This is a genomic window from Paenarthrobacter sp. NPDC090522 (assembly GCF_044769225.1).
Classification (GTDB): domain Bacteria; phylum Actinomycetota; class Actinomycetes; order Actinomycetales; family Micrococcaceae; genus Arthrobacter.
Map to the genome: position 1 here is coordinate 56,697 of NZ_JBIVXL010000001.1, position 115,343 is coordinate 172,039.

Annotated in this window: 101 protein-coding genes and 1 tRNA gene (2 of these 102 cut by a window edge); 36 read left to right on the forward strand and 66 right to left on the reverse strand. The window is 64.0% G+C overall.

The annotated features are described in order from the left end of the window. Positions 1-432 carry the 3' portion of an aldo/keto reductase gene (locus tag ACIQT2_RS00265; RefSeq protein WP_397321849.1) on the forward strand. The gene continues 495 nt to the left of window position 1, outside the view, so only the last 432 of its 927 coding nucleotides appear in the window; its start codon lies beyond the left edge, outside the window; its stop codon occupies positions 430-432. On the opposite strand, the gene rfbA is transcribed toward ACIQT2_RS00265, so the two are convergent. Beyond that, complete coding sequence (gene rfbA / locus ACIQT2_RS00270) at positions 429-1,295, reverse strand: glucose-1-phosphate thymidylyltransferase RfbA (protein WP_402942445.1); 867 nt, start codon at positions 1,293-1,295, stop codon at positions 429-431. The genes ACIQT2_RS00265 and rfbA overlap by 4 nt on opposite strands. Positions 1,296-1,347: 52 nt before the next feature. Between rfbA and rfbB the strand changes: the two genes are divergently transcribed. From rfbB to ACIQT2_RS00285, 3 genes are all read left to right on the forward strand, one after another. Beyond that, positions 1,348-2,346, forward strand: coding sequence for a dTDP-glucose 4,6-dehydratase (rfbB, locus tag ACIQT2_RS00275; RefSeq protein ID WP_400332454.1), 999 nt, complete (start codon positions 1,348-1,350; stop codon positions 2,344-2,346). Positions 2,347-2,351: 5 nt separating this feature from the next. Next, the gene (locus ACIQT2_RS00280) at positions 2,352-3,761 is read left to right on the forward strand and encodes a sugar nucleotide-binding protein (RefSeq protein WP_400332452.1); all 1,410 of its coding nucleotides are present in this window, start codon (positions 2,352-2,354) and stop codon (positions 3,759-3,761) included. A gap of 194 nt (positions 3,762-3,955) precedes the next feature. After that, the gene (locus ACIQT2_RS00285) at positions 3,956-6,637 is read left to right on the forward strand and encodes a WecB/TagA/CpsF family glycosyltransferase (protein ID WP_402942449.1); all 2,682 of its coding nucleotides are present in this window, start codon (positions 3,956-3,958) and stop codon (positions 6,635-6,637) included. A 1-nt stretch (position 6,638) separates the two neighbouring features. Here ACIQT2_RS00285 and ACIQT2_RS00290 read toward each other — a convergent pair whose 3' ends face one another. The 13 genes from ACIQT2_RS00290 to ACIQT2_RS00350 all read right to left on the reverse strand — a co-directional run bounded on the left by ACIQT2_RS00290 (position 6,639) and on the right by ACIQT2_RS00350 (position 20,795). Next, positions 6,639-7,946, reverse strand: a complete 1,308-nt coding sequence (locus tag ACIQT2_RS00290) for a hypothetical protein (protein ID WP_402942452.1) — start codon at positions 7,944-7,946, stop codon at positions 6,639-6,641. 20 nt (positions 7,947-7,966) lie between these two features. Beyond that, a complete protein-coding gene (locus ACIQT2_RS00295; protein ID WP_402942455.1) occupies positions 7,967-9,304 on the reverse strand; it encodes an O-antigen ligase family protein in 1,338 nt (445 codons plus the stop codon). After that, complete coding sequence (locus ACIQT2_RS00300) at positions 9,285-9,974, reverse strand: hypothetical protein (RefSeq protein ID WP_400332439.1); 690 nt, start codon at positions 9,972-9,974, stop codon at positions 9,285-9,287. The genes ACIQT2_RS00295 and ACIQT2_RS00300 overlap by 20 nt, the downstream gene beginning before the upstream one ends. A gap of 2 nt (positions 9,975-9,976) precedes the next feature. Next, on the reverse strand, positions 9,977-10,720 hold the full coding sequence (locus tag ACIQT2_RS00305; RefSeq protein ID WP_400332436.1) for a hypothetical protein: 744 nt from the start codon (positions 10,718-10,720) through the stop codon (positions 9,977-9,979). Beyond that, positions 10,717-11,880 (reverse strand): glycosyltransferase, encoded by a 1,164-nt coding sequence (locus tag ACIQT2_RS00310; RefSeq protein WP_402942459.1) that lies wholly within the window; start codon positions 11,878-11,880, stop codon positions 10,717-10,719. The genes ACIQT2_RS00305 and ACIQT2_RS00310 overlap by 4 nt, the downstream gene beginning before the upstream one ends. Next, positions 11,877-13,148, reverse strand: coding sequence for a glycosyltransferase (locus ACIQT2_RS00315; RefSeq protein ID WP_402942462.1), 1,272 nt, complete (start codon positions 13,146-13,148; stop codon positions 11,877-11,879). The genes ACIQT2_RS00310 and ACIQT2_RS00315 overlap by 4 nt, the downstream gene beginning before the upstream one ends. Next, positions 13,145-14,611, reverse strand: a complete 1,467-nt coding sequence (locus ACIQT2_RS00320) for an oligosaccharide flippase family protein (RefSeq protein ID WP_402942464.1) — start codon at positions 14,609-14,611, stop codon at positions 13,145-13,147. Before ACIQT2_RS00320 ends, ACIQT2_RS00315 begins: the two co-directional genes overlap by 4 nt. After that, entirely contained in the window at positions 14,608-15,270 is a 663-nt protein-coding gene (locus ACIQT2_RS00325) for an acetyltransferase (protein WP_400332426.1), read from the reverse strand. Before ACIQT2_RS00325 ends, ACIQT2_RS00320 begins: the two co-directional genes overlap by 4 nt. Continuing rightward, positions 15,267-16,433 (reverse strand): DegT/DnrJ/EryC1/StrS family aminotransferase, encoded by a 1,167-nt coding sequence (locus ACIQT2_RS00330; protein WP_402942468.1) that lies wholly within the window; start codon positions 16,431-16,433, stop codon positions 15,267-15,269. Before ACIQT2_RS00330 ends, ACIQT2_RS00325 begins: the two co-directional genes overlap by 4 nt. After that, entirely contained in the window at positions 16,430-17,449 is a 1,020-nt protein-coding gene (locus tag ACIQT2_RS00335; protein ID WP_402942470.1) for an NAD-dependent epimerase/dehydratase family protein, read from the reverse strand. The genes ACIQT2_RS00330 and ACIQT2_RS00335 overlap by 4 nt, the downstream gene beginning before the upstream one ends. Then, positions 17,446-18,555: a Gfo/Idh/MocA family protein gene (locus ACIQT2_RS00340; RefSeq protein WP_397321831.1), complete on the reverse strand. Its 1,110-nt coding sequence runs from the start codon at positions 18,553-18,555 to the stop codon at positions 17,446-17,448. The genes ACIQT2_RS00335 and ACIQT2_RS00340 overlap by 4 nt, the downstream gene beginning before the upstream one ends. A 41-nt stretch (positions 18,556-18,596) precedes the next feature. Continuing rightward, a complete protein-coding gene (locus ACIQT2_RS00345) occupies positions 18,597-20,270 on the reverse strand; it encodes a sugar transferase (protein ID WP_402942473.1) in 1,674 nt (557 codons plus the stop codon). Positions 20,271-20,537: 267 nt separating this feature from the next. Next, on the reverse strand, positions 20,538-20,795 hold the full coding sequence (locus tag ACIQT2_RS00350) for a hypothetical protein (RefSeq protein WP_397321829.1): 258 nt from the start codon (positions 20,793-20,795) through the stop codon (positions 20,538-20,540). Positions 20,796-20,834: 39 nt separating this feature from the next. On the opposite strand from ACIQT2_RS00350, the gene ACIQT2_RS00355 reads away from it, so the two are divergent. Continuing rightward, complete coding sequence (locus ACIQT2_RS00355) at positions 20,835-21,068, forward strand: DUF5703 family protein (protein ID WP_387438396.1); 234 nt, start codon at positions 20,835-20,837, stop codon at positions 21,066-21,068. 9 nt (positions 21,069-21,077) lie between these two features. Here ACIQT2_RS00355 and ACIQT2_RS00360 read toward each other — a convergent pair whose 3' ends face one another. Together ACIQT2_RS00360 and ACIQT2_RS00365 are read right to left on the reverse strand one after the other, a co-directional pair. Further along, complete coding sequence (locus ACIQT2_RS00360; protein ID WP_402942476.1) at positions 21,078-22,238, reverse strand: acyl-CoA dehydrogenase family protein; 1,161 nt, start codon at positions 22,236-22,238, stop codon at positions 21,078-21,080. A gap of 13 nt (positions 22,239-22,251) precedes the next feature. Further along, entirely contained in the window at positions 22,252-23,556 is a 1,305-nt protein-coding gene (locus tag ACIQT2_RS00365; protein ID WP_402942479.1) for a M20/M25/M40 family metallo-hydrolase, read from the reverse strand. A 267-nt stretch (positions 23,557-23,823) separates the two neighbouring features. Between ACIQT2_RS00365 and ACIQT2_RS00370 the strand changes: the two genes are divergently transcribed. Beyond that, positions 23,824-23,909, forward strand: a tRNA-Leu gene (locus tag ACIQT2_RS00370). Between the two features lie 186 nt (positions 23,910-24,095). On the opposite strand, the gene ACIQT2_RS00375 is transcribed toward ACIQT2_RS00370, so the two are convergent. Genes ACIQT2_RS00375 through ACIQT2_RS00385 form a run of 3 tightly spaced genes read right to left on the reverse strand, consistent with a single transcriptional unit; the run spans position 24,096 to position 27,702 of the window. Then, positions 24,096-25,016 (reverse strand): MaoC family dehydratase, encoded by a 921-nt coding sequence (locus ACIQT2_RS00375; RefSeq protein ID WP_400332411.1) that lies wholly within the window; start codon positions 25,014-25,016, stop codon positions 24,096-24,098. Next, positions 25,013-26,353 (reverse strand): 3-oxoacyl-ACP reductase, encoded by a 1,341-nt coding sequence (locus ACIQT2_RS00380; RefSeq protein WP_402942482.1) that lies wholly within the window; start codon positions 26,351-26,353, stop codon positions 25,013-25,015. Before ACIQT2_RS00380 ends, ACIQT2_RS00375 begins: the two co-directional genes overlap by 4 nt. 8 nt (positions 26,354-26,361) lie before the next feature. Next, a complete protein-coding gene (locus ACIQT2_RS00385; protein WP_402942484.1) occupies positions 26,362-27,702 on the reverse strand; it encodes an acetyl-CoA C-acetyltransferase in 1,341 nt (446 codons plus the stop codon). Between the two features lie 162 nt (positions 27,703-27,864). Here ACIQT2_RS00385 and ACIQT2_RS00390 point away from each other — a divergent pair, with 162 nt between their 5' ends. Next, positions 27,865-28,497, forward strand: coding sequence for a TetR family transcriptional regulator (locus ACIQT2_RS00390; protein WP_402943099.1), 633 nt, complete (start codon positions 27,865-27,867; stop codon positions 28,495-28,497). Positions 28,498-28,544: 47 nt separating this feature from the next. Further along, positions 28,545-30,647 (forward strand): acyl-CoA dehydrogenase, encoded by a 2,103-nt coding sequence (locus tag ACIQT2_RS00395; RefSeq protein ID WP_402942486.1) that lies wholly within the window; start codon positions 28,545-28,547, stop codon positions 30,645-30,647. Positions 30,648-30,771: 124 nt separating this feature from the next. On the opposite strand, the gene glgA is transcribed toward ACIQT2_RS00395, so the two are convergent. After that, positions 30,772-31,968 carry a glycogen synthase gene (gene glgA, locus ACIQT2_RS00400; RefSeq protein ID WP_402942489.1) on the reverse strand — a complete coding sequence of 399 codons (1,197 nt, stop codon included), beginning with the start codon at positions 31,966-31,968 and terminating at the stop codon, positions 30,772-30,774. Between the two features lie 93 nt (positions 31,969-32,061). On the opposite strand from glgA, the gene glgC reads away from it, so the two are divergent. Beyond that, positions 32,062-33,474 carry a glucose-1-phosphate adenylyltransferase gene (glgC, locus tag ACIQT2_RS00405; RefSeq protein WP_400332397.1) on the forward strand — a complete coding sequence of 471 codons (1,413 nt, stop codon included), beginning with the start codon at positions 32,062-32,064 and terminating at the stop codon, positions 33,472-33,474. Positions 33,475-33,535: 61 nt separating this feature from the next. Next, positions 33,536-34,987, forward strand: a complete 1,452-nt coding sequence (locus ACIQT2_RS00410) for an SDR family NAD(P)-dependent oxidoreductase (protein WP_402942492.1) — start codon at positions 33,536-33,538, stop codon at positions 34,985-34,987. 3 nt (positions 34,988-34,990) lie between these two features. Here the strand turns inward: ACIQT2_RS00410 and ACIQT2_RS00415 are convergent, their stop codons facing one another. The 3 genes from ACIQT2_RS00415 to ACIQT2_RS00425 form a co-directional block, all read right to left on the reverse strand. Then, on the reverse strand, positions 34,991-35,842 hold the full coding sequence (locus tag ACIQT2_RS00415; protein WP_402942495.1) for a transglutaminase N-terminal domain-containing protein: 852 nt from the start codon (positions 35,840-35,842) through the stop codon (positions 34,991-34,993). Beyond that, entirely contained in the window at positions 35,839-36,765 is a 927-nt protein-coding gene (locus tag ACIQT2_RS00420; RefSeq protein ID WP_400332391.1) for an alpha-E domain-containing protein, read from the reverse strand. The genes ACIQT2_RS00415 and ACIQT2_RS00420 overlap by 4 nt, the downstream gene beginning before the upstream one ends. 64 nt (positions 36,766-36,829) lie before the next feature. Next, on the reverse strand, positions 36,830-38,386 hold the full coding sequence (locus tag ACIQT2_RS00425) for a circularly permuted type 2 ATP-grasp protein (RefSeq protein ID WP_402942497.1): 1,557 nt from the start codon (positions 38,384-38,386) through the stop codon (positions 36,830-36,832). 110 nt (positions 38,387-38,496) lie between these two features. Here ACIQT2_RS00425 and pepN point away from each other — a divergent pair, with 110 nt between their 5' ends. Then, complete coding sequence (pepN, locus tag ACIQT2_RS00430; protein WP_402942500.1) at positions 38,497-41,100, forward strand: aminopeptidase N; 2,604 nt, start codon at positions 38,497-38,499, stop codon at positions 41,098-41,100. 30 nt (positions 41,101-41,130) lie between these two features. Here the strand turns inward: pepN and ACIQT2_RS00435 are convergent, their stop codons facing one another. The 5 genes from ACIQT2_RS00435 to ACIQT2_RS00455 form a co-directional block, all read right to left on the reverse strand. Continuing rightward, the gene (locus ACIQT2_RS00435; protein WP_402942503.1) at positions 41,131-42,225 is read right to left on the reverse strand and encodes a biotin/lipoate A/B protein ligase family protein; all 1,095 of its coding nucleotides are present in this window, start codon (positions 42,223-42,225) and stop codon (positions 41,131-41,133) included. Between the two features lie 86 nt (positions 42,226-42,311). Beyond that, positions 42,312-42,569, reverse strand: coding sequence for a type B 50S ribosomal protein L31 (locus tag ACIQT2_RS00440; protein ID WP_009358283.1), 258 nt, complete (start codon positions 42,567-42,569; stop codon positions 42,312-42,314). A 151-nt stretch (positions 42,570-42,720) separates the two neighbouring features. Beyond that, on the reverse strand, positions 42,721-43,530 hold the full coding sequence (locus ACIQT2_RS00445; RefSeq protein WP_402942507.1) for a TrmH family RNA methyltransferase: 810 nt from the start codon (positions 43,528-43,530) through the stop codon (positions 42,721-42,723). A gap of 7 nt (positions 43,531-43,537) precedes the next feature. Beyond that, on the reverse strand, positions 43,538-44,323 hold the full coding sequence (locus ACIQT2_RS00450; protein WP_397321812.1) for a sulfite exporter TauE/SafE family protein: 786 nt from the start codon (positions 44,321-44,323) through the stop codon (positions 43,538-43,540). A gap of 20 nt (positions 44,324-44,343) precedes the next feature. Beyond that, on the reverse strand, positions 44,344-45,129 hold the full coding sequence (locus ACIQT2_RS00455) for an ABC transporter ATP-binding protein (RefSeq protein WP_400332375.1): 786 nt from the start codon (positions 45,127-45,129) through the stop codon (positions 44,344-44,346). 110 nt (positions 45,130-45,239) lie between these two features. Here ACIQT2_RS00455 and serB point away from each other — a divergent pair, with 110 nt between their 5' ends. Together serB and ACIQT2_RS00465 are read left to right on the forward strand one after the other, a co-directional pair. Continuing rightward, positions 45,240-46,133 carry a phosphoserine phosphatase SerB gene (serB, locus tag ACIQT2_RS00460; protein WP_400332372.1) on the forward strand — a complete coding sequence of 298 codons (894 nt, stop codon included), beginning with the start codon at positions 45,240-45,242 and terminating at the stop codon, positions 46,131-46,133. 277 nt (positions 46,134-46,410) lie between these two features. Further along, positions 46,411-47,037, forward strand: coding sequence for a hypothetical protein (locus tag ACIQT2_RS00465; protein ID WP_402942511.1), 627 nt, complete (start codon positions 46,411-46,413; stop codon positions 47,035-47,037). Positions 47,038-47,099: 62 nt separating this feature from the next. Here the strand turns inward: ACIQT2_RS00465 and ACIQT2_RS00470 are convergent, their stop codons facing one another. From ACIQT2_RS00470 to ACIQT2_RS00480, 3 genes are all read right to left on the reverse strand, one after another. After that, positions 47,100-48,602 (reverse strand): ATP-binding cassette domain-containing protein, encoded by a 1,503-nt coding sequence (locus ACIQT2_RS00470; protein ID WP_402942514.1) that lies wholly within the window; start codon positions 48,600-48,602, stop codon positions 47,100-47,102. Positions 48,603-48,890: 288 nt separating this feature from the next. After that, positions 48,891-49,643: an SDR family oxidoreductase gene (locus ACIQT2_RS00475; RefSeq protein WP_402942515.1), complete on the reverse strand. Its 753-nt coding sequence runs from the start codon at positions 49,641-49,643 to the stop codon at positions 48,891-48,893. 138 nt (positions 49,644-49,781) lie between these two features. Then, the gene (locus ACIQT2_RS00480; RefSeq protein WP_400332363.1) at positions 49,782-50,507 is read right to left on the reverse strand and encodes a beta-ketoacyl-ACP reductase; all 726 of its coding nucleotides are present in this window, start codon (positions 50,505-50,507) and stop codon (positions 49,782-49,784) included. 155 nt (positions 50,508-50,662) lie between these two features. Between ACIQT2_RS00480 and ACIQT2_RS00485 the strand changes: the two genes are divergently transcribed. The 4 genes from ACIQT2_RS00485 to ACIQT2_RS00500 are packed head-to-tail and all read left to right on the forward strand — an operon-like array spanning position 50,663 to position 52,765. Beyond that, the gene (locus tag ACIQT2_RS00485; protein ID WP_402942518.1) at positions 50,663-51,163 is read left to right on the forward strand and encodes a DUF3099 domain-containing protein; all 501 of its coding nucleotides are present in this window, start codon (positions 50,663-50,665) and stop codon (positions 51,161-51,163) included. Further along, on the forward strand, positions 51,160-51,429 hold the full coding sequence (locus tag ACIQT2_RS00490) for a hypothetical protein (protein ID WP_402942521.1): 270 nt from the start codon (positions 51,160-51,162) through the stop codon (positions 51,427-51,429). Before ACIQT2_RS00485 ends, ACIQT2_RS00490 begins: the two co-directional genes overlap by 4 nt. Further along, positions 51,430-52,296 (forward strand): SURF1 family protein, encoded by an 867-nt coding sequence (locus ACIQT2_RS00495; protein ID WP_402942523.1) that lies wholly within the window; start codon positions 51,430-51,432, stop codon positions 52,294-52,296. Then, on the forward strand, positions 52,280-52,765 hold the full coding sequence (locus tag ACIQT2_RS00500; protein WP_402942526.1) for a YbaK/EbsC family protein: 486 nt from the start codon (positions 52,280-52,282) through the stop codon (positions 52,763-52,765). The genes ACIQT2_RS00495 and ACIQT2_RS00500 overlap by 17 nt, the downstream gene beginning before the upstream one ends. A 136-nt stretch (positions 52,766-52,901) precedes the next feature. Here ACIQT2_RS00500 and ACIQT2_RS00505 read toward each other — a convergent pair whose 3' ends face one another. Further along, complete coding sequence (locus ACIQT2_RS00505; RefSeq protein ID WP_402942529.1) at positions 52,902-54,500, reverse strand: ABC-F family ATP-binding cassette domain-containing protein; 1,599 nt, start codon at positions 54,498-54,500, stop codon at positions 52,902-52,904. 256 nt (positions 54,501-54,756) lie between these two features. On the opposite strand from ACIQT2_RS00505, the gene ACIQT2_RS00510 reads away from it, so the two are divergent. From ACIQT2_RS00510 to ACIQT2_RS00520, 3 genes are read left to right on the forward strand one after another with little or no spacing between them, the layout of a single operon-like run. Next, on the forward strand, positions 54,757-55,380 hold the full coding sequence (locus ACIQT2_RS00510; RefSeq protein ID WP_402942532.1) for a biotin transporter BioY: 624 nt from the start codon (positions 54,757-54,759) through the stop codon (positions 55,378-55,380). Next, positions 55,380-56,102: an energy-coupling factor ABC transporter ATP-binding protein gene (locus ACIQT2_RS00515; protein WP_402942534.1), complete on the forward strand. Its 723-nt coding sequence runs from the start codon at positions 55,380-55,382 to the stop codon at positions 56,100-56,102. Before ACIQT2_RS00510 ends, ACIQT2_RS00515 begins: the two co-directional genes overlap by 1 nt. Beyond that, the gene (locus ACIQT2_RS00520) at positions 56,099-56,737 is read left to right on the forward strand and encodes an energy-coupling factor transporter transmembrane component T family protein (RefSeq protein WP_402942538.1); all 639 of its coding nucleotides are present in this window, start codon (positions 56,099-56,101) and stop codon (positions 56,735-56,737) included. Before ACIQT2_RS00515 ends, ACIQT2_RS00520 begins: the two co-directional genes overlap by 4 nt. Here the strand turns inward: ACIQT2_RS00520 and ACIQT2_RS00525 are convergent. Together ACIQT2_RS00525 and ACIQT2_RS00530 are read right to left on the reverse strand one after the other, a co-directional pair. Beyond that, the gene (locus tag ACIQT2_RS00525; RefSeq protein ID WP_402942540.1) at positions 56,734-57,912 is read right to left on the reverse strand and encodes a thiolase family protein; all 1,179 of its coding nucleotides are present in this window, start codon (positions 57,910-57,912) and stop codon (positions 56,734-56,736) included. The genes ACIQT2_RS00520 and ACIQT2_RS00525 overlap by 4 nt on opposite strands. Positions 57,913-57,925: 13 nt before the next feature. Next, complete coding sequence (locus ACIQT2_RS00530) at positions 57,926-59,314, reverse strand: class I adenylate-forming enzyme family protein (RefSeq protein WP_402942543.1); 1,389 nt, start codon at positions 59,312-59,314, stop codon at positions 57,926-57,928. Between the two features lie 61 nt (positions 59,315-59,375). Here ACIQT2_RS00530 and ACIQT2_RS00535 point away from each other — a divergent pair, with 61 nt between their 5' ends. Then, the gene (locus ACIQT2_RS00535) at positions 59,376-60,278 is read left to right on the forward strand and encodes a neutral zinc metallopeptidase (protein WP_402942546.1); all 903 of its coding nucleotides are present in this window, start codon (positions 59,376-59,378) and stop codon (positions 60,276-60,278) included. 80 nt (positions 60,279-60,358) lie between these two features. On the opposite strand, the gene ACIQT2_RS00540 is transcribed toward ACIQT2_RS00535, so the two are convergent. The 6 genes from ACIQT2_RS00540 to ACIQT2_RS00565 are packed head-to-tail and all read right to left on the reverse strand — an operon-like array spanning position 60,359 to position 65,528. Continuing rightward, positions 60,359-60,691, reverse strand: a complete 333-nt coding sequence (locus tag ACIQT2_RS00540; RefSeq protein ID WP_144658786.1) for a metal-sulfur cluster assembly factor — start codon at positions 60,689-60,691, stop codon at positions 60,359-60,361. A gap of 13 nt (positions 60,692-60,704) precedes the next feature. Then, a complete protein-coding gene (gene sufC, locus ACIQT2_RS00545) occupies positions 60,705-61,490 on the reverse strand; it encodes a Fe-S cluster assembly ATPase SufC (RefSeq protein ID WP_397321794.1) in 786 nt (261 codons plus the stop codon). A 43-nt stretch (positions 61,491-61,533) separates the two neighbouring features. Then, the gene (locus tag ACIQT2_RS00550) at positions 61,534-61,890 is read right to left on the reverse strand and encodes a non-heme iron oxygenase ferredoxin subunit (protein ID WP_400332335.1); all 357 of its coding nucleotides are present in this window, start codon (positions 61,888-61,890) and stop codon (positions 61,534-61,536) included. Between the two features lie 37 nt (positions 61,891-61,927). Continuing rightward, positions 61,928-63,229: a Fe-S cluster assembly protein SufD gene (gene sufD, locus ACIQT2_RS00555; protein ID WP_402942550.1), complete on the reverse strand. Its 1,302-nt coding sequence runs from the start codon at positions 63,227-63,229 to the stop codon at positions 61,928-61,930. Positions 63,230-63,231: 2 nt separating this feature from the next. After that, on the reverse strand, positions 63,232-64,707 hold the full coding sequence (sufB, locus tag ACIQT2_RS00560) for a Fe-S cluster assembly protein SufB (protein WP_144658782.1): 1,476 nt from the start codon (positions 64,705-64,707) through the stop codon (positions 63,232-63,234). Next, positions 64,707-65,528 carry a helix-turn-helix transcriptional regulator gene (locus ACIQT2_RS00565; RefSeq protein ID WP_402942551.1) on the reverse strand — a complete coding sequence of 274 codons (822 nt, stop codon included), beginning with the start codon at positions 65,526-65,528 and terminating at the stop codon, positions 64,707-64,709. Before ACIQT2_RS00565 ends, sufB begins: the two co-directional genes overlap by 1 nt. A 110-nt stretch (positions 65,529-65,638) precedes the next feature. Here ACIQT2_RS00565 and ACIQT2_RS00570 point away from each other — a divergent pair, with 110 nt between their 5' ends. The 3 genes from ACIQT2_RS00570 to ACIQT2_RS00580 are packed head-to-tail and all read left to right on the forward strand — an operon-like array spanning position 65,639 to position 68,336. Then, the gene (locus ACIQT2_RS00570) at positions 65,639-66,598 is read left to right on the forward strand and encodes an ABC transporter ATP-binding protein (RefSeq protein WP_402942554.1); all 960 of its coding nucleotides are present in this window, start codon (positions 65,639-65,641) and stop codon (positions 66,596-66,598) included. After that, entirely contained in the window at positions 66,595-67,359 is a 765-nt protein-coding gene (locus tag ACIQT2_RS00575; RefSeq protein ID WP_402942557.1) for an ABC transporter permease, read from the forward strand. Before ACIQT2_RS00570 ends, ACIQT2_RS00575 begins: the two co-directional genes overlap by 4 nt. A gap of 32 nt (positions 67,360-67,391) precedes the next feature. After that, complete coding sequence (locus ACIQT2_RS00580; protein ID WP_402942559.1) at positions 67,392-68,336, forward strand: heme A synthase; 945 nt, start codon at positions 67,392-67,394, stop codon at positions 68,334-68,336. 390 nt (positions 68,337-68,726) lie between these two features. On the opposite strand, the gene ACIQT2_RS00585 is transcribed toward ACIQT2_RS00580, so the two are convergent. Beyond that, entirely contained in the window at positions 68,727-69,689 is a 963-nt protein-coding gene (locus ACIQT2_RS00585) for a heme o synthase (protein WP_397321786.1), read from the reverse strand. Positions 69,690-70,124: 435 nt separating this feature from the next. On the opposite strand from ACIQT2_RS00585, the gene tkt reads away from it, so the two are divergent. The 6 genes from tkt to pgl are packed head-to-tail and all read left to right on the forward strand — an operon-like array spanning position 70,125 to position 78,347. Then, positions 70,125-72,239, forward strand: coding sequence for a transketolase (gene tkt / locus ACIQT2_RS00590; RefSeq protein WP_402943102.1), 2,115 nt, complete (start codon positions 70,125-70,127; stop codon positions 72,237-72,239). 33 nt (positions 72,240-72,272) lie between these two features. Further along, positions 72,273-73,391 carry a transaldolase gene (tal, locus tag ACIQT2_RS00595; RefSeq protein ID WP_402942562.1) on the forward strand — a complete coding sequence of 373 codons (1,119 nt, stop codon included), beginning with the start codon at positions 72,273-72,275 and terminating at the stop codon, positions 73,389-73,391. A gap of 6 nt (positions 73,392-73,397) precedes the next feature. Continuing rightward, a complete protein-coding gene (locus tag ACIQT2_RS00600; RefSeq protein WP_402942565.1) occupies positions 73,398-75,029 on the forward strand; it encodes a glucose-6-phosphate isomerase in 1,632 nt (543 codons plus the stop codon). A 15-nt stretch (positions 75,030-75,044) separates the two neighbouring features. Then, on the forward strand, positions 75,045-76,601 hold the full coding sequence (gene zwf / locus ACIQT2_RS00605) for a glucose-6-phosphate dehydrogenase (RefSeq protein ID WP_402942567.1): 1,557 nt from the start codon (positions 75,045-75,047) through the stop codon (positions 76,599-76,601). Then, a complete protein-coding gene (locus ACIQT2_RS00610) occupies positions 76,598-77,539 on the forward strand; it encodes a glucose-6-phosphate dehydrogenase assembly protein OpcA (RefSeq protein ID WP_402942570.1) in 942 nt (313 codons plus the stop codon). Before zwf ends, ACIQT2_RS00610 begins: the two co-directional genes overlap by 4 nt. Beyond that, a complete protein-coding gene (gene pgl, locus ACIQT2_RS00615; RefSeq protein WP_402942573.1) occupies positions 77,529-78,347 on the forward strand; it encodes a 6-phosphogluconolactonase in 819 nt (272 codons plus the stop codon). Before ACIQT2_RS00610 ends, pgl begins: the two co-directional genes overlap by 11 nt. Here pgl and ACIQT2_RS00620 read toward each other — a convergent pair. From ACIQT2_RS00620 to ACIQT2_RS00690, 15 genes are all read right to left on the reverse strand, one after another. Next, positions 78,300-78,695: an RNA polymerase-binding protein RbpA gene (locus ACIQT2_RS00620; protein WP_400269412.1), complete on the reverse strand. Its 396-nt coding sequence runs from the start codon at positions 78,693-78,695 to the stop codon at positions 78,300-78,302. The genes pgl and ACIQT2_RS00620 overlap by 48 nt on opposite strands. A gap of 144 nt (positions 78,696-78,839) precedes the next feature. Next, positions 78,840-79,097, reverse strand: a complete 258-nt coding sequence (secG, locus tag ACIQT2_RS00625) for a preprotein translocase subunit SecG (RefSeq protein WP_017198454.1) — start codon at positions 79,095-79,097, stop codon at positions 78,840-78,842. 36 nt (positions 79,098-79,133) lie between these two features. Continuing rightward, positions 79,134-79,949: a triose-phosphate isomerase gene (gene tpiA / locus ACIQT2_RS00630; protein WP_400332306.1), complete on the reverse strand. Its 816-nt coding sequence runs from the start codon at positions 79,947-79,949 to the stop codon at positions 79,134-79,136. A 75-nt stretch (positions 79,950-80,024) separates the two neighbouring features. Next, the gene (locus ACIQT2_RS00635; protein ID WP_402942576.1) at positions 80,025-81,251 is read right to left on the reverse strand and encodes a phosphoglycerate kinase; all 1,227 of its coding nucleotides are present in this window, start codon (positions 81,249-81,251) and stop codon (positions 80,025-80,027) included. Positions 81,252-81,260: 9 nt separating this feature from the next. Continuing rightward, positions 81,261-82,271, reverse strand: a complete 1,011-nt coding sequence (gene gap, locus ACIQT2_RS00640; protein ID WP_400269409.1) for a type I glyceraldehyde-3-phosphate dehydrogenase — start codon at positions 82,269-82,271, stop codon at positions 81,261-81,263. Positions 82,272-82,541: 270 nt separating this feature from the next. After that, the gene (locus ACIQT2_RS00645; RefSeq protein WP_400332301.1) at positions 82,542-83,165 is read right to left on the reverse strand and encodes a superoxide dismutase; all 624 of its coding nucleotides are present in this window, start codon (positions 83,163-83,165) and stop codon (positions 82,542-82,544) included. Between the two features lie 177 nt (positions 83,166-83,342). Further along, positions 83,343-84,323, reverse strand: coding sequence for a DNA-binding protein WhiA (whiA, locus tag ACIQT2_RS00650; RefSeq protein WP_018777554.1), 981 nt, complete (start codon positions 84,321-84,323; stop codon positions 83,343-83,345). A 13-nt stretch (positions 84,324-84,336) separates the two neighbouring features. Then, the gene (gene yvcK, locus ACIQT2_RS00655; RefSeq protein WP_402942580.1) at positions 84,337-85,353 is read right to left on the reverse strand and encodes a uridine diphosphate-N-acetylglucosamine-binding protein YvcK; all 1,017 of its coding nucleotides are present in this window, start codon (positions 85,351-85,353) and stop codon (positions 84,337-84,339) included. Continuing rightward, a complete protein-coding gene (rapZ, locus tag ACIQT2_RS00660; protein WP_397321774.1) occupies positions 85,353-86,276 on the reverse strand; it encodes an RNase adapter RapZ in 924 nt (307 codons plus the stop codon). Before rapZ ends, yvcK begins: the two co-directional genes overlap by 1 nt. Positions 86,277-86,387: 111 nt before the next feature. Continuing rightward, positions 86,388-88,400 carry an excinuclease ABC subunit UvrC gene (gene uvrC, locus ACIQT2_RS00665; protein ID WP_402942583.1) on the reverse strand — a complete coding sequence of 671 codons (2,013 nt, stop codon included), beginning with the start codon at positions 88,398-88,400 and terminating at the stop codon, positions 86,388-86,390. Between the two features lie 52 nt (positions 88,401-88,452). Then, complete coding sequence (locus tag ACIQT2_RS00670; protein ID WP_400332291.1) at positions 88,453-89,121, reverse strand: lysophospholipid acyltransferase family protein; 669 nt, start codon at positions 89,119-89,121, stop codon at positions 88,453-88,455. Beyond that, positions 89,108-89,824, reverse strand: coding sequence for an HAD hydrolase-like protein (locus ACIQT2_RS00675; protein WP_402942586.1), 717 nt, complete (start codon positions 89,822-89,824; stop codon positions 89,108-89,110). The genes ACIQT2_RS00670 and ACIQT2_RS00675 overlap by 14 nt, the downstream gene beginning before the upstream one ends. A gap of 80 nt (positions 89,825-89,904) precedes the next feature. Next, a complete protein-coding gene (uvrA, locus tag ACIQT2_RS00680) occupies positions 89,905-92,832 on the reverse strand; it encodes an excinuclease ABC subunit UvrA (RefSeq protein ID WP_402942589.1) in 2,928 nt (975 codons plus the stop codon). A 65-nt stretch (positions 92,833-92,897) separates the two neighbouring features. Beyond that, the gene (locus ACIQT2_RS00685; RefSeq protein WP_397321770.1) at positions 92,898-93,278 is read right to left on the reverse strand and encodes a GntR family transcriptional regulator; all 381 of its coding nucleotides are present in this window, start codon (positions 93,276-93,278) and stop codon (positions 92,898-92,900) included. Between the two features lie 136 nt (positions 93,279-93,414). Next, positions 93,415-94,194, reverse strand: coding sequence for a trans-aconitate 2-methyltransferase (locus ACIQT2_RS00690; RefSeq protein WP_402942592.1), 780 nt, complete (start codon positions 94,192-94,194; stop codon positions 93,415-93,417). 70 nt (positions 94,195-94,264) lie between these two features. On the opposite strand from ACIQT2_RS00690, the gene ACIQT2_RS00695 reads away from it, so the two are divergent. The 4 genes from ACIQT2_RS00695 to ACIQT2_RS00710 are packed head-to-tail and all read left to right on the forward strand — an operon-like array spanning position 94,265 to position 100,049. After that, positions 94,265-96,799 carry a DEAD/DEAH box helicase gene (locus ACIQT2_RS00695; protein ID WP_402942595.1) on the forward strand — a complete coding sequence of 845 codons (2,535 nt, stop codon included), beginning with the start codon at positions 94,265-94,267 and terminating at the stop codon, positions 96,797-96,799. 11 nt (positions 96,800-96,810) lie between these two features. Further along, entirely contained in the window at positions 96,811-98,181 is a 1,371-nt protein-coding gene (locus ACIQT2_RS00700) for a CoA transferase (protein ID WP_402942598.1), read from the forward strand. A 13-nt stretch (positions 98,182-98,194) separates the two neighbouring features. Continuing rightward, complete coding sequence (locus ACIQT2_RS00705; protein ID WP_402942601.1) at positions 98,195-98,707, forward strand: GNAT family N-acetyltransferase; 513 nt, start codon at positions 98,195-98,197, stop codon at positions 98,705-98,707. Continuing rightward, positions 98,700-100,049: an alpha/beta fold hydrolase gene (locus tag ACIQT2_RS00710; RefSeq protein WP_402942604.1), complete on the forward strand. Its 1,350-nt coding sequence runs from the start codon at positions 98,700-98,702 to the stop codon at positions 100,047-100,049. The genes ACIQT2_RS00705 and ACIQT2_RS00710 overlap by 8 nt, the downstream gene beginning before the upstream one ends. On the opposite strand, the gene ACIQT2_RS00715 is transcribed toward ACIQT2_RS00710, so the two are convergent. From ACIQT2_RS00715 to coaE, 4 genes are all read right to left on the reverse strand, one after another. Then, a complete protein-coding gene (locus ACIQT2_RS00715) occupies positions 100,046-101,356 on the reverse strand; it encodes an MFS transporter (RefSeq protein WP_402942607.1) in 1,311 nt (436 codons plus the stop codon). The genes ACIQT2_RS00710 and ACIQT2_RS00715 overlap by 4 nt on opposite strands. Before the next feature lie 29 nt (positions 101,357-101,385). After that, the gene (locus ACIQT2_RS00720) at positions 101,386-102,411 is read right to left on the reverse strand and encodes a TerC family protein (RefSeq protein ID WP_402942610.1); all 1,026 of its coding nucleotides are present in this window, start codon (positions 102,409-102,411) and stop codon (positions 101,386-101,388) included. A 168-nt stretch (positions 102,412-102,579) separates the two neighbouring features. After that, a complete protein-coding gene (gene uvrB, locus ACIQT2_RS00725; RefSeq protein ID WP_402942613.1) occupies positions 102,580-104,679 on the reverse strand; it encodes an excinuclease ABC subunit UvrB in 2,100 nt (699 codons plus the stop codon). A 29-nt stretch (positions 104,680-104,708) separates the two neighbouring features. Next, a complete protein-coding gene (coaE, locus tag ACIQT2_RS00730) occupies positions 104,709-105,974 on the reverse strand; it encodes a dephospho-CoA kinase (RefSeq protein ID WP_402942615.1) in 1,266 nt (421 codons plus the stop codon). A 22-nt stretch (positions 105,975-105,996) separates the two neighbouring features. On the opposite strand from coaE, the gene ACIQT2_RS00735 reads away from it, so the two are divergent. Continuing rightward, positions 105,997-106,692, forward strand: coding sequence for an IMPACT family protein (locus tag ACIQT2_RS00735; protein ID WP_402942618.1), 696 nt, complete (start codon positions 105,997-105,999; stop codon positions 106,690-106,692). Between the two features lie 83 nt (positions 106,693-106,775). On the opposite strand, the gene rpsA is transcribed toward ACIQT2_RS00735, so the two are convergent. The 4 genes from rpsA to polA form a co-directional block, all read right to left on the reverse strand. After that, on the reverse strand, positions 106,776-108,251 hold the full coding sequence (rpsA, locus tag ACIQT2_RS00740) for a 30S ribosomal protein S1 (RefSeq protein WP_397321759.1): 1,476 nt from the start codon (positions 108,249-108,251) through the stop codon (positions 106,776-106,778). 193 nt (positions 108,252-108,444) lie between these two features. Beyond that, complete coding sequence (locus ACIQT2_RS00745) at positions 108,445-109,467, reverse strand: polysaccharide deacetylase family protein (RefSeq protein WP_402942622.1); 1,023 nt, start codon at positions 109,465-109,467, stop codon at positions 108,445-108,447. A gap of 52 nt (positions 109,468-109,519) precedes the next feature. After that, positions 109,520-110,827 (reverse strand): GNAT family N-acetyltransferase, encoded by a 1,308-nt coding sequence (locus tag ACIQT2_RS00750; protein WP_402942625.1) that lies wholly within the window; start codon positions 110,825-110,827, stop codon positions 109,520-109,522. A gap of 76 nt (positions 110,828-110,903) precedes the next feature. After that, complete coding sequence (gene polA, locus ACIQT2_RS00755) at positions 110,904-113,546, reverse strand: DNA polymerase I (protein WP_402943105.1); 2,643 nt, start codon at positions 113,544-113,546, stop codon at positions 110,904-110,906. Positions 113,547-113,706: 160 nt separating this feature from the next. Here polA and ACIQT2_RS00760 point away from each other — a divergent pair, with 160 nt between their 5' ends. Then, positions 113,707-114,207, forward strand: a complete 501-nt coding sequence (locus ACIQT2_RS00760) for a hotdog fold thioesterase (RefSeq protein WP_402942628.1) — start codon at positions 113,707-113,709, stop codon at positions 114,205-114,207. Here ACIQT2_RS00760 and ACIQT2_RS00765 read toward each other — a convergent pair. Beyond that, positions 114,204-114,755, reverse strand: coding sequence for a dihydrofolate reductase family protein (locus ACIQT2_RS00765; RefSeq protein ID WP_402942631.1), 552 nt, complete (start codon positions 114,753-114,755; stop codon positions 114,204-114,206). The genes ACIQT2_RS00760 and ACIQT2_RS00765 overlap by 4 nt on opposite strands. Before the next feature lie 48 nt (positions 114,756-114,803). Next, positions 114,804-115,343, reverse strand: the 3' portion of a protein-coding gene (locus ACIQT2_RS00770) for a hypothetical protein (protein WP_402942634.1). 402 nt of this gene lie beyond the right edge of the window; 540 of the gene's 942 nt are visible here — the last part of the coding sequence; the start codon falls outside the window, past its right edge; it ends in the stop codon at positions 114,804-114,806.

The window sequence follows — 115,343 nt, forward strand, 5'->3', positions numbered from 1 at the left end:
GGCTTCACCCTCGTGGCCAACCAATCCGAGTACTCGCTCCTCCAGCGCCGGCCGGAAGATGAACTTGTCCCGGCCATTGAAGATGCCGGCCTGGGACTCATGGCCTGGGCTCCACTGGGCCGCGGAGTGCTGAGCGGCAAGTACCGCGGACAGATCCCCACGGATTCACGGGCAGCCCAGGGCCGGTTGACCGCGTACGTGGAAAGGTACCTTGACCCTCAGGCCTCCCGGGTGGTGGAAGCCGTGGCCATGGCAGCGCGGGGTCTGGGACGCTCGCCGCTGGATGTGTCACTGAGCTGGCTGCTCTCCCGCCCGGGCGTCTCTACCGCCATCGTCGGACCGCGCAACGCAGTCCAGCTCAAGGAACTCCTCGACGCGCAACTGGGTGTCCTGCCGGCGGAAATTTCGCGGGCCCTGGAAGACGTTTCCTAGCGCCTGTCCAGGATGTCCAGGAGATAGCTCCCGTAGCCGCTCTTGGCCAGTTTGGCCGCCTGCCGGCGCAGTTCGTCATCGCTCAGGTAGCCCATGCGCCATGCCACTTCTTCCGGCGAGCCGATTTTCAGCCCCTGCCGGTTTTCCGTGGTGCGGACATAGTTCGAGGCGTCATTAAGGTCGCCGAAGGTACCGGTATCCAGCCACGCGGTGCCGCGTGGGAACTTCTGGACGTGGAGTTTGCCAAGCTCCATGTACTTCCTGTTGATGTCCGTGATCTCCAGTTCGCCACGGGGCGAGGGCGCCAGGTCCTTGGCCATGGAAACGACGTCGTTGTCGTAGAAGTAGAGTCCCGGTACGGCGTAGTTGCTCTTTGGTTGCGCGGGCTTTTCCTCGATCGAGATGGCGAGGCCGTCGTCGTCGAACTCCACCACGCCGTACGCCGTCGGGTCCTTGACCCAGTAGCCGAAGATGGCGCCGCCGTCGACGTCGTTGTAATGCCGGAGCTGGGCACCCATGCCGGGACCGTTGAAGATGTTGTCCCCGAGGATGAGCGCCACCTTGCCGCCGCCGATGTGTTCCTCGCCCAGGATGAAGGCCTGTGCCAGGCCGTCCGGGGTGGGCTGCTGGGCGTACGTGAGGGAAATGCCGAAGTGGGAGCCATCGCCCAGGAGGTTCTCGAATTGGGGGGCGTCCTTGGGGGTGGTGATCACCAGGATGTCGCGGATTCCCGCCAGCATGAGGGTGCAGAGCGGGTAGTAGATCATGGGCTTGTCAAACACCGGAACCAATTGTTTGCTGATTCCGAGCGTGATGGGATGAAGCCGTGAGCCCGTTCCACCTGCCAGAATAATTCCGCGCATTTTGCGCTCCTCTCCCCTGCCCGTGACCGGTGCTGGCGGTTACGCTATCGCCATGCAGAGAATCCTTGTCACCGGCGGGGCCGGATTCATCGGATGCAACTTTGTCCACTACATCATGGAACACGGCAGCGTTCATGTCACTGTCCTGGACAAATTGACCTATGCGGGAAATGAATCATCCCTGGCCGGGCTGCCACCGGAAAGATTCGAATTCATCAAGGGCGATATTTGCGACTCCGTGCTTGTTGACCGGCTTACGGCCAGTGTTGATGCGGTGGTGCATTTCGCGGCGGAATCCCACAATGACAATTCCCTGCAGGATCCCAGGCCATTCATGGACACCAATCTCTTGGGGACCTACACCCTCATTGAGGCTGCCCGGAAGCACGGGACGCGATTCCATCACATCTCAACCGATGAGGTATATGGAGACCTCGCCCTGGATGAGCCCACCCGTTTCACCGAGCATTCGGTGTACCGGCCCACGAGCCCCTACTCCGCAACGAAAGCCGGTTCGGACCTGCTGGTGCGGGCCTGGGTCCGTTCTTTCGGGTTGCAGGCCACCATCAGCAATTGCTCCAACAATTACGGGCCATACCAGCACGTGGAGAAATTCATTCCCCGCCAGATCACGAATCTCCTGGATGGACACCGGCCACGGCTCTACGGACAAGGCCTGAATGTCCGGGACTGGATCCATGTGGAAGACCATTCCTCGGCGGTGGCGGCCATCCTGGAACGCGGCCGCATTGGTGAGACGTACTTGATCGGCGCCGACGGGGAACAGTCCAACCGCACGGTGGTGGAGAAACTGCTCCACCTGATGGGCCAACCATCCGATGCCTACGACCTCGTCACGGACCGCCCAGGCCACGACCTGCGCTACGCCATAGACTCCACCAAGTTGCGACGCGAGCTCGGGTGGCGGCCGCTGTTCGAAGATTTCGACGCCGGACTGGCGGCTACAGTGCAGTGGTACCAGGAGAACGAGGACTGGTGGCGGCCGCAAAAAGCCGAAACTGAAGTGAAGTACGCAGGGCAAGGTCACTAGCGCCGATGCCGACACCCAAAGAGTTGACGTCCCGGTCCACCCCGATCCGCGGTTTACTGCTCTTCGACCTGCCGGTGCACGCAGACGAAAGAGGCTGGTTCAAGGAGAACTGGAACCGCAGGACAATGGGCGCCCTGGGCCTGCCCGACTTCGGGCCCGTGCAAAACAACATCTCATTCAATGCCCGACGCGGTACGACGCGGGGAATCCATGCCGAGCCGTGGGACAAGTTCATTTCGGTAGCTTCCGGCAGGATCTTCGGAGCGTGGGTGGACCTGAGGAGCGGTCCGGGATTCGGCACGGTGTTTTTCACCGAAATGGGTCCCGGCGAGGCCGTCTTCGTCCCGCGGGGCGTGGGCAACGCCTTCCAAACCCTTGACGACAACACGGCGTACACGTATCTGGTCAACGACCACTGGAGCTCCGAAGCCCAGGCCGACTACACGTTCCTGAACCTGGCCGACGCCACCGCTGCTGTGCCGTGGCCGATCCCCTTGGCCGAAGCCACCATGTCCACCCAGGACCAACAGCACCCATCCTTGGCCCAGGTTGCTCCCATGAAGCCGCTCCGGACCATGGTTCTGGGCGCCAACGGCCAACTGGGGTCCGCCTTGCGGAAGGTCTTCGCGCATCTGGACACCGTGGACTTCTTTGACCGGGCGGACTTTGATGTCACGGATGGCAGCTCCTTTGACCGGGCCGATTGGCGGAAGTACGCCACGGTCATCAACGCCGCCGCCTACACCGCCGTCGACGCCGCCGAAACCCCGGCGGGCCGGACTGCGGCCTGGCAGGTCAATGCCGGTGCGGTGTCGAACCTGGCGAGGACCGCCGTCGACCATTCACTGACCTTGGTGCACGTCTCCAGCGACTACGTCTTCGACGGCACGGCGGAGATCCACGGCGAGGACGAGCAACCCAGTCCCCTCGGCGTCTACGGGCAGAGCAAGGCCGCGGGCGATGCGGCCGCTGCTGTGGCACCGAAGCACTACATCCTCCGGAGCAGCTGGGTGGTAGGCGATGGAAAGAACTTCGTGCGCACCATGGCCGCGCTGGCCGGACGCGGTGCAGGACCGTCCGTCGTCGACGATCAGTGGGGGCGCCTGACGTTTGCCGAGGACATCGCGGCGGCGATCAGGCACTTGCTGGGCACCGGCGCTCCGTATGGAACGTACAACGTCAGCAACGACGGGCCGGTGCAATCGTGGGCGGACATCGCGCGGGACGTCTACCGCCTCAGCGGCGTGGATCCCGGGCTGGTGACCCCGGTGAGCGCCGAAGAGTACGCCAAACCCGGCATGGCGGCCCGTCCGCGACGAAGCGTGCTGGATCTTGGCAGGATCAAGGCGGCCGGATTCGTGCCCCCGGAGGCACACGTCCGGCTCAAGGAGTACCTGCAGGACCTGAAACCCTAGCCCTGCGGCACAAAACGTCCTACAGTGGCCGTACGGCAACCTCGATCAGACGGGGCCGGGAGACAACTCAAGCAAGTACGGGCAGCACCAGTTGCCCGCGGCGATCCAAGGCAGTGCAGCGGCCAGGGATCGCCGGTCAATTGTCCATGCCTTGAGTTGGACCCGAGCGAGACCTTGCGTCTGGAGAGCCGATAATGCTGCAGTCAAAGACCTTCCCCATCGGGGGCCTTTTCCACGACCTCGCCGGACGGCTGAGTTACCACCCTCCAGCAGCGCCACAGGCGGCCCAAGCCAAGGAGCTTTGTCTCGGCGGCTCCTCGGTCCGGCTCATGGAGTTCCCGGAGGCCGTCCGCTTCATCATGGACCGCGCCACACACCTGGGAACACCGCCCCTCGGTGTGTGCTCAGCGAACCTGGACCACATCCGGCACTTCGGCACGGGAAGCCGTTGGGCAGGAACGATGGCCGGCCCCGCGATTGAGTGGCTCACCCTCATCGATGGCGCTCCCCTTGCCGTGGAAGCGGAGCGCCTCACCGGCAAGCCGTGGCCACGGCTGGCGGGCAGCGACCTGGTTGGACCCCTCCTCGACGAAGCAGAGAGACGCGGATTGCGCGTGGGCTTCCTCGGTGGGTCAGGGCAGGCCCAGCAGCTGATCCGCCAGCGGTTCGCCGCGGATCGTCCGGGACTGGCCATCGCTGGCTGGTGGTCCCCGGAACGGTCCGAGATCAGCGATCCGCAGGCATCGAGGCGACTGGCCGGTGAGATAGCTGCCAGCGACGCAGACCTCCTGGTGGTGGGATTGGGCAAACCCCGCCAGGAACTGTGGATCACCGAGTACGGCCATCTGACAGGAGCCAAGGTCCTTCTGGCGTTCGGCGCCGTGGTGGACTTCCTTGCCGGCCGCATCACGAGGGCACCGGCCTGGGTGGCCGGACATGGCTTCGAATGGGCATGGCGCCTCATGCTCGAGCCCCGCCGGCTGGCCCACCGCTACCTCGTGGACGGCCCCGAGGCCTACCTCCACCTGCGGCGGGACAGTGGACTGTCCGCCGCGTCCGGGATGACCCGCGCGGTGGGACAACCTGCGCACGCGCCACTCCAGGCGCCGGGCACCTTCGCTTCGGCGGAAGACCAAGCGGACATCACCGTCGTGGTGGTGACCTACAACAACGCCGATGATATTGGCCCGCTCATCGAAAGCCTCCGGGCCGAAACGGCAACCCAGACGCTCAAGGTAGTGGTGGCGGACAACTCACCAAACGGCGACACCATGGCAGCCCTGGCGGACCATCCCGATGTGATTGCCAAGAGCACGGGCGGCAACCTGGGGTATGCCGGTGGAATCAACGTGGGGCTCCGGGCCGCTGGTCCGGCTGGTGCCTTCCTCATTCTCAACCCCGACCTGCGCGTGGAACGGGGCGCGGTGGCTGCGCTGCGGCGCCGCATGACGGCATCGGGCGCCGGTGCGGTGGTACCTGTTCTCCTCGATGACGACGGTAGCGTCTATCCCTCTTTGCGGCGCGAACCCAGCATCCTGCGAGCGCTGGGCGACGCGGCCATGGGAAGCCGTCTGCCCGGACGGCCCGGATGGTTGTCCGAGATGGACTTTGATGCAGAGAGCTACAAGTATGCCCACGCTGTGGAGTGGGCAACGGGTGCGGCCTTGCTGATCGATGCGAGGGTGGCCGAGGCCGTGGGCGAGTGGGACGAACAGTTCTTCCTCTACTCGGAGGAAACAGACTTTTGCCGGCGGGTCAGGGAGTTGGGCTTCCCGATTTGGTTTGAGCCGTCTGCCAGGATGTGGCACGAGCGTGGCGGGTCGGGTTCGTCTGCGCAGTTGTCGGCCCTGATGTCGGTCAACCGGGTGCGGTATGCGGAGAAGCATCTGGGCCGTGGGCGTTCGGGGGCTTTCCGGCTGGCGGTGCTGGGCTCGGAGATTGCGCGCCTCGGGAAACCCGGTCACCGGGAGGCCGCTGTGGCGTTGCTGAGCCGCAGGCGTTGGGCCTCTTTGCCCCATGCGGGAGCCTACCCGAAGCCGGGACCGGTTGTTCGCCCGGTGGGCTCGGTGATTATTCCGGCGCACAATGAGGCCGCGGTGATTGGGCGGACGCTGGATTCGTTGCGGGAGGTGCTGGCTTGGGGCACCGTGGAGGTGATTGTTGCCTGCAATGGGTGTACGGATGGGACGGAGGCCATTGCGGCGACTTACGACGGCGTGCGTGTCATCGAGGTGGAGGCAGCTTCGAAGGTGGCGGCTTTGAATACCGCTGATGGGGCTGCGCAGCTGTGGCCACGGCTGTACCTGGATGCCGACATAGAAGTGACGGCCGGTGCCCTGGCTGCGGTGTTCTCGGCGCTGACGGAGGGTAGTCTCCTTGCCGGGCGCCCCGCCTACCGGTACGACACCACGGGTGCAACGTTCCTTGTCCGCGCCTATTACCGGGCCAGGACCAGGATCCCCGGGAACTCGGAGGGCTTGTGGGGTGCGGGGGCCTATGCGCTCAGCGAGGCGGGACACGCCCGCTTGGGGACCTTTCCGCCGCTGAGTGGCGACGACTACTACGTTGACAGGTTGTTCACGGCAGAGGAGAAGGCCGTCCTGGACACGGAACCGGTGGTGGTTCGGACCCCCCGTTCCCCGTCTGCCTTGATGGCCGTCCTGCGGCGTACGTCCTCGGGTAACGCCCAGCAGGATGCGGTTTCCGGTGATGCCTCGGCTTCCAGGACGCTGCGGCAGTTGGTGGAATCGGTCCGTGGTCCGCTGACGGCCTTCGACGCGTTGGTGTATGCGGCCTTCGCAGGTGCGGGCCGCCGTCGTGCACTACGCCCGGGCACCCCGGCGGTGGCCTGGGAGAGGGACAACAGCAGCCGCTAGGTCACCAGCCGCAGCTGGTGCCTCCTTCAATGCGGTAGAGGTGGACCGCGTTGCCGTCGGCGAAACTGTCGGTGAACGTTCCGTCAGTGACGGGAAGGGTGCGGTTTTCATCGATCACGACGGCGGTGCTGCCGCCGCAGGCGAGGTGGAAGGTGGCTTGGCCTGCGGCCTGGGTGTTGGCACCGGAGAAGACGTAGACCTGCCCGTTGTGGAGTTTCGTCGCGACATCCACGGGACCGGATGCGGTGGCGGCACCATCCAGGAACGGGGCGTTCAGCACGGGGGCGAGCTGCTTGATCTGGTGGTTCACTGCCGTGACCGCAGGCCGGACGTCGCCGGGGCAGTCACGAAGCACGTGCTGGGTCACACAGTCCCCGCCAAAGCTGTGGTTGAAGTACACGATTCCGCGGGCACCGTGGATGAGGCTGCTCCATACGGCCGCACGCAGTTGGGGACCAGTAATGGTGGCAGCGGCTGGTGAGTCCTCGAACGGGTGGCCTGCCTCGACGAAAGCCCATACGGGTTGGTTGCCTCCCGTGAGTTGGCGGATGCGCTCCACCGTCCACCCGTAATTGGCCGCGAGCCGGCATTCTGCGGGGGTGAGGTCCCGGAGGTAGCCGTTGATGGCGCCGCCTTCGGTCTTGGCGCAGATGTTGGGGTCCGTGAACCAGTAGTTGTCTGCCGAGACGAGGTCCTGGTACTGCCGGATGAACCGTTGGGATTGTTCGTCGGACAGCCAGAAAGTGACGCCCTTGCCATAGTTGGCGTAGACCATGGTGCCTGGCGGCGCGGCGGCGCGCAGTTGGCCCTGGACCGTGTAGCCGCATTTGGCTTGTTCGGGAACGCAGATGGTGCCCTCCCCTGGGTATTTGCCGCTCCACGCGCCGTCACCGCCGCCGGCCCACATGTCCACTTCGTCACCCAACGCGAAGCCTGAGGCTGTCCCGGCCGGGTAGGTGGGTATGGCGTACATTCCGGAGGACTTGATGAGTTCCATGTCGGAGTCCGGTGTGAGCACGACGTACGTGTTGAGTCCCGCCGCGAGGTCCTTGGCCACATAGTCCTTTTCCAAGGCACTTTCGAACCAGACACCCACGGGAAAGTAGCCCGGATCGGTAGGCAATGGGTTGCGGAATTGTCCGTAGAAGCCCGGTCCGCCGTCGACAGGGCGCAGTGCAGTGCCCGCCGGGTGTGTTGGTTCAGGTTGTGGCGCCGTGCCCGCGAGGGGTGCTCCCCCGCTGATGGTGGCACCTGCCAGGAGGCAGAGCAGTGCCAGCGCTCCGAGTATTGCCGCGGACCTGCGGTTCATGGTTCCCCGATTCCCGGTGGTCAGTGTGGAGTGGGTTCGAGGGCTGCGTCCGTGCGGGCCAGCCGCCACAGCGCTCCGGAGATTCCGAGCATGAAGAACAGTACGCTGGCGGACATGGCGAAGGACAATCCATCGAAGAAGGCGAAGGTGACCGCGATTGCTGCTACTGATGCCAGGACCGCTTGGGAGAGCTGTTGGGCGGCGGGATCCGTGGCGAGTTTCCTGGCCCGCCAGGTGGCGGCGAGCGCGCAGGCGATGACCCCAAGGAAGGCCAGGAGGCCGAGGACTCCAAGTTCCACGAGGGTGCCAAGGTACTGGTTATCCACGATCACGTAATCGGGCAGGAACGTTCCGAACCCCCGGCCGACGATTGGGTTGTTGGCCAGCATCCCGAACGCAGTGCTGTAGGCGCTGGTGCGGGAGCTGATGCTCGGGTCCTCGGTTCCCACCGTGAAGAGTCCGCGAAGGGTACCCAGCATGCCGGGAGTCAGGACGTACAGGGCGCCGGCCAGGACGACGGCCAGGAGGATCGCCCGGCGTCGGATCTTTTTGGGCCATGACGGAACCAGAGCGACGATAGCGACGGCGAAGGCTGTGAGCGCTGAACGGGACACCGAGAGGACGGCTGCGGCAGAGATGATCGCTGCCGGTGACCATCTGAGGAGCCATCCCCGGTGCCTGTCGGTCACGGCGAATGCGATGGCTACGGGGAGGGAGGCCACCAGGACGACGCCGTACTCCAGGGGGTGGCTGGCCATGCCGGCCGCGCGGACGAAGCCACCCCTGGACTGTACGCCGGTGAGCTCCGAGGCGGCGCTGAACCCGGGCAAGCTGATCCAGTCCACCAGCGACTGGCCTGTGGCAAACTGCAGGAGGCCCAGCAGTGCTGTTCCTGTTCCCACCAGGACCAGGGCGCGGAGGACCTTCATCAGGGTTCGGCGACTGGCCAGGCCATCGTTGATCAGCAAGAAGATGCCCGCCCAGCTCGTCAGGCGGATGATGCCGCTGTCGGCCGGGCTCGTTTCGGGTGCGGGGACTCCGTGGAGCATGGCCAGGGCGTAGCTGGCCAACGCCATGGCCAGGAAAACGGCCATGGCGTTGCGGACCATTTGCGTTCCAGCACGGCTTGGGGTGGTGCGCTGCAGTTGGTACAGCAACCACCACGCGAAGGCCAGGAGCCCGCACAGGGTGCTGGGCCTGCCCACGGACCCCAAGGCGGTGAGTGTCAGGTTGGAAGGGATGGCACAGGTGAGTAGCAGGTAGACGATGACGAACGATGAGACGTCCCTGCGTTCAGCGGGTTCGAGGGGTGTGGGGTTGGCAAGCAGCGTGTTCCGCTCAGACCCGGGCCTTGGCATCGGACACCTCCCTTGGTTGCATCTTGCTCTGGCGGCGGCGGACCATGATGCGGTCAATGTAGATGGTGGCCACGGACGTGACCGCCAGGCAGAGCGCCTCGAGCACCACCGCTCCTTTGAGCCGCGTGACCGGAGTTCCACCGCCGAAGACCACCTCCGATTTGGACGGAGTGGTCTGGGTGGAGATGAGGTCCCCTTTGACCTTGGCTTCGGATTGCAGCGCGACGGTAGCGTCGTTGATCCGGTCAAGGACGTTCGCCAGCACCTGGTTCACCTTCTCCGCGCTCGAATCCACAACCTGCACTTTGAGCACGGGCTGGCTGAAGGTCTTGTTCCACTGGCCACCATTGTTGGGCAAGGTAACGGAGTAGCCCTGCTGGACTCCTGCGCCGTACAGTGTTCCGCTCGTCAGGACCAGGTCCACGGCAGCAGAATCCTGGTTGACCCGGCGCTTGACCATGTCCGCGAACTCCACCAACGTCATGGCGCTGCCCCCTGAGATCCAATAGGCAGGTTCCCGTTCCGGGGCGAGGAAGGTGACATCTGCCTCGGTCCAGAAAACGGGCTCGGAGGATCTGATGGCGCCCAATGCAGCCAGGCCCAGCACCAGGCCTATGGCTACTACGTACCAACGGCGCAGGAGGATCCCGAGGAATGTAGCCGCCGTCATGGCTAACTTGGTCCGGAAGACAAGGGCAGGACGCCGTCAGCTTCAGGTTCCGTGGTGGCCTGGGTCTTGTTCCGGTTACGGGATCTCACCGGCGAGGCGGCCAAGGGGTCCACGGTGATTTCCTGCTCTGCTGCGAGCTTGCGGCGGCGCCGGGTCAGGAGCAACCCGTCCAGGAGGACGGCGATCACCAGGGTCACGGCGACGCCACCGGCGCCTGCTACCAACACCAGCTGGGTCCGGGCTTTCACCTCCGGCACGGCCTGCCGGTCCACCAGCAGGTTCATGGTGGTGATCCTGGCCGGAACGGCGACATTGAGTGCTTCCTGCATCTCGTTGAGGGAGCGCGGGGTTTCCTCCATCACGGCCTTGAGGAGGGACATGGTCTGTTCCGGTGAGTCAGCATTTGCCGTGATGACCAGGATGGCGCCGTTGGTGCCGCGGTCCGGTTCGGCCGTGTACGTGGCCGTGCCGAAGTTCGCCAGGACGCGCTCCTTGACCGGCTGCGAGGAGAGTTTGCGGATCAGGATGTCCAGTGCCTCGCTCATGCCTCCCAGGTAGAGGTAGGGGTTGCCCGCGCTGCCGATGCTTTGGCTGGAGGGCATCAGCACCAGGCTGGCTTGGGCTTTGAACTTGTCCGGGGCGTTCATCTGGATGGCCACGCACAACAGCCCGGTGACCAGGATGCCGGCGACCAGCACGTACCACCGCCGGATTATGCTCGCTATGACGGTACGAAATTGCATCATTTGCTCCCAACATGACGGGATCCGCGTGTGCTGCCCGACTCCGTGGTTTGATGCTTGCCCACAAGGGAAAGCAGCTGTTCTGCCCTGACATCCCACGTGTGCGCGAGGGCCGAGTCCTGGATCGCCAGCCGCCGCACAGGGCCGGGCGGGTCAACGATCCTGGAACGCACAAGATCCACGAATTCCCTTGGTGTCCCGGCGATGGCGACGGACAATCCCCCAACCCACCGTGTGGCGGGCAGGTCCGTCGCAACCACGGGAACACCTGATGCAAGGTATTCGAGGGTCTTCAAGGGAAAACTTGACGTATTGAACTCCGAAACGCTGTACGGGGTCAGGCCCACCGCGACTGTTTGGAGGATCCGGGCCACCTCTTCGGCGGGGACTGCACCGCGCCAATCCACCGACGGCAGGGCCAGGAAGCCATCCAGGAACCGTGCCATCCCCGGATCACGTTCGGTCCGGGGTCCCACCACCACCAGGGGCACTGCGGCATGGCCCAGTTCGGTGAGGATGTCCTTGTCCAGCCGTTCGTTCAGTTGCCCCACCAGGGCGGCAACGGGCCGCACCACGGCGTCCGGGTCCCCTGCCGCCGGGGTTCGGCAACCATTGGGCAGCAGTTCCACTGTGCGGCCAGCGAGCGCGGTCATTTTTTCGGCCAGGCCTGGCGAGACCGCGGTGACCACATCTGCCATGGCGCAGTTGGCCCGCAGGACCCGTTCCACATGGCGGCGCGACAAGCCAAGGAGGTCCGCTGCCGCCAGCCAGTCGTCAGTGAGGTGGAGAAGCCGGGGAGCCCTGATGGTTGCAGGGAACGGCACCACCGGGGAGGAATTGACGACGACGGCGATGTCCGCCTTCTGCGCGGCGGACGCCAGCGCCCTTATGGCCAGTGCTTCGGTGCTTCGCCGGACCAGGGGGCGGCTGAAGCCGGGAAGTGCAGGGAGGCGGAGCCGGTTGATGGACGGTGCCACCTGTTCGGGAACACCGTTGAGGCTCCTGAACGCGTGGCGGCGGACGTCGGCGTAGCGGTGGACGGAGACTGGCTGGTCCGCCCACAACACATCGCCTCGTGCTGCGAGCGCCTCGGCGAGGAGCCGGTCCGTGCCGGCGATGCCGTCCCAGCGACCTCCGGAAATGTACATGATGGTCTGCGTCATGGCCGGACCTCAGCGGGGTTCCAGGCCGGACGTGGCGAGGACGCCACGGGGCGGGAATTGAAATCATCCAGGGCGGCCCTGCCGCGGAGCCGGAGCCAGCGGCGTCGCGCAATGTAGGCGGCATATCGTGCCAGGGCCGTCGCCTCGGCCGGTGCCAGCGCAGGCGGCCGCTGCGGTGACCCGGTAACTTCCGTGTAGAGGTCAAGTTGCCGTTGTGCGGAGTGCTCCAGGGAGAAACGTTCCACAACCAGGCGCCGGCCGTAGCTTCCCAGGGCGATGCGCAGCCCCTGGTCATCAAGCAGGCGGGCCAGGATGGCGGTGAGTGCCCCGCTTCCCTGCCCGGAACTCCCGGGCCCTGCGCCGTACCAGCCCTGCCACAGGAAGGTTGGCAGCGATTCCGGCGTGAGGAGCTCCCAAAAGCCCTCTTCGCCCTGGACCACCAGGGGTTTGGCGAACGCCATGCCCCGCAAGGCTGAGCCGCCCATTCCCAAGACCACGTCGGCTATGCCGTAGGCGGGACGTGGGTCCTCGATTTCCCCGGTCAGGACAACCACAGTGCGTCCGGCCCCGGCATTGATCCGTTCGGCCCGTGCGCGGACGGTTGCCTCGGCAGGCCCGGATCCCACAACTACCAGACGCACGTCTCCTGCGCGGGAAAGATCCGCCACGGCGTCCATGGCCGCGAGAATTCCCTCCAGCTTCAGTTCGTGGGCCAGGCGCGAAACACAGACAACGTGCATGGCCGCGTCCGCCAGCCCCCACCTTGCCCGGAATTCGTCTGTGGCAGCGCCCGTATCCGGAACGTTGGCTGCAGTATCCACAGGTGGTTCCATCAGGCGGACCATTCCCCGGCCAGCCTTCTCTTCATGGCGGCGGATCTGCTCTGTTCCCACCATCAGGGGCATGGAATACGGGATGAAGGGTGCAACCGCCATGGACATGACGGTGGCGACGGCGGAACCGCCCGCGATTTTGCTGGCGGCGAGGCATTCCAAGGCGGGGGGCCATTCATAGCCGTGGATGATGTCGACGCCGCGCTCGCGGACCAGGCGTCCCAGTGCCCGGACCACGGCCGGAGAGGGACGTTTCCCCGGTACTGGAGCCTGGATGTACTCGAGGCCCAGTTCCCTGGCCCTGCGAACCAAGGGGCCGGGCTGTCCGAACAGCATCACTTCGTGTCCCAGCGCCTGGACGGCGGCGCCCAGTTCGATGGCGTTCAGTTGGCTGCCGCCGAGGCCAAGGTCGTGGGGGTAGACAACGATCCTCATGGGGCCACCTCCTCGCGGCCACGGCCCCAGCGCCGGATTTCGGCGACGTCGGAGCGCCTCAGGGCGAGGGCGGCCCCCATGGCCACGAGTCCAATGCCGGTGGAAGCAAGGACAGCCGGCAAGGGTGAGTGCAGCGCCTGGGACACGAGCCACGATGCGTAACCGGTGACGGCGGCCAGCGCGAGCGGAACGGCAACACGGGCCGCCAGGTCCTTCATGGCGACGTTCGCCCGGCGCAGGGTCCTCAGATACATGGGAGTGGTCACCAGCAGGGCCACCCCTGCCGGAGCCATGGCCAGGCCGGGCATCCCGCCAAGCGCGGCCCCGGCAATCAGTCCTGGAACCAATGCCAGCAGCGCCACCAGTTGGACACTGAAGATCGACATGGAGAGGCCAACCACCACGAGGTAGTCATAGAGCAGCTCGTGAAGGATGCGCAGTGCCGTCAACGGTGCAAGCCATACCAGGGCCAGGCCCGCCAAGGACCAGGCATCCCCGTAGACCAAGGTCACCAACGCGACAGCGCAGCCCATCATCACCGCGCAGACCGGAAGGAGCACCGCGGACAATGCACCGAGCAAGGAAAGCAGCGCGGCCCGCATATCTTCCGGATTGTCCTGCAAGCGGGCAAACATGGCCGGGGCGACGCTCCTGAGGGGCTGTGACAACAATGCCGCGGGCCAACCGGCCATGTTGAACGCCATCACGTAGAGTCCCAGCGTCACGGGTCCCAGCATCTTGCCTGCCACCAGCTGGTCCACGTAGCCGACGCTGAAAACCACCAGGCTCGCCCCTGCCAGCGGCAGCCCGAACGACAACAGCTCGCGGGCCGCCTTACGGGAAAAACCGAAGCGGTAAGGCAACGGCGAAAAAACGACGAAGAGCACGGCAGACACAATGCTTGCTGCCACCCGGCCGACGGCAAGGCTCATGGCCCCCATGCCGGCTATGACCAGGACCAGCGAAACACCCGCACCGAGCCACACGTTCACCTGGTCGATGGCCATCCGCTGCCCTTGACGGAAGTTTCTTTGCAGGAGGGCAGCGGGGGTGGCCACGAGGCCATTGAAGACGATGCAGGTGGCAAGCAGCCGGACAACATCCGTGGCGGCCTCGTTGCCCATGGCAGCAGCAAAGTACGGGGCAGCCACATAGGACGCAGCGAAGAGAACAACACTGCACGCCGTGGAAATCGTGGTCACCGTAGCAGCGATATGCTTTGGGTCCCCGGGCCACCGGACAATGGCCAGGCTCACCCCCAACTCGTTGAAGCTCAACACGGCGATCAGGGCGACGAACGCCACCGCGTACGTACCGAACTCCTCCGGTCCCAGCAAACGGGCCAGGGCAATGCCAATCCCAATGGTCCCCAGGCGCGTGACGAACGCATTGATGACGCTCAGCGCAAAGGCCCTTGAAGGCGTTGGCCGGCGTTGGGTCGCCACGTGCTTCTGGAGAGTCACAGGATGCCCTCCAGCGCGGGGTAGTTGCCGCGCCGGATGATCCGTGCAGGAACACCCGCCCACGTCTCATCCTCGGGAACGTCGCTCAGAACGGCGGCACCCATGCCAATGGTGGCACCGGCGCCAACCGTGCGGCGCTCGCGGACGCTGGCGTTCATTCCGATGTACGCTGACCTGCCGATGTGGACGTTCCCGCCCAGGGACACGCCCGCGGCGAACGTCGCGAAGTCGCTCACAACATCATCGTGCGTGAACGTCACTCCGGGCATGGCCACGACGTGGCTGCCGAGGGTCACCGAAGCAGTCATCGTGACGTGCGCCAGGATGATGCTGCCGGGGCCAATGCGGCACCCTTCCGGAACATGGGCGGAGGGATCGACGGCGGTCGCGTAACGGTCCTCGGACAGCCCAAGCGCCCGAAGCCGCATGACGACGCTTTCCCTGCCGCTGCCCGATCCGATGCAGACCAGCAGTAGTGCATGCGGGAATTTCAGGGCGTCGCGGATGGGACCGAGTACGTGGGCTCCATCCACAACACGTCCGAGCTTGTCTTCGTCGTCGTCAAGTATGCCGATGACGTCGAACGGCCCGCTGGTGCGGACCATGGCCAGGACTTCCCGGGCCAGGCCGCTTGCAGCGATCAGGAGCAACTCGCTCATCGTCCCCGCCCTGCCGCCCTGAGCACGGAATCAATGACGCGGACCTGGTCGGCGAGCGTGAGCTGATGGTACAGGGGCAGGATCAACGTGTGGTCCGTGAGCCATTCCGTGGCGTCGAGGGCTGCGCTGCCGGTATCCCTCCCGGCATAGGCGGGCTGGCGGTGCGCGGCCATGATGCCGCGGCGGGCCGAAATTCCGTCCTCCGCCAGGCGGACCATCAGCTGGTCGCGTCCCAACGGGAAAGCGTCACCGATTTCCAGCCAGCACGACTGGTAATTGCCCGCCCCGTACACGGGATCCTCCACGAGCCGCAGTCCTTCCACACCGGCAAACGCTTCAGCGTAATTGGCGGCCATTTCACGACGCCGCCGTACGGCTTGGGCCAGCCGGCCCAACTGCACGAGTCCGACGGCGGCCTGAAGGTCTGTCATGCGGTAATTGAAGCCAACTTCGAGGTACTCCTCGGCCGGGGCCAGGACGCTTGCATGCCGGTCGGCGGCAGAAACGCTCATGGCATGTTCGCGGAGCCTGCGGGCACGGTCGCCGAAGTCCTTCCGGGACGTCGAGAGCATGCCACCCTCTCCTGTGGTGAGGATCTTGCGGGGGTGGAAGGACCATGCAGCCACGTCCGCACCGGCACCCACCGGCCGCCCGCGGTAGCGCGACCCGATGGCGCACGCCGCATCTTCCACCACCGCGATGCCCAAAGGATCACACAGCTCACGGATGGGTTCCAGGTCCACCGGCACACCACCCTGGTCCACGGCGATCACGGCCCGGGTGGCAGGAGTAAGCGCGGCGGCCACGGTTTCGGCCGTCACGCAGCCGGTGACGCGGTCGACGTCGGCGAACACCGGCCGTGCGCCCACGTACGTGGGCGCGTTCGCAGTGGCGATGAAGGAAAAGGACGGCACAACCACGTCATCGCCGGGACCAACACCGGCAACGGCCAAAGCCAGATGCAGGGCGGACGTGCAGCTCGAGACGGCAACGGCATAAGCCGCCTGCTGTTCCACAGCGAAAGCTTCCTCGAACTGGCGCACCTTCGGTCCCTGGGCAACCCAGCCCGATGCGATGACCTCCGCCACGGCCTGGGCCTCTTCGGCTCCAAGCCACGGCTTCATGACGTCGATACGCGCCAGCGAGGTCTCTGACAGGGTCATAGTGCACCTGCCGCAGGCACTGCCGGCCGGGTGGCGGACCTGGCTGCGGCGATTTCCTCCCGGAGGGGCCTCCACCAATCAACGAGGGAACGCAATCCGTCCTCCAATCCCACCGCGGCCTCAAAGCCCAGATCCCGCCGGGCAAGGGTGGTGTCAGCCAGCCGGCGGACAACTCCGTTCACTGCCCGTTCCGGCCCATGCTCCAGGTGCAAAGGCGAATCCATGACGTGCAGCAGGGTACGGGCGAGGTCAGCGAGGCTGGTCTCCGTACCGCTGGCCACGTTGTACACGCCCTCATTCACGGGGCTCGCAGCTGCAAGGACATTGGCCCGGGCCACATCTGCCGTGTGCACGAAGTCCATGGTCTGCTCACCGTTTCCGAAGATCAGCGGAGGAAGACCATCAACGATCCTCTCCATCCAGCGGACCAGCACCTCGGTATAGAGTCCGTGGACGTCCATGCGGGGACCATAGACGTTGAAGTAGCGCAGCAGCACGTAGTCCAGGCCGGACATGGCCCGGAAACTCCTGGCCATGCCTTCGTTGAACGACTTGGCAGCGCCGTAGAAGGTGTCGTTGTTGTGGTGGTGGTGGCGTTCCGTCGTGGGAAATTCCTCTGCCATGCCGTAAACCGACGCACTGGAAGCCGCGATGAGCTTTCCTACTTTGTGCTGGACGGCCGCTTCAAGGACAGTGAACGTCCCGTCCACCAGTACTTCCAGCGCGAGCCGTGGTTCTTCCGCGCACTGGGTGATGCGGATGGCCGCCTGATGAAACACCAGGTCCTTGCCGATCGTCACATCGTGGACCAGGTCGCGCTCGCGGATATCCCCCTCGATCAAACGGACACGTCCTGAGGCCATGGCATCGTCAAGGTTGGCTTTGCGGCCGCGTACCAGGTTGTCCAGGATGTCCACGTGGGCCACTCCGGCGTCGAGCAACTGATCCACGAGGGTGGACCCGATGGTGCCGGCCCCGCCCGTGACCAGGACGGTGGCGCCGAGGAGGGCGTTCATTGGGCAACCTGGAGGGAAACTTCGTTCCCCGCCACAACGGCCGCATGACCGTCGGTGCCGAGGCTTTGGGTGACGGCTTCCAGGACTGACAGGACGCGCAGTCCGGACTCGCCGCTGGTTCGCGGAGTCGAGTGGTTGCGGATGGACGAGGCCAGCTCGGCCACTACCTGGGTCAAGGGTTCCCGTTCCTGGAGGGCCGGGGACCATGTGTCTCCCAGGCGGTAGGAAATGGCGGTCGCTTTCTTGTCCGCGGCAGAGCGGGGCTGGTGTTCCAGGCTGACGCCGCGGTCGTAGACGCTGAGCCGCTGCTGGGGATTCAGGTCATCCCATACCAGCGTCCTCTTCGAACCGCCGATGATCATTTGCCTGATCTTCGTGGGACTGAGCCAGTTCACATGGATGTGGACCATGGCGTCGTTGGGCAACCCGAAGGTGAGGTGGCCTACGCAGTCACGCCCGGTTCCGAGTGGATCGGCTCCGTGCGCGGAGATCTCCGTCGGGTGCAGTCCGCCGGGGAGGATGAAATCCAGGATGGACAGATCGTGCGGGGCAAGGTCCCAGAACACGTTCACATCGGGCTGGACCAGGCCAAGGTTGATACGCACCGAGTCGACGTACAGGATGTCGCCCAAAGCGCCGCTGCTGACCAGCTCCTGGATTTTCAGGACCGCCGGGGTAAAGCAGTAGGTGTGGTCGGCCATCAGGACCAAGCCGCGGGCTTTGGCTTCCTCGACCATTTCGAGGCCTTTTGCCCTGCTGTCTGCCAGCGGTTTCTCCACCAGTACATGCTTGCCTGCCCGCAGGGCGGTCATCACCACTCCGTGGTGGGTGTGGGCCGGCGTCGCCACGGCTACGGCGTCGAGGTTGTAGGTGTCCAACAGTTCGTCGAGGGATTCGACGACGGCCACCCCACCCACCGTTTCCGCCAGGCGGAGTCCCCGCTCCACGTCAAGGTCGCAGATGGCCACGAGTTCCCAGTCCGGGCTCGCTTTGAGGTTCCTTGCCAGGTTGGGTCCCCAATAGCCCGCGCCCACCACGGCGATCCGCAGTTTCGGGCGCAGCCCGTGGCCATTCAGTTGGCCTGATGGAATGGTTCCTATGCTCATTTTCCACTCGGATTCTGTGAGGGTGACTGGGTTGAAAGGGTTTAGTAGGCTCCGGCGGGCCGGGTCATGGCCCGGAAGGTCCGCCACATGATCATGAGGTCCCCCGCGATGGACCAGTTCTCGACGTAATAGAGGTCCAGGCGGACAGCTTCGTCCCATGGGAGGTCGGACCGTCCATTGATTTGCCACAGGCCGGTGATGCCCGGCTTGATCAGTAGCCTGCGGTGGGTGTGCTGCTCATAGCCGTTAACTTCGCGGAGCAAGGGCGGGCGGGGGCCCACCAGGCTCATGGTGCCCATCAGGACGTTCCAGAACTGCGGCAGTTCGTCCAGGGAGTACTTCCGCATCCAGCGTCCGCATTTGGTGATCCTGGGGTCGCCCTTGATCTTGAACAGCACGCCGGCTCCTTGGTCCTTGGTGCTGAGTTCTTCCAACCGGGCCTCGGCGTCCACCACCATGGACCGGAACTTGAGCATCTGGAAGGTGGTTCCGCGCTTTCCGATCCGTTCCTGCTTGAACAGGACGGGACCGGGGCTGTCGGACCGGACTATGAGGGCCAGTGCCAGCAGCACGGGCGCCAGGACCAGGAGGGCTGCGCCCGCGACGGCGATGTCCATGACCCGCTTGAGGGTGTGCTTGCCACCGGAATAGTGCGGGATGTCGACGTGCATCAGGGGGAGGCCTTCGACCGGCCGCCAGTGGATGCGGGGACCGGCGACGTTGGTCAGTGTTGCCGCGAGCACCAGTTCGGCAGCGTCTTCCTCGAGCCGCCACCCCAACTCGCGGATGAACTGGTTGCCGCCCGGAACTGGGCCTGCCACGATCACTGCGTTGGCTCCGGTCTGCCGGACGGTGCGGGCCACCCCGTAGATCGAAGAGAGAACAGGGACACGGCGTTCGTCCACCACGAGGGTTGTTCCCCGGCGTGCGCCCGGAAGGCAGGCTCCCACAATGTCGTAAGGGGCTCCGGACTTCCTGTTGATTTGCTTGATGACGTACCTGACGTCCTCCGGCTCACCCACCACGATGGCTCGGGAGAGGCACAGGCCATGGGCCTTCTGCCGGCCCAGCCAGCGCCTGAAAGCCCACCGGTTCACCGCAAGGGCAGCAACGCCGATGGGCAGCGAAACAAGGACGAAGGTGCTGACGGACTCGATCCTGAACACCACCGCGGCGACGCCCAGGAAGCCGAAGACCCGCAGGCTGGCCGAGAGGACGCGCTTGTATTCCTCCGGGCCGACGCCAAGGACCTTCGAATCCCGCGTGCGGTAGACCTCCAGTGCGCCAATCCACGCCAACCCGATGAGCAGTCCCAGGATGGCTTGCCGTGTGTATCCGGTTCCCTCCGCGGCCGTAGCGAAGCCATCGGTGTTCAGCAGGTATCCGGCAAAAACCGCGACCGCCACCAAAACACTGTCGGAAAGGCGGAGGGCATTCCTCAGCAACCGGATCCACGTTGAACGGTCGGGCCGCGGCAGCACCGCGTGTGCGGGCCGGCGGGTGACTGGCGGCATGAGGTCCAGGGTGACATCTGCCCCCAGTGCCGCCAGTCCCGCCTTTTCAGTCCGTTGTGCAGCAACGGACTTGTCAATCCAGGGAGACACCGGCGGATTGACGGTGGCAACGGCCGGTTGCAGGGGGAATGCCGCGACGGTGTGGGTTGCACGCTTGGGTGCTGTTGCCTTGCCTTGGCGCAAGAGCGGAACTCGTACCATGTCAGCCTTCTTTTGCAGACCTGCCATTGCCTACAACCCAGTGAAGCCGGGGGGAAATGGGGGCGCACCAGTAGTCGGTACTCAACTTTGCGCAGGTTTACCCCTTGCGCATACTCGCGAGTACCTAGCTGCGCTACTTGGGACTACGTGCCTTGGCTCGTGGTTCGACGCCGGAGATCAGCGCCAATCCGGGCCCAAGGCAGCACAAAGAAGGCCAAAACCGGCACAAAAAAACCGGCCACCCGTTGGGTGGCCGGTGACAGTTGCTCAGTCCTCCAGGCTTTCGAGGTCCTCGTCGAGGACCTCTTCACCGTCCTCGTCATCCTCGTCGAACACTTGAAGGGGAGTAACCTCGGAATAGGCCTCGTAGAGTGCGTCCTCGTAAACCTCGAACGCATCGGCGACGGCGAAGAAGGCCGCCTCGACGGTGGGATCACCCTCCCCGCGCCGGGCGGAGGCAGCGGCCAGATGCTCTTCGAAGGCAGCAGTCAGTGACTGCAGCGCGACACGCGGATCGATGCTCATGCCTTCACGTTAGCCGGAAAAGGACCAAAATGGAGAGGGATGAAGGAACAATTTCAAGGCGGCTCCGTTGAGCGCCAACGAGACTATGCGCGTCAGTACGAGTACCTCGTCCTGACGGTTGGACCTGAGGATTCGCTGCCGGAGGCCCGCCGTCGGCTGGCTGAGCACTCCGAGTACGGCAAGTGGGAGTTGGAGCGCAGCCGGCTGTATATGGGCGGCGGCCGCCGTTTCTGGCTTCGCCGGAAGGTGTACTCCGTCCAACGAACGGTGTAGTCCCACCGACTAGTTTTCCAAGGGTCCCAACCAGGCGCTGGCCACTGTATTGTGCGCCGATTCGTCGTTGGACGGGTGGAAGATGCCGGCCAGCACGTCACGGTAGAGCCGCTCGAGCTCCGAGCCACGGAAATAGCTCCCTCCCCCGGACACCCTGATGGCCACGTCAACCACGTAGCGGGCATTCTCCGTCGCCCGTGATTTCAGGCCCACCAGCTTCGGGAACCATTGCGGACCGTGGTCCACCAACCCGTCCACGTCCCGGGCCAGGCCGGCCAGCTGTGGGTAGATGCCGTCCAGGGCCATGGCGGCATCGGCGATCTTCCAGCGGATGTCCGGATCCTGGGCAAAACTGCGTCCCCCGTACTTCGAGGAGACGCGCCGTTTCACGGCGTCCACGCCCAGGACGAAGGCACGGTCCGCAAGCCCGGTGTAGACGGCGGCGAGCAACGTTTCGAAGCAGGCGAAAATCGCGAAGATCAGCAGATCCCGGTTCGGTCCTGCCGGGAGCTTCCGGAAGATCCGTTCCGGCGGCACCACAGCACCCTCCAGCAAGGTGCTGTTGGACGCACTGGCACGCATGCCCAACGTGTTCCAATCATCAAGGGTCCGGTGCCCGGGATCCTCGCGGCGCAGGAATCCGAACACCAGTTCGCCCTCGCCATCACGGGCATCGGAGTCCTTGCCGAAGGTACCCAGCCGTGTCCAGCCGTGGGACAGGCTGGTGAAGATCTTGCGGCCGGTAAACCGGTAGCCGCCATCAGGCAACGGCTCGGCCACAGTTCCGGAATCGAAGAGCATGGAGTCATTGCCCGCTTCGGAAATCCCGAAGGCAAAGACCTCCCCTTCTCCGGCTTCTTTGAGGACAAAGGCCAGGGAATCGTCTCCCCTTGCGTTCATGACATGCGCGACGCCGGTCCAGACCAGGTGCATGTTCACGCCCAACGCTGTGGCCGGCGCGGCCGTGGCGAGCCGGCGCTGAAGCGCAGCCACCGCTTCGAGGCCAAGGCCCAGGCCGCCGTCGGACGCCGGGACAAAAGCCTTGAGGTAACCGGCGTCGGCAAGGTCCGCGAGGTCTTCGTGGAAGAACGCATTGTCCCTGTCGTAGCCCGCAGCCCGCCCCCGGAGCCGCTCGAGCAGTTCGTCGGGCAGGATTTCCTCGGGAACCATTGCCTCAGCCTTCCTAGTAGTTGGTGAGCAGCCTGTTCAGGACGCGGGCGCCGAACTTCAACGATTCGGCGGGAACCCTCTCATCGACGCCGTGGAACATGCCGGTGAAATCGAGCTCCTCCGGGAGCATGAGCGGGGCAAAGCCGTAGCCCGTGATGCCGATTTTGCTTAACGACTTGTTGTCCGTTCCACCGGAAAGCGTATAGGGCAGTACTTTCGCTCCAGGGTCCTCCGAGTGGAGGGCATCGATCATGGAGTCCACCAGGTTCCCCGCAAACGGGACTTCCAAGGACACGTCCTTGTTCACGTAGCTGATGTCAATGCCTTCACCGGCGAGCTCCTTGATGGTCTGGAACACCAACTCCTGCTGACCCGGCAGCGTGCGGCAATCGACGAAAGCTTCGGCGGACTCCGGAATGACATTGTGCTTGTAACCCGAGCGCAAGTACGTGGGGTTGGAAGTGTTCTGCAGGGTCGCACCAACGAACCGCGCCACGGTCCCCAGTTCCTTGAGGAGGATGTCCGGGTTGTCGGGGTCGAACTCCACTCCGGTGAGTTCGGTGACGCCGTCCAGGAACTGCCGCGTGGTGGGAGTCAGCTCGATGGGCCACGTGTACTCGCCGATCCTGGTGACGGCAGCCGCGAGACGGGTCACTGCGTTGTCCGTGTTGATCTGGGAGCCGTGGCCGGCGCGGCCGTGGGCTACCAGCCGCAGCCAGGAGATACCCTTCTCGGCTGTTTGCAGGAGGTAGGTCCGCTGGCCACCGATTGTTGCCGAGAAACCGCCCACTTCGGAGATGGCTTCAGTTGCACCGTCGAACAGTTCACGGCGGTGCTCCACGGCATAGCGCGCTCCGTACGTTCCGCCCGCTTCCTCGTCGGCGAAAAAGGCGAAAATGATGTCCCTCTTGGGCTTGCGGCCAGTCCTGGCGAAATCACGCAGCACGGACAGGATCATGGCGTCCATGTCCTTCATGTCCACCGCTCCACGGCCCCAGATCAGGCCGTCCTTAAGTTCACCGCTGAAAGGATCCACGCTCCACTGGTCCTTCAGTGCCGGAACCACGTCCAGGTGGCCATGGACCACCAACGCGTCCGCGGATGGATTCTCGCCGGCCATGCGGGTGACCACGCTTGCCCGCCCAGGCTCGGATTCGAAGATCTCGACGTCGAGGCCGACTTCGCTGATGAGGCCTGCGGTGTACTCAGCGGCAGCACGTTCCCCCGGTCCGCTGCCATCGCCGAAGTTGGACGAGTCGATGCGAATGAGCTCCTGGCAGATCCGGACTACTTCGTCTTCGGGACGGATGACAGACATGGAAGTTCTCCTTGCGTGGCTGGGCTGCAGGTTCCGGTGACGCGCAGCGCGGACTCCGCCGCTGTGCTGTCCCGTGTCCCCTCAGCCTACTCATCGGATGGGCCAGGGTGCAGACATTCGGGCCACCCGTTGGAGCGGGCTCTACCGCACCACCGCGCACCGGCTGCCCGATTTCTGTGTTCCCCCAAAGCATGTTAGAGTTTTTCTCGCTGCTTCGAAGGAAAGTAAAGTGCCGCACGGCGCAAACAGTTACTTCGGACACCACCTGCGCGGGTGGCGGAATGGCAGACGCGCTAGCTTGAGGTGCTAGTCCTCGAAAGGGGGTGGGGGTTCAAGTCCCCCTCCGCGCACCAATTCAAGGCCTGGAATTTTCGAATTCCGGGCCTTGATTGTTTAAGGCATTGTCGCAAAAATACCCGCTTGCGAGCTTGCTCACATTTATTGCCACCGGCGTCATGTGCCGAAATCCCGCTTTGTCATATACACGACGACGGCGGCAGTCACCATTGCTGACTGCCGCCGTCGTCGTGCCCTGGGGCCTAGCCCGGCGCAGCAACGCTGCCGATGAAATGGCGGCGTCCGCTGCGCGGATTCCAGGCGACGTACTCCGAGCGTTCCCAAGCCCCGGATGCCGCCTGGGTCGTGGAGATATCCAAAGCCACCCGCGCCGGCAGGAACACGGGGGCCTCGAAGGCTACGTCCCAGGTGAACGCTTCGGCCTTGACGGCGCCCACATCGGCCAACGCCCTGGACGCCAGGTACATGCCGTGGGCAATCGATCCGCGCAGCCCCAGGGCCTTGGCGGAAAGACCGCTCAAATGGATCGGGTTGAAGTCACCTGATACCGCGGCATAGCTGCGTCCCGTATCCACCCCGAGTTGCCAGAGAGCGGTGGGAAACGGGGGCTTGAAGTCCGTCTTTGCCGCACTGTTGGACGTCCCGGCCTTGTCGATTCCGGGCAGGAAGACGCCTTTGGCCAGGTAAGTGGAAACGCCACGCCACAGCAACACTCCCGAAGCGTGGGAACGGACTTCGGCCACCACATCCACTTGGGTACCTGCGCGGTGACCGTGGAGGTTTTCCGCCCAGGCCCTGATATCCAGCGCCTGGGTGAACTGGATAGGGCTGTACTGCTCCACATGGTTCCTGAGATGGATCATCCCCAGCAGTGGCAACGGAAAGTCGTCACGGTTCATCACGCTCATGGCCACCGGGAAAGCCAGCGCGTGGACGAACCCGGCAGGAAGGATGTCGCTTGCCGTTTCACCCAGGAAATGCTGATAGGACGTGAGGTTTTCAACGTCCGCCGTCACGTCCCGGACCTCATGGCTCACGGCCGGAAGCTTCCTGCGCGGCGGGGTCCCCAGGACGCGCCTCCGGGCCGCGTTGGCGGCGGCATTGACGTAGAGCTTGGACAGCGACGGCAACTCCCCGAGGATGACGGGCTGGGCCTGGATCATGCGCCCACCAGTTGCTGTCCGCAGACTCGAAGGACCTCCCCGGAAATGCCCCCGGCAGAGTCGCTCGCGAGGAAGGCGATGGCTTCGGCCACATCCGTCGGCTGGCCGCCCTGCTTGAGGGAGTTCAGCCGGCGGGCCGCCTCCCTGATGGCCAGGGGCATCCGGGCGGTCATCTCCGTTTCGATGAAGCCCGGAGCAACAGCGTTGATGGTCCCGCCAAAGGAGGCCATCAACGGCGCGGTTGACCGCACCATGCCGATCACACCGGCCTTGGAGGCACCGTAGTTCGTCTGGCCCCGGTTGCCGGCGATGCCGCTGGTAGAGGCCACCGAGACAATGCGCGGGGCATCCTTGAAATGCCCGGACGCCAGGAGTGCCTCATTGATCCGCAATTGCGCGGCGATGTTCACGGCAATGACCGACTGCCACCGGCCCTGGTCCATGTTGGCGAGGAGGCGGTCCCGGGTGATGCCGGCATTATGCACCACGATGTCCAGCCTGCCGTGTCGCTCCACGGCGTGCTCGATGATCCGCTGCCCCGCATCGCTGCGGCTTATGTCCAGTTGCAACGCCGTCCCGTGCACCTGGTTGGCCACCTCGGCCAGGTGGTCTCCGGCCGCCGGGATGTCCACCAACACCACTTTCGCGCCATCCCGGTGCAGGGTGCGGGCGATCGCGGCACCGATCCCCCGCGCAGCGCCGGTGACCACGGCGACTTTACCTGCAAGGGGCTTGTCCGCCACGGCCGGCAGCCGACCGGCCGCCGAGGTCACCGAAAGGAATTGTCCGTCGACGTAGGCCGAGCGACCGGACAGGAAGAACCGGACGGCCCCGAGGGCGGAGGGGCTGGTGGTGGCCAGGTCCTCCGCAAGCACGACGCCGTTGGCCGTAGCCCCCGACCGGAGCTCCTTCGCCAGGGAACGCAGCAGGCCGTCGATGCCTTGACGGGCGGCGGCGGTTGCCGGCGACGAGGTTCCCTGGGGTGCCCGGGACACCGTGACGACCCGGCCGCTGGGTGCAAGGTCCCGGAGGGAAGCACCCACGGCAAGGACAGGCTTGCCCAGGTCCTCAGGGTGCTGCACTGAATCGAGGACCAAAATGATGGCGCCCAACTTTTCTTTGGGCAAGGCATTCCGGCGGACGTCCAGGCCCCAACCCAGCAAGGTGGTGGCGAGATCGTCGGCGCCCGCACTGTCCCCGTTGACCAACACCGGACCGGAGATCAACGGGGCACCGGGCTGGTAGCGACGCAACAGGACGGGCTGGGGCAGGCCAAGCTTCCTGGCCACGTCCCGGCCCAGCCCACCGCTGACGATTTGGGTGTATTTGTCCGTCATCGGGTCCCCTATGCAGCTTCCAGGATGGCGACGACGCCCTGGCCGCCCGCGGCGCAAACGGAGATGAGGCCGCGGGCCGGACGACCGTCCACCGTGCCCTTTCCGTGCAGCATTTTGGCCAGCGAGGCAACAATCCTGCCCCCGGTCGCCGCGAAGGGATGGCCTGCCGCGAGGGACGATCCATTCACGTTGAGCTTTGCGCGGTCCACCTTGCCCAGCGCGCCGTCCAGGCCGAGTCGGGTGCGGCCAAAGTCTTCGTCCTCCCACGCCGCCAGGGTGCTGAGCACGGTCCCGGCAAAGGCCTCGTGGATTTCGAAGAAGTCGATGTCCTCCAAGGTGAGTCCTTGGCGTGCCAGAAGCCGCGGGACGGCAAATACCGGCGCCATGAGCAGCCCGTCCTTGCCATGGACAAAGTCGACGGCGGCGGCTTCACCGTCCACGACGGTGGCCAGCTTGGGCAGGCCACGGCTTTCCGCCCACTCCGCGCTGGCGAGCAGCACCGTCGAAGCGCCGTCCGTGAGCGGCGTCGAGTTGCCGGCGGTCATGGTGGCCTGGGATCCAAGGTTCTTGCCGAACACCGGTTTGAGCGCAGCGAGCTTCTCAAGGGACGTGTCCGGTCGCAGGTTCGAGTCGCGGTTGAGGCCACGGTAAGGGGTGATGAGGTCATCGAAGAAGCCGTGGTCGTAGGCGGAGGCGAGATTGTGGTGGCTGTTGAAGGCGAGTTCGTCCTGGGCCTCGCGGGAGATCTTCCACTGTGCCGTAGTCAGGGCCTGGTGTTCCCCCATGGACAGTCCGGTACGCGGTTCGCCGGTGTTGGGTGCGTCCGGGGCCAGGTCTTTGGGCCTGATCTTTCCAAGGATGCGCAATTTCTGGACCGGGGTCTTGGCGCGGTTAAGGTCCAGGAGGATCTCCCGCAACCCCTCGCTGACTGCAATGGGGGCATCCGAGGCAGAGTCCACGCCGCCGGCAATGGCGGAATCGATCTGGCCCAGTTTGATCTTGTTGGCCAGGCCAAGGACCGTTTCAAGGCCGGTGGCGCAAGCCTGCTGCAGGTCGTACGCCGGAGTCTCCGGAGACAACGCCGAGCCGAGGACCGCCTCACGGGTGAGGTTGAAATCCCGGGAATGCTTCAGCACGGCCCCTGCCGCGACTTCGCCGATGCGTTCATCCTGCAACCCAAAGCGTGCGATCAGCCCGTCCAGTGCTGCGGTGAGCATGTCCTGGTTGGACGACTTCACGTACGCACCGCCGGTGCGCGCAAACGGAATCCGGTTTCCGCCCACGATGACTGCCGAACGTGCTTGGAGCGGTTGCGGGCTTGCACCCGTGGTTACGTCTGTTGCAGCCATGCTTGTCTCCTCCTGAAAAGATACCGGTTACTGATACCCAGCGTACCTGATACGCTGGGTATCGTGAACAGCGGTCCCGCAGATTTCCCACCTGCCCACCAAGGCGTCGGCCGAACCGGCGTCGAGCACTCCCCTGCAGCCGTCGCCGGGGCCGAAACTGCCATGGATGGCCGCACGGCCCGCTGGCAGTCCCACCGCGAAGAACGGCGGCGGGCCTTGATCAAGACGGCGAGGAAGGCCGTCCACGCGCTCGGCAGCGACGCTTCCATGGAGGACATCGCGGGCGCGGCCGGAACCTCCAAATCGGTCTACTACCGGTACTTCGGAGATAAAGCCGGGCTGCAACAGGCCATGGGCGAAGTGGTTCTTGGGCAGATGCAACGCCGCATGAAGGACGCAGCCCAGTCGGCGCAGACTCCGCGTGAGGGGCTGTATGCCATGGTCTCCGCCTACCTCCAGATGGCCGAATCCAGCCCGAATGTCTATGCCTTCATTACCAGGCTGACCCCGGGCGAGGCCTCGGCGCAGGATGCCATTGCCGCATCCGGCGCCCTGGGCAACTTTTTCGAGCAGATCACCGGCATGATCGCCACTCCCATGCGCCAATACCTCGGGCCGGACAACGAGGCCCTCATCGAATATTGGAGTACGGCTGCGATCGGCCTGGTCCGGAACGCAGGCGAAATGTGGCTCGGAAGTGCCGCCACGCCCGCCAAGCCGGACCAGGCCACCATGGCCGCGAACATCACCGACTGGCTGTGCCTGGGCATCGCCCCACAGCTCAAGACCACCTGACACCAGCAAAGACGCAGCAGTTGTCCGGAACCAGAGAAAGAAGAAGCATGACCGACGTAGTGGATCGCGAATCATCAGCCCGGCAGGCGACCGCGGGCAACCCTGCACCCGGTGTCGAAGCCGTGCCCGCCGTGGACGTCGCGGCATTGGGCGAGCAACTCCTCGGCACGTGGGCCGGCGTCCGGCGCCAGGCCCGTGAACTCGCCGGCCGCCCCGAAGTCCGGAAGATCGAGGGCCTCACTCATACAGACCACCGCCACCGCGTCTTCGACCAGCTGAAGTACCTCGTGGACAACAACGCCGTCCACCGGGCTTTTCCGGTGCGCCTGGGCGGATCGGACGATCACGGCGGAAATATTGCCGGGTTCGAGGAGCTGGTCACCGCCGACCCTTCGCTTCAAATCAAGGCGGGCGTGCAATGGGGGCTTTTCGGCTCCGCAGTGATGCACCTGGGCACGCAGGAACATCACGACAAATGGCTTCCAGGAATCATGAGCCTGGACATCCCCGGGTGCTTTGCCATGACGGAAACCGGTCACGGTTCCGACGTGGCAAGTATCGCCACCACAGCCACCTATGACGCCGGCAGCCAGGAATTCGTCATCAACACTCCGTTCCGGGCGGCCTGGAAGGACTACATCGGCAACGCCGCCAACGACGGCCTGGCTGCGGTGGTCTTCGCCCAACTCGTCACACGCAACGTCAACCACGGCGTCCACGCGTTCTACGTTGAGTTGCGCGATCCGGACACCAAGGAGTTCCTCCCGGGTATCGGGGGCGAGGACGATGGCATCAAGGGTGGACTTAACGGCATCGACAACGGTCGGCTGCACTTCACCGATGTCAGGGTTCCGCGGACCAACCTGCTGAACCGCTACGGCGACGTCGCCGCCGACGGCACCTACAGCTCCACCATCGAAAGCCCGGGCCGCCGGTTCTTCACCATGCTGGGCACGTTGGTCCAGGGGCGGGTTTCCCTTGACGGCGCCGCAGTGGCGGCCAGCAAGGTGGCCCTGAAGGCCGCCATCCACTACGCGGCAGAGCGCCGCCAGTTCAACGCGTCATCGCCCACGGACGAGGAAGTGCTGCTGGACTACCAGCGACACCAGCGCCGCCTGTTCACGCGGCTGGCCACCACCTACGCGGCAAGCTTTGCGCACGAACAGTTGCTCACGAAGTTCGACGACGTTTTCTCCGGAGCCCACGACACCGACGCCGACCGCCAGGATCTGGAAACCCTCGCCGCTGCCTTGAAGCCGCTCAGCACCTGGCACGCCCTGGACACCTTGCAGGAGTGCCGCGAAGCCTGTGGTGGGGCGGGCTTCCTCATCGAGAACCGATTCGCCTCCCTGCGGGCCGACCTGGATGTGTACGTGACCTTCGAAGGCGACAATACGGTTCTCCTTCAGTTGGTGGCCAAGCGGCTGCTGGCCGATTACGCCAAGGAATTCCGCAGTGCCGATTTCGGAGTGCTGGCCCGCTACGTTGTGGACCAGGCTGCGGATGTGGCGTTCCACCGGACCGGCCTTCGCCAAGTAGCACAGTTCGTGGCTGATTCCGGATCCGTCCAGAAAGCCGCACTGGCCTTGCGGGATGAGGCCGGCCAGCGCACCCTGCTGACAGACAGGGTCCAGTCAATGGTGGCGGAGGTCGGGGCCGCGTTGAAGGGCGCCAACAAGCTTCCCCAACACCAGGCGGCAGCGCTGTTCAACCAGCACCAGCATGAGCTCATCGAAGCCGCCCAGGCCCACGCTGAACTGCTTCAGTGGGAGGCGTTCACCGAAGCCCTGGAATCGGTATCCGATGCCGGAACCAAGCAAGTGCTGACGTGGTTGCGTGATCTCTTTGGACTGTCCCTGATTGAGAAACACCTCTCGTGGTACCTCATGAACGGCCGCCTCTCCATGCAGCGTGGCCGCACGGTGGGCACCTACATCAACCGGCTGCTGGTGAAGATCCGCCCGCATGCCCTGGACCTCGTGGATGCCTTCGGCTACGGCCCGGAGCACTTGCGGGCTGCGGTAGCCACGGGTGCCGAGGCCACGCGCCAGGAGGAAGCCCGTACCTACTTCCGGCACGAGCGGGCCAGCGGCAGCGCCCCAGCCGACGAAAAGGCCCTGATGGCGCTGAAAGCGGGCCGGCAACAGTGATTTTCGGGGTCTAGCAGTCCGGGCTGGCCAAGGGGTGAACAATTGCTGAAGCTTGGAAACCACGACGGCGCCGTCCCCACCTGAGGGGGCGGCGCCGTCGTGGTTTCGGCTGCTTCAGCGACGCTTAGGCGAGCACCGAGCGGTAGACCTCAAGGGTGGACTCAGTGATGGATTCCCACGAGAAATGTTCCTCGGCCCGGCGCCGTCCTGCCACACCCATGGCGCGTGCACGGTCCGGATCGGTCACCACCTCGTTGAGGGCAGCGGCGAAGTCACGGACGAACTTCTCCGGATCCAGCGGCGTACCCGTCCCGTCGGTGACCTGTTCCAACTCCACCAGGAGCCCGGTGTTTCCGTGGTCCACCACCTCCGGGATGCCGCCGGTGGCACTGGCCACCACCGCCGCGCCGCAGGCCATGGCTTCGAGATTGACGATGCCGAGGGGCTCGTAGATGGACGGGCAGGCGAACGCGGTGGCGTGGCTCAGGACCTGGATCAGCTCGCGCCGCGGCAGCATCCGTTCAATAAGGATGACGCCCTCACGCTGGCTCTGCAGTTCTTCGATGAGCTTGGCCGTTTCCGCGGCAAGTTCGGGGGTGTCAGCCGCGCCGAGGCAAAGAACCAGCTGCACGTCCCCGGGAAGGCTCGAGGCAGCGCGCAGCAGGTAGGGAACACCCTTCTGGCGCGTATTGCGGCCCACGAAGACCACACTGGGCTTGGCGGGATCGATGCCGAGCGCACGGATTGCGTCTTCTTCCTCGTCGCGCTCCCACAGGGACACGTCGATCCCGTTGTGGACCACGCGCACCTTGGCCGGATCGACGTTGGGATAGCTGCGGAGGATATCCTGGCGCATCCCTTCCGACACTGCGATGATCGCGGCCGCGGCCTCGTAAGCGGTCTTTTCCACCCACGACGAGAGCGCGTATCCGCCACCAAGTTGCTCGGCTTTCCATGGCCGCAACGGTTCAAGGCTGTGGGCACTGAGCACGTGGGGAATACCGTGCAGCAGCGACGCCAAGTGCCCTGCCATGTTCGCGTACCAGGTGTGCGAGTGGACGAGGTCCGCCCCCGCAACGTCCGGAACGATCCTCAGATCGACGCCGAGGGTCTGCACGGCAGCGTTGGCCCCGTCCAGATCCCCGGGTGTCTCATAGGAGTCAACCGTTGCACCGTGGTAGTCGGCTTCGCGCGCTGCGCCGAAGGCCCGCACATGGAGGTCAACGTGCTTCGCCAGCACGCGGCTGAGCTCGGCAACATGGACACCGGCACCGCCATAAATTTCCGGGGGGAATTCTTTAGTCACAATGTCTATTCGCACGCTAACCAACGTAGTCGTTCAGCCGTATGTGTTCTAGTGTGAAAGAGTCCGGAAAATCGGACTTTTGGGGGCTACGAAGACGTACGGGGAGCTGTGACCATGGCGTTGAAGAAAGTTTTGGCAATCGTGTTGGCCGGTGGAGAGGGCAACCGCCTGATGCCGCTGACAGCAGACCGTGCCAAGCCAGCTGTACCGTTTGCCGGCGGTTACCGGCTTATTGACTTTGCACTATCGAATCTGGTCAATTCGGGATATTTGCGAATTGTTGTGTTGACCCAATACAAATCGCACAGCCTGGACCGCCATATCTCCGAGACCTGGCGCATGTCCACCCAGCTGGGGCGCTACGTCGCTTCCGTTCCGGCGCAGCAGCGGGTGGGCAAGAGCTGGTTCCTCGGCAGCGCCAACGCCATCTACCAATCCTTGAACCTGATCCACGACGACGCCCCGGACATTGTGGTTGTTGTGGGTGCTGACCACGTCTACCGCATGGACTTCTCGCAGATGGTTGAGCAGCACATTGCCAGCGGCGCAAAGGCCACCGTTGCAGCCGTGCGGCAGCCGCTGAACATGGCCAACCAGTTCGGCGTGATCGAGGTCGACCAGAACGATCCCCAGAAGATCGCCGCCTTCGTCGAGAAGCCCGCCAGCACGCCTGGACTCGCGGCCGACCCCAGCCAGTTCCTGGCTTCCATGGGCAACTACGTCTTCAACGCCGACGCCCTGGTGGAAGCGTTGCATGTGGATGCCGAACGGCTGGACACCAAGCACGACATGGGCGGCGACATCATCCCGTATTTCGTGGACAAGGGTGAGGCAGGGGTCTACGACTTCACGCTCAATGACATCCCGGGCGCCACGGAGCGCGACCGCACGTACTGGCGCGATGTAGGAACCATCGATTCCTTCTACGACGCCCACATGGACCTGATCTCCCCCGTGCCCGTCTTCAACCTGTACAACTCCGAATGGCCGATCTACACCCGGCAGAGCATTTCCCCGCCGGCCAAGTTTGTCCGCGGCGAAAACAGCACGGTGGGAACAGCCCTGGATTCGATCGTTGCCAGCGGCGTGGTGATCTCCGGTGGCATTGTTGAGGGTTCGGTCCTGTCCAACGACGTCTTCGTCGAAGCCGGCAGCCGGGTCCAGGATTCCGTGCTCATGGACAAGGTTCGCGTTGGGGAGGGTGCCGTGATCAAACGGGCCATCCTTGACAAGAACGTCAAAGTCCCCGCCGGTGCTGCCATTGGCGTGGATGCGGCCTTGGACAAGGCCCGGGGGTACAAGGTCACCGAATCCGGCATCACGGTGCTGGCCAAGGGCCAGGTAGTCCCGGAACCCGGCGAAGAAGAGCTGGCGCTCTCCGCCGAGTACCGCCGCAGCCTTCCTGAAGCCCTCAAGGCAGCAACGCAGGGCGATCCCGACATTCGCGACTCTGCCGAGAAAGTAGCCGCCGGGATCCAGGCGCGCGTGGTGGACGCCGCTTCCCAAGGCGCCGCGCACTGACGAAGGCCGCACCACCAACCCGAGGCAGGCCCCGGGGTCCCAAGGCTGTAAAATCAGGTCAATGAGCTCCACCGACCTGACGCCTGAGGAGATCCAGGCCTGCCTCAAGGTTTTAACCACCATCCATGCCTACGACGAAGAGCATCCGGACTATATTGCCGTCCGTCGTGCGACTGGCAAGATGTTCAAGGCGGTCAAGCGTCACCGGCGGGTGACCAAGCGGGACCTGATCGCGGAAGCGGACCGCGCGGTGATCGCCCTTACCGCCACAGCGGCCCCGGACCGCATTGACGACGAAACCCGGGGCAACAAGCTGGCCCCCTCGGCAACCGGTGAGGTAGCCGGTCACCTCATCCGGTCCCGGCCCTGCTATATCTGCAAACAGCACTACACCCAGGTTGATGCCTTTTACCACCAGTTGTGCCCGGAGTGCGCCGCATTCAGCCACAGCAAGCGGGATGCGCGCACGGACCTCACCGGGCGCAGGGCGCTGTTGACCGGCGGGCGGGCCAAGATCGGCATGTATATCGCCCTGCGACTGCTCCGTGACGGCGCCCACACCACCATCACCACGCGCTTCCCCAAGGATGCCGCGCGCCGTTTCGCGGCCATGGAGGACAGTTCCGAATGGCTGCACCGCCTGAAGATCGTGGGAATTGACCTCCGCGATCCGGCACAGGTCATGGCACTGACGGATTCGCTCAACAAGGCCGGTCCGTTGGACATCATCATCAACAACGCGGCTCAGACGGTGCGCAGGTCAGGCAATGCCTACAAGCCATTGGTGGACGCGGAGGACGAGCCGTTGCCCGCCGCTCTCGAAACGGCCAACGGTGGGCCCGAGTTGGTCACCTTCGGCCACGCCCACGACAAGCACCCCCTGGCCCTGGCGAGCAGCGTGACCGAGCACCCGGTCCTCGCCGGCGACGCCATTACCTCGTTGGCGCTGTCCACGGGGTCCGCTTCCCTGGAACGGATCGAATCCGGAACGGCGATCGATGCCGGTGGCTTGGTTCCGGACCTCGCCACGATCAACAGCTGGACGCAAGTGGTGGATGAGGTGGATCCGCTCGAGATGCTGGAGGTCCAACTGTGCAATGTCACGGCACCGTTCCTGCTGGTCAGCCGTCTTCGCGGCGCGATGAAGCGCTCCACGGCACGGCGGAAGTACATCGTGAATGTGTCCGCCATGGAGGGGCAGTTCTCCCGCGCCTACAAGGGGCCGGGCCATCCGCATACCAACATGGCCAAGGCAGCCTTGAACATGATGACGCGGACCAGTGCCCAGGAAATGCTGGACGCCGACGGTATCCTGATGACCGCCGTCGATACCGGATGGATCACCGACGAGCGGCCGCACTACACCAAGATCCGGCTCATGGAGGAAGGCTTCCATGCTCCCTTGGACCTGGTGGACGGCGCCGCCCGGGTTTACGATCCGATCGTGATGGGCGAGCAGGGCGAGGACCAGTACGGCGTCTTCCTCAAGGATTACAAGTCCTCGCCCTGGTGAGCACTACGCCAGGCGGGTAATCTCCACCGACACCGACAAACCGGAGCCGCCGCCGCCCGAAAGGATTCCCTTCAGCGGCGGCACATCCCGGTAGTCGCGCCCCTTGGCAACTGTCACGTGGTAGTCCCCCGCCGGCTTGTGGTTGGTGGGGTCCCAGCTGCGCCATTCGCCATCCCACCACTCCAGCCATGCGTGGGACTGGCCCGCCACGGTTTCGCCGATGTCCGCCGAGGACCTCGGGTGGATGTAGCCGGAGACGTACCGCGCCGGGATGCCGCAACTGCGCAGCGAGCCGATGGCCAGGTGTGCGAGGTCCTGGCAAACACCCTGACGCTGGGTCCAGGCCTGCTCGGCGTTGGTGGTGACTCCCGTGGTGCCCTTCATGTACGTCATCTCACCGGCCATCCAGGAGAAGACTGCAAGTGCCGCCTCATGCGGGTTCTTGCCCTCGACGACGCCGGGAACCAGGCTGAGGACTTCCTCCCCCGGACCGCTGAGCCGTGACTGCGGCAACCAGTCGCTGAATTCGTCCTGGATCTTCGCGGAACGGATGACGTCCCAGCCAACAATATCGTCGTCTGTCGCCACCCGTTCAGTGCGGTGGACCTCCACAGTGGCAGTCGCCAGAACCTCAAGGTTCTCGTGCGGCATCTGCATGTCGAAGGCGGTAACGCGGGTACCCCAATAGTCGCGGTAGGTACTCACCGAGGCCTGGCTGGGGCTCACCTTCAGCGAGGACTCAAGGACCACTTGCTGGCCGTCCGTCAACGGCGTCATGCGGGCCTCGTTGTAGCTGAGGGTCACACGGCGGTTGTATTTGTAGGCGGTCTTGTGGACGATGCTCAACCGGGTCATGAAACTTCTCCCACCCAGGCGTGCTCATCAGCCTGATTGAAGTACTTACGGGAAATCGCGTCCGAGGCCTGCGTCACGGCCTTCTGCACACGTTCCATGTGCTCGGGAAGCTCGGACATCAGGTCATCGGTCCGGTGGAACTCAAGGAAGGTGCGGGCTTGGCCCACGATCCTGCGGGCATCGTTGATGAAGCCAACGCGCTGGGCCGAGGGATCCAGTTTGGCCAAGGACTCGTCGGCATCGCGCAGTGCGTAGACGATGGACCGTGGGAAGAGCCGGTCCAGGAGCAGGAACTCGGCGGCATGCTGGTCACCGAAAGCGGCCCTGCGGGTCCGGATGAACGACTCGTACGCACCGGCGCACCGCAGCATGTTGACCCAGGACATTCCGGCCGACTGGACGTCGCGGGTGGAGAGCATGCGTGCGGTCATGTCTGCCCGTTCCAGGGAGCGGCCAAGCACCATGAACAGCCAGCTTTCGTCGTGGCTCACCGTAGTGTCTGCGAGGCCGCGGACCATGGCGGTCCGTTCCAGAACCCAGTTGCAGAACCGGTAGGTGCCCACCACGTCCTTGCGGTGCTGGTTAAGGCCGTAGTAGGTGGTGTTGAGGCTCTCCCAGAGCGACTGGGACACGGTCTCGCGCGCACGGCGTGCGTTTTCGCGGGCGGCCCCGAGGGAACCGGCGATCGAGGACGCACTTTGCTTGTCGTAGGCCAGGGCATGCAGGAGTTCGGGCAGGCCGAAGTCCTCGTTTTGGGGCTTGGCTCCCATCACGGCCAACAGGTCCCTGGCCACAGTGCGCTGTTCCTCGAGGGGCAAGTGGTTGAGGCGTTCCAAGTGGACGTCCAGGATGCGGGCGGTGCCATCGGCGCGCTCAACATAGCGGCCGATCCAGAAGAGTGACTCGGCAATACGGCTCAGCATGCGGCTGTGCCTCCTTCGCGTGGTGCTTGTCGAAGTTCAAAGGTGTGGAGGAGCGAAACGGCGCTCACTGCTGTTGTTCCGTCTGCCGGTCCCGCCAGTTACTTTCCACCGGCCACACGGACACCTGTTCGCGAACGGTCACCGATTGCCGTGGAATGAATTCGGACGGCATCTGCGGCGAATTGGCCAGCACCCAAGTGTCCTTGGATCCGCCGCCCTGGCTGGAATTCACAATCAGCGACCCCTCCTTGAGCGCCACACGGGTGAGTCCGCCGGGCAGGACCCAGACGTCGTCGCCGTCGTTCACTGCGAACGGACGCAAGTCCACGTGCCGGGGGCCGAACTTGTCTCCGGACAACGTCGGAACAGTGGACAACTGCAGCACAGGCTGCGCGATCCAGCCGCGGGGATCGGCGATCACGCGCTTGCGCAAAGCATCGAGCTCGTCCTTGGAAGCATCGGGGCCAATGACCAGGCCCTTTCCGCCGGAACCGTCCACGGGCTTGACCACCAACTCTTCGAGCCGGTCCAAAACATGCTCCCTGGCTTCCTTTTCCTCAAGCCGGAAAGTGTCGACGTTGGCAATGATCGGCTCTTCGTGAAGGTAGTAGCGGATCAGGTCAGGGACGTAACTGTACACGAGCTTGTCGTCTGCGACGCCGTTGCCCACGGCGTTGGCGATCGTCACGCCGCCGGCCCGCGCTGCATTGACCAATCCGGGACAACCCAGCATGGAGTCGGAACGGAACTGCAACGGATCAAGGAAGTCGTCATCGATCCTCTTGTAGATGACGTCCACGCGCTGCTCGCCGGCGGTGGTCCGCATATAGACGCGGTTGCCGCGGCAGATGAGGTCGCGGCCTTCCACCAGTTCCACGCCCATGAGGCCCGCAAGGAGTGTGTGCTCAAAGTAGGCGCTGTTGAAGACCCCGGGCGTCAGGACCACCACTGTGGGGTCGTCCACGCCCGCCGGAGCTGTCTTGCGAAGAGCCGAGAGAAGCCTGCGGGGGTACTCCTCCACGGGACGGATATGCTGCTGGCCGAACGCCTCGGGAAGGCCCTTGGCCATCGCCTGGCGGTTTTCCAGGACATAACTGACGCCCGACGGGACGCGGACGTTGTCCTCAAGGACCCGGAACGTGCCCGCCGCATCACGGACCACATCGATGCCCGAAACGTGGACGCGGACACCGCCGGACGGTTCGAAGCCATGCACGGCGCGGTGGAAGTGCGCACTGGTGGTCACCAGTTGGCGCGGGATCACGCCGTCCGCCACCACCGCCATGCGCCCGTAGACGTCGTTGAGGAAGGCTTCGAGGGCCTTGACGCGCTGGGCCACACCGCGTTCCAGCACATCCCATTCGTCAGCCGGGATGACCCTGGGAACAATGTCCAGCGGGAACGGCCGCTCCTCGCCCGCATAGTCGAAGGTGACGCCACGGTCGAGGAAGCTGCGGGCCATGGAGTCGGCCCGGGCGGTGACATCCGCCAGGGAAAGCTCCTGCAGGGCGCCGGCAACCTGACCGTAGGATTTTCTGGCGACGTGGCCGTTGGCAAACATTTCGTCATAGGCGCCGCTGCGCGCGGCGGCCTCTGAGTAATCCTGGAAGAGGTCAGACATGGGAAATAGACAATCACCTTTTTGGGTCGAGCGCATTTCGCGCTGATTGTGTCGCGGTTTCGCAGGCCTCCCGCGTCAGGCCGCCACCTGCCTCATGATTAGATGGCTGTGTGTCGAATCACAATTTGTCGCGCGAAGAAGCCGCTACCCGCTCAGCCCTGATCACCACCCATTCCTACGACGTCACCCTCGATGTCCGCAACGCGGCAGATCCCGCAGTCACCGGATACCCGAGCACCAGCACCATCGCCTTTTCCGCCGAGCCCGGCTCGGCCACTTTCCTTGATTTCATCGGCGGCACCGTTGAGTCCGTCGTCCTTAACGGCCGCGCCTTGGACGTCGCCCTGGCAGTAGACCAGGACCGGATCATCCTCGAAAGCCTTGCGGCAGAAAACGTGGTTACGGTCTCCGCGACGGCCCTCTACAGCCGTTCCGGCGAGGGCATGCACCGCTTCGTGGATCCCGCGGACGGCAAGTGCTACCTCTACACGCAGTACGAACCGGCGGACAGCAGGCGCGTCTTCGCCAACTTCGAACAGCCTGACTTGAAAGCCGAATTCACCTTCCACGTGATCGCGCCCACCGGATGGGAAGTTGCCTCCAACGGTGTTGAGGTGGCGCGGACGCCACTGCGCGACGATCCGTCCGCGGCCCTGTGGGACTTCGCCACAACGGCCCGGATGTCCACCTACATCACCACCGTTTTGGCTGGCCCGTACTTCAAGGCGACGGACCACTGGGGAGCAACGCTCGACGGCGGAACCCGCCTTGATGTTCCGCTGGCCCTTTACTGCCGCGCGTCCTTGGCTGGGTCCTTTGATGCCGGTGAGCTCTTCAAACTCACCAAGAAGGGCCTCGCGTTCTTCAATGAACTCTTCGATTACCCGTACCCGTGGGGGAAGTACGACCAAGCCTTCGTTCCCGAGTACAACCTTGGAGCCATGGAGAACCCCGGGCTGGTGACGTTCACCGAAAAGTACGTCTACTCGTCACGGGCAACGGACGCCCAGTACCAGGCACGTGCCAACACGCTCATGCACGAGATGGCCCACATGTGGTTTGGCGACTTGGTGACCATGACCTGGTGGGACGATTTGTGGTTGAAGGAGTCTTTCGCCGACTACATGGGCACGTTGGGCGTAGACCGGGCCACGGACTGGGACACCGCGTGGGTGAACTTCGCGAGCAAGCGCAAGGCCTGGGCCTATGTCCAGGACCAACTGCCCACCACGCACCCGATCGTTGCCGACATCCCCGACCTGGAGGCGGCCAAACAGAATTTCGACGGCATCACCTATGCCAAGGGCGCCTCGGTGCTCAAGCAATTGGTTGCCTACGTTGGATTCGACGCCTTCATTGCCGGATCCAGGCAGTACTTCCGCAACCACGAATATGGCAACACCTCCCTCCACGACCTCCTGCGCGCACTCAGCGAGGCGTCCGGGCGGGACCTTGCCGTGTGGGCCCGCCAATGGCTTCAGACATCCGGCATCTCCACGATCGGTGCCGAGATCGTCGAGGACAACGGCATCCTTGGGGCCGTGATACTGACGCAGGATGCGGTGGACCCGCTGACCGGAGACCAGGAATTGCGTCCCCACCGGATGCGGATCGGGCTGTACGACCCGGACCAGGACGGCGCTTTGGTCCGCGTGGACAGCATTGAGGTGGATGTGGCCGGCCCGCGGACCTTGGTGGACGGGCTTTCCGGAAAATCCCGCCCGGCCCTGCTCCTGGTCAATGATGACGATCTCAGCTATGCCAAGGTCAGGCTGGACACGGTTTCAGAGCAGACCGTCCGTACGTCCCTGCACCGCATCCAGGACCCCATGGCGCGCGCGTTGTGCTGGACAGCCCTATGGGACGCTGCGCGGGACGGCGTGACGCCATCGGCGCAGTACGTGTCCGCCGTAGAACAGTTCGCTCCTGCGGAAACCGGCATCGGCGTGCTCCTCAACGTGCTGGCCAATGCATCCTTTGCTGCCGGGCGGTACGTACCGGCTCCCCAGCGGGACAAGGTCAGGTCCGGGTTCCTGTCCGTGGCAGCGCGCCAACTTCGCGCTGCACTGCCTGGCTCGGACCAGCAACTGGCTTGGGCGCGCACCCTGGCAGATGTGTCACGGCATTCGGACCGGGAACTTCCGCTGGTGATGGGCCTGTTGGAGGGCGGCGTGGTGATCGATGGCCTGACGGTGGATGCGGAGCTTCGGTGGAGCCTCTGGCAGGCGCTGGCGGCGCATGGGCAGGCTTCCCAGGAGCAATTGGACGCAGAGCTGGCGGGTGACCGAACGGCTTCGGGCCATGAAGGACACGCGCTGGCCATGGCGGCCCGGCCGGACGATGCTGTCAAGGCGTCCGCCTGGAAAGCCGCCGTTCTTGGCTCGGAGCTCTCCAACGAAATCCTGTCGGCCACCATCAACGGCTTCATGGTGGCGCCCACCGCGCTGCTCGACCCCTATATCGAACCGTACTTCCAGGCCCTTGAGACGGTGTGGGCAGAGCGTTCCATCGAGATCGCCGGCCGGATTGTCCGGGGCCTGTTCCCCGCTTCCCAGGACCTCCCGGAGGGGACCGACCCCGTCGCCCACCCCGTGGTGCTACGGACCGACCAGTGGTTGCAGGAGCACGCAGACGCGCCCCGCGCCCTGCGCCGGATCATCATCGAGCAGCGCAGCCACCTGCTGCGCGCCCTGACAGCGCAGGCAGCAGGCTGACATCCGCCCTTGCAGAAGAGGCAGCCGGGGTCAGGGAACGCGGTTGAGCCATTCGGCGGTGCCGAACTTGGTGTCCACCCGTTTCCTGGCTTCGGCCAACTCGTCATCCGTCAGGCGCGACACGACGGCGCCGTAGCGCTCCGTGAAGACCTCCTGCATGGCGTCGATAATGGCCGCCCGGGCGAGGCCTGTTTGCCTCCTCAAGGGGTCCACCCGTTTCTTCGCACTGCGGGTTCCCTTGTCGGAGAGCTTCTCCTTGCCGATCCGCAGGACGTCCACCATCTTGTCCGCATCGATGTCATAGCTCATGGTCACGTGGTGCAGCATGCCGCCGTTCGCCAGCCGCTTCTGGGCCGCGCCACCGATCTTGCCTTGGTCCGTGGCGATGTCATTGAGTGGCACATAGAAAGCACTGATGCCGAGCTTCTCCAGGGCGGCCATGACCCAGGAGTCAAGGAAGGCGTAGGAGTCGGCGAAGCTGATCCCGTCAACCAGGGTCTGCGGCAGGTAGAGGGAGTAGGTGATGCAGTTGCCCGCCTCCATGAACATGGCCCCTCCCCCGCTGATGCGGCGGACCACTGTCACCCCGTGCCTCGCGACACCCTCCGGATCCACCTCGTTGCGGACGGACTGGAAGCTCCCGATCACCACCGAGGGTTCCGCCCAGTCCCAAAAACGCAGGGTTGGATTCCGGAGTCCAGCGCCCACCTCCTCGGTCAGGACTTCGTCGAGGGCCACGTTGACAGGTGTCGGAAGGACTGACGGAGGGATGACGTCCCAATGGTGGTCCGCCCATCCCGTGGCCTTGGACAAGGCCCTCCGGACGGTGACGGACACGGCCTCCGCCGAGAAGCCAAACAGCACTGCCCCCTCCGGAAGCCGCGTGTTGACGGCGGACGCGATCTCCGCAGCCGAAGATTCAGCGGGGAGCCCGGTGAGGGCCGTGTTGATGTCCAGGAGTGCTTCGTCGGGTTCAAGGAAGAAGTCTCCGCTCACGGAGACATTCGCAAACCGGCCCTCGACGACGTCCAGATCAACCACCACCAGCTTCCCGCCGGGAACTTTGTACTCCCCGTGAAGGTGCGTGCCGTCGTCGTTCATTTCCTGTGCGGGGAGGGAAGTCATGGTTTCCATCTTGCCGGAAAACGCAAAAGCCCGCATCGCCGGAAACCGGTGATGCGGGCCCTCGAGAAGACTTGGGGTGAAGTGGGTTACTTCTTGCCGCCGAAGCCCTTGAAGCGAGCATTGAAGCGCTCGACGCGGCCAGCGGAGTCCATGATGCGCTGCTTGCCCGTGTAGAACGGGTGGGACTCCGAGGAGATTTCGACGTCGATGACCGGGTAGGTGTTGCCGTCTTCCCACTCGATGGTCTTCGAGGAAGACACGGTGGACTTGGTCAGGAACTTGACGCCGGAAGCCAGGTCGTTGAAGACAACAGCTTCGTACTTCGGGTGAATATCAGACTTCATAATTGGACCTTTGTTCGCGCAGCTGGATTTTGCCAGCTGCCAGGTATGAATGGAGGTGGTCCGTAGATGCCATAACTCATTTCAACGTCCGGACCAACAAACAATCCTACCTGATGCTTGCCATCTGCACGAACCAGTGGGCGGCCCCGCGTCAATCGCGGGGACGCAGCTCCCAGAAAGCCACCGCCGAGGCAGCGGCGACGTTGAGGGAGTCGACGCCGGCTCGCATGGGAATCTTCACTGCAAGGTCGACGGCGGCGAGCGTCCCGGCGCTCATGCCGGCTCCTTCGGTGCCGAGCACCAGCGCAAGTTTGGGGATCTCCCGGGCTGCCAGTTCGTCAAGGTCCAGGGCGTCATCCGTTAGTTCCATGGCCGCGACAGTAAAGCCTTGCTCCTGCAGCAGCGCCAGATCCCCGGGCCAGTTTTCCAACCGGGCCCAAGGAACTTGAAATACGGTCCCCATGCTGACGCGGACGCTGCGCCGGTACAGCGGGTCACCGCAGCGCGGCGAGACAAGCACTGCATCCACGCCGAGGGCCGCCGCGGAGCGGAAGATGGCACCCACATTCGTGTGGTCCACGATGTCCTCGAGCACCGCCACGCGCTGGGCGCCCGCGAGCAGTTCCGGCAGGGCTACCGGGGCCGGCCGGTGCATGGCAGCCATCGCGCCTCGGTGCAGGTGGAAGCCGGTGATCTCTTCCAACAGGGAGGCTTTGCCAATGAAGACCGGAACTTCGGGGTACGCCTCGAAGACGTCCGCGAGGTCCTCGATCCACTTCTCCGCCAGGAAGAAGGACCGTGGCTGGTGCCCGGCAGCCAGTGCACGGCGAAGCACGCGGGACGACTCTGCGATGTACATTCCCTCTTCCGGCTCACGCAGCTTGCGCAGATGGACATCTGTCAGCGTCGTGTAGTCGGAGACGCGGGGGTCGTCCGCAGCTTCGAGATAGTGGAAGGTCATGATGCGTTTACTTCAGGAGATTGGCGATCATGAAACCGAGGGCCACAATGCCGAGGGTGAAAATAACGCTGCGGAGGACCTTCGGCGAGAGTTTGCGGCCCACCTTCGAGCCAACCAGGCCGCCAATGGTGGAGCTCACGGCAATGAGGAGGACCACCAGCCAGTCGATCCGGTCGAAGGCGAAGATCAGGTAGGAGATGGCCGCCACCATGTTGACCGTGAGCGTCAGGATGTTCTTCATGGCATTGGCGTTTTGCATGGTGCCGGACATGAACACGCCAAGGATGCCTACCAGGAGGATTCCCTGGGCTGCAACGAAGTAGCCGCCGTAAACGCCGGCGAGGTAGATGAGGACCACCAGGAGGATGCCGTGGCTCTTGTCCTTGAGGGCGTGCTCCGGGTTCTGCTCGCGGTTTTTTATCCAGCCCTGCAGCTTCGGCTGGAACAGCACCATCAGCAAGGCCGCAACCAGCAGCACCGGTGCGACATAGCCAAAGACTTTCTCCGGCAAATGAAGGAGGAGCCAGGCGCCGGTAATGCCGCCAAGGAGGGAGGCCGGCATCAACTTCATCAGCTGCCTGCCCCGGCCCTTCAGCTCGCGCCGGTAGCCCCAGGCGCCGGCTGCGGTGCCTGCGACGAGGCCCATGGCATTGCTCATGGAGGCCACCACGGGAACCACACCGAGTGCGATAAGTACCGGGAAGGTGACCAGGGTGCCGGATCCAACGACGGCGTTGATGGTGCCCGCCCAGAGGCCAGCGAAAAAGACCAGGATGCTGCTAAGAATTTCCATAGTGAATATGCGTTTCCGGCCTAGCGGCGGGCAGTGGCCGTGTAGCGGCCAGCGTTTTCGGTGACGTCCAGCTCAAGGCCGAAGGTGCTGCTGAGGTGTTCATTGGTCAGGACGTCGTTGATGGGCCCCGCGGCCACCACTTCGCCTTCGCGCAGCAACATGGCATGGGTGAAGCCCGGCGGCACTTCCTCAAGGTGGTGCGTCACGAGGACCATTGCCGGGGAGGCTTCGTCCTGGGCAAGTTCGCCCAGCTTGTGGACCAGTTCCTCGCGTCCGCCAAGGTCCAGCCCGGCCGCGGGCTCGTCGAGGAGCAGGAGTTCGGGGTCGGTCATGAGTGCCCTGGCGATCTGGACGCGCTTGCGCTCTCCCTCGGACAGCGTGGCGAATGTCCTGTTCAGCAGCGGCCCCATCCCCCAGTCGTTCAAGAGACCAAAGGCGCGGCGTTCGTCGTCGCGCTCGTAGCCTTCGCGCCAGCGGCCCGTGACACCGTAGGCCGCGGTGACAACGACGTTAAGCACGTTCTCGTGCTCGGGGATCTGGGTGGCAAGGGCAGCCGAAGAGAGGCCGATCCTGGGGCGGAGTTCGAAGACATCGACACGGCCCAGGGTTTCGTCGAGGATGCCGGCCTTGCCGCTGCTGGGATGCAGACGTGCGGCAGCAATCTGCAGAAGCGTGGTCTTGCCCGCGCCGTTGGGTCCCAGGATGACCCAGCGTTCGCCCTCGTTGACCTGCCAGTCCACTTTGTCCAGCAGGGTTTTTTTGCCTCGGACAACGCTGACGGAAGCCAATTCCAGAACATCACTCATAGCAGTAGACACTAGGACAAAAATGAACATGACTGATAACCGGCACTTGTCCTTGTTTATCAGGCGAAACCAATTCGGGTACATATAGCCGCCTCGCTAGGATTGAGGGCATGACTTCGAACTTGGCTGCGGTCAGCTATGGCATGACTTTGTCCCCCGAATCCCTTGATGGCGTGCGCAAGGCGCTCACGGGCGCCGGCGTCACAGTGTCAGCAGAATCACAGTCCGGTGACGGGCGTTACGCAGTGCATACCGCTGAACTCAACGTCGCCGCAGCCACGGCAGAAGACGTGGCTGCGTTGCGCCGCACCGTTGCCGGGGTGGATGCTCCAGGCATGGATACGGCGCTGGTACCCGAAAGCCTCCGGAAGGCGTCGCGGAAGCTGCTCATCATGGACGTCGACTCCACGCTCATCCAGCAGGAAGTCATTGAACTGCTTGCTGCCTACGCCGGCAAGCGGGAGGAAGTCGCAGCCGTCACCGAAGCGGCGATGCGCGGCGAACTCGACTTTGCCCAAAGCCTTCACGCCCGCGTCGCAGTACTGGCAGGCTTGCCGGTCGACGTCGTGAATTCCGTGCGTGCCGAGGTGCGCCTCAGCCTGGGCGCGGCAGAGCTCGTTGCCGCGTTCAAGGCGGCCGGCCATGTGGTGGCTGTTGTTTCCGGCGGTTTCAACCAGATTCTTGGTCCGCTTGCCGGGGAACTCGGCCTCGATTACTGGATTGCCAACGAGCTTGAAATCGTCGACGGCGCGCTGACGGGCAAGGTGCTGGGCGCTGTCATTGACCGCGCCGCAAAGGAAAAGTACCTGCGGGAGTGGGCTGCGGCCGAAGGCATCGACCTTGAGCACACCATCGCCGTCGGCGACGGTGCCAATGACCTCGACATGCTGGGGGCCGCTGGGATCGGCGTGGCCTTTAACGCGAAGCCGGCCGTACGGGCCGTGGCGGACGCGGCCATCAACATGCCTTACCTCGACGCGGTCAGGCATATCGCCAACGTCTGAGCCGGATTTCCTCGCCGCCGTGGTCGAGGAGAACGGTTCCGCGGATCCAGCGATGCCTGTGTCCGTTTCTCCGTGGATGAATCGTCGTCACGAACCGGGCTTCCCGACACTTAACTGTTGTGTCCGGCTGCCATGGTCCGGCGACTCGTTGACAGAGGTTCCTTCGATGAGGTGCTGCCTGGCGTCCCATCGTTGACCCAGGAGCATCATGAACCATATCTTCACGTCTGCAACGCACCATGTGGCCGTCAGGACCACATGGACGCCAGGACGGTAAGTGGAAGGTTCACAGCGCACCTGGAAATGGTGGAGACGCCTCACCGAAGGTCCCCTTGCCGATGGGTCCCCTGACCCGACAACAGGTTCTGCCTCCTTCCTGGACGAGGTACTCAAGGAAGAAGACCCTGGCACGGGCACGCCCCATGGGAAGGCGGTGGTTGGGGAGCCGGGTTTCCTGGAGGTCCCGTTCCGGGAATCCACCACCGATTACTTCCCGCAACCCTCCACCAAGGAAACAGAACAGGAAGATCGGAATATGAGTTCACTTGACGAAGCCGTAAAGCAACTACTGTCCATTGAAGGCGCCACCGGTGCCGCCGTGGTTGACTACACCAGCGGTATGGCTTTGGCCCAGGGCGGAAGCCCCGGCTTCGATCTCGGCGTCGCGGCAGCAGGCAATTCGAATGTGGTCAGCGCAAAACTGCGCACCATGTCCGACCTGAACCTGGAGAGCGACATCGAAGACATTCTCATGACATTGGATACCCAGTACCACTTGATCAACGTGTTGAACTCGGCCGGCTCCAAGGGCTTGTTTGTCTACCTGGTATTGGACCGCACCTACGCGAACCTTGCCTTGGCCCGCCACAAGCTCAAGAACCTGGCCAAGGGCATCACCATCTAGTGTCACCGAATGAAGAAGGGGTGGTCCTCCTGAGGACCACCCCTTCTTCATCTCCCAACGAACTAACTCTTTTGGCGCCGGGGATCCCGGGATGCTGCCTCGAATTTCTCGCCCAACATGTGGTGGACCAAGACATCCTCGTTGGTATTTGCGTTCGCTTCGATGGAAACCATTTCGCCGTCCCGCATCACGCCAATCCTGTGGCACCAGCCAACCAATTCAGACAAGTCAGATGACAGCAGGATAATGGCCACTCCCGTTTGGCTGAGTTCGTGGAGCATCTTGTAAACGATTTCCTTGGCGCCGATGTCGATGCCCCGGCTGGGGTGGCTGAGGATCAGGATGTCGCAATCGGTGGTCATCCACTTGGCGAGCTGCACCTTCTGCCGGTCACCGCCGGACAATGTTGCGATGGTTCCGTGGATGTTCGTGGTGTTGATCCGCATGCGCCTGACAAGCTCAATGACCCCTCGGAGCTGCATCACCTCGTCCTGGAGGCTCACCTCATGGTCGTCCGCCACCTGTTGAAGCCCGTCGACGACGGTGGCACTCGCCTCAAAGTTGTCGTCCGTCTCTGACAGGAACCCGATCTTCAAACGCTTGGCATCCGGATGTTCCCTGATTTCCACCTTGTCGCCGTGCATGAAGATCTCCCCGGAGGTGCTGGGGTTCGTCCCTACAAGGGCACCGATCAAAGGGTAGATCCCGGAGCGGTGCGTACCCACGAGGCCAAAGATCTCGCCCTTGGCCACGTGGAACGTGACGTCGCGGACCACGTCACCTACACCCAGGTTCACCACCCGCAGCGCCTCTTCACCGGTAGCCAGTTCCACGGGACGGGCGTTTGGCTCCAGTTTTTGCTGCAACAGCATGAAAGCCAGTTCGGCGATGTCTGTCTGACTCGCGTCCACCACACGATGAACCCGCCCGTCACGCAGAATCGCGATGCGGTGGGCTATGGACCGCACTTCATCGAGCCGGTGGGTGATGTAGATGATCGCCCTGCCCTGCTGGTTCAGCATTCGCAGGACTTTGTGCAGCACGGCAACGTCGTGGTCCGGCAAGGAGGCCGCAACTTCGTCCATGATGACAAGCTGGGCTTCCTCCGCAACCATCCGGAGAACTTCCACCAAAGTTTGCTCGGCACGGATCAGGGCTCCGACTTTCATGTCCGGATCAAGGTCAATCCCGGCGTCCAGAATCAATTTCGCTGCTTGTTCCCTTAATTCCCCGTGGGCTTTCCCCGCTTGGAACGTCCCGCGGAATATGGCTTCGGCAACCGTTAATTCAGGATCCACCCGGAAGTTTTGCGGAATGAGGCCGACACCGCAGGCTTGGGCTTCTTCCAGGGAGTCGGGTGCGAACTTTTCTCCGGCGAGATTCATGCGGCCACCGTCGTGTTTGTGGGCTCCAGCCAGGACGCCCATCAATGTGGTTTTGCCGGCACCGTTGGTTCCGATCAATCCCAGGATTTCACCCCGGTGCAATGAGAAGCTGACGCCTTTGAGGATGCGCCGCTGGTCATAGGACGCGCGGATATCGTCGGCGTGCAGTAGCAGGTCCAATAAAGCTCCTTGTTCGCAGAATCGCGGAGGGACTGGCAGGAAAAGCCCGTTGATGCGCGCTGCCCAAGGCACAATATTGCACGCGACTACGGACGCAGGCGTATTGCCGAGTCAATCAGATGGCGAACTTTAATGCAAAATTAGAATCTGGAAACAAGTTAATGAAATTCGTGACGAAAGAATGGCAATAATTTATGAAATCGTCATGAAGTGTTGAGCCAGGGATGAAGGTCCGTTTAACGTGAAAGAGGCCCGGGATGCCATCCCGGGCCTCTTCCTCGTGTGCCGCTACTGCTCGCTCTTACCGAAGTAATCGGCGCCACCAACGTACTCGGTGTGGCCCGATTCGACGTCGGCCGTGACCATCTTGGCCACCTCGGCCGCAAACTCTTCCACGGAGTACAGTTTGCCGGCCTCTGCACGGCGTGCCTCGATGGCACCGGGGTTGGAACGGTCAAGGAGAGTAGCCGTCACCGTTCCCTCGATCATGTCGCCGGAGACGACCACCAGCGAAATGCCCTTGTTGGCAAGATCGGGCAACAGGGCGCGGAGCGCATCCTCGCCGGCCCTCTTGCTCTTTGCTACGGGCTCGTACTCAGGCATCGTGGGTACGGTCTCGACGAAGTGGGCCTGGTGGCTGGTCACGAAGACAACCCGCGAACCTTCGGGCATGAGCGGCACGGCCGCGTTCAGCATATTGATCTGGGCATCGCGGTTGAGCTTCAATGCGTAGCCCTCTTCCATGCCCGTTTCCATGCCACCGGAGGCGTTCAGCACCAGGACGTCGAGTGATCCGAACTCCTCCATGGCGGCACTGGCCAGGGCATGGACGCCTTCATCCGTGGTGAGGTCTGCGCCGACGGCGGCTGCGCGTCCACCGGCGGCCTGGATCCCAGCCACCACCTTATTGGCCCGCGGGGCCTTCTGTCGGTAGTTAACGACGACGGCGGCACCCTCGCCCGCGAGGATCTTGGCAACTTCGGCACCGATACCGCGGGATGATCCCGTGACGATGGCAGTCTTGTTATCCAGCGTTCCCATACGTGCTCCTTTTGTTCACTTCATCCAAAAACTGTGGGCTCGGATTCCATCTTGCCAGCGCGTGCCGGAAAGATGCTTGTGGAGCGCCAACAAAAACTGCCTGATCGGCTAGTGCGGCAGCGGCTAGTGCGGCAGCGGCTAGTGGCCCATGCCCAGTCCGCCGTCGACGGGGATGACCGCACCGGAGATGTAGGCGGCTTCATCACTGGCAACCCAGCGCACCACGTTGGCTACCTCGGAAGCCTCGGCAAAGCGGCCGGCCGGGACGTTGGCCAGGTAGGACTTCTGAGTCTCCTCGGGGAGCTCGGCCGTCATGTCGGTGTTGATGAATCCTGGCGCCACCACATTCGCGGTAATGCCGCGGCTGCCGAGTTCACGGGTGAGCGATCGGGCGATGCCAACCATGCCGGCCTTTGAGGCCGAATAGTTGATCTGTCCCGGCGCACCGTACAGGCCGGATACCGAAGAGATCAGGATGACGCGGCCCTTCCGAAGGCGGATCATGCCTTTGGACGCCCGCTTGATGACGCGGAACGCGCCGGTGAGGTTCGTGTCCAAAACCGAGGTGAAGTCGTCTTCGCTCATCCGGAGCAACAGGGTGTCCTTGGTGATGCCGGCGTTCGCCACCAGCACCTCCACGGGCCCGTGGGCTTCCTCGACCGCCTTGAATGCGGCATCGATCGATCCTTCATCGGTGACGTCGGCCTTCACTCCCAGAATCCCTTCAGGGAGTTCTGATTCGCTACGGTAGGTCACCGCAACCTTGTCGCCATTGGCCAGGAAGGACTCAGCGATCGCCAGGCCGATTCCTCGGTTGCCACCCGTAACCAGGACGCTCCGGCCGGTGGATACTGCTTCAGACATTCATTCGCTCCAGGTTCTGCGGCAGGGGTGTGCCACGGTGAAGAGGGGTTTTTACCTGCCTCGATCTTAGCCGCCGGACCCAGCAACGCGCGGGTAACCGGTGTGGCCAGCGGTTTGGGCCAGTACCGCGATGGTGAGAGAATTGATAGGAGCCTTTGGAGCGTGATGATTCAGCTGTGACACGAGAGAACAGTCCCATGCAGCAGGTGCCCGGGGACCCGGACGCTGTTTCCAGCGACCCCGAAGTGCACAGCATCACGGACGCCGCCACCGCCCACTCCGAGGACATGCGTCAACGGATGATCAAGTACTCACTGGCCATGGGTATCCGCATGGTCTGCATCATCCTGATCTTCGTGGTGGATGGCTGGTTCAAGATCGTCGCGGTGGCCGGTGCCGTCTTCCTGCCGTGGATCGCGGTTGTCATCGCCAATGGCAGCGACATGGCAGAGGACCACAGTGAGTCCTTGCTGGACTATGTTGCCACGCCCGAAATCGAGGGGTCGCAGCAACCAGCCGAAGAAACGGTCACCGTCCTCCAGGGGGAGCTGGTGGACGAGGATCCGGACCAGGACAGCACTCCGCCCCAAGGCACCACCGACGACACTCCATCTACGAAGGCCGGGAACGCCGGCGACGAACGGGCGGCTTCATGAACATCTTCACCCTCGGCGGCCTTGGTCAAGGCGACCAGGAAGCGGTACCGGAAAAGGCGCTGTGCTCCCGCAAAGGCTGCCGTGATGGCGCGGATTGGCAACTCCTGTGGAACAACCCACGCATCCACACCCCTGAGCGCCGGAAGGTGTGGCTGGCATGTGGCGAACACCGCGCGTGGCTCGAAGACTACTTGCAGACGCGCGGACTATGGAAAGAAACGGTGCCGTTCGAGTCGGACGAGGCGTCCGTAGGCGGGGCCCGCTGAATGTACCGCTTCCTGTTTTCCAGCAAGTGGCTGGGCTATTTTGTCCTGGCCGTTATCTTCGCTACGGCTTGTGTGTTCCTGGGACGCTGGCAAATGGACCGGCGCGCGGAAACACTGGCCGAAATCAACCGCGTGGTCAGCAACTATTCGGCCACCCCGGTGCCCTTCGCCGCCATCAAGGACGAGTTCCGCCAACTCGATCCCGAGCGCGAATGGACCCAGGTGGAACTGCGCGGAACCTACGATCTTGACGGGCAGCGAGTGGTCCGGAACCGGCCGTTGAACGGTCAGCCGGGCTACGACGTCGTGGTTCCTTTCCGCCTCACCACCGGTGAGGCAGTGGTGATCGACCGTGGCTGGTTGCCGATCGGCAACAACACCCCGGGACGGCCCGACGTCGTTCCGTCCCCGCCCACGGGTGAGGTCACCGTGGTGGCCCGCCTCAAGCCATCGGAACCGAAGCTGGACCGCGGGGCGGTGGAGGGGCAACTGGCGTCCATCGATCTGCCGGGGTTCGCTGGTGAGTTGCCCTATACGATCGAAACGGGCGCGTACGGCCAATTGGCGAGCGAAGCACCGGCCGTGCAACCCATGCCTACCCCGTTCCCGAAACCGGCAACGGAAGAAGGCACCCATCTGTCCTACTCGCTGCAGTGGTTTGCCTTCGGCGTCCTGATGTTCATCGGGTTCGGCTACGCCGCCCGGCAGCAGGCGCGCAACGCAGCGATTGATGCCGAAGATGAGGACGACGAGGAAACCATGTCCGCCGTTGGTCCCCGCAAGCGGCTTGCCCCGGCCCCACGAAAGAACAAGCGCCGTACGTCCGAAGAAGAGGAAGACGCCATCCTGGATGCCCAAGGCTACTGAGAGTCTCCGCGATCCTGTCCAAACCGTCAGGAAAACCCTCCTAGCGCTCGGGGCCAAGGATACGGTCCGTATCTTCGAGGAGAAGGTCCCGACGGCGGCGGCAGCAGCTTCCGTACTGGGCTGTGAGGTCGCTGCCATTACCAACAGCCTTGTTTTCGAAGTGGACGGCGCTCCCCTGCTGATCCTCGCCAGCGGCGCCGCAAAGGTGGACACGGCCCTGGTGGCCCGCCAACTGGGGACGGGCAAGATCCGGCGTGCCATGCCTGACTTCGTCCTGGAACACACAGGACAAGAAGTGGGCGGAGTGGCGCCCATAGGCCACCCCCAGCCGATAAGGACCATCCTGGACAGCTCGTTGCAGGATCACGGAGAACTGTGGGCCGGCGCGGGAGACCACAATTCAATGTTCTCCATCACCTACGTGGACCTGCTGCGCATAACCGGCGCGGCCGAGCTCCCAGTACGCTAGCAGCCGCGAGCGAAGCGACGCGGTTGATTTGCGTAGCGGGCGTCTAAGCGAGGAACGAGCGAGCATGCGGCAAATCAACCGCGCCGCGCAGCGGAACCGGCCCCGAGCCGGCCTTAGCCGCGCCGCAGAGCCCGCCTTACGCCAGCGTGATCAGGTCCAGGTAATCCTCGTTCCAGTGGTCCTCGACGCCGTCGGGCAGCAGCACTACGCGCTCGGGGTTCAGGGCGGCGACTGCGCCCTCGTCGTGGCTCACCATCACCACGGCACCGGTGTAGTTCTTCAAGGCCCCGAGGATTTCCGCGCGGCTGGCTGGGTCCAGGTTGTTGGTGGGTTCGTCGAGGAGCAGAACGTTGGCGCTGGAAGCCACGATGGCTGCCAGGGCCAAGCGGGTCTTCTCACCACCGGAGAGCACTCCGGCCGGCTTATCCACGTCGTCGCCGGAGAACAGGAACGAGCCCAGGATGCCGCGGACCTCGGCGTCCTTCATGTCCGGCGCCGAGGAACGCATGTTCTCCAGCACGGTGCGGTCGTGGTCCAGGGTTTCATGTTCCTGGGCGTAGTAACCGACTTTGAGGCCATGTCCCGGGATGATGTCACCGGTATCCGGCGCGTCCACTCCTGCGAGCATGCGCAGCAGCGTGGTCTTGCCGGCACCGTTGAGGCCCAGGATGACCACCTTGGAGCCGCGATCAATCGCAAGGTCGACGTCAGTGAAGATCTCCAGGGATCCGTAGGACTTGCTGAGGCCCTCCGCCGTCAACGGCGTCTTGCCGCAAGGCGAGGGCTCGGGGAAGCGCAACGCGGCCACCCGGTCCTGCTCACGGACAGCCTCGAGCCCGCTGAGGAGCCGCTCGGCACGCTTGGCCATGTTTTGCGCGGCAACGGCCTTGGTGGCCTTGGCACGCATCTTGTTGGCCTGGTCCAGGAGGACCTGGGCTTTCTTCTCGGCGTTGGCGCGTTCACGGCGGCGCGCGCGCTCGTCGGTTTCCCGCTGCTGGAGGTAGCGCTTCCAGCCCATGTTGTAGTAATCGATCTGGGCGCGGTTGGCATCAAGGTGGTAGACCTTGTTCACCGTTGCTTCGAGCAGTTCCACGTCGTGGCTGATAACAATGAGCCCGCCCTGATGGTTCTTCAGGAAGTCGCGCAACCAGGTGATGGAATCAGCATCCAGGTGGTTGGTGGGTTCATCCAACAGCAGGGTTTCTGCGGACGAGTACAGGATCCTGGCCAGCTCCACGCGGCGACGCTGGCCGCCGGAGAGCGTCTTGAGCGGCTGGTTGAGGATGCGCTCGGGCAAGGCGAGGTTGGACGAAATGGCGGCCGCTTCCGCCTCTGCTGCGTACCCTCCGCCTGCGAGGAATTCGGCCTCCAGGCGGTCGTAGCGGTTCATGGCCTTGCGCTGGACAGCTGCGTCCTCACTGGACATCTCCGCCTGGGCCTTCTTCAGCTTGCCGAGGACTACATCCAGGCCACGGGCGGAGAGGATGCGGTCCCGTGCCAACTGCTCCATGTCCGGGGTGCGGGGATCCTGCGGAAGGTACCCGATCTCGCCGCTCCGCGTCACCTTGCCGCCTGCCGGAAGTCCCTCCCCCGCGAGGACGCGGGTCAGGGTGGTCTTGCCGGCGCCGTTGCGGCCAACAAGGCCAATCTTGTCCCCTTTGTCCACCCTGAAGTTGACCTGGTCCATCAGCAGGCGTGCGCCGGCGCGGAGTTCGAGTTCCTGGACGGTAATCAATTCGGGTGATGCCTTTCAACGGGGAACGCCTGCGGGGCCGGTGGGCCGGTGGTTGCGGCAGGGACGGCCATGAGAACGGCCTGTCCAAGTCTACCGGCAGCCTGGCCGGGACCGGACATCGGCGGAAACTGTGCCACCCACCAAAGATTGCTCCCATGCATTTGTGGAGAGACTCCAAAATAGGAGGTCCCGCGCCTCCGTATTCTCGAAAGGTGGGCCCCAACCCACCATCACTGCAGCTAACAAGGACCCCCCAATGACTCAAACCAATCCGGCTCCACCAGCGCGCACTGTCGCCCGCAAGAGGTGGACAGCAACGGACCTTGGCCTCATCGCCGTCTTTGCGGCGCTCGTGGCCGCTTCATCGCTCGTCCCAGGCATCCCGGTGGGTGCCCTTGGCGTGCCGATCACCCTGGTGACCCTGACCGTCATGCTCAGCGGCCTGGTGCTGGGCGCCGGGCGCGGTTTTGCCGCCGTCGGGCTTTATGTCCTGTTGGGGCTGGCAGGATTGCCGATCTTCAGCGGGGGACGCAGCGGACTCGGCATCCTGGCGACTCCCTCCGCGGGCTACATCATCGCGTTCCCCCTGGCTGCCGCTGCGACAGGCGCCTTGGCTGCCGTGATCATCCGGAAGACGGTGCGCTTCCGTGCCCTCCTGCTGTTCGTCGCCACCATGGTCAGCAGCGTGGTCATCATCCACGGGCTCGGCGTCCTGGGCATGATGGTCAACGGCAAACTCGACTTCACCAAGGCATTCATCGCGGACCTCCCCTACTATCCGGGCGATATCCTGAAGAACGTCCTCGCGGTCCTCATCGCGGTGGCACTCCATAAGGCATTTCCGGACGTGCTGGTGCGCCGGGTCAAACAGGCAGGCTAATGACTTCCATCAACTTCAGCGGGGTCTCCGTCCGTGTTGCCGTGGACGGTGCGGCGACGGACAAGACCCTGCTGCAGGATGTGTCCCTCGGCCTGGCCGAACAGCGCATCGGTGTCATCGGCGCCAACGGTTCCGGCAAGTCCACCTTGCTGCGCCTGGTCAACGGCCTGGTGGAACCCACTTCCGGGTCGGTAACGGTCCATGGAGAGGACACCGTGGCTGCCGTGCGGCGGGTCCGCGCCAATGTGGGCTTCGTGTTCACCGATCCGTTGTCGCAGTTGGTGATGCCCACCGGACGCGAAGACGTGGAATTGTCCTTGCGCCGTTCGGTGAAGAACGGGCGCGAGCGTGCCCTCCGGGCCGAGGCGGTCCTGAACAGATTCGGCATCCTGCACCTGGCCGACCAAAGCATCTACGAACTCTCCGGCGGCGAGCGGCAATTGCTGGCCCTGGCCGCCGTCCTCGCTGTGAATCCCAAGGTGTTGGTCCTCGACGAACCGTCAACCTTGCTGGACCTGCGGAACCGCGAACTGCTTCGACGCACCATCGCCGGGCTCGAACAGCAGGTCATCATGTCCACCCATGACCTGGAACTCGCCCAGGACATGGACCGTGTCCTTGTGGTCGAGTCTGGCCGGATCGTCTTCGACGGCATCCCCGCCGCGGCCATTGCCCATTACCGGGAGCTTTGTGCGGCCAGCATTAACGGGACCACGCCGTGAGGGGCCATGGGTTCCTCATCGCGAACTACGTCCAGGGGAACTCGCTGATGCACAGGACTCCCTTGTGGCTGAAGTTCCTGGTGGTGGCGGTCTGCGGGGCCGCGTCCTTCCTCATAGTCGACTGGGCTGTTTCGCTGGCGGTCTTCGGGGCCATGTGCGCCTTGTTCCTGCTGAGCGGTGCGGGTCCCCGCCGCCTTGCGCGGGTCATCTGGATGGTCACGCCGATTGTGGCAGTCATCGGATTGTTCCAATGGTGGCAGCTCGGCGGCCCCACTGCGGCCAGGATCGTGCTGAATGTCCTGGTGTGCGTCGTCGCTGCCTCTGTCCTGACGGCCACTACGCCGGTACAAAAGCTGCTCGACGGTGTGGTTTCGCTGGCCCGGCCCTTTCAACGCTGGGGCGCGGATCCCGAGCGTTTCGCGCTGACCATCGCCATCATGCTCCGAAGCATCCCCTTCATTGCCGGCGCGTTCTCCGATGTCCGGGACGCCGCAAGGGCCCGCGGACTTGAGCGCAGCCCGCGCGCGCTGGTGATTCCTGTCTTCATCACCACCGTGGCCTATGCCCGCCACACCGGGGACGCACTTGCTGCCAGGGGTCTTGGCGAACCCGACGAGGAACCGGAGCGCCGCTAGAGCCTCGCGTACCGCAGAAGGGCTGACGTCCCCATGCCCCCGGCAATGCTGATCATCGCCAGCCCCAGGGACTCGGCGCCGTCGGAGTGGTAGCGGTCCCTGGCCTGGGCCATCAATCGCGTCACCAGCACTGCACCGGACGCGCCGTAAGCGTGACCCAGAGCCAGCGCTCCACCCTCCAGGTTCGCTGCCGCCGGGTCGATCCCCAGCTGGTCCAGGCAGGCGATGGTCTGGGAGGCAAACGCCTCGTTGAATTCCACCAGGTCCACGTCCCTGGCCGAAAGGCCTGCGCGGCCCAGGAGCCGTCGGGCTGCATGGGCGGCGCCAATGCCCAATAACTCCGGGTCCACCCCTGCTGTATCGCAGTCCAGGACAAGCAAGGCGTCCTGCGCACCCATCGACCGGGCCCGGTCGAGCGAGGTAACAACGACGGCGGAAGCAGCGTCAGCGTCAAAGCACGAGTTCGCGGCGGTAACGCTTCCACCAGGAACGAACGCTGCCGGGAACCGCGCCATCAGGGTCGGGTTGAGCGACTTCCTGGGTCCGTCGTCCTGGGCGACAGTCGTTCCAGCGCTGGCCAGCGGCACTGTTTCGGCCTCGAAGCGGCCAGCCGCGGAAGCTGCGACGGCACGGCGGTGGCTTTCCAGCGCGTAGGCATCCTGCCGTTCCCGATCAATTCCGAAATGCCGGGCCACATTTTCGGCGGCCACCCCCATGTCCGGGTCACCAAAGTCCTTTGGCACGAAGCTGGCCCTGGAGTAGAAGTCCAGGCCGCCGTCGTCGTTCCGGTTGGCGCGTGCGGGCGCCGTACTGACGCTTTCCACTCCGCCGGCGATGAACAGGGGGCTGTCCCCGGCAGCAACCAGTCGAGCCGCCACTGCTATCGCATCAAGTCCCGAACCACATTGCCGGTCGATCGTCATGCCGGGAACGCTGACGGGGAAACCTGCCTGGAGCGCAGCGAACCGGGCCACGTTGCCGCCACCGCCCACTGCGTTGCCGATGATGACGTCGTCCACCACAGCCGGGTCCACGTGGGCATCCTCCACCAGGGCTGCCAGCACCGGAGCCAGCAGATCCTCGGCCCGCAAGTGCTGGAGCCGGCCGTTGGCACGGCACACGGGCGTCCGCAACGCCCCAAGGATGACGGCCTGTCGGGACGGATCGGACGTCACCCGGCTGCCCGCCTTAGCCAAGGGGCTGGACCCGCGGATCGTGGTTCTTGATCCAATCCAGGAGAACCTTGCGGCTCACCTTGCCCCGGTCCGTCATGGGCAGCTCGGCCATGACGAAGTACTGCAGAGGCCATTTGTCCCGTGGCAGTAATCCGTCCAGGCCCGTGCGAAGCTGGGTGGCTGTGACAGCCCCGTATGCGGGAACGATTCCCGCGACCACCCTTTGGCCCCTGATGTCGTCCGGGGCCCCGGCCGCAACAGCGGATTCAATGCCCGGCACGGAAGCAAGGGCGAGCTCCACCTCGTGCGGGTAAACGTTCTTGCCTGCGGTGATGATCATGTCCGCCCGGCGGCCGAGGATATGCAAGGTGCCATGATCCAGGTAGCCCTGGTCCCCTACCGTGTACCAGCCGTCGAGGCAGCGAAGCGCCTGGCCATCATCGCCCCAAAGGTAGCCGTTGCTGACCATCCCGCTGCGGACGCTGATATTTCCGTGCTGACCGTGCTCAAGCTCGTTCCCTGCGTCATCAAGGATCCGTACGTCCACGCCAGGAAACGGGCGTCCAATGCCGGTCCCGCCAATGTCCAACGGCTCCCCGGCGGCCAGCCGGGTGCCGGACACGAAGCTCAGTTCGGAGGCTCCGTAGTACTCGTAAATCACCGCATTGGGAGCCCAGCGGCGGGCTGCCTCCAACGTGCGGGCATCGAGCTTGGAACCGGCGGAGACGATGCTGCGGATCCCCGAGGCGTCCACATCGCCGGCCAGGCCGCGTTCGCTGAGGAGGCGGAGCATGGTGGGGGCCAGCACGAGCCTGGTGATGCCGTCGTGGCTGATGGCCGCGTGGGCGTCGCCAACATCGAAGGTGTCCAGGGTATGGAACGAGGCTCCCGCGTAAAGGCACTCGGACAATGCGTAGAGGTTCAGGGATGCCGAAAGCGGCCCGGGAGCGAGTGTACGGTCGTCCTGTTCCAAGCCGAAAAATTCGATGGAGGCATCGAAGGAGACCTGCCAGGAGCGGCGCGAACGGGCGAAGGCCTTGGGAATGGAGGTAGTGCCGGAGGTCAGTCCAATGAGGAACGTGCTGGCGGGATCGCCGTCCAGCAGTTGACTATCGGTAACCGTCGTCGAGTCCTGGACCCTCGCGGCGACCTCCTCAACCATGGGCCCGGGCCAAGCCGGGTCGAGGACGGCGCAGCGGCGGGTCCCGGCCACCGCGGCAACGTAGCGTTCAATGAAGGGAACCGAGTTCTGTTCGGCCAGCACCGTTGTAGCCCGGGCGTCCAAAAGGTCCGTGGCGGCGTCGCGGAGTTCCGCCCAAGTGAGCCGGCTGCTGCCCACAACCACGGCCGTGTGGTGCGGGCGTTCATCGGCCCAGAGTTTAAGTTTGTCCAGGAAAGGCATCCCCGCAATTTTACGGCAGTGTCCGCCGTCAGGCACCAAAGGTGACGTCTATTCTGGCTGTATGAGTTTCAATGACGGCGCACAGCTCGATCCCTCGCAGGTTGAAGACCGACGCGGCAGCGGCATCGGACGCGGAACGAAGATCGGCGGCGGAATCGGGGGCGGCATTGTTGCCCTCCTGCTCGTGCTCTTGGGAGTAAATCCCAACATTCTCGGTGACATCACCGGCAGCGGCCAGCCACCCGCCGTCGAGAGCGGAACCGGGACAGGCGGCGTCCAGGAATGCCAGACAGGTGCGGATGCCGACAAGCGGCTGGATTGCCGCATCACCGGGACGGTCAACAGCCTGAACGCCTTTTGGCCCGCGTACCTGGCCGACTACAACGTGAAGTATTCGCGCCCGGGAACGGTCATCTTCGACCAAGTCACCACTACGGGGTGCGGGCAGGCGACCACTGCCGTAGGGCCCTTCTACTGCCCTGCCGACGTCAAGGCCTACTTCGACCCTGGTTTCTTTGACGAGTTGGTGACGCGGTTTGGCTCCTCGGGCGGACCCCTCGCGCAGGAGTACGTGGTGGCGCACGAAATCGGGCACCACATCCAGAACATCCTGGGCAACCTTGACCGGGCACAACAGGATCCGCAGGGCCCCCAATCAGGCGGAGTACGGGTGGAACTGCAGGCCGACTGCTACGCCGGCCTGTGGGTGCGTTACGCGTCAACGCAGGCCGACCCTGCAACAGGAAAGCCCTTCCTGGACCCGATCACCCAGCAGGACCTTCAGGATGCGCTCTCCGCTGCATCGGCAGTGGGCGACGACCGCATCCAGGAAGCGGCCACCGGCAGGGTCTCACCCGAGTCCTGGACGCATGGTTCCAGCGAACAGCGGCAGAAGTGGTTCTCCCAGGGCTACTCCACCGGAGACATCAACAAGTGCGACACGTTCGGCGTCGCCACACCATAGCCGGGGATTAAACGGAAATGGTTCCGGGCACAAGCCCGGAACCATTTCTGTTGTCCGCATACAGCGGGACAGCCAGGTGATCAGATGTTGAAACCGAGGGCCCGCATCTGGTCCTTGCCGTCGTCGGTGATCCGCTCCGGACCCCATGGCGGCATCCAAACCCAGTTCAGGCGCCAGTCATCGACGATGCCGTCCAAGGACTTGCCAACCTGCTCTTCAAGCACGTCCGTCAGCGGGCAAGCCGCCGTGGTGAGTGTCATGTCGATCAGGAGGGCGCCGTCGTCGTCCGAGTACTTCAGGCCGTAAAGCAGGCCCAAGTCAACGACGTTGACCCCCAGTTCGGGGTCGATGACGTCCTTGAGCGCCTCCTCGACGTCCTCGAGGCTGGTGCGCGCAGCGTTGATTTCGGTCATAAGGTGATCCTAACTAGGCCTGTGCGGCAGGAGCAACAGCGACGCCGGCACCGGCGGCGTAGCGGTCGTAGCCTTCTTCTTCGAGGCGGTCGGCGAGCTCGGGGCCGCCTTCTTCGACTACCTTGCCGTCAACGAAGACGTGCACGAAGTCCGGCTTGATGTAGCGGAGGATACGGGTGTAGTGCGTGATGAGCAGAGTGCCCATGTTGCCCTGGGCGTGTGCCCGGTTGACGCCTTCGGAAACCACCTTGAGGGCGTCGACGTCCAGGCCGGAGTCGGTCTCGTCAAGCACGGCAAACTTGGGCTTGAAGAGCTCGAGCTGCAGGATCTCGACGCGCTTCTTCTCGCCGCCGGAGAAGCCTTCGTTGACGTTGCGCTGGGCGAAGTCTGCGTCGATGCGCAGCTGCTGCATGGCTGCCTTGACGTCCTTGGTCCACGTGCGGAGCGCGGGCGCTTCGCCGTCGATGGCGGTCTTTGCCGTCCGCAGGAAGTTGGTCATGGTGACACCCGGAACCTCTACCGGGTACTGCATGGCGAGGAAGACGCCAGCACGGGCGCGCTCGTCAACGCTCATCTCCAGGACATCTTCGCCGTCCAGGGTGATGCTGCCGCTGGTCACCGTGTAACGCGGGTGGCCGGCGATGGTGGAAGCAAGGGTGGACTTGCCGGAACCGTTGGGGCCCATGATGGCGTGGGTTTCGCCGGTCCTGATGGTCAGGCTGACGCCCTTCAGGATCTCCTTGGTGCCCTGCTCCGTCTCGATGCTGACGTGCAGGTCCTTGATCTCAAGAGTAGACATGCTCTTCTTTCTTTCCGTTCGTAAGTCTGGCGGTACTGGGCGCTCAGTAGTTGTTTACCGGAGCGCCGTTCACAACGTTGGTCACATCCACGTAGACGTCGTCGCCATCGATGGCGACGGCGAAAACCGGGACAGGATCGTAGGCAGGCAACTGCAGGGGCTGTCCGCTGCGCAGATCGAACTGGGAACCGTGTCCCCAGCACTCGATCGCGCAGCCTTCGACGTCGCCTTCGGACAACGAGATGTCAGCGTGCGAGCAGGTGTCTCCGACGGCGTGAATTTCGCCCATCGAGTCCTTCACGATGGCTACGGGGTAGTCATCGATCAGGACGCGCAGCGCCTGCTTGACCTTGATGTCGTTGGCGTTGCACACGAGTTCGCCCTTGATGTGATCACTCATGGTTGTCCTGTTGGCCTGTCCTGGTTGTCGGTGGACGTTAGTTGTCGGTTGCGGCGAGCTCGCGCTCGACGGCTTCGGTCAGACGGTCCTCGATGGCCGGAACCTTGATCTTCTGGATGATCTCGTTGAGGAAGCCACGGACCACGAGCCTGCGGGCAACGTCTTCCGGAATACCGCGCGCCATCAGGTAGAAAAGGTGCTCGTCGTCGAAACGGCCCGTGGCGCTGGCGTGGCCCGCGCCTTCGATCAGGCCCGTCTCGATTTCGAGGTTCGGCACGGAGTCCGCACGGCAGCCATCGGTCAGCACCAGGTTCTGGTTCTTCTCGTAGCTGTCAGTGCCTTCGGCGTTCTTCTGGATCAGGACATCGCCCACCCAAACGGTATGCGCGCCCTTGCCCTGCAGCGCGCCCTTGTACAGCACGTTGGAGACGCAGTTGGGCTGCCCGTGGTCAACGTACGTGCGGTGCTCAAGGTGCTGGCCGGCGTCGGCGAAGTACAGGCCGAAGAGTTCCACTTCACCACCGGGGGCTGCGAAGCGGGCGGTCGGCGTCACGCGGACGAGGTCGCCACCGAGGCTGACGACAATGTGCTTGAACTTGGCGTCACGGCCAATCCTTGCCTGCTGCGAGGAAGCGTGAACCGAATCATCGTTCCATTCCTGCAGCGAAACGACGGTGAGTTCTGCGCCGTCTTCGAGGATGATCTCCACGTTCTCGGACACGACGGCAGTGCCTTCGTGACCCAGGACCAGGACGGCCTTGGAGAACTTCTCTGCAACGACCACCACGTGCTGGGCGGCGGCATCCGTGCCGGCACCGGCGAGGGTCACCGTGATCTCCGATTCGAGGGACGTTTCCGAGGGAACCGTGATGACGGTGGCTTCCTGGAAGTTCGCCCAGGCGTTCGCGGAGACGCGGTCCTCGGGAATGCCTGCCTGGCCGATGCGCTGGTCTTCGCGGCCCACGGTCTCAACCGTCACTCCGGCAGGGGCGTTGACGGACACGGCCGGCGCAGCCCCGGTCAGGGCTTCGCTGTGCAGCCCACGGAGGCGGCGCAGCGGGGTGAACCGCCAGTCCTCTTCAAGGCCCGTCAGTGCCTTGAAGTCCTCCACCTTGTAGGACGTCAGGCGACCGGCGCGCGAACTGTCGGGAACGCCGACGCCGCCGCCGTGCGAGTGACCCTTCGCCGACGCACCGGCGAGGGGTCCCGCAGAAGGCTGTTCCGTCGTCGAGCCGGCGTTGATCGGCGAGAGGTTCTCGCCTTCTTCGGTGAAGCCGTCGATAAAGGGCTGTGCTGAGGGCGCGCCGATGCGAGCCTTTTCAGTAGTGATATCAGTCATTGTTAACCGACGGATCCTTCCATCTGAAGTTCAATCAAGCGGTTGAGCTCGAGGGCGTATTCCATGGGCAGTTCACGGGCGATCGGCTCGATGAAGCCGCGCACGATCATGGCCATGGCCTCGTCCTCCGGCATGCCGCGGGACATCAGATAGAAGAGCTGCTCTTCGCTGACGCGGGAAACGGTTGCCTCGTGGCCCAGTACGACGTCGTCCTCGCGGATGTCGATGTACGGGTAGGTATCCGAACGGGAAATGGTGTCCACCAGTAGCGCATCGCAACGGACCGTGTTGGCCGAGTGCTTGGCGCCTTCACGGACCTGGACCAGGCCACGGTAGGCAGCACGGCCGCCACCACGGGCCACTGACTTGGAAATGATGGAGCTCTTGGTGTTCGGTGCGATGTGCACCATCTTGGAGCCGGTGTCCTGGTGCTGGCCCTCGCCTGCGAAGGCGATGGACAGGGTCTCGCCCTTGGCGTGCTCGCCAACGAGGTAGACGGCCGGGTACTTCATGGTGACCTTGGAACCGATGTTGCCATCGACCCATTCCATGGTGGCGCCCTCTTCGCAGATGGCGCGCTTGGTGACCAGGTTGTACACGTTGTTGGACCAGTTCTGGATGGTGGTGTAGCGGACGCGTGCGCCCTTCTTCACGATGATTTCCACCACTGCCGAGTGCAAGGAGTCCGAGGTGTAGATCGGAGCCGTGCAACCCTCGATGTAGTGCACGTACGAGTCTTCGTCGGCAATGATCAAGGTGCGCTCGAACTGGCCCATGTTCTCCGTGTTGATACGGAAGTAGGCCTGCAGCGGGATGTCCACGTGGACACCCTTGGGAACGTACACGAACGAGCCACCGGACCAGACCGCGGTGTTCAGCGAGGCGAACTTGTTGTCGCCCACGGGGATCACGGTGCCGAAGTACTCCTGGAAGATCTCCGGGTGTTCCTTCAACGCGGTGTCGGTGTCCAGGAAGATCACGCCCTGGGCTTCGAGGTCCTCGCGGATCTGGTGGTAGACAACCTCGGACTCGTACTGGGCCGCAACGCCCGAAACCAGGCGGCTGCGCTCAGCTTCCGGGATACCCAGCTTCTCGTAGGTGTTCCGGATGTCCTCGGGCAGGTCTTCCCACGTGGCTGCCTGCTTTTCGGTAGAGCGCACGAAGTACTTGATGTTGTCGAAGTCGATGCCCGAGAGGTCTGCACCCCAGGTGGGCATGGGCTTGCGGTCGAAGTACTTCAGGCCCTTGAGGCGTAGGTCGAGCATCCATTCGGGCTCGCTCTTCTTGTCGGAGATGTCACGGACAACCTCCTCATCGAGGCCACGGCGGGCGTTGGCGCCGACGTCGTTCTTGTCGGCCCAGCCGTACTCGTAGTTGCCGATGCCATGCAGCTCGGGATTCTTTTCCAGAATCTCCGAGATCACAGTGCCGTCAGCTACCGCCTTCTCTGCTGTTCCTTCAGCTAATTGACCCGTCATCACGGCCTTTCTTGCTGGTTGTTTGATTCCTTGGACAGGTTTCCGGACTGCTCTGCGATGCCGGGGAGCATCGTGGCAGCCGGTCGCCCGGTAGGTATGTGGGTGGTGCAGACGTGACCGCCTTGCGCCAGGGTGGACAAGCGGCGGACATCGACGCCCACCAAACGGGAGAACACCTTGGTTTCGGTGTCGCAGAACACGGGAAATTCCGCCGCGAGCTGCTGTATGGGGCAATGCCCCTGGCACAGTTGGACGCTGGAGAATTCGGCGGGCAAGGGAGCCTTGGCCTCGATGGAGTGGGCGGAGGCGACGTAGCCGTCCCGGCTCAGTGCCTTGGACAAAGCCACTGCGCGGGCTCCTATGTCCTCACCGGCAGCGGCCACCTCGGGCGCATAACGGCGTTCCAGCTCGGCGAACCGTTCTTCCGCATAGTCGCGTACCGCATCTTCTCCCGCGATATCCTGCAGGCGGCGCAGGGCAGAGGTTGCGATGTTCAGGTAGTCGTCGCCCAGCTTGGACTGGCCCTGTGAACTGAGGACGTACCGCCGTGCCGGGCGGCCTGCACCGGCTCCGGCCTTTGCGACCCGCTTGACTTCGATGACGCCGTTCCGTTCAAGGTGGTCCAAGTGCCGGCGTACGGCCGCAGGGGTGAATCCAAGCAGGTCGCCGAGTTCCGCGGCGCTGACAGGTCCGTTTTCCAGGACCGCGGCAAGGACGCGGTCGCGCGTACGGTCTTCAGCATCCGGCAGCGAAGGCACGGGCGCAACGGGCCCGTCCGCCGCAGCATGCCGCTTCGAGGGCATGGAAACTGGAGTGCTCATGGAATACACAACACAATCATGTCGTAATTTCATTCCGGCCTCCAGTAAGGCAAGACTGACCTTGCCTTACCCGCCGCATGTGACCGTACTACTTCGCGTAGAATACTTTGGTGCGATCCACCGACTCCCCTGTCCTTACCATAGACGGACTCATCAAGGATGTTGGCCCCCTGGCCTCCCTTGACGGCAAAATGCTCAGGGTTGTGAGTGGCGTTTCCCTGGTAGCGGAGCGCGGGCAAATCACCGCCCTCCTTGGCGCCAACGGTGCCGGCAAAACCACCACCCTCGAGTGCGCCCAAGGCCTGCAGAAACGGACAGGGGGCACCATCTCGCTCCTCGGCGAAGACCCGGACACCGCAGGGGCGGAACTGCGGTCCCGCGTTGGTGTGATGCTCCAGGACGGCGGCCTCCCGCCGTCGGCCCGCCCCCTTCCCTTGCTGCGCCATGTGGCCGGCATGTACGCGAACCCCATGGACCTTGACCTCCTGGTGGAACGGCTCGGCATCAACCAGTTCAGCAGGACCAGCGTCCGCCGGCTGTCCGGAGGGCAAAAACAGCGCCTCGCCCTGGCTGCCGCCCTGGTGGGCAATCCGGACATCCTCTTCCTGGACGAGCCCAGCGCAGGGCTTGATCCGCAATCGCGCCAGATCGTCTTCGACCTCATCGCCGAACTCCGCGACGCCGGCATGGGCATTGTGCTCACCACCCACCTGATGGACGACGCCGAGCGGCTCGCCGATTACGTCTACATCATCGACGGCGGGCACAACGTCGCCGAAGGAACCGTTGCCGAACTGTTGGCGAACGACCATTCGACGGACATCGCCGACAGGACCCTTTACTTCGACGCACCCGGCGGGCTGGACTTCAGCGCAGTTCTCCGCGCAGGCCTCCAGGTCACCGAAACAAGGTCAGGAAGCTACTCGGTCAGTGGCGCCTTGACTCCGGCGGACCTGGCAGTCTTGACCGCGTGGTGGGCAGAACGGAACATCATGCCCGCATCCCTCCGGCTTGAGGCACGCAGCCTGGAGGACGTATTCCTGGACCTTTCCGGAAGGGACCTTCGATGAGCAAGCTCCTGGCACCCAACGCAGGTCCGGCCTCCCTGTCCCGCCGCATCGTCCAACAGGGCAAGTACGAGACCATCACCATGCTCCGCAACGGAGAGCAACTCATCCTGGCCATCGTGTTGCCGCTCATGGCATTGGTGGGCCTGGCTGTTACTCCCCTGTTGGACGGCCTCGGCGGCTCCCGCGTTGATATCGCGACGCCGGGCATCCTGGCCCTCTGCGCCATGTCCACGGCCTTCACCGGCCAAGGCATCGCCACAGGATTCGACCGCCGCTACGGCGTCCTGCGCTTCCTGTCCACCACCCCGCTGGGCCGGGGTGGACTGATTGCCGGAAAGATCCTGGCCGTGCTGGTGGTGTTGTTCCTGCAGGTAGTGGTGGTCACCGTGGTTGCCGGTTTGCTGGGGTGGCGCCCCGAAGCGGCAGGCTGGCTGCCGGGGCTGGCTCTGTTGGTCCTCGGTGCTGCAGCGTTCACTGCCCTGGGGCTTCTGGTGGCGGGTACGGTGCGCCCGGAGGCCACGTTGGCCATCACCAACCTCCTGTGGATCCTCCTCGGCGCCCTGGGTGGCATTGTGGTTCCGGCCGAGAGACTCCCGGCGCTGGCCCAGAACATTGTGCATTTCCTGCCCTCCGGCGCCCTCGGACAAGCGTTGCGCGAGGCGTTCCTGCACGGAGCCATCGCCTGGCCCGCCGCCTTGGTCCTGCTGCTGTGGACACTGATTGCGGGCGCCGCCGCCATCCGCTGGTTCAAGTGGAACTGACCACCGAACGAGAACTGAGAAACGAGAAACCTGTGAGCACGGCATCACGCCTTCCCCAAACCTTTCAGCGGTTCACTTCCAAGCTCCCCACCGAGGTGAACCGGACCATCCGGCGCTTGGCCGTCCTGTCACTGATCGGCCAAACAGTGTTGGTTGTGACCGGCGGCGCCGTCCGCCTGACGGCCTCCGGCCTTGGCTGCCCCACGTGGCCACGATGCACCTCGGACTCCCTCGTCAACACTCCGGAAATGGGCATCCACGGATTCATCGAGTTCGGCAACCGCCTCCTGACGTTCGCACTGGCGGCCGTGGCCGCCCTCATGCTGGTCTACTTGTGGAACCTCCGCAAGGAACGGCGTGACCTCTTCCTTCTGGCGCTTGGACTTCTGGCCAGCATCCCCGCGCAGGCCGTCATCGGCGGCATCACGGTTCTTTCCGGCTTGAATCCCTGGGTCGTGGGGTTGCACTTCCTGGTGTCCATGGCCTTGGTGGTGTTTGCCACCCTCCTGGTCAACCGGGCCTACGGGCGCACAGGGCGGTTCATGAACCGCATCCTGGTTCCGCTCCCGGCTGTTCTGCGCCCGGCAATGCTCGCAGTGGCCGTGTTCTCTGCCATCGCGGTGATGCTCGGAGTAGTGGTGACGGGCGCCGGCCCGCACGCAGGCGATGCCGACGCACCGAGGAACGACCTCGACTGGGACCTCTTCTCGCACATCCACGCTGTTCCGGCCTACCTGATCACGGCAGGCTCGCTCTTTGCCGTCTACGTGGTGTTCCGGCACAAGATTGCCGGGCCCTTCCGCACGGCCGCCTACCTCATGGTGGCGGTCACCGTCTTGCAGGCCATCATCGGCTTTACCCAGTACTACAACGGCATCCCCGCCCTCCTGGTTGGCGCCCACATGCTCGGCGCGGCGCTCCTGATGAGCGCCTCAACCAACGCGGCAGACCTGGCGAAGGCGAGCCCGGTCAAGTAGGAGCACGGGAGGCTTGGCGCCCTGCCGCCAGCCGGATGGCCCGACGGCGTTACTCAGGTGAGTAACGCCGTCGGGCTTCTTCGTAGCCGGATCAAGACAGCAGTGAGGGGCTGCCGTGTGAGAACATCCGTCTGGCGAACGCTCGCTCACGAAACACCCCCGGCCCGACGACGCTCTCTCACTTTCCTGACGAAAGTGAGCGAGCGTCGGTCTGACGCGACGCATAGATGCGAGAGCGTTGGGCAGGACACCGGCGTTTCGTGAGAGAGCGATCCCAACGATGGGGGATTTGGTGACAGAGCGTGCGGCGGGTGATTAACGGAAAAAGTCCGACGTCGGCACTCGCGTGAGTGCCGACGTCGGACTGTGCGTACCTGGAGCCTTGGGGCGTTAGCCGCCGATCAGCGGCGCACCCACGAAGGGATCGACCGCGAGGGCGATGAACAGCAGCGTCAGGTAGCTGATGGAACCGTGGAAGACCTTCATGGCACCCTTGTTCGAAACGTCGCCACCCTGGGCCCGCTTGTACAAGGCGTGGCTCTCGTAGAGGAACCAGGCGCCGGCGGCGACCGCCGCGATGGTGTAGACCCAGCCCGCGCCGCCAACGGGGATCATCAGCAGCGAACATGCCACCATGGCCCATGCGTAAAGGACAACCTGCACCGAGACCACCTTGGCGCCGGCAATGGCACCCAGCATGGGCACTTTGGCATTGCGGTAGTCCTCGCCATAGCGCATGGAAAGGGGCCAGTAGTGCGGCGGGGTCCAGAGGAAGATCACCATGAAAAGGACGATCGCCGGCCATTCAACGGTGTTGGTCACTGCCGACCAGGCGATGAGTACCGGGAAGCAACCCGCTGCGCCGCCCCAGACAATGTTCTGCGCGGTGCGGCGCTTGAGGATCATCGTGTAGATGACGACGTAGAAGACGATTGCACCGAGGCCGAGCCACGCGGACAACGGGTTGGCACCGAACCAAAGGATCGCGATGGACGCGGCCCCGAGGATCCAAGCGAACACGAGCGCTTCGCGGGGAGTCACCTCTCCCGTCACCAGCGGACGCTTCTCGGTGCGGTGCATCAACTTGTCGATGTCCCGGTCGATGTAGCAGTTGAAGACGCCCGCGCTGCCGGCGGCAAAGGCTCCGCCCACCAGCGTTGCAAGGATCAGGCCAATGGAGGGGAAGCCTCGCTGGGCGAAGATCATGGTGGGCAGCGTGCTGACCAGGAGCAGCTCGATGACCCGGGGCTTGGTGAGGGCCAGATACGCCTTGAACTTACGGGAAATTCCGATGCCTCCCCGGGCCGGGGACGCGTTAAGGGGCGTATCAGTTGTGCTCACGGCGGCAGTCACTCTGTTCTATGCTCTGGGGTTCTCGCAGCGGCAGCGTCCGGTTGATGGTGGAACCGGGGGCCGGACACCGCTGGTGGCCTCCAGATATCATACCGTGGCCGGAAGTGGACCAATGTCCGCAAAATACGCCAATGTTTCCGAATCTTCACGTGTTCGGGGCGCCTTGGTGATTCATATAAGCGAATTTCTGTCCAGTTAGTGGGATTCCCTGAGTCCCACGCCACGTTTAGGGCTAAGCTGTGAAACAGATCAGCACACGTCGACTTTCCGGGAAACCGTATTCTCGGATTCTCCGTGCGACTGGATGAGAGATCAACGTTTCAATGGTGAACGGCTGGTAGACACATTGCAGCGGGCGCCATCCTGAGCTTCCTGCGCGCCGTGTTTCCAAAACCTGCCGTCAGCACAGAGAGGGGCTCGGTTTTCGTGCCACATTTGGAAGAGCAAGTACTGTCCTGGACCGATCTGGACCAGAAGGCTGTTGACACTGTTCGGGTGTTGGCTGCTGATGCTGTGGAGAAGGTCGGCAACGGCCACCCTGGTACGGCCATGAGCTTGGCTCCGGCGGCGTACCTGCTGTTCCAGAAGCTGATGCGCCACGACCCGAAGAACCCTGAGTGGATTGGCCGCGACCGCTTCATCCTCTCCCCGGGCCACACGTCCCTGACCCTGTACATCCAGCTCTTCCTTTCCGGTTACGGCCTGGAACTGAAGGACCTCGAGGCACTGCGTACCTGGGGTTCGCTGACTCCGGGCCACCCGGAGTACAAGCACACCGCCGGCGTGGAAATCACCACGGGCCCGCTGGGCCAGGGCCTGGCCTCCTCGGTTGGTTTCGCTTACTCCCAGCGCCGCCAGCGCGGCCTGTTCGACGCCGATGCTCCCGCCGGCGAATCGCCGTTCGACCACACCATCTGGGTTATCGCTTCCGACGGCGACCTGCAGGAAGGCGTCACGTCCGAGGCTTCCTCCCTCGCCGGCCACCAGGAACTGGGCAACCTCGTTGTTGTCTACGATGAGAACCACATCTCGATCGAAGATGACACGGACATTGCGTTCACCGAAGACGTCCTGAAGCGTTACGAATCCTACGGCTGGCACACCCAGCGCGTGGACTGGACCAAGACCGGCGAGTACGTCGAAGACGTCCAGGAACTGTACTCGGCGTTGCTGGCCGCGAAGGCTGAAACGTCCAAGCCGTCCATCATTTCGCTGCGCACCATCATCGGCTACCCGGCCCCGAAGAAGCAGAACACCGGTAAGATCCACGGCTCCGCACTCGGCGCCGAAGAAGTTGCCGCGCTGAAGTCGGTCCTCGGTTTCGACCCCGCCAAGTCCTTCGAGGTGGACCAGGAGGTCCTGGCCCACGCCCGCAAGGTTGTGGAGCGCGGCTCCGAAGAGCGCGCCGCGTGGCAGAGCAAGTTCGAGGCATGGCAGGCGTCCAACCCGGACGGCGCCGCGTTGCTCGAGCGCATCGAAGCCAAGAAGCTGCCCGTCGGCATCGACGCCGCCCTCCCGGTCTTCGAAGCCGGCAAGGACGTTTCCACCCGCGCAGCATCGGGCAAGGTCCTGAACGCGATCGGCCCGGTCCTTCCGGAACTCTGGGGCGGTTCGGCCGACCTCGCCGAGTCCAACAACACCACCATCGAAGGTTCGCCGTCCTTCATCCCGGCCTCCCGCTCCACGGAAGCCTGGAAGGGCAACCCGTACGGCCGTGTGCTGCACTTCGGTATCCGCGAGCACGCCGCCGCCTCGATCGTGAACGGCATCTCCCTGGCTGGCCGCACCCGCGCCTTCTCCGGCACGTTCCTGATCTTCAGTGACTACCAGCGCCCCGCCATCCGCCTCGGCGCACTGATGGGTGTTCCCTCCCTGTATGTCTGGACGCACGACTCCATCGGCCTGGGCGAAGACGGTCCGACGCACCAGCCTGTGGAGCAGCTCGCTACCCTGCGCGCCATCCCCGGCCTGGACGTTGTCCGCCCCGGTGACGCCAACGAGGTCTCCGCCGCATGGAAGGCCATGCTGGAGAACCACGAGAACCCGGCCGGTATTGTCCTGACCCGCCAGAACATCCCCACCTACGCCCGTGGCGAAGGTGCAGCCAACGGTGACACCTTTGCGTCCACCGCAGGTGTTGCCAAGGGCGGGTACGTCCTGGCCGAGGCTTCCAAGGACGGCGAAACAGCTGACGCGCAGGTCATCCTGATCGGCACCGGCTCCGAGGTCCAGCTCGCCGTCCAGGCCCGTGAAGCACTCCAGGCCGAGGGCATCGCCACCCGCGTTGTCTCCATGCCTTGCGTCGAGTGGTTCAAGAAGCAGGACGAGGCCTACCGCGAATCCGTCCTTCCCGGCTATGTCAAGGCACGTGTTTCCGTCGAAGCAGGCCTCGCGCTCGGCTGGCAGGAATTCGTCGGCGAGGCCGGCCGCTCCATCAGCCTCGAGCACTTCGGCGCTTCCGCCGACTACAAGCGCCTGTTCAACGAATTCGGCATCACCGCCGAAGCTGTTGCAGCCGCTGCCAAAGACTCCCTCGCAGACCTTTCTTAGTAATCGTCTGAAATCCCATCAAGGAGAAAACCAATGACCAGCACTCCCACGCAGCAGCTGTCTGACGCCGGCGTTTCCATCTGGCTCGACGACCTCTCCCGCAACCGCCTGGAAACGGGCACGCTGCAGAAGCTCATTGACGAGAAGAACGTGGTTGGCGTGACTACCAACCCGTCGATCTTCCACGCCGCCATCACCTCCGGAACGGACTACGACGCAACCATTGCAGCCAAGGCCGCAGAGGGTGCCAGCGTCGAAGAAACCATCTTCGAGATCACCACCACTGACGTAGCGGACGCTTGCGACCTGTTCGCCCCGCTCGCAGCGGCAACCAACGGCGTTGATGGCCGTGTATCCATCGAGGTCGACCCGCGCCTCGCCTGGGACACCGCAGGCACCATCGCCGAGGCCAAGCACCTCTACGCCAAGGTCAACAAGGACAACGTCCACATCAAGATTCCGGCAACCCTGGAAGGCCTCGAAGCCATCACGGCCACGCTGGCTGAGGGAATCAGCGTCAACGTGACCCTGATCTTCTCGCTGGAGCGGTACCGTGCAGTCATCAACGCTTTCCAGTCCGGCCTTGAGCAGGCCAAGGAGAACGGCCACGATCTGTCCACGATCCACTCGGTCGCCTCGTTCTTCGTTTCCCGCGTGGACTCCGAGATCGACAAGCGCCTTGACGGCATCGGCACCGACGAGGCCAAGGCCCTCAAGGGCAAGGCAGGCGTCGCCAACGCACGCCTTGCCTACCAGGTCTACGAAGAGCTGTTCTCCACGGAACGCTGGAACGTGCTTGCAGAAGCGGGCGCACTCCCCCAGCGTCCGCTGTGGGCTTCCACCGGCGTCAAGGACCCGGCCTACCCGGACACCCTCTACGTGACCGAACTGGTTGCCGCCGGCGTAGTGAACACCATGCCGGAGAAGACCCTGGATGCCACCTTCGACCACGGTGTGGTCACCGGCGACACCATCAGCGGCACGTACGAAGACGCCAACGCCGTCCTCAACGCCCTTGAAAACCTCGGTGTCTCCTACAACGACGTCGTTGCGCTCCTCGAGTCCGAAGGACTCGAGAAGTTCGTGGCCAGCTGGAAGGAACTGCTGGCCGACGTCGAAGGCGCACTTGCTACCGCACGGAAGGCTTCCTAACCAACAATGAGCACAATCAGCTTTGACGCCAGCGGTGCCGCACAGCAGGCAATCGCCCAGCACATTGACAGCCTGGTCGAAGACAGGATCGCTACGCGGATCTTCGCCAAGGACCACACGCTGTGGGGTCCGGACGCGGAGTCGGAATCCGCTATCCGCCTTGGATGGGTTGAGGCTCCGGCCATTTCCCAGCCATTGGTCGGCCAGATCCTCGAGTTGCGTGACGCGCTCCGCGCCGAAGGCGTTTCCCATATTGTCCTGTGTGGCATGGGTGGATCGTCTTTGGCACCGGAAGTCATTGCCGGCACCGCTGGCGTCGAGCTGACTGTTCTCGACAGCACCGATCCTGAACAGGTCAGTGCTGCCCTCGCGGACCGGCTGGCTGAAACGGCGATCGTCGTTTCGTCCAAGTCCGGTTCCACTGTTGAGACGGATTCCCAGCGCCGGGTGTTCGAGAAGGCGTTCAACGACGCCGGGATCGACGCCAAGAGCCGGATCATCATCGTGACCGATCCGGGCTCGCCCCTGGACAAGGCGTCCCGCGAAGCCGGTTACCGTGCCGTGTTCAACGCAGACCCGAACGTCGGCGGCCGTTTCTCGGCCCTGACGGCCTTCGGCCTGGTCCCGTGCGGCTTGGCCGGCGTGGATATCCAGGCGTTCCTTGATGAGGCCGAAGAAGCCGGAGAGGTCCTCAACGAGGACTCCTCGGACAACATTGGCCTGTCCCTCGGTGTTGCCCTGGGCGGGACCAACCCGCTGCGGAACAAGATCGTCATCGCAGAGGACGGATCCGGCATTGTTGGCTTCGCTGATTGGGCGGAACAGCTCATTGCCGAATCCACCGGCAAGCTCGGCACCGGTGTCCTGCCTGTTGTCGCTGGCCCGGACTCCCCCGAAGCCCGCGGCGGTGCAGACGACGTGCTGGTCATCCGCCTGGTCGGTGCGGATGACGACGTCGAACTTCGCGAGAACGAGGTGGCCATCGCCGGTGGCCTGGCCACGCAGATGTTCGTCTGGGAATTTGCTACCGCCGTCGCCGGTCGCCTCCTGGGTATCAACCCGTTCGACCAGCCCGACGTTGAAGCCGCCAAGGTTGCCGCTCGTGGCCTGCTCGATGCCCGTCCCGAACCGACGCCTGCTGCCTTCACCGACGGTGCCGTGGAAGTACGCGGCGGCGATTGGCTCGGCTCCTCGGCAACTGTTACGGATGCTGTGCAGGCGCTTCTAGGCCAGCTCGGCACCGATGGTTACCTCAGCGTCCAGGCGTACCTGGACCGCATCAGCCATGCACCCCTGGAGGGCATCCGCGATGAACTCGCAGCTGCCAGCGGGCGTCCGGTGACATTCGGTTGGGGGCCCCGCTTCCTGCACTCCACCGGGCAGTTCCACAAGGGCGGCCCCGCCATCGGTGTCTACCTGCAGGTCACTGCAGCGTCCTCCCTTGATCTTGAAATTCCTGAGCGGCCCTTCACCTTCGGTCAACTCATTGCGGCCCAGGCCTCGGGCGATGCCCAGGTCCTCGAAAGCCACGGCCGACCAGTTTTGCGCCTGCACCTCACCGAGCGTGCCGCAGGCGTAGCACAGCTCCAGGATGTCATCGCTGCGTTGGCCGGTCAGCCCAGCGCACTCGAAAGCTAAGGCACAAAACCTAAAATGCCAGATACTGAAAACGGCAGGAAGACTGCTGGTTTGCGGAATCCGTTGCGGGATCCGCGGGATCGTCGTTTGAGTCGTATTGCTGGGCCGTCGTCGTTGGTGTTCTTTGGGGTCACTGGTGATCTTGCCCGGAAGAAGTTGATGCCTGCGGTGTATGACCTGGCTAATCGTGGGTTGTTGCCGCCGAGTTTCGCGTTGGTGGGTTTCGGCCGGCGTGAGTGGGACAACGCCGATTTCGCCGCTGAGGTGAAAGAGAACGTCAAGGCGCACGCGCGGACGAAGTTTGATGAAGCGGTGTGGGAGCAGCTCGCGTCGGGGATCCGCTTTGTTCAGGGCGAGTTCGATGATGATGATGCGTTCGAGCGGCTCGGGGACGTGTTGGAGGAGTTGGATGAAACCCGCGGCACCCGCGGCAATCATGGTTTCTATCTCTCGATCCCGCCGAAGGCGTTTGAGCAGGTCTGCCGGCAGTTGTCCAAGCATGGGTTGGCGCAGGCCAAGACCGGGCAGTGGCGCCGGGTGGTGATCGAGAAGCCGTTCGGGCATGACCTGGACTCGGCCCGGGCGTTGAATGACATTGTGGAGTCGGTGTTCCCGCCGGATGCGGTGTTCCGGATTGACCATTATCTGGGCAAGGAAACGGTGCAGAACATCCTGGCGTTGCGGTTCGCGAACCAGTTGTTCGAGCCGTTGTGGAACGCGAACTACGTGGACCATGTGCAGATCACCATGGCCGAGGACATCGGTACCGGTGGCCGTGCCGGGTATTACGACGGTGTGGGTGCGGCCCGGGACGTGATCCAGAACCACCTGCTGCAGTTGCTCGCGCTCACGGCGATGGAAGAGCCGATCTCCTTCAACGCCGATGATTTGCGGGCGGAGAAGGAAAAGGTCCTCGCCGCGGTCAAACTCCCCGAGGATTTGTCCACGCATTCGGCGCGGGGTCAGTTCACCGGTGGCTGGCAGGGCGGTGAACAAGTCCAGGGGTACCTGGAGGAAGACGGCATCCCCGCCGATTCGAAGACCGAGACGTTCGCGGCGATCCGGGTGGACATCAACACGAGGCGTTGGGCCGGGGTGCCGTTCTACCTCCGCGCCGGTAAACGTTTGGGCCGGCGGGTCACGGAGATCGCGGTGGTATTCAAACGCGCCCCGAACCTGCTCTTCCGTGACCACGGCGAGGACGACTTCGGGCAGAACGCGGTAGTGATCAGGGTCCAGCCCGATGAGGGCGCCACGATCCGGTTCGGGTCCAAGGTCCCGGGCACCCAAATGGAAGTCCGGGACGTGACCATGGACTTCGGCTACGGTCACTCCTTCACCGAATCTTCCCCGGAAGCCTACGAGCGGCTGATCCTGGACGTGCTCCTGGGCGAGCCGCCGCTGTTCCCCCGCCACCAGGAAGTGGAACTGTCCTGGAAGATCCTTGACCCGTTCGAGGACTACTGGGCGTCCCTGGATGAACAACCGCAACCCTACGCACCGGGCAGTTGGGGGCCGGCTTCGGCCGATGAACTCCTCGCCCGTGACGGACGAACCTGGAGAAGGCCATGATTGTCGATCTGCCGGACACCACCACCTCGAAAATTTCCAAGAAAATCACCTCCCTGCGCGAGCAAGGCGGCGTGATCGCCCTGGGCCGGGTCCTGACCCTGGTGGTCGTGACCAAATCCGGGCAGGAAGAAGAAGCGATCGAAGCCGCGAACGAAGCCAGCCGGGAACACCCCTGCCGGATCATCGTCCTGGCCGACGCCGGCGCCGAAGCCCGGGACCGGCTCGACGCGCAAATCCGGGTCGGCGGGGACGCCGGCGCGTCCGAAGTGATCGTGCTGCGCGGCTACGGCCAAATGGCCCACGAAAGCGAATCCCTCGTCGCCGGACTCCTCCTCCCCGACGCACCCATCGTCGCCTGGTGGCCCCACGGCGCCCCCGCATCCGCCTGCGAAACCTCCATCGGAGCCATCGCCCACCGCCGCATCACCGACTCCGCCAACGAACCCGACCCCGCCCAAGCCCTCGACACCATCCGCAAAACCTACAAAGCCGGAGACACCGACCTCGCCTGGACCCGCCTCACCAACTGGCGCATCCAACTCGCCGCGGTGCTCGACCAGGTGGACAGTGATCCGGTGTCCGCCATTGCCGTCGAAGGTGCCTCGGACTCCCCCAGCACGCTTCTGCTTGCTGCGTGGTTGACGTTGGCACTTGAAGCGCCGGTGACCATCGTGGCCGATCCTGCCGGTACGGGCATCCGCCGTGTGCGGCTGACCCGCGCCAGCGGGGATGTGCAACTGTTCCGTCCAGGACTGTCCGTCGCCGAGCTGACCCAGCCAGGCCAGCCGGCGCAGCGCATCACCCTGCCGCGGCGCAGCCTCAAGGACTGCCTCGCCGAAGAACTCCGCCGGCTCGACCCCGACGAAGTCTTCGGAGAAGTGATTACGATGGGACTGCCACTTACCAGCCAGAGGAGAGTCCAGACCAGTGCACGCTGAGCCAAGAGTAAGCATCCACCCAGACTCCAAAGTGTTGATGGCCGCCATTGCGGCACGACTCATCACCAAGCTCGTGGACGTCCAGGACAAGCACGGCGAAGCCACGGTGGTCCTCACCGGCGGAACAGTGGGTATCGGTACCCTGCGGGCGGTCGCCGACTCGGCAGCCGCTCCCGCGGTGGACTGGTCGAGGGTGAACTTCTGGTGGGGCGACGAACGCTTCGTCTCCGCCGACAGCGGTGACCGGAACACACGGCAGGCCCGTGAGGCGCTTCTGGCGCACCTTCCGGTGGATCCTGAGCGCATCCATGAACCTGGCTCCTCGGATGACTTCGCAACGGCCGAGGAAGCTGCCGCAGACTATGCGGACCGTTTGAAGGCGGCCGCCGAAGCCGAACACGCGGCCGACATGTCTGATGACCGGCCCGAGGAACCGGGCACCTTGCCCCGCTTCGACGTCCTCCTGCTGGGCGTCGGCCCGGATGCCCACGTTGCTTCGTTGTTCCCGGAGCAGGCGGCCATCCGGGTCAAGGACCGTACTGTGGTGGGCGTTGAAAACTCACCCAAGCCGCCGCCGTCGCGGGTTTCCCTGACCTTGCCCACCATCAACACCGCCCAGGAAATCTGGATGGTAGTAGCCGGAGAAGACAAGGCAGGTGCTGTCGGACTTGCCTTGGCCGGCGCCAATCCCGTGCAGGTGCCTGCAGCCGGCCCGGTGGGCCGCTCAAGGACCCTGTGGCTGATCGACGAGAACGCCGCCTCACGTGTCCCGCAGCAGCTGGTCCGGAAGGACCCCGCGGGCGCGTAGCCTCTCAAGCGCTCCGGCCAGGACAATTTCTGCGTCCTGGCTGGAGCGTCTTTCTTTAACGTAGTCCAGGTGCGACTTGAAGATTTCGTCGTCCGGGCGTGCTGCTGCCGGATGCAGCGGGTCACGGGAGGCCGGAAGCCCACACTTAGGGCAGTCCCAGGTCTTGGGAATTTGCTCGTCCGGCAGCTTAAGAAAAACAAGCCGCGTTTCGTGTCCCTTGGCGCACCAATAGGGAACACGAATACGCGGCAATTGCTCTCCGTCACTGTGGTCGCTCTGATTTCTCGGTGCGGACCCTTGGGTTACTCCCACTCGGGTCCCCCGGTAACCGGGCGTGCCATGAACCATTTCGAACCCCTAGCGACTCGGTGGTCGGCCGTATGGCCCTTGGGCCTGACGGCCAACACCGACAGTCTAATGCCAGGTGCACGACGGCGGCACCAAACTTTGGTGCCGCCGTTCAGGATGGCGTGACGAACTTTCCGGAGAAGATCAGGAATCCCCGCCGGAGGTGAAACGCATGATGAGGCCGAGGCCGATGATGACCACTCCCCAGGTGATGCCAAGGATGATGGTGAACCTGTTGAGGTTCCGCTCTGCAACTCCGGACGAGCTCAAACCGGAGCTCATGCCACCACCGAACATATCGGACAAGCCGCCACCACGGCCCTTGTGCAGGAGAATGAGCAGCGTCAGCAGAAGGCTGGTAATGCCCAGCAGGATCTGCAGGATAACTTGAAGAACGTCCACGACGGCCTTTCGAAGAAGCGGAAAGCGGGAGCCGGACTAGTCCGTGACGAGGTGGCTCTCGAACCTGACAATGTTAGCAAACTCCGCCGGGTCAAGGCTGGCGCCACCCACCAGGAGACCGTCCACGTCCGGCTCGGCAAGGATCGCGGCGGCATTGTTGGCCTTGACCGATCCGCCGTACAGCAGGCGGGTCTTGGCAGCGACATCGGCATCGAACAGTTCTGTCAGCTCGGCGCGGATGGCGGCACACATTTCCTGTGCGTCCTCAGGTCCGGCGACTTCGCCGGTTCCGATGGCCCATACGGGTTCGTAGGCAACCACCAGATCAGCTGCCTGCTCCGCGGTGAGGCCTTCAACGTCGGTCCGAAGCTGTGCAAGCGTGTGCTCCACGTGCGTGCCGGCCTGGCGGACCTCGAGTCCCTCGCCAACACAGAGGACGGGGGTGACCTCGTGCCGGTAAGCGGCCTTGACTTTGGCGTTCAGGACCTCGTCGGATTCATGGTGGATAGTCCGGCGCTCACTGTGCCCCACCAGAACATACGAGCAGCCCAGCTTGTTGAGGAACTGGCCGGAAATGTCGCCCGTGTAGGCACCCGAGTCGAACTGGGACAGATCCTGGCCACCGTAAGCGACCTCGAGGTCGTCGCCCTGAACCAGCGTCTGCACGCCACGGAGATCGGTGAAGGGCGGGAAGACCGCCACTTCAACACGCTTGTAGTCGTGCTTCGCGTCGTCAAGCGTCCACGCGAGCTTCTGCAGCAACGTGATGCCCTGGACGTGGTCCATGTTCATCTTCCAGTTGCCTGCGATAAAGGGTTTGCGGACAAAATTGCCGTTGGCAGAGGTAGTCACGTGAACTCCAAAGGGATGCGTTGAATATGGACGGCCGGCGGGACGCAAGCGCGTCCCGCCGGCCGGTTACTGTATTTAGCGGTCCAGGACGCTGAGTCCCGGAAGTTCCTTGCCTTCGAGGTACTCGAGGCTGGCACCGCCACCGGTTGAGATGTGGCCAAACTGCTCGTCGTCGAAACCCAGGGTTCGGACGGCGGCGGCGGAGTCACCACCACCGACGACGGTGAACGCCACGGTATCTGTCAGGGCCTGGGCAATGGCACGCGTGCCGGCCGAGAAGGCCTCGAACTCGAAGACGCCCATGGGGCCATTCCAGAAGACGGTTTTTGCACCCTCGATCTGGGCAGCAAAAGCAGTTGCGGATTCAGGTCCGATGTCCAGGCCGATGCCGGCCGTTCCAAAGGAACTTTCCTCGATGGCATCCGCCTTGACGACCTCATGGTCGGCATCGGCCGCGAAACGGCTGGCCACCACGACGTCCGTGGGGATGACGAAGGAGGTTCCGGCGTCGGCTGCGCGTTTGAGGTAGTCCTGGACCACGGGGATCTGGTCTTCCTCAAGCAGGCTGCCTGCCACCTTGTGCCCTGCGGCAGCCAGGAACGTGAACAGCATGCCGCCACCCACAAGGATGGTGTCGGCCTTGCCCAGAAGGTTGTCGATGACCGCAAGCTTGTCGGAGACCTTGGATCCACCGAGCACCACCACGTAGGGACGCTGCGTATCCGCGGTGAGCTTCCGGAGGACTTCGACTTCGGTGTGGACGAGGTCGCCCAGGTACGACGGCAGCCGAGTAGCGACGTCGTAAACGCTCGCGTGCTTGCGGTGGACAGCACCGAAGGCGTCATCCACGAACGCGCCGTTGTCTCCGGTCAGCGCTACCAGTTCGTCGGCAAAAGCGCCACGCTCGGCGTCGTCCTTGCTGGTTTCACGGGCGTCGAAGCGGACGTTCTCCAGGACGAGCACTTCGCCGTCCTGAAGGCCGGCTGCAAGGGCCTTGGCGGACTCGCCAACGGTGTCCCCGGCCAGGGTGACCTTGAAGTCTGCCAGTTCCGCGAGGCGGGCTGCTGCGGGCTGCAAGGAGTACTTCTCCTCGGGAGTCCCCTTGGGTCGTCCGAGGTGGGCTGTTACGAGCACACGGGCACCGGCGTCCGAGAGCTTCTTGAGGACCGGAAGGGAGGCCTTGATGCGGCCGTCGTCGGTCACTGTAGAGCCGTCGAGCGGCACATTGAGGTCACTTCTGACCAAAATGTACCGCCCGCGGACACCTTCAGCGATGAGTTCGTTGAGGGTGTGAGATGTCATGTGTCTACCCTAGCCCAGCTTGGATGCGACGAGCTCCGTGAGGTCGACGAGGCGGTTGGAGTAGCCCCATTCGTTGTCATACCAGGAAACAACCTTGACCTGGTTGCCGATCACCTTGGTGAGGCCGGAGTCGAAGATGGAGGATGCCGGGTCACCAACGATGTCCGAAGAGACGATCGGGGCGTCCGTGTAGCTCAGGATTCCTGCCCACTGCTCGGACTCGGCGGCAGCCTTGATGGCAGCGTTGACCTCAGCGACAGTGACTTCGCGGGAAACAGTGACCGTGAGGTCCGTTGCCGAGCCGGTGGGGACGGGAACGCGGATGGCGTAACCATCCAGCTTGCCCTTGAGCTCGGGGAGGACCAGGCCGATTGCCTTGGCTGCACCCGTGGACGTGGGAACCATGTTGATGGCTGCTGCACGCGCGCGGCGGAGGTCGCCGTGGGGGCCGTCCTGGAGGTTCTGGTCGGCAGTGTAGGCGTGGACCGTGGTCATGAGGCCACGCTCGATGCCGAAGGCGTCGTTGACTACCTTGGCCAGCGGGCCGAGGCAGTTGGTGGTGCAGGACGCGTTGGAGATGATGTTGTGCGCTGCGGGGTCGTACTGGGAGTCGTTGACGCCCATGACGATGGTGATGTCTTCGTCGCTGGCAGGAGCGGAGATCAGGACCTTCTTGGCACCGGCGTCGATGTGCTTCTGCGCCGCTGCGGCCTTGGTGAAGAACCCGGTGGACTCGATGACGATGTCCACGCCGAGGTCTGCCCACGGAAGGTTGGCGGGATCGCGCTCTGCGAGGACCTTGATGGACTTGCCGTCCACGACGAGGTTGCCGTCCACAACTTCCACCGACTGGGTCAGGCGGCCACCGACGGAGTCGTACTTCAGAAGGTGGGCGAGGGTCTCAGGGCTGGTGAGGTCGTTGACGGCTACGATCTCAAGGTCAGCGCCCTGGGCCAGCGCTGCGCGGAAGTAGTTGCGGCCAATGCGGCCGAAGCCGTTGATACCAATACGGGTGGTCACTGTTTGTCAATCTCCTTGGTGCTCTTGCAAGCACGCCTCGTGAGTTGGGTTTTTAGGTCCAACCAACAGACCCCGCACGTCATTGGGCAGAGGTGATTATCAGATCGGAGGGCGACCAGCCACGTTGCTGAAGGCTAACCGCCTTCCGTGACCCATCTTACGTTTAACTGAGCCTGCCCCCGCAACTGCGGGGGCAGGCATTTCAGCATTTGGCCCTAATTCACTGAAAAAGTGACATTTGTTACACCAGTGTCAACCAGGGCTCACCAGCTACAGGACGATGAGGCCCGTGGCGTTGGCGCGGGCTGCTTCGAAGCGCTTGGCAACGTCGGCCCAGTTCACGATGTTCCAGAACGCCTTGACGTAGTCGGCCTTGACGTTCACGTAGTCCAGGTAGAAGGCGTGCTCCCACATGTCGAGCATCAGCAGCGGGGTGGTTCCCACGGCAACGTTGCCCTGCTGGTCGTAGAGCTGTTCGATGAGCAGGTTGCCGGCGATGGGCTCGTAGGCCAGGAAAGCCCAGCCGGAGCCCTGCAGGCCAAGAGCAGCTGCGGTGAACTGTGCGCGGAAGGCATCGAACGAGCCGAAAGCGTCGTCGATGGCTGCTGCGAGTTCGCCTTCGGGCTTGTCGCCGCCGTCCGGGGAGATGTTGTTCCAGAAGACGGAGTGGTTGATGTGGCCACCGGTGTGGAACGCGAGGTCCTTGGAGAGGCGGTTGATGTTGGCGTAGTCGCCCTTGTCACGGGCTTCGGCCAACTGCGCCAGCGCATTGTTGGCGCCGGCAACGTAGGCAGCGTGGTGCTTGCTGTGGTGCAGCTCCATGATCTTTGCCGAAATGTGCGGCTCGAGTGCTGCGTAGTCGTAGCCGAGCTCGGGCAGAACGTACTCTGTCACGAAATCCTCCAATGTCATGGACCGAAGTCCGGTTTGGTAACTCTCGTTGTGTTCATCCGACCGGCTGGGCGGCCGGAAATCCTTGGCGAAGAAGCCTGCGATTGCCTCCAAAGGGGGTCAACCCGTGGGGGCTTCACAGTATTTCCTTCCGCGCACTTTTGATTCTAGGGGCGTGGACTACTCGTCCATCATTTCCGGAGTCACATTTGCTTCCGTACCCGGAATTCCCAAATCCAACGCGCGTTTGTCTGCCATGGCCAGCAAACGGCGGATACGCCCGGCAATGGCGTCCTTGGTCATGGGCGGATCTGCCAACCGGCCGAGTTCGTCCAGGCTGGCTTGTTTATGCGCAACGCGTAATTCCCCCGCATATTTGAGGTGGTCCGGCACGTCGTCGCCCAGGATCTCCAAGGCGCGGTCCACCCTGGCACCCGCAGCCACGGCGGCCTGGGCCGAGCGGCGCAGGTTGGCGTCGTCGAAATTCGCGAGCCGGTTGGCGGTTGCCCGTACTTCCTTGCGCATGCGCCGCTCTTCCCAGACCATCAGGGCATCATGCGCGCCCATCCTTGTCAGGAGGGCCGCGATGGTGTCGCCGTCCCGGATGACCACCCGGTCCACGCCGCGTACTTCGCGCGCCTTCGCCTGGATGCCCAAGCGCCGGGCGGCGCCGACCAAAGCCAGCGCCGACTCGGGGCCGGGACAAGTGACTTCGAGCGACGATGACCGGCCGGGTTCGGTGAGGGAACCGTGGGCAAGGAACGCGCCACGCCAGACGGCCTCGGCATCGGCCGCAGAACCGTTCACCACGACGGAGGGCAATCCCCTGACGGGCCTGCCGCGGCCGTCGAGCAAGCCGGTCTGCCGGGCCAGGGCCTCGCCGTCACGGACTACCCGGACCACATAACGGCTCCCCCGCCGGAGGCCGCCGCCGGACACGACAATGATTTCGCTCTGGTGGCCGTAGACCTCCGCAATGGCCGCCCGGAGCCGCCTGGCGGTGGATGCCAGGTCCACCTCTGCCTCGATGACGATCCGCCCGGAAATAATGTGCAAGCCCCCGGCGAAGCGAAGCATCGCTGAAACTTCGGCCTTGCGGACTGAGGACTTCTTGATGTCCAGCCGGGACAGTTCGTCCTTGACCGACGCGGTAAGTGCCATCGCGTATGTGTTCCTAACTGTTCCCGAAAATATCGTGGTATGCCGCTGCCAAGAGCAGGGGATCATGGACGGGGCGGCGCCTCGACGCCCCTACTCTACCCAACACGACTTCCGCGCCGATCATCCCAGCGGCCTTCTCGAAAGCCTTGAGGTCCGGGATTGCCGTGGGGTCGGCAAGGACCACGTCCACGCTGAACTCGGGGGCATAGCGGCGCAGGACGTCGAGGTGGTCCGCCGCGGTCATGCCCGACGTCTCCTTTGTCTCCATGTCCAGGTTCATGGTCAGGCAGCGCTTGGCCGTGGTTTCGCCCAGGGCCTGCCGCAGTTCCGGCAACAAAAGATGCGGAAGCACGGAGGTGTACCAGGAACCCGGCCCAAGGATCACCCAATCGGCAAGTTCGATGGCGGTCAGGGCCTCCGTGCAGGCTGGAGCATCTCCCGGGAGGAGTTGGACGTCCTCAAGCTTCCCGGCAACAGCGCATTTGGCCTGTCCGCTGACGGTCCGGAGTTCGTGTCCGCCTCCGGGCAAGTCCACCCGGGCCTGGCCTTCGATGGTCAGGGGAACGCTGGACATGGGAAGGACCTGGCCGCGGGCCCCCAGAAGGGCCCCCGCCCATTTGAGGCCGGCCACCGTGTCCCCCAGCAACTCCCAGAGCGTGACAATAAGGAGGTTGCCCATGGCATGGTTGTCCAGCGAGCCACCCTTCGCCGTGCCGGCGTCGAAGCGGTGCTGCATGACATCGCGCCACGTCCTGCCCCAGTCCGTATCGTCACACAGGGCGCTCAGCGCCATTCGCAAATCACCGGGCGGGAGGACACCGTACTCGTCCCTGAGACGCCCGGAAGAACCGCCGTCGTCCGCTACCGTGACGATCGCCGTCAGTTCGGAGGTCAGCAGACGCAAGGCGGACAGGGACGCAGCCAATCCATGGCCTCCGCCCAAGGCGACCACGGATGGACTCTTGTGCTGCTGGCTGCCGGGAACGCCCTTCGGCGGGATCAGGGGCAGCGGGCCGGTCAGGACGCCCATTACTCGCGGCCCAGGTCGCGGTGGGTGGTGGTGACGGTGACCCGCGGGTACTGCGCCAGCCTCTTGGAAAGCTCGACGGCGACAGCCACCGAACGGTGCTTTCCGCCCGTGCAGCCAACAGCCAATGTGGCGTAGTGCTTGTTCTCCTGGCGATAGCCGTCCAGGACGGGTTCCAGGGCGCTGACGTAGCGATCCACGAACTCGTGCACGCCGTTGGCGGCCAGGACGTAGTCGCTGACGTCCTGGTCCAGGCCGGTGTGGGGGCGCAACTGCGGGACCCAGTGCGGATTGGGAATGAAGCGGGCATCAGCCACGAAGTTCGCGTCCACGGGTAGTCCGTACTTGAAGCCGAAGCTCATGACGTTGAGCCGCAACGTCACGGGCCCGGTGTCGCTGAACAGTTCCGTAATGGCGGTAGCGAGGCCGTGGACGTTGTAATCGGTGGTGTCCAGGACGACGTCCGCATGCTCGCGGAGTTCCCGGAGGACCTCGCGTTCAATGCCGATGCCGTCGAGGATGCGTCCCCCGCCCTGCAGGGGGTGCGGCCTGCGGCCCTGTTCGAAGCGGCGCACCAGGACGTCGTCGCTGGCGTCGAGGAACAGAACGCGGAAAGTGATGCCCGTGGCACTCAGGGCGCCCAGCGCCGTCTGGATGTCCGTGAAGAGGTCCTTGCTGCGGACATCCACGACGACGGCCAGCTTGGGAATCGATTTAGGGGCATGGGACACAATCTCTGCCAATGTACCCAGCATCTGGGGCGGCAGGTTGTCCACCACGTACCACCCGTGGTCCTCGAGGGCATCGGACGCCGTGCTGCGGCCAGCACCGGACATGCCGGTGACCACCAGCAGTTCCGCCTCCGGTGGCTTGACGGGCGTCATGCCGTCCTGCTCCGTGCCGGATCCTGCCGTTGACTCGTCCATCAGTCGTCCCCGTTTCCTCGGAAGTCGTATGTGGCCCATGGTGCTGCCGGAGGGAAGCACCATGGACCGGTGGCGTCGCGAAGGCTGCCACCGGTCAAGTTCTTACCCTAGCTAAGATTCAAGGATTTCGCCGGTGGTCATGTTGATGGCAGGGGCCGCCCCACCTGCGTTTTCTCCCGAGCCGAGATGCTGGACCACGGCCGCTGCGAGAGCAGGCCCGATCCCCTTGGCCATGGTGAGTTCCCCGACACTGGCCGCTTTGATCTTCTTCAGCGAACCGAAATGGGCGATCAGCGCCTTGCGCTTCGCTTCGCCCAATCCCGGGACGCCGTCGAGGGCCGAAACCGTCATGGCTTTCCCACGTTTTTGCCGGTGGAACGTGATGGCAAAACGGTGGGCTTCGTCGCGGATCCGCTGCAGGAGGTACAGCCCCTGGGACGTCCGGGGAAGGATCACCGGGAAGTCGCTGTCCGGGAGCCACACTTCTTCGAGGCGCTTGGCCAGGCCCACGACGTAAACGTCGTCGATCCCCAGTTCCGCCAGGGCACGGGCGGCCGCGTTGACCTGCGGTTGGCCGCCATCCACCACCACCAAGTTGGGCGGATAGGCGAACTTCGCCTTGGGCGCCGGCAGCGTGGGATCCGACGGCGGCTGCTCCGTTCCGGCGGTTGCCGCAGCTCGCGTCGGATTGACGATTTCGCCTGAAACCGGGACCTGCGCGGCTTTGTCGTTCAGGTAGTGCCTGAAACGGCGGGTCAGGACGTCGTGCATCGCGGCGGTGTCGTCCGCGGCCGCCGGTCCCGTGATGGAGAACTTCCGGTAGTCGGACTTCTTGGGCAGCCCATCCTCCACCACCACCATGGAGGCCACCACGTTGGTGCCCTGCACATGCGAGATATCGAAGCACTCGATGCGGAGCAGCGGCACCGGCAATTCCAGGGCTTCCTGCAGTTCCTGGAGGGCCAGGGACCGCACCGTGATGTCTCCCGCCCGGCGCGTCTTGTGAAGCTTGAGCGCCTGCTCGGCGTTCTCCCTGACCGTGGACATGAGCGCTGCCTTGTCGCCGCGCTGCGGAACCCGGATGTCCACCTTGGCGCCGCGCAATCCCCCGAGCCATTCGGCAAGCTCGGCATGGTTGCTCGGATTCTCAGGGACCAGGACCTCGCGGGGAATGCGGCCCTGTACCTCGCTGTCCTCCCCGTAGACCTGCTGCAGCAGGTGTTCGATGAGCTCCGGGGTGGTGGCATCTTCCACTTTCTCCACTACCCAGCCGCGCTGGCCCCGGACACGGCCACCACGCACATGGAAGACCTGCACGGACGCTTCCAGTTCGTCGTCGTGCAGGGCGAAGACATCGGCATCCGTATCCTCGGCAAGGACTACGGCGTTCCGTTCAAACACCTTGCGCAGCGCGATGATGTCATCCCGGAGTCCCGCCGCCCGCTCGTAGTCGAGTTCCGCGACGGCCGCGGCCATGTCCTTTTCCAGCCTGCTGATGAAGCGCTTGGCCTCGCCGCCCATGAATGAGCAGAAATCCTCCGCCAGGGCTCGGTGTTCATCCGGGGTCACCCGGCCCACGCAGGGGGCGGAGCATTTGTCGATGTAGCCCAGCAGGCAGGGCCGTCCGCTGGCTTCGGCACGCTTGAAGACACCCGCGCTGCAACTGCGCACGGGAAAGACGCGAAGGAGGGTGTCCATGGTTTCACGGATGGCCCCGGCGGTATAGGGACCAAAGTACCGCGTTCCCTTGCGGCGCTCGCCCCGCATCACCTGGACACGCGGATACTTCTCCCCCATGGTGACGGCCAGGTAGGGATAGGTCTTGTCGTCCCGGAAGACCACGTTGAAGCGCGGCTTGAACTCCTTGATCCAGGTGTACTCCAACTGGAGGGACTCCAGCTCGCTGCCCACCACGGTCCACTCGACGCTGCTCGCGGCATGCACCATGGCATGCGTCTTGGGTAGCAGGCCCGCCGGATTGGCGAAATAGGAGTTGAGCCTGGAGCGAAGGTTCTTTGCCTTGCCTACGTAGATCACACGGCCGTGCGGGTCGCGGAACCGGTAGACGCCCGGGGTGGTGGGAATTTCGCCCGTTTGGGGGCGGTAACTTGCTGGATGTGCCACGGTTCAAGTCTAGTGAACGGCACTGACACCAAATGCCAAACGTGGTGTGCGGCTACTCCACAACCTTGCTCTGGTTGTAGCTGGTGGAGCGTTCCTGGCCACTGAGTTCAGCAATGGCGTCCATGATCCGATCCGTCACTTCACGCCGTGCAGGCAAAGAATGGTCAGGGCCGGTCTTGTCGAAATACAGCGGCTCGCCGACCTTCATGGTGAAATGCTGGGGCCGGACGGCGTTCTTGTCCGCCGGTTGCAGCTTTTCCGTCCCGATCAAGCCGACGGGAATGACCGGCGCACCAGTGGTCAGGGCAAGCCAGCCAACGCCTGTCCTGCCGCGGTAGAGGATGCCATCCCGGGATCGGGTACCTTCCGGATAGATGCCGATTCCCTTGCCCGCTTCAAGGATGTCCAGCAGTGTCTTGAGTGCCTGCACGCTCGCAGCCTGCTCGCCACGCTCCACGGGAATGGAACCCACGGCTTCGAAAAAGGACTTCATCACTGCACCCTTGACGCCCTTGGTGGTGAAGTACTCAGCCTTGGCGAAGAACGCCACGGGTCGCGGCATGAGTGCCTGGACAATGACACTGTCCAGGAAGGAAAGGTGGTTGGGCGCAACAATGAACGGGCCTTCCTTGGGCACGTTCTCGAGGCCGATCACCGTGGGGCGGCACGTGGTGGAAATCAAACCACGCGTGGTCCACCGGATCGCATCAAAGACTGCCATCGTTATGTACCTCGCTCAGGGCTGCCGCACGGACAGCATCAAGTTCTTCGATTTTGCTCCGCAGCCCGGCTGTGTGCTCCACAACCGCTACTGCACCGGCTTCTTCCAACTCACCCTCGGGCGCGAACCCCCAGCGCACGCCAATGCAATCAAGCCCATTGGCCATGGCACCGGCCACGTCCTGGTGCCGGTCCCCCACCATCACGGCAGGCTGGGAGTGGAGTTGCGCCAAGGCCGCTCCAACAATTTCCACCTTGCCTGGGGCGGTGTTCGCGCCCAGGGATTCGTCATCGGAGGCACCACAAATAGCAACAAAGAAATCGGAAATTCCATGGTGCTCCAAGACCATCCGGGCAATGCCCTGCGGCTTCTGCGTTGCCACTGCTACTGCACGGCCCGATTCCGTGAAGAATTCAAGGAGATCAAAGATTCCCGGGTACAGCGTGCTTTGCGCAATGCCGGACTCCCGGTAGTGCCTGCGGTACCGCTCGATGGTTTCATCGACCATTTCCGGCGGAACATTTGCCAAGTGGAGCAACGAATCGCTCAGCTTGGGCCCCACCATGGAATTCAGCACGGCCTGCTCCGGGACCGGGAGGCCCATTTCACGCAGTGCCGCGGAAATGCCCCCCGTGATACCGCCGGCTGGATCGACAAGGGTGCCGTCCAGATCGAATATTACGGGCACCTTTGTTTGAGTCACCGGGTTAGTTTCCCACACGTAGCGGCATGCCCGAAACTCGCATGCCGCTACCGGAATACTTCTTCCGTGGCGGGGAGTGGCTAACCCAGAATCTCGGCCAGGAACTTTGCTGTGTGGCTCTCCGTGGACTTTGCCACCTGTTCCGGGGTCCCCGAAGCCACGATCCGGCCGCCGCCGGAGCCTCCGTTGGGTCCCAGATCCACAATCCAGTCAGCGGACTTGATGACATCCAGGTTGTGCTCGATGGTGATCACCGTATTGCCCTTGTCCACCAGGCCTTGGAGGACCATCAGGAGCTTTCGGATGTCCTCAAAGTGCAGGCCGGTCGTGGGTTCGTCCAGCACGTAGATGCTGCGGCCGTTGGAGCGTTTCTGCAACTCCGCTGCCAGCTTCACGCGCTGCGCCTCGCCACCGGAAAGCGTTGTGGCCGGTTGGCCGAGGCGCACATACCCCAGGCCCACGTCCACCAGGGTATTCAGGTGGCGGGCGATCGGCGTGAACGCAGCGAAGAACTCTGCGGCCTCCTCGATGGGCATGTTGAGGACGTCCGCGATGGTCTTGCCCTTGTAGTGGACCTCCAAAGTTTCCCGGTTGTAGCGCGCGCCGTGGCACACCTCGCACGGGACGTAGACGTCCGGCAGGAAGTTCATCTCGATCTTCAGCGTTCCATCGCCCGAGCAGGCCTCGCAGCGGCCGCCCTTCACGTTGAAGGAGAAACGACCCGGCAGGTACCCACGGACCTTGGCTTCGGTGGTCTCGGCGAACAGCTTCCGGATGTTGTCGAAAACGCCCGTGTACGTTGCCGGGTTGGAGCGCGGCGTCCGGCCAATCGGGCTCTGATCCACGTGCACCACCTTGTCCAGGTGTTCCAGCCCGTTGACGGTACGGTGACGACCCGCCACCTGCTTGGCGCCGTTGAGCTTGTTCGCCAGGACCTTGTACAGGATCTCGTTGACGAGCGTTGACTTGCCCGAACCGCTCACGCCGGTCACGGCGGTGAACAGGCCCAGCGGGAACGTGGCATCAACGTTGTTGAGGTTGTTCTCGCGTGCACCCACAACCTTCAGTTCACGCTTTTTGTCGTATTTTCGACGCTTGGCCGGGACATCGATCTTCCGGCGGCCGGAGAGATAGTCGCCGGTCAGGGACTCCTCGTTGGCAAGGAGTTCCTTGTACGTCCCGGAGTGGACCACCTGGCCACCGTGCTCACCGGCGCCGGGTCCAATGTCCACCACCCAGTCGGCCTCGTGGATGGTGTCTTCGTCATGTTCAACAACGATGAGCGTGTTGCCGAGATCCCGGAGGCGGGTCAGGGTTTCGATGAGGCGGCGGTTGTCCCGCTGGTGCAGGCCAATGGACGGCTCGTCCAGGACATACAGCACTCCCACCAAGCCGGAACCGATCTGCGTGGCCAGTCGGATGCGCTGGGCCTCGCCGCCGGACAGGGTCCCGGAGGGGCGCTCAAGGTTCAGGTATTCCAGCCCGACATCCAGGAGGAAGGTCAGGCGGGCCTGGATTTCCTTCAGCACCTGGTGGGCAATCTGGGCCTCACGGTCCGTCAGCGTCAAACTGCCGAGGAATGCAGCGCACTCCCGCATGGGCAAGGCCGCGACTTCAGCGATGGACTTGCCGTTGATGAGGACTGAAAGCGACGCCGGGTTAAGGCGCGCACCGTTGCACTCGGGGCAGGGAACCTGCCGCATGTACTCTTCGTAGCGGTCACGGGCCCAGTCCGAATCCGTTTCACCGTGCTTGCGGTGGACGTACTGGATGGCGCCTTCAAAACCGGTGCTGTACTTGCGCTCCCGGCCAAAGCGGTTGCGGTACTGCACAACAACCTTGTGGTCCTTGCCGTGCAGCACGGTGTTCCGGACATCCTTCGGCAAGCGCTCCCAGGAAGTATCCATGGAGAAGCCGAGTTCCAAGGCAAGGCCTTCGAGCAGGCGGTTCCAGTATTCCGTGGTTGCGGTGCCCAGGGACCATGGCGCAATGGCGCCCTCGGCCAGGGAAAGCTCCGGATTGGGGACGATCAGTTCCTCGTCCACCTCAAGCTTGGTGCCGATGCCGCTGCAGGCAGAGCAGGCGCCAAAGGGATTGTTGAAGGAGAACGAACGGGGTTCGATCTCGTCGATGGCCAGGGGGTGCTCGTTGGGGCAGGCGAGGTTTTCCGAGAAAGCCCGGATGCGGGCAGGGTCCGCGGCATCGAGGTCCACGAATTCCACCAGCACACGTCCTTCGGCCAGCCCGAGTGCGGTTTCCACGGAATCCGTCAGGCGCTGGCCGATGTCCTCCTTGACCACCAGGCGGTCCACCACCACTTCGATGGTGTGCTTGAACTGCTTGCCCAGCTTGGGAGCCTCGCTGAGCTGGACCAGTTCACCATCCACGCGTGCACGCGAGTAGCCCTTGGCCGTGAGCTCCTTGAAGAGGTCCACGAACTCGCCCTTGCGGCCACGCACAACCGGCGCCAGCACCTGGAAACGGGTTCCCATGTCCAGCTCGAGCAACTGGTCCACGATCTGCTGCGGGGTCTGGCGCGCAATCGGTTCCCCACACACAGGACAGTGCGGCCTGCCGACCCGCGCCCACAGCAGGCGCATGTAGTCGTAGATCTCCGTGATGGTGCCCACCGTGGAACGGGGATTCTTGCTGGTGGACTTTTGGTCGATGGAGACAGCCGGAGAAAGGCCCTCAATGAAATCGACGTCCGGCTTGTCCACTTGTCCCAGGAATTGCCGCGCATAGGCGGAGAGGGACTCAACGTAGCGACGCTGCCCCTCGGCGAAGATGGTATCGAAAGCCAAGGACGACTTGCCTGAACCGGAAAGCCCGGTAAAGACGATCATGGCATCCCTGGGGAGGTCCAGGTCAACGTTGCGCAGGTTGTGTTCGCGGGCTCCCTTGACCACCAAACGGGACAGGTCCGGGCGCACGGGTTTGGCGTCGGGCGCGACCGAAACACGGTTCAGGGCATGGACGGCTGTATCTTCAGCTAAGGCTTTGGGCACCCCACAATGCTAGTCGAAAACGTCTTCGAATTTCCATGTGGTTCCTCACACCCTACCGATCGGTATCAGTCGGCGTCATATGCGGCCGCCAGAAGCTGTACCGCCTCGGCGAACGATGCCCCCTGCGCCTTGGCCGCCGCTGCATACTGGGCCGCTCCTTCCGCCAACGCACCCCACCGGTCATCGCGTGCGCACACCACGGTCCCATTGCGCCCCCTGGTGGCCACCACTCCGGCAGCCTCCAACTCCTTATAGGCGCGGGCAACCGTGTGCGGGGCTACATCCAGGACGCCGGCCAGGTTGCGGACGGGCGGAAGTTTGGCACCTACGGCAAGGACCCCCGAGTCGGCGAGTTCAATGATCCGGAGCCTCAATTGTTCGAACAAGGCAACACCGCTGCTGGTGTTGGGGCGCCACGTCCCGGGGAAGTCAGTGGGGGAAATCATGCCGGACACCGACCGGATGACAACGCCGTGTCCGGCTCAACGAAGCTTCCTTGGTCCATGCCGAGAATTAGACCAGCGACGCACTGCCGGGACAAGGCACTGTTGGCTGTGAAATTCCGCGCGGCGTTGTCCTGCCTCACGGGTTCCTGCGGGCTACGGCAAAGATCCGGCGGAACGGGAAGACGGTTCCGTGCACGGATTCCGGATAGGCGTCCCTAAGCAAGGCAGAGTATTGGCGTTCAAACTCTGCAGCTTCCCCGGGAGGCAAGGCCGCAAGGACCGGCCGCAGCCCGGTTCCCCTGACCCATTCAAGGACCGGGTCCTTGCCCGGCAGGAGCTGCTGGTAGGTGGTCTCCCACGCGTCAGCCGAGCAACCGGCGTCGAGCATGATGTTCAGGTAGTCCGCGGGGCTGCCCACGGCGCCCTCGTGGCGCAGCACGCCACCCAGGCGGGAAGACCAGGTGGACGACTCGGCGAGTTCCCGCATCAGCGCATGCGACGGTGAGGTGAAGTTGCCGGGAACCTGCAGGGCGAACCACGCGCCGGGTTTCAAGGCCCGAAGCCAGCCGCTGAGCATCTCCTGGTGTCCGGCGACCCACTGCAGGGCGGCGTTGGTCACCACGACGTCCGTGTCCGGTCCAGGCTGCCACGTTGCGATGTCGCCCTCGGCAAAGTCCAGCCGGGGCTCCCGCCCGCCCAGGGCCGACGCCTTGGACAGCATTTCCGTGGAGGAATCAATACCCGTGACGCGCGCGTGCGGCCAGCGTTCGGCAAGGGTTGCGGTGAGGTTGCCGGGACCACAACCCAGGTCCACCACCTCGCGGGGGTCGACGGCCTGTACCCGCGCTACGAGGTCATGGAAGGGCCGGTCGCGATGGTTGCCGAACTCGACGTACTTGGACGGATCCCATTTCATTAAAGCCTCCTTGCCACGGGCACCCCTGCAGGAGCGAGCCTAGTGGTTGCGGGCACTAAGCTGGAAACCAATGAAACTTCTTGAGCAGCTTTCCGGTTCAACCGCCTCCAATCCCCTGGGTCCGGACGACATTTACAGCCGCTTTGTTGAGTGGACAGAGAGCCGCGGCCTGCAGCTGTACCCCGCACAGGACGAGGCCGTCATGGAACTTGCTTCGGGAGCCAACGTCATCCTGGCCACGCCCACTGGTTCCGGCAAGTCCATGGTGGCCATCGCGGCGCACTTCGAAGCGATGGCGCGTGGCCGGCGCAGTTACTACACGGCACCCATCAAGGCCCTGGTGTCCGAGAAGTTTTTTGCCTTGTGCGAGATCTTCGGTGCCGAAAATGTCGGCATGATCACGGGTGACTCCGGCGTCAACCAGGACGCACCCATCATCTGCTGCACCGCTGAAATCCTCGCGAACACGGCACTGCGCGAAGGCGCGGCCGCAGAGGTCGGCGCCGTGATCATGGACGAGTTCCACTTCTATGCCGACCCGCAGCGTGGCTGGGCCTGGCAGGTACCACTTTTGGAGTTGCCGCAGGCGCAGTTCCTGCTCATGTCGGCCACGTTGGGCGATGTGACCCGATTCGAAGAAGGACTGACCCAGCTCACCGGCCGGACCACCACAACGGTCAGTTCAGCGGAACGCCCCATTCCGCTGCACTACTACTACCACCAGACGCCTGTCCACGAGACCCTCGAGGAACTGCTGTCCACCAAGCAGGTGCCTGTGTACGTGGTCCACTTCAGCCAGGCCGAAGCGATTGAGCGCGCGCAGAACCTCATGAGCATCAACATGTGCAGCCGGGAAGAAAAGGACCGGATCGCCGAGCTGATCGCCAACTTCCGCTTCGCAGCCGGGTTTGGCAAGACCCTTAACCGCCTGGTCCGCCACGGGATCGGCGTCCACCACGCAGGCATGCTGCCAAAGTATCGCCGTCTGGTGGAACAGTTGGCCCAGGCCGGCTTGCTCAAGGTCATCTGCGGAACGGACACTTTGGGCGTTGGCATCAACGTGCCCATCCGTACGGTGCTGCTCACCGCCTTGAGCAAGTACGACGGCGTCCGCACCCGGGTGCTGAACCCTCGTGAGTTCCATCAGATTGCCGGACGGGCGGGGCGGGCAGGGTACGACACCGCCGGAACCGTTGTGGTCCAGGCCCCTGAACACGTGGTGGAAAACGCCAAGGCGATGGCCAAAGCCACGGCAAAGTTCGGCAATGACCAGAAGAAGCTTCGCCAGGTAGTGAAGAAGAAGCCGCCGGAGGGATTCGTCTCCTGGGGAGAACCGACGTTCAACCGGCTTGTCGAATCCGTTCCGGAGCCTTTGACCTCCAGCTTCACGGTGACGCACGCCATGCTGCTGAACCTGCTGGAGCGGCCCGGCGATCCCTTCCTTGCCACCCGCAGGCTGCTCAGCGAAAACCATGAGACCAGGGCCTCGCAGCTCAAGCTCATGAAAAAGGCCCTGGGTATCTATCGTGAACTGCTGGCCGCCGGTGTGGTGGAGCGGGTTCCGGAGGAAGAGCAGGCAGCCGAAGGGCGTTCGGTCCGGTTGACTGTCCACTTGCAGGCGAACTTTGCGCTCAACCAGCCTCTCTCCCCCTTCGCCCTGGCTGCCCTGGAGTTGCTCGATCCGGAGTCGCCCGCGTACGCGCTGGACGTGGTGTCGGTGATCGAAGCGACGCTGGAGAAGCCCCGGCAAATCCTCTCTGCCCAGCAGAAGAAGGCTCGCGGCGAGGCCGTGGCGGCCATGAAAGCCGATGGAATCGACTACGACCAACGCATGGCCATGCTCGACGAGGTCACCTATCCCATGCCGTTGGCGGACATCCTGGGAGAGGCCTTCGACGTGTACCGCAAGGCCGCGCCGTGGGTGGGCGACTTCGAACTGGCGCCCAAATCCATCATCCGGGACATGTACGAGCGGGCCATGAACTTCGGCGAGTTCGTCCAGTTTTACGGCCTGGCCCGTTCCGAGGGCATTGTGCTGCGCTACCTGGCCGACGGCTTCAGGGCGTTGCGCCAGACGGTGCCCCAGGATTCGTTGCGCGAAGACCTGGAAGACCTCATCGCATGGCTTGGCGAGCTGGTGCGGCAAGTGGACTCGAGCCTGCTCGACGAGTGGGAGGAACTCACCTCCGGCCTGGCACCGACGCCCCACGATGCCCCGCCGCCACCGCCGCCCTCCCTGACCTCGAACCCAAGGGCCTTCCGCGTCATGGTCCGCAACGAAATGTTCCGGCGCGTTGAGCTGTTTGCCGACGAGGATTCAGCTGCCCTGGGCGAACTGGACGCCGACGCGGGCTGGGAAGCGGACAAGTGGGAAGACGTCCTGGACGATTACTTCGACGAACACGATGACATCGGTACGGGACCGGACGCCCGCGGACCGGGACTGCTGATCATCACCGAGGAGCCCGGACTATGGCGTGTCCGGCAAATCTTCGACGACCCGGCAGGCAACCACGACTGGGGCATTTCCGCCGAAGTGGATCTTGCCGCCTCTGACCAGTCCGGCACAGCGGTGGTGAGGGTCACCGCCGTCGACCGCTTGTAAAGGATCGCTCCATGGAAACCGTCCCGGATTTGTCGGAGAGCCTGCGGAACCTGGGCGCCATTGGCCCGGTTCCTGCGGCGGCCTGGGACGGTCCCCGACGCTGGTGGCACGGCCCCCTGGACGTGGAAGGGTTGGCGATCGGCTCCGTCCAGGCCGCAGCCACAGCGTTGAATGCGCTGACGGCGAGCCGGCGGTACCAGGTTTCCGCGGTCCGGACCGCCCACTCCTTCGATTCCCTGGGACACTTGCGCATCGATGGACGGCCGGCGGTGGGTTTTGCGCCCCTGTCAGGTTTCAGGCGGACCTCGGACGGCTGGATCAGGCTGCACGCCAACTATCCCCACCACGCGGCCCGGCTGCTGGAAGCATTGTCCGTGTCCGCAGAGGGTCAGGTTGCGGGTGCCCTGCTGGACTTGACGGCGTTGGAAGCCGAAGCGCTCATCAATGCCGGGGGTGGAGTGGCGGCGGCCGTCCGGAGCCGCGCCGCATGGATCGACGCACCGGGCCACGGCGCAGTCGCATCCCTCCCATGGATCGACACGCATCCGGCCCCGGGACCCGCGCCGGCCGGAAAGCAGTGGCGCCCTTCCTCAGACCCCGGTCGCCCTTTGTTGGGCCTGCGGGTATTGGATCTCACCCGTGTCATCGCCGGTCCCACGGCAACGCGCTTGCTGGGCGCGCTGGGCGCTGATGTCCTGCGGATTGATCCTCCGCAGATCCCGGAATTGCCGGACGCATTCATCGATTCAGGCTTCGACAAGCGAAGTGCCGTGGCGGACTTCGGCAATGCCGTTGACCTGGAGCGTGTACGGGGCCTGGCGGCCACAGCGGACGTGGTGGTCCTGGGGTACCGTGCCGGCGCCCTGGAATCCTTCGGACTCGACGCCCAGGCATTGGCCCAGGACCGCGGCGATGTCATTGTGGCCACGCTGTCCGCCTGGGGTGCCGGACCGTGGGGGCAGCGGCGGGGCTTCGACAGCCTGGTCCAGGCAGCTTCCGGCATCGCCGCAGGTTATGGAACAACGAACGACGGCGGGTGGCGGCCGGGTGCCCTGCCGGTGCAGGCCTTGGACCACGCCACGGGATACGGCCTGGCCGCTGCCGTCCTTGCCCTGCTGGCCGAAAGGCAAGCGAACGGTCGCGGAGGGGTAGCCCGAATGTCCTTGGCCAGGACAGCAGAGGAGCTGTTCCGCTTGGGTCCGGCTGGCGGCGAGGGGACGGACAGCCCGCTGCCCGAGCCGGATTACCGGCAGATGGACAGCACGCACGGTGTCCTCCGGCTCGTCGGACCGCCCCTTACGGTGGACGGCTCACCCTTGGGGTATTCAACGGCGCCGGTGACCTACGGTTCCTCGGAACCGGCTTGGCTCAGCCGCCCCTAGTAAGCTCGGAACCATGAGTCTAATCCGCCCCGCAACTGTCGACGACGTCCCCGCGATCCTTCGCATGATCCATGATCTGGCGATCTATGAGAAGGAACCGGATGCCGTCAAGAACACCCCGGAGATGCTGGAGGATGTGCTGTTCGGGGAGAACCCGAGGGTCTATGCCACCATGGCCGAAAACGCCGCCGGCGAGGTCCAGGGATTCGCACTGTGGTTCCTGAACTACTCCACGTGGGAGGGCGTCCACGGCATTTACCTCGAAGACCTGTACGTCATCCCTGAAGCCCGTGGCGAGGGCCACGGCAAGGCGCTCCTGCAGTACCTGGCCGCGACCGCCGTCGAACGTGGATACGCACGGGTGGAGTGGAGTGTCCTGGACTGGAACGAGCCGTCCATCTGGTTCTACAAGAACCTGGGCGCCTTCCCCATGGAGGAATGGTCCACCTTCCGTTTAACGGGTGATGCCCTGGCCGCATTCGGGACCTCGGGCGCGAACGACGGGAAGGCGCTGGCACGTGGCTGAACAGCACTGGATCCGCGCACGCCACGAGTTCCGTGGGCTGCGGACCGCGGAGCATTTCTTCACCGTTCCCCTCAACCATGGACTCGTGGAAGCCTGGGGAACCAAGGAGGGACACGTTCCGAACGAATCCACCGGGGAGACCATCACGGTCTTTGCCCGCGAGTACTCGTCAACGGAGTACAGCGAAGAAGAAGCCGCGCGGCTCCCGTGGCTTCTCTTCCTCCAGGGCGGTCCCGGTGGTCGCGGCAACCGGGTCACGAACTTGGCGGGGTGGATGAAAGCTGCGGCCAAGGACTTCCGCATCCTCATGCTGGACCAGCGCGGAACGGGCCTTTCCACCCCTGTGGAGCACCACACCTTGGCATTGCGTGGAAACGCAGCAGAGCAAGCAGAATACTTGGCACATTTCCGCGCGGATTCGATTGTTGCGGATTCCGAGTTCATCCGCCGGACCCTTGGCTCGGCTCCCTGGAGCGTGCTGGGGCAGAGCTTCGGCGGCTTCTGTGCGTTGACTTACCTGTCCTTTGCGCCGGAGGGTCTCCGCGAGGTCATGATCACCGGCGGCCTGGCACCCATCCAGGGTCCCGCTGACCGGGTTTACCGGGCCACCTTCCGCCGAGTGGCCGCCCGCAACGCGGAGTTCTTCGCCTGGTACCCGGAGGACCGCGAGGTGGTCACGCGCATTGCCAGGCATCTGGAGGAGACGCCCGAGTACCTCGCCAGTGGTGAACGGCTGACGCCGGAACGTTTCCAAATGGTTGGCTCGTTCCTGGGCGGCAACACCCGGGTGGACGCCCTTCACTACCTCCTGGAGGATGCGTTCGTGGAGACGGCAGCAGGGCCGCGGCTGTCCGAGGCATTCCTGGAGCAGGTACGTTCACTGGTCAGCCGGACTGCCAATCCCCTGTATGCGGTGCTTCACGAGTCCATCTACGGCCAGAGCGAGGCCACCAAATGGGCAGCTTGGCGGGTCTTGGAGGAGTACCCGGAGTTCGAGCCCACGGCAGCCGAACCACTGCTGACGGGCGAGATGGTCTATCCCTGGTACTTCGACCAGGATCCGGCCTTGGTCCCCTACCGTGACGTCGCCGAACTGTTGGCCGCCAAGGAGGACTGGGCCCCGCTGTACGATCCGCATCGCCTGGCCACCAACACCATCCCTGTTGCCGCCGCCGTCTACAAGGACGACATCTACGTGGACCACGAACTCTCCATGGAGACCGTGGCAGCGGTACGCGGCCTCCAGCCGTGGGTCACCGACGACTTCCACCACGATGGCATCGGAGAAGACGGCGAAGGCATCTTCCGCAGGCTCTTCGGACTGGTCCGCGGCGCCCGTTAGGCCGCTGGCCGGATCCTGTACCTGGCCGCAGACGTGAGTACCAGCGCAAGCACCGCTGCGGCCAGGATGCCCCCGGCCACGTTGAGGCCTTGATAGCCAAGCCACGCAAGGACCAGTCCCGACGTGGCGCCACCCACGGCGCCTGCAGCACCCATGAGGGTGTCGGACACACCCTGGACCGTGACGCGCTGGCCCTCTGCCACGCTTTCTGCAAGGAGGGTTGATCCGGCGATGGTCGCTGCCGACCACCCCAGGCCCAGGAGGATCAAACCCACAGTTACCAGGAAGGGCTGGGCATGGCCGAGTCCCGCAACCAGGACAGCAAGCAGGATCAGGCCGTGCCCCATGGCGATGGTGGGATGCCGGCCCGCCTTGTCAGTCAGCCACCCCCAGAGCGGCGAGAGCGCGAACATGCCGGCAATATGCAGTGAAATGGTCACGCCAATCACTACCAGTGCGTCGGTGCTGTCTGTGGTGTGATGTTCAGCGTGCGCACCGCCCACCAGTTGTTGGAGGTGGAGGGGAGTCATGGACATGACCGCCACCATGACTCCATGCGCGGCCACCACAGCCGCCAGCGCAAGGAGCGCCCGCGGCGAGGATCGGATGGCACCAAGCCCCGAACGGACGCTGCCCCGCACGGGTGCCTTCGCTGTTCCTGCAGCCTCGGACGCGAGGCGTCGGGCCAGCAGCAAGGGATCAGGCCGCAGCCCGAGGAACAACAGGGCCGCAGCCAGGAAAAGTCCCACGGCCGAGAAGACAAAGGGCCCGGCGATCGGCGGCAAGCCGAGCGCAGAGCCCACCGCCGCACCCGGCTGGATGAGGTTGGGGCCCGCAACTGCCCCGATGGTGATGGCCCAGACTACGGTGGACAGCGACCTGCCGCGGTGCTCGGCTTCGGCGAGGTCGACGGCGGCAAACCGCGCCTGGAGGTTTGCGGCGGTGCCCAGCCCGAGGAAGGCGCCACCCAGGAGAAGCAACAAGAACGATCCTGCCACCACCGAGGCCATCATGAGCAAGGCCCCCGCCAAGGCCGCAACCAACCCGGTAACGAGGCCTACCCTGCGTCCGCGGGCTTCGGCGAGCCTGGCCAAGGGCAGTGCGGTCAAAGCCGCGGCAAGGGTGAGCACGGTGGTAATCGACCCCGCCCACGCCTCGGAACCCGAGAGATCCACGGCCAGCAAGGAGCCGATGGACAGGGTGGCGCCGTTTCCGACGCCGCTGAGCAACTGCGAGGAACTGAGCAGGAAAACAGTACGGCGCTGGACCCGTTGGGGGTCCAGCGCCGTAGATGAAGTGGTAGTCACCTCACGAGACTACAACGATTGCTGTGCGGTTACTCCGCCTCGCTCATGCTCTTCTTGGCGTCCTCTTCCAGGCGGGCATCGATCTGCGCCTGCCGTGCGGCGGGGCTCAGCAAGCTGGCGGCGACGGCGATCACGATGGTGCCGATGATGACGCCCAGCGAGACGAACGTGGGAATCTCAGGAGCCCATTCGATGTGGTGGCCGCCGTTGATGAACGGAAGTTCGTTGACGTGCATGGCGTGCAGGACCAGCTTGACGCCGATGAACGCAAGGATGACGGACAAGGCGTGCTTGAGGTAAACCAAACGGGTCATGAGGCCACCGAGCAGGAAGTACAGCTGGCGCAGGCCCATCAGGGCGAAGATGTTGGCCGTGAACACGATGAACGCACTTTGCGTCAGGCCGAAGATCGCCGGGATGGAGTCCACCGCGAACAGGAGGTCCGTCATGCCGATGGTGATGAAGACGATCAGCATGGGGGTGAACACTTTTTTGCCGTTGACCGTGGTGCGGATCTTGCCGCCGTCGAACTTCTCCGACATGGGCAGCACCTTGCGGATACGGGCAATCAGGGGGTTTTCAACGTCTTCTTCGTGTTCACCGGAATCAGTGGCCTGCTTCCATGCTGTCCAGAGGAGGAAGGCACCGAAGATGTAGAAGATCCAGCTGAACTGCTCGATCACCACAGCGCCCAGGGCAATGAAGATACCCCGCAGGACCAGCGCGATGATGATGCCCACCATCAGCACTTCCTGCTGGTACTTCCTGGGCACCGAGAAGCGGGCCATGATGATGATGAACACAAAGAGGTTGTCGATACTGAGGCTGTACTCGGTGACCCAACCTGCGACGAATTGGCTGCCGTATTCGGCACCCGTGAAGTAGAACATCGCGCCGGCAAAAACCAACGCCAAAGCAACATAGAAGGCGACCCACAGGCCGGCTTCCTTCATTGAGGGTTCATGGGGACGCTTGACCACCAAAAGAAGGTCGATCAGCAAGATGATTCCGAGGACGACAAACGAGCCGACTTCGAACCAGATAGGGAGCTCCATTAAAGAAGGCCTTTCGCAGGGTACGGGAAAGCGATGTAAGTCTCTCCGGCCAGCCAAATGCGTTCAAGGCATGATGTGGCGGCCCGCTAGGCCCGGCGAGGCATCTGTGCCTTGCGTGTTGACGGACGTAGCGCTTGGAATACTCCCCTACGTGGACCTAACTTTACCTTAGGCGTGCCCTGCGGATTGCATCTGGCGTAATTCGCGCTTCAACTCCTTGACTTCGTCACGGATCCTTGCCGCGACCTCGAACTGCAGCTCGGCGGCGGCGCCGTGCATTTGCTCCGTCAGCTGCTCGATGAGGCCAACCAGGTCTTCGGCCGGTGCGGCAGCGAGGCCATCCTGCCGGACGGTGGCTGCTCCCTTGGCGGTGGATTTGCTGCGTTTCGCACCCTTGGCCAGCCGGTTGTTGTTGAGCAGCTCCTGCGTATCGGCGTCTTCCTTGGCGAGCTGGTCCGTGATGTCGGCGATCCGCTTGCGCAGTGGCTGGGGATCGATGCCGTTCTCCTGGTTGTACTTCACCTGGATAGCGCGGCGCCGGTTGGTTTCATCGATGGCGTGCGCCATGGAATCGGTGATCTTGTCCGCGTACATGTGGACCTGGCCGGAGACGTTTCGGGCCGCACGGCCGATGGTCTGGATCAGGGACGTGGAGGAACGCAGGAAGCCTTCCTTGTCCGCGTCCAGGATGCTGACCAGTGACACTTCAGGCAGGTCGAGGCCTTCACGGAGCAGGTTGATACCCACCAGGACATCGAAGACGCCCATCCGAAGCTCCCGGAGCAACTCCACTCGGCGGAGGGTGTCAACGTCCGAGTGCAAGTACTCCACCTTGACGCCGTGGCCCACCAAGTAGTCTGTGAGGTCCTCGGCCATTCGTTTGGTCAGGGTGGTCACCAGGACACGTTCGTCCTTGGCGGTCCGGGTCCGGATCTCTTCGAGCAGGTCGTCGATCTGGCCCTTGGTGGGCTTGACCACCACTTCCGGGTCGATGAGTCCGGTGGGCCGGATGATCTGCTGGACGTAGCCGTCTGCCTTGCCGAGCTCGTACTTGCCGGGCGTTGCCGAGAGGTAAACGGTCTGGCCGATGCGCTCCAGGAACTCGTCCCACTTCAGTGGCCGGTTGTCCATGGCCGAGGGCAGGCGGAAGCCGAAGTCCACGAGGTTTCGCTTGCGGGACATGTCGCCCTCATACATGGCGCCGATCTGCGGGATGGTGACGTGGGATTCGTCCACCACCAGGAGGAAGTCGTCCGGGAAGTAGTCCAGCAGGCAGTGCGGAGCCGTCCCGGCGGCGCGGCCGTCAATGTGGGCGGAGTAGTTCTCGATGCCGTTGCAGAATCCCATCTGCTGCATCATTTCGAGGTCGTACGTGGTGCGCATCCGGAGGCGCTGGGCTTCCACCAGTTTGTTCTGGCTTTCCAGGACCTTGAGCCGGTCGGCCAATTCATCTTCGATCCGTTTGATGGCCCGTGCCATCCGCTCGGGTCCGGCGACATAGTGCGAGGCCGGGAAGACGTACATCTCTTGCTCATCGCGGATGACTTCGCCGGTCAGTGGATGAAGGGTCTGGATGTTTTCGATCTCATCGCCGAAGAACTCGATCCGGATGGCGAGTTCCTCATACATGGGGATGATTTCGACGGTATCGCCGCGAACCCGGAAGGTACCCCTGTGGAAGTCCATGTCGTTGCGGGTGTACTGCATGGAAACAAACTTGCGGAGCAGGTGGTCGCGGTTGAGTTCGGCGCCCTTGCGGAGGGTCACCATGCCGGCGATGTACTCTTCGGGGGTGCCCAGGCCGTAAATGCAGGACACGGTGGCCACGACGATGACATCCCGCCTGGTCAGCAGTGAGTTGGTGGCCGAGTGGCGGAGCCGCTCCACTTCCTCATTGATGGAGGAATCCTTCTCAATGAAGGTGTCCGTCTGCGCTACATAGGCTTCGGGCTGGTAGTAGTCGTAGTAGGAGACGAAGTACTCCACCGCGTTGTTGGGGAGCAGTTCCCGGAACTCGTTGGCGAGCTGTGCTGCCAGCGTCTTGTTCTGGACCAGAACCAGGGTTGGCCGCTGGACCTGCTCGATGAGCCAGGCAGTCGTGGCGCTCTTACCGGTGCCGGTGGCGCCGAGGAGGACAACGTCCTTCTCGCCGTTGGTGATTCTCTCGGTCAGTTCGGCGATGGCAGTGGGCTGGTCGCCGGCAGGCTTGTATTCGCTGACGACTTCAAAGGGCGCAACGACGCGGTTGATTTCCTGGGCAAGGCTCATGGAAACAATCTACCCCCGCCCACGGACAGCTACTGTCCGGATTGGGACCCTTCCGCCAAGGGAGAACCCGGCAGCGGGGGTTCAGCGGTGAACGACGGCGGCATCCACCCTGAGTCCGTGGCCCACCCCTCCATACGGGGCCAGGCAACGTCGGTGAACCACGGCTCTTTGGCGTCGGCATACCCGGCGGTGTCCTCGTCTTCGGCGTACCGCGCAGCCAGGTCCCGTTTGTGCGACTCATAGCTCTTCCGGGCGTCGGCGTCGGCCCGCAACCAATCGCGGAACATCAGGGCGTACCGCCATCCCGGTGAGCCGGCCACGCGGACGTGCAGGTTGACCGCCCTGCCGGGGTCGGCGTTGGCATGGAATCTCTTGAGCCAGCCCGCGGGATCCGGCTGGGACGGCTTCGGGGTATCCCCGGTGACGTGTTGCACCACCGGGAAGCCCGCGGCAGCCAGCAGCGGCGCAAGCCGGTCGGCCACATCAAGGTCCGGAACGCCCAACTGGAGGTCCAGGACGTCTTTGGCAGCCAGGCCGGGGACGGCCGTGGATCCAACATGATCCAAGGAGAGAATGCCGGTGGGAACTGCCGCCTCGATGCGGGCCAGGAGGCGCGCAGCCTCCAGAGGCCACTCCGGCAGGGATTCCGACAGTACCGGGCCGGACACACGTGGAGCGCGGTGGTTCCACTGGAGGTTCTCCGCAAACGGCACAAGCCTGTCAGACCAGAGGGAGTCAACGGCGTCGATGATGTCCGAACGGCTGCCGGAGTTGTCCAGGACAACGTCTGCCGCGGCCAGGCGTTCCTCCCTGCCGGCTTGGGCTGCCATCCGGGAGCGGGCATCGTCCGGAGACATTCCACGGAGCTCAACCATGCGCTGGAACCGCACGTCGTCAGGGGCATCCACCACGATGACCAGATGGAAGGCACTCCCCTGCCCTGTCTCGACGAGCAGCGGAATGTCCTGTACCACGATCTCACCGGGCTCAGCCGCGGCAAGCGTTGCAGCAGCCGACGCACGGACCAAGGGATGGATGATGCTGTTGAGCATCTGCCGCCTGGACGGGTCCTGGAAGACAATGGCACCCAGCGCCGGACGGTCCAGCCTGCCGTCCGCAGCGAGAATACCCTCTCCGAAAGCCGCCACCACCTGGGACAGGCCGGCTGTACCGGGCTCCACTACCTGCCGGGCCAGGAGGTCCGCGTCAACGAGGGTGGCCCCCAACTCCTGGAGTCGAGCGGCCACCAACGATTTTCCCGAGGCAATGCCGCCCGTCAGCCCAATCTTCAGCACCCCTCCACACTAGACTGAAGCGGTGCAAAATGAGGACGAAAGCCGCGCGACCAGCTACACGACCCTCGCCACGGGACCCGATTTCCGCCATGAACTCGAGATCCGACGGTCCCGTTTCATCACCGTCCTCCGCCGCTCAGCGGACGAGGAATCAGCACGCGAACTTGTTGCCTCGCTACGCCGGGAGTTCCACGATGCCGGGCACCACTGCTCAGCCTTCGTGATCGGCCCCGACCGCATGATCCAGCGCTCCTCCGACGACGGAGAGCCGTCCGGCACCGCCGGGATACCCATGCTTGAGGCGTTGATCAAGCGTGAGACGGAACCCGGGGTGACTGACCTCAGCGACATCAGTGCCGTCGTCGTTCGCTACTTCGGCGGGATCCTGCTGGGTGCCGGCGGCCTGGTGCGGGCCTACTCCGAATCGGTTTCCACAGCCCTGGAACGGGCGCCACTGGTGCACAGGAAGCGCTTGCGGCTCTGTGACCTCGGCGTCCCCCATGCCGATGCGGGCCGCTTGGAAAACGACCTCCGCAGCAGCGGCTTCGTGATGGCGGAAACAGAGTACCAGGCACACCAGGCCGTCCTGAGGCTGGCCCTCCCCGACGATGTCCCGGCCATCGAGGAGGCACAGTCGAGGGTGGCTGCGCTGACGGCCGGGAGTTCCACCCTGGAGCCCCGGGGAACCGAATGGATCGACGTTCCCCGCCAGGCTTAGGCTGCAGGCAACGCAAAAGACCCCCACCGGAAGGGTGGGGGTCTTTTGTTGGCTATTCAGCACAGCCCCGAAGGGCGGCGGAATTAGTTGCCGGTGAGCTTCTCGCGCAGGGCGGCGAGGGCCTCGTCGGAAGCCAGGGTGCCCGCGTTGGACTCAGCAGCAGCCGGCTCCGAGGAGTAGCTGGTAGCGCCGGAGTCGCCTTCGCCGGACGTTGCAGCAGCAGCGTCGTCGGCAGCGTGCTGTGCAACCTGCTTCTTGTGGGATTCCCAACGTGCCTGGGCGTCAGCGTACTGCTGCTCCCAAGCGGCACGCTGTGCCTCGTAGCCCTCGAGCCATTCGTTCGACTCGGGGTCGAAGCCCTCGGGGTACTTGTAGTTGCCCTCTTCGTCGTACTCGGCGGCCATGCCGTACAGAGCAGGATCGAATTCGGTGCTGTCTGCGTCAACGCCCTCGTTGGCCTGCTTGAGGGAGAGGGAGATACGGCGACGCTCGAGGTCGATGTCGATGACCTTGACGAACAGTTCGTCGCCAACGGAGACAACCTGCTCGGCGAGCTCCACGTGGCGGACAGCCAGCTCGGAGATGTGCACGAGGCCTTCGATGCCGTCTTCGACGCGAACGAACGCACCGAACGGAACCAGCTTGGTGACCTTACCCGGAACAACCTGGCCGAGGGCGTGGGTGCGGGCGAAGGTCTGCCACGGGTCTTCCTGCGTAGCCTTGAGCGACAGGGAGACACGCTCGCGGTCCAGATCCACTTCGAGGACCTCGACGGTGACTTCCTGGCCAACCTCGACAACCTCGGACGGGTGGTCGATGTGCTTCCAGGACAGCTCGGAAACGTGGACGAGGCCGTCTACGCCGCCAAGGTCCACGAAGGCACCGAAGTTGACGATGGAGGAAACAACGCCGGGGCGGACCTGGCCCTTTTCCAGCTTGTTGAGGAACGTGGAGCGAACCTCGGACTGGGTCTGCTCGAGCCATGCACGGCGGGACAGAACAACGTTGTTGCGGTTCTTGTCCAGCTCGATGATCTTGGCTTCGATCTGCTGACCGATGTACGGAGCGAGGTCGCGGACGCGACGCATTTCGACGAGGGAGGCGGGCAGGAAGCCGCGCAGTCCGATGTCCAGGATGAGGCCACCCTTGACAACCTCGATGACGGTACCGGTAACGACGCCGTCTTCTTCCTTGACCTTCTCGATGTCGCCCCAGGCACGCTCGTACTGAGCACGCTTCTTGGAGAGGATCAGACGGCCTTCTTTGTCTTCCTTGGTGAGAACCAGGGCTTCGACCTGATCGCCAACGGCGACAACTTCGCCGGGGTCAACGTCATGCTTGATGGAAAGCTCGCGGGAAGGGATGACACCTTCGGTCTTGTAACCGATGTCGAGCAGGACTTCGTCGCGGTCAACCTTGACGACAGTACCTTCGACGAGATCGCCGTCGTTGAAGTACTTGATGGTGGCGTCGACAGCTGCGAGGAAGTCCTCAGCGGTACCGATGTCGTTGATCGCGACTACGGGGGTACCGGGCTTCTCGGTGGAGGTGATGGTCATGTAGTAGGGGCTCCGTTGTGGATAGTATGTCGGTCAGGCGAACCGCTGCCGCCCGGGTCCGGACGGCAGAACACGGCGAAGGGCCGGGTCATCCTGATTTGTGGATTATTACAAAATGGATGCGCGCACGTAGTACACGCCCGTTTATTGTAGTCGATTCTGCAAAGCAGGGTCAAAAGGACTCCATGCAGCCTCAGGCCGGGAGGACCTGTCCCAACTGGGCAAAGGTGGTTCCGCCGTCCAGGAGCCGGGGCAACACCCTGGCGTAGCCTTCGGCGGTACCGGAATCCGGCCGGTTGAAGTGCGAGATCACGACGTCGCCCGCTGTCGCTTTGCCCACCTCGGCGGCCACGGTTGGCGCCGGGAAGGTCGCTCCGCCGTCGCCATTGATGCTGAAGTTGACCGGCAGCATGCCGAGCCTGCGCGTCATGGCCGCCGCGACGTCGTCGTAATAGGCCGTACCGGGACGAAAGAAGCGGGGCCAGGTGCCGGTCAGCGAGTGCAGCACGGCTTGGTTCCCGGTCAACTCGTCATAGGCGTCCGCCACACTGGCCGTGCCCGTGATGCCGTAGGCCGCCCGTCCGCTGACGGACAGCGGCAGGTGCCGCGTTCCGTGGTTGGCAAGCTCGAACAACGGATCGGCGGCGAGGTTGGCAGCCAGCGACGGGTTCGCGGCCAGCCAGCGGCTGTTGACGAACAACGTGGCCGGCACCTTGAGGCTGCGGAGGGTCGCCAGCAACTTGTGGTCGCAGCCGGCCCCGCCGGGACCGCCACAGGCATCGAACGTCAGGGCCACGTGGCGGCCAGGTGATTTGTCCACCACGCCTGTCACGTGCAGTCCCCACTCCTTGGGGCGCAAGGCACTGAATTCGGCCAGGATATGCTCCCTGCCGGGCGGCGCAGGCACGGCGTTCGACGCCGGTGCTCCCCTTCCGGCGTCCACGCCGCCGGCCGCTTCACCGCTGCCGGCGTCGATGCCTCCAGCTTGCGGACCGTGGTTCCGGACCGCCAAGGCCGCTGCTTCTTCCTCCTTGGACAGTTCGGCAATGGACGGCGGCGGAGTGGCCGGACCGGCACTGCCGGGGGCGGGCGCCGCAGATGGCGCGTCGCTCCCGCCGTCGGTGGAACATGCGGCCAGGGCGGCGGACGCGAGGCCCGCCATTCCAAGCAGCACTGATCGCCGGCCGGCCAGCGGCCGCCGCTTGGAATCCCCCATGGATGTCCCTCTTCTTGTTGCGTGCTATGCAGTTGTTGAGCTGTGGATGGAACTAGAAATGCGTGAGGCAGTGCGCCGGCCGTTCAACGGCAAACAACTGCTGGGCCGCAAAAGCTGCCCCGGGTGCGTGGACCTGGATCCGGCCGGCAGCGGCGAGGGTCACGGGCGACACGGAGCCGAGGTAGATCGACGCCAGGTCAGAGACGTCGAGGCTGAGGTCCGGGTCCGTGCCGGCAACGTCCCGCACTGTGGCGGAACCGGAGTCGGACGCGATTTCCCACGTGCCGCCAGCCAAGCCGAGGGTATCCGAAACCTGCAGGACCAGTTTGCTTGTGACGGGATAGTGCCGGGCGGCCAGGGCTGCGGGCACATCGAGGATCCTGAGCCACAGCATGTCCCGGACATCGGAGGAATCGATGCAGCGTGGATCCTCCAGCGCCCAGGCCAGGGGATCATCCACCGGGGCCTCATTCCAGGTGACCACATCGATCAGGTCAATGCTCCCCAGGAAGCGCCACAGGTCGAGGTACGCGGCATCGTTTCCGGCCACGAGGTCAACAACCTCCATGGTGAAGGGCTTGGCGTCCCACCCTTTGAAACGGTAGGAGACGTAGCCGTCAACGGTTCCTTTGGCGTCGTAGTGCAGTGCGCTGCGTACGGCAAGGTCCGGTTGCCCATCATGGCCGATCGAACCCGATGCCAGGAGCCGGTAATACTCCTGGCGTCCAATGGACCCCGGGGTGGCGCGCTGGACGCGCTCGAAAATCTGCGGTGCGATGTCCAGCAGGACTGCCGGATCTGCCACTTCCACGGTTCCCGTCATTGGCCCGCGGACACGGAACCGGGGACCGGTATCCACCTTGATGCTCCGCTCGAAGGTGGCCACGCCAAACCCGAAGCGTCCATAGATGGTGCCCTCGGAGGCCGTCAGCGCGGCCATGGCCAGGCCGTCATCCTTGGCCCCCTCGAGGTCGGCGGTGATCATGCCGCGCAGGATGCCTTGGCGCCGGTGGGTGCCGCGGACGGTGACTGCGGTGACAAGGTTGGACTCGAGTTGCCGGCCGAAGCCGATGTTGAGGGGCTTGCGCATGGTGCCATACGTGGCCACCGGAACGTCGGCACCCACGGAGTGTTGGGGTACGTCGCCTTCGACGTACACGCCGGTCAGCTCGCGCTGGTCGACGGCGTAGCTGGCGAGCGTCTTGGCGACGAACTCCTCGTTCCGACGGTGCTGGTGGAAGCCGTGGGAGACTGCGTGGACCCATGCCGCGCTGCGGGCGTAACCAGGGTTGTCCTGGCCGGCGGCGGGGAATCGGTGGACGGTGTACTTTGCTTGGTTCGTTTCATTGGGATCAGCCACGATCCCGAGCCTAGCCAGCAGCAGGAAGGCGCGCCACCATCGCGGCGGCGCGCCCTCCTGCGGACGTTCGGAAGTCCTAGTGTCCGGCCTCGTGCCAGCTCGAACCGACGCCAATCTGGACGTCGAGGGGAACGGACAACTCCGCGGCGGCACCCATCTGCTCCGCCACGAGCTTCTCCACGGCCTCGCGTTCGCCGGGGGCCACTTCCAGGACGAGTTCGTCGTGTACCTGCAGCAGGAGTCGGGACTTCAGGCCCTGACCTGCCAATTCGGCCGCCACGCCGAGCATGGCCCGCTTGATGATGTCCGCAGCCGAACCCTGGATGGGCGAGTTCAACGCGATGCGCTCGGCAGCTTCGCGTGCCTGGCGGTTGGTGCTGGTCAGGTCCGGCAGGTAGCGGCGGCGACCTTCGATGGTGGCCGTGTAGCCGTCAACACGGGCCTGGTCCACAACGCCGCGGAGGTAGTCGCGCACGCCGCCGAAGCGGTCGAAATAGTCCTTCATGAGCGTACGGGCTTCATCCACCGAGATTTCCAGCTGCTTGGACAAGCCGAAGGACGTCAAACCATAAGCCAGGCCATAGGACATCGCCTTCACCTTGGAGCGCATGGCACTGGTGACGTCCTCGGGGGCCACATTGAAGATCCTGGAGCCCACAAAACGGTGCAGGTCCTCGCCGTCCCGGTACGCCTGGATCAGTGCCTCGTCCCCGGAAAGGTGGGCCATGATGCGCATTTCGATCTGCGAGTAGTCCGCAGACAAGAGGCATTCGTAGCCTTCGCTCACCACGAAAATGCCACGGACCCGGCGGCCTTCCTCGCTTCGGACGGGGATGTTCTGGAGGTTGGGGTTGTTGGAGGAAATACGTCCGGTCGCGGCGATGTTCTGGGCGTACGTGGTGTGGATCCGCTCGTCCTCCGCAACGGACTTCTTGAGTGTCTCCACCATCTGGGCCAGCTTGGACGATTCGCGGTGGGCCATGAGCTGGACCAGGAACTCGTGGCCGGTCTTCTCCAGCAGGGCCTTCAACGAGGCTGCGTCCGTGGTGTAGCCGGACTTGATCTTCTTGGTCTTGGGCAGGCCGAGTTCCTCGAACAGGACAGTCTGCAGCTGCTTCGGGGATCCGAGGTTGACCTCGTGGCCGATCGCGGCGAACGCCTGCTCCTGGGCATTCTCGATCACCTTGGTCAGGTCGGCGAGCTGCTCGTTCATCCGGTCCATGGAGACGTAGATGCCGGTCAGTTCCATGTGCGCCAGGACACGGGCCACGGGGAGTTCCAACGTGGTCAGCAGGGCATCTGCCTTTCGCTCGGCAAGCTCCTTCTCGAAGTGCTTGCTAAGGGCGTGCACGACGGCGGCCTGCTGGACCAGCGCGTCGGCGGCGGCCTGGTCGCTGTCCCCGGCAAGGTCCAGTTCCAGCTGGCCCGAGGGAGCCGCAGCCGCACCAATGGTGATCTTGAGATGCACTTGGGCGAGTTCGGCGAGATCATAGCTGCGCCGGTCAGGTTGGATGAGGTAACCGGAGATGGAGGTGTCATCCACCACGCCTTCCAGGCCCAGGCCACGGTTGTGCAGGGCCTTGAGGGCGGACTTGAACTCGTGGAGGATCTTGGCTTCCTCGGGGTCCTTGAGCCAAGTGGCCAGGACGGCTTCCGCGGCAGCATCCAGCCCGCTGAGTTCGATGAACGCGGCTCCGTTGTTCCGGACCACGGCAATGGCTGAAGCGTCTTCGCCGATGCGCCCGGGAACGAACTGCACGGAAACCGCAGAGCGCATGCCTGTGCCGGCGGCGAAGAATGCTTCCAGGCCGGCAGCATCGGACAACACGGCGTGCTCCGGGGCGTCGATGGTGTCCGGGGCTGCGCCGGCGGTGTCATCGCCGTAGAGGTCGAACAGCCGGGTGCGGAGGGTGCGGAACTCAAGTTCTTCGAAGAGGTCCTCCACCGCCTGGCGGTCCGGACGGGGTTCGTGGAGGTCGGCCAGCGAGACCGGGAGTTCCAGGTCCGTCAGCAGTTGGTTGAGGCGCCGGTTGCGCTTGACGTTCTCGACGTTTTCCTTGAGCGCCCCGCCGACCTTGCCACCAATGGAGTCCAGGTTCTCGAGGATGCCTTCAAGTCCGCCATAAAGGTTGATCCATTTGGCGGCCGTCTTGGGACCGACGCCCGGAACGCCCGGCAGGTTGTCCGCTGTCTCGCCGACCAGCGCTGCAAGGTCCGAATAGAAAGCGGGCTTGACGAAGTACTTCTCCTCGATGGCTGCCGCGTCAAGCTTGGGAATGTTGCTGACGCCCTGCTTGGGGTAGAGGACAAACACGTTGTCATTGATGAGCTGGAAGGAATCCCGGTCTCCCGAGACCAGCAGGACCTCGAACCCCTCGGCGTCGCCCTGGGATGCCAAGGTGGCCAGGATGTCGTCCGCTTCATAGCCGGGCAACGCGATGGTCTTGATGCCCCACGCTTCCATCACCCGCGCAATCAGGCCGATCTGTCCCGCGAACTCGGCCGGCGTGGCATTCCTGCCACCCTTGTATTCGCTGTACTCGGCCTTGCGGAAGGTGGTGTCGTCCGAGACGTCGAAGGCCACGGCAACGTGGGTGGGCTTCTGGTCCTTGATCAAGTTGATCAGCATGGACGTGAAGCCGTGCACGGCGTTGGTGAACTGGCCACGGGCGGTGGAGAAATTCTCCGCGGGAAGCGCGTAGAAGGCGCGGAACGCCATGGAGTGGCCGTCCAGGACCAGCAGCCGGGGCCGCTCCTCCCCTGTGATGGAAGGTGTTGCTGCGGAAGAGGGTGCTGGTGCCGTTGCGACGGCAGCAGCCTGGGCCGTTGGAACCTGGTCCGGTTTGGTTGTTTCACTCACAGGTGCCAGCCTAGTTGGCATGATGGACAATTTCACGCCGAACCGGTTTGTCGACGAACTGAACCAGGCAGGCATCCCCGAGGAATTCCATGGTTGGCTTTCCGCCCACGGCGTGGGCGCCCTGGTAGTCAAAATGGGTATCCGCTTCACAGAGCTCAGCGCCGAGCGCACCGTTGCCACGATGCCCGTGGAGGGAAACACGCAAGTGGCCGGCATCCTGCACGGCGGGGCGCATGTAGTCCTCGCGGAAACCCTTGGGTCCTTTGCCGCGTCCCTGCACGCAGGGCAGGACCGCCATGCCGTGGGTATCGAAGTGGGCGCCACGCACCACCGGTCCATTGCCGCCGGCACCGTGACGGGCACGTGCACCGCCATCCATCTCGGCGGGACCCTGGCTACCCACGAAATAGTCATCACCGACGAGAAGGGCCGCCGGCTGTCCACCGCCCGGATCACCAACATGATCCGGGACAACCGTCCGCAACGAACCGACGGTCCCGGCGGCGCCCTGGCGGACTAAGCCCCCTTCCGGGGCAAGCGGTAATGGAGCTCGGCCGCCGCGCCACCGAGGATGCGCGACGAGACCAACTCAAGCGGCGCCGTCGGGCCCTTCAATGGCAAAAGCCGCTTCCCCGCGCCAAGTACCACGGGAATGATGGTGACGATCATCTCGTGGAGCAGTCCCGCATTGGCGAACTGTGCCACGAGGTCGCCGCCACCGACAAGCCAAACGTTCTTGTCCCCGGCATCGGCCACCAGGTCCGGAGCGAATTCGCGGACGTCGCCCCGGACAAACGTCACGTTGGCGCCCGATGGCGCAAGGTATTCGTGGTGCGTGAACACCCAGCAGGGATGGTCCGGGTAGGGCCATTCCCCGGCCTCATGCTCCATGAGCCAGCGGTACGTTTCGCCGCCCATCGCAATCGCTCCCACTCCTGCGAAGAAAGACTCGTAGCTTCCGCTGACGCCTTCCACCTGGTCGAACTGGAGCAGCCATCCGAGATCGTCCTCGGGTGAGGCGATGAAGCCGTCAATGGTGGACGCGACGTAGTACTGGAAGAGTGGCATGGCCCCAGACTAGCCAATCCGCCGGCCTGGAGCAGCAGGTGGAGCGCTTTAGTTGGATCCGGCGTTTCCGTACTCCACCCGGACGCTGCCGTCATCGCGCAGCACCACCACGCGGCCTTGAGCCAGCGTCCAGCCGTCGTTGAGCAGGAAGATCCGCCCGCCGCTCACTACCAGCAGCCGCAGCCCCGAGTACCGGTACAGCGGAGCAGCATCGGTCCCCGCCGATTCCTCGCGCACATTGGGAGCGGTGACGGCAAGCCGTTCCTTGCTGTACACCACAGCCGTTGGGAGGAGGCTGGACCGTTGCTGGTAGTCGACGGCGGCACCGCGGCCCAACGCCTGTGCATAGTCCGACGTCCCCCAAAACAGCAGCAACGTCACCAGCACGAAAACCAGCGACCGCTCCAGTGCCTTCGGCGTCAACCTGAGGTTCCTGGCTGGCGGTGCCGAACGGCGCCTGACGCTGAGGCCCCAGGCGCCCACCACCAGCCCGGCAGCGATCAGGAAGGGAACGTAGAGCAGCGTGCGGTCTGGCTGGGCAACCACCACCACCCACATCACCGCGGCATACGCGAATCCGAGGACCAC

Coding starts and splice junctions, on each gene's coding strand:
- sufD (WP_402942550.1), bottom strand. CDS start 63,229: ATGACTGATATCACTACTGAAAAGGCTCGCATCGGCGCGCCCTCAGCA.
- ACIQT2_RS00475 (WP_402942515.1), bottom strand. CDS start 49,643: ATGGGAACGCTGGATAACAAGACTGCCATCGTCACGGGATCATCCCGC.
- ACIQT2_RS00635 (WP_402942576.1), bottom strand. CDS start 81,251: ATGACATCTCACACCCTCAACGAACTCATCGCTGAAGGTGTCCGCGGG.
- whiA (WP_018777554.1), bottom strand. CDS start 84,323: ATGGCACTTACCGCGTCGGTCAAGGACGAACTGTCCCGGCTGGACATC.
- sufB (WP_144658782.1), bottom strand. CDS start 64,707: ATGACGGGTCAATTAGCTGAAGGAACAGCAGAGAAGGCGGTAGCTGAC.
- rfbA (WP_402942445.1), bottom strand. CDS start 1,295: ATGCGCGGAATTATTCTGGCAGGTGGAACGGGCTCACGGCTTCATCCC.
- ACIQT2_RS00315 (WP_402942462.1), bottom strand. CDS start 13,148: ATGAGGATCGTTGTCTACCCCCACGACCTTGGCCTCGGCGGCAGCCAA.
- ACIQT2_RS00280 (WP_400332452.1), top strand. CDS start 2,352: ATGCCGACACCCAAAGAGTTGACGTCCCGGTCCACCCCGATCCGCGGT.
- ACIQT2_RS00685 (WP_397321770.1), bottom strand. CDS start 93,278: ATGATTTCCCCCACTGACTTCCCCGGGACGTGGCGCCCCAACACCAGC.
- ACIQT2_RS00610 (WP_402942570.1), top strand. CDS start 76,598: ATGATTGTCGATCTGCCGGACACCACCACCTCGAAAATTTCCAAGAAA.
- sufC (WP_397321794.1), bottom strand. CDS start 61,490: ATGTCTACTCTTGAGATCAAGGACCTGCACGTCAGCATCGAGACGGAG.
- ACIQT2_RS00285 (WP_402942449.1), top strand. CDS start 3,956: ATGCTGCAGTCAAAGACCTTCCCCATCGGGGGCCTTTTCCACGACCTC.
- ACIQT2_RS00340 (WP_397321831.1), bottom strand. CDS start 18,555: ATGAGCATAGGAACCATTCCATCAGGCCAACTGAATGGCCACGGGCTG.
- ACIQT2_RS00765 (WP_402942631.1), bottom strand. CDS start 114,755: ATGCCACTCTTCCAGTACTACGTCGCGTCCACCATTGACGGCTTCATC.
- ACIQT2_RS00550 (WP_400332335.1), bottom strand. CDS start 61,890: ATGAGTGATCACATCAAGGGCGAACTCGTGTGCAACGCCAACGACATC.
- ACIQT2_RS00510 (WP_402942532.1), top strand. CDS start 54,757: ATGACTCAAACCAATCCGGCTCCACCAGCGCGCACTGTCGCCCGCAAG.
- ACIQT2_RS00295 (WP_402942455.1), bottom strand. CDS start 9,304: ATGCCAAGGCCCGGGTCTGAGCGGAACACGCTGCTTGCCAACCCCACA.
- serB (WP_400332372.1), top strand. CDS start 45,240: ATGACTTCGAACTTGGCTGCGGTCAGCTATGGCATGACTTTGTCCCCC.
- ACIQT2_RS00530 (WP_402942543.1), bottom strand. CDS start 59,314: ATGCCTTTCCTGGACAAACTTAAACTCTGGGCCGATGAACGCCCGCAC.
- ACIQT2_RS00720 (WP_402942610.1), bottom strand. CDS start 102,411: ATGGAGCTCCCTATCTGGTTCGAAGTCGGCTCGTTTGTCGTCCTCGGA.
- polA (WP_402943105.1), bottom strand. CDS start 113,546: ATGGCGTTCCGCGCCTTCTACGCGCTTCCCGCGGAGAATTTCTCCACC.
- ACIQT2_RS00435 (WP_402942503.1), bottom strand. CDS start 42,225: ATGACTTCCCTCCCCGCACAGGAAATGAACGACGACGGCACGCACCTT.
- ACIQT2_RS00445 (WP_402942507.1), bottom strand. CDS start 43,530: ATGACCTTCCACTATCTCGAAGCTGCGGACGACCCCCGCGTCTCCGAC.
- ACIQT2_RS00565 (WP_402942551.1), bottom strand. CDS start 65,528: ATGAGCACTCCAGTTTCCATGCCCTCGAAGCGGCATGCTGCGGCGGAC.
- rpsA (WP_397321759.1), bottom strand. CDS start 108,251: ATGACCATCACCTCCACCGAGAAGCCCGGTACCCCCGTAGTCGCGATC.
- ACIQT2_RS00540 (WP_144658786.1), bottom strand. CDS start 60,691: ATGACCGAAATCAACGCTGCGCGCACCAGCCTCGAGGACGTCGAGGAG.
- ACIQT2_RS00495 (WP_402942523.1), top strand. CDS start 51,430: ATGTACCGCTTCCTGTTTTCCAGCAAGTGGCTGGGCTATTTTGTCCTG.
- uvrB (WP_402942613.1), bottom strand. CDS start 104,679: ATGAGCCTTGCCCAGGAAATCAACCGCGTCGTTGCGCCCTTTGAAGTC.
- ACIQT2_RS00410 (WP_402942492.1), top strand. CDS start 33,536: ATGAGCTCCACCGACCTGACGCCTGAGGAGATCCAGGCCTGCCTCAAG.
- ACIQT2_RS00365 (WP_402942479.1), bottom strand. CDS start 23,556: ATGTCTGTCATCCGTCCCGAAGACGAAGTAGTCCGGATCTGCCAGGAG.
- ACIQT2_RS00515 (WP_402942534.1), top strand. CDS start 55,380: ATGACTTCCATCAACTTCAGCGGGGTCTCCGTCCGTGTTGCCGTGGAC.
- ACIQT2_RS00305 (WP_400332436.1), bottom strand. CDS start 10,720: ATGATGCAATTTCGTACCGTCATAGCGAGCATAATCCGGCGGTGGTAC.
- tal (WP_402942562.1), top strand. CDS start 72,273: ATGACCAGCACTCCCACGCAGCAGCTGTCTGACGCCGGCGTTTCCATC.
- ACIQT2_RS00620 (WP_400269412.1), bottom strand. CDS start 78,695: ATGGTTCATGGCACGCCCGGTTACCGGGGGACCCGAGTGGGAGTAACC.
- ACIQT2_RS00380 (WP_402942482.1), bottom strand. CDS start 26,353: ATGACGGACAAATACACCCAAATCGTCAGCGGTGGGCTGGGCCGGGAC.
- ACIQT2_RS00700 (WP_402942598.1), top strand. CDS start 96,811: ATGGAAACCGTCCCGGATTTGTCGGAGAGCCTGCGGAACCTGGGCGCC.
- yvcK (WP_402942580.1), bottom strand. CDS start 85,353: ATGGGCGTCCTGACCGGCCCGCTGCCCCTGATCCCGCCGAAGGGCGTT.
- ACIQT2_RS00415 (WP_402942495.1), bottom strand. CDS start 35,842: ATGACCCGGTTGAGCATCGTCCACAAGACCGCCTACAAATACAACCGC.
- ACIQT2_RS00395 (WP_402942486.1), top strand. CDS start 28,545: ATGACCGACGTAGTGGATCGCGAATCATCAGCCCGGCAGGCGACCGCG.
- ACIQT2_RS00390 (WP_402943099.1), top strand. CDS start 27,865: ATGGATGGCCGCACGGCCCGCTGGCAGTCCCACCGCGAAGAACGGCGG.
- ACIQT2_RS00375 (WP_400332411.1), bottom strand. CDS start 25,016: ATGATCCAGGCCCAGCCCGTCATCCTCGGGGAGTTGCCGTCGCTGTCC.
- ACIQT2_RS00745 (WP_402942622.1), bottom strand. CDS start 109,467: ATGGGGGATTCCAAGCGGCGGCCGCTGGCCGGCCGGCGATCAGTGCTG.
- ACIQT2_RS00705 (WP_402942601.1), top strand. CDS start 98,195: ATGAGTCTAATCCGCCCCGCAACTGTCGACGACGTCCCCGCGATCCTT.
- ACIQT2_RS00385 (WP_402942484.1), bottom strand. CDS start 27,702: ATGGCTGCAACAGACGTAACCACGGGTGCAAGCCCGCAACCGCTCCAA.
- ACIQT2_RS00355 (WP_387438396.1), top strand. CDS start 20,835: ATGAAGGAACAATTTCAAGGCGGCTCCGTTGAGCGCCAACGAGACTAT.
- ACIQT2_RS00330 (WP_402942468.1), bottom strand. CDS start 16,433: ATGACCCTGTCAGAGACCTCGCTGGCGCGTATCGACGTCATGAAGCCG.
- ACIQT2_RS00440 (WP_009358283.1), bottom strand. CDS start 42,569: ATGAAGTCTGATATTCACCCGAAGTACGAAGCTGTTGTCTTCAACGAC.
- ACIQT2_RS00455 (WP_400332375.1), bottom strand. CDS start 45,129: ATGAGTGATGTTCTGGAATTGGCTTCCGTCAGCGTTGTCCGAGGCAAA.
- ACIQT2_RS00535 (WP_402942546.1), top strand. CDS start 59,376: ATGAGTTTCAATGACGGCGCACAGCTCGATCCCTCGCAGGTTGAAGAC.
- ACIQT2_RS00425 (WP_402942497.1), bottom strand. CDS start 38,386: ATGTCTGACCTCTTCCAGGATTACTCAGAGGCCGCCGCGCGCAGCGGC.
- ACIQT2_RS00480 (WP_400332363.1), bottom strand. CDS start 50,507: ATGTCTGAAGCAGTATCCACCGGCCGGAGCGTCCTGGTTACGGGTGGC.
- ACIQT2_RS00420 (WP_400332391.1), bottom strand. CDS start 36,765: ATGCTGAGCCGTATTGCCGAGTCACTCTTCTGGATCGGCCGCTATGTT.
- ACIQT2_RS00760 (WP_402942628.1), top strand. CDS start 113,707: ATGATGGACAATTTCACGCCGAACCGGTTTGTCGACGAACTGAACCAG.
- ACIQT2_RS00600 (WP_402942565.1), top strand. CDS start 73,398: ATGAGCACAATCAGCTTTGACGCCAGCGGTGCCGCACAGCAGGCAATC.
- ACIQT2_RS00335 (WP_402942470.1), bottom strand. CDS start 17,449: ATGAACGCCCTCCTCGGCGCCACCGTCCTGGTCACGGGCGGGGCCGGC.
- ACIQT2_RS00450 (WP_397321812.1), bottom strand. CDS start 44,323: ATGGAAATTCTTAGCAGCATCCTGGTCTTTTTCGCTGGCCTCTGGGCG.
- rapZ (WP_397321774.1), bottom strand. CDS start 86,276: ATGGACGAGTCAACGGCAGGATCCGGCACGGAGCAGGACGGCATGACG.
- ACIQT2_RS00325 (WP_400332426.1), bottom strand. CDS start 15,270: ATGAGCGAGTTGCTCCTGATCGCTGCAAGCGGCCTGGCCCGGGAAGTC.
- ACIQT2_RS00290 (WP_402942452.1), bottom strand. CDS start 7,946: ATGAACCGCAGGTCCGCGGCAATACTCGGAGCGCTGGCACTGCTCTGC.
- ACIQT2_RS00300 (WP_400332439.1), bottom strand. CDS start 9,974: ATGACGGCGGCTACATTCCTCGGGATCCTCCTGCGCCGTTGGTACGTA.
- ACIQT2_RS00345 (WP_402942473.1), bottom strand. CDS start 20,270: ATGGTACGAGTTCCGCTCTTGCGCCAAGGCAAGGCAACAGCACCCAAG.
- rfbB (WP_400332454.1), top strand. CDS start 1,348: ATGCAGAGAATCCTTGTCACCGGCGGGGCCGGATTCATCGGATGCAAC.
- ACIQT2_RS00350 (WP_397321829.1), bottom strand. CDS start 20,795: ATGAGCATCGATCCGCGTGTCGCGCTGCAGTCACTGACTGCTGCCTTC.
- ACIQT2_RS00670 (WP_400332291.1), bottom strand. CDS start 89,121: ATGGCAGTCTTTGATGCGATCCGGTGGACCACGCGTGGTTTGATTTCC.
- ACIQT2_RS00310 (WP_402942459.1), bottom strand. CDS start 11,880: ATGACGCAGACCATCATGTACATTTCCGGAGGTCGCTGGGACGGCATC.
- ACIQT2_RS00575 (WP_402942557.1), top strand. CDS start 66,595: ATGAGCAAGCTCCTGGCACCCAACGCAGGTCCGGCCTCCCTGTCCCGC.
- zwf (WP_402942567.1), top strand. CDS start 75,045: ATGCCAGATACTGAAAACGGCAGGAAGACTGCTGGTTTGCGGAATCCG.
- ACIQT2_RS00490 (WP_402942521.1), top strand. CDS start 51,160: ATGAACATCTTCACCCTCGGCGGCCTTGGTCAAGGCGACCAGGAAGCG.
- ACIQT2_RS00360 (WP_402942476.1), bottom strand. CDS start 22,238: ATGGTTCCCGAGGAAATCCTGCCCGACGAACTGCTCGAGCGGCTCCGG.
- ACIQT2_RS00500 (WP_402942526.1), top strand. CDS start 52,280: ATGCCCAAGGCTACTGAGAGTCTCCGCGATCCTGTCCAAACCGTCAGG.
- ACIQT2_RS00690 (WP_402942592.1), bottom strand. CDS start 94,194: ATGAAATGGGATCCGTCCAAGTACGTCGAGTTCGGCAACCATCGCGAC.
- ACIQT2_RS00695 (WP_402942595.1), top strand. CDS start 94,265: ATGAAACTTCTTGAGCAGCTTTCCGGTTCAACCGCCTCCAATCCCCTG.